Origin of the sequence: Acuticoccus sp. MNP-M23 (genome assembly GCF_031195445.1) — a bacterium.
Taxonomy (GTDB): domain Bacteria; phylum Pseudomonadota; class Alphaproteobacteria; order Rhizobiales; family Amorphaceae; genus Acuticoccus.
This window is the reverse complement of the sequence record NZ_CP133480.1, coordinates 1-113,750: the sequence shown is the minus strand read 5'-3', so window position 1 is coordinate 113,750 and position 113,750 is coordinate 1. Positions and strand designations below refer to the sequence as shown.

The 113,750-nt window shown below is 65.6% G+C and carries 105 protein-coding genes, 2 pseudogenes and 1 other annotated feature (1 of these 108 running past the window's edge); of the genes and pseudogenes, 52 read left to right on the top strand and 55 right to left on the bottom strand.

Going from position 1 to position 113,750, the window contains the following annotated elements; all coding sequences use genetic code 11:
- The 7 genes from RDV64_RS00535 to RDV64_RS00505 form a co-directional block, all read right to left on the bottom strand.
- Positions 1-2,625 carry the 5' portion of an FAD-dependent oxidoreductase gene (locus RDV64_RS00535; protein ID WP_309197342.1) on the bottom strand. The gene continues 219 nt to the left of window position 1, outside the view, so the window shows 2,625 of its 2,844 coding nt (coding positions 1-2,625); it begins with the start codon at positions 2,623-2,625; its stop codon lies beyond the left edge, outside the window.
- 1 nt (position 2,626) lies between these two features.
- Positions 2,627-3,523 carry a dihydrodipicolinate synthase family protein gene (locus tag RDV64_RS00530; RefSeq protein ID WP_309199586.1) on the bottom strand — a complete coding sequence of 299 codons (897 nt, stop codon included), beginning with the start codon at positions 3,521-3,523 and terminating at the stop codon, positions 2,627-2,629.
- Positions 3,520-4,542, bottom strand: coding sequence for a hypothetical protein (locus RDV64_RS00525; RefSeq protein WP_309197341.1), 1,023 nt, complete (start codon positions 4,540-4,542; stop codon positions 3,520-3,522). The genes RDV64_RS00530 and RDV64_RS00525 overlap by 4 nt, the downstream gene beginning before the upstream one ends.
- Positions 4,543-4,544: 2 nt before the next feature.
- Positions 4,545-5,372: an amino acid ABC transporter ATP-binding protein gene (locus tag RDV64_RS00520; protein WP_309197340.1), complete on the bottom strand. Its 828-nt coding sequence runs from the start codon at positions 5,370-5,372 to the stop codon at positions 4,545-4,547.
- Positions 5,373-5,383: 11 nt separating this feature from the next.
- Positions 5,384-6,124: an amino acid ABC transporter permease gene (locus RDV64_RS00515; RefSeq protein WP_309197339.1), complete on the bottom strand. Its 741-nt coding sequence runs from the start codon at positions 6,122-6,124 to the stop codon at positions 5,384-5,386.
- 90 nt (positions 6,125-6,214) lie between these two features.
- Positions 6,215-7,054: an ABC transporter substrate-binding protein gene (locus RDV64_RS00510; RefSeq protein ID WP_309197338.1), complete on the bottom strand. Its 840-nt coding sequence runs from the start codon at positions 7,052-7,054 to the stop codon at positions 6,215-6,217.
- A 55-nt stretch (positions 7,055-7,109) separates the two neighbouring features.
- Positions 7,110-8,402 carry a M20/M25/M40 family metallo-hydrolase gene (locus tag RDV64_RS00505; protein ID WP_309197337.1) on the bottom strand — a complete coding sequence of 431 codons (1,293 nt, stop codon included), beginning with the start codon at positions 8,400-8,402 and terminating at the stop codon, positions 7,110-7,112.
- A gap of 214 nt (positions 8,403-8,616) precedes the next feature.
- Here RDV64_RS00505 and RDV64_RS00500 point away from each other — a divergent pair, with 214 nt between their 5' ends.
- Positions 8,617-9,303, top strand: coding sequence for a GntR family transcriptional regulator (locus tag RDV64_RS00500; RefSeq protein WP_309197336.1), 687 nt, complete (start codon positions 8,617-8,619; stop codon positions 9,301-9,303).
- A gap of 15 nt (positions 9,304-9,318) precedes the next feature.
- On the opposite strand, the gene RDV64_RS00495 is transcribed toward RDV64_RS00500, so the two are convergent.
- The 9 genes from RDV64_RS00495 to RDV64_RS00455 all read right to left on the bottom strand — a co-directional run bounded on the left by RDV64_RS00495 (position 9,319) and on the right by RDV64_RS00455 (position 18,523).
- The gene (locus RDV64_RS00495; RefSeq protein WP_309199585.1) at positions 9,319-10,158 is read right to left on the bottom strand and encodes an alpha/beta hydrolase; all 840 of its coding nucleotides are present in this window, start codon (positions 10,156-10,158) and stop codon (positions 9,319-9,321) included.
- Between the two features lie 48 nt (positions 10,159-10,206).
- The gene (locus tag RDV64_RS00490; RefSeq protein ID WP_309197335.1) at positions 10,207-11,076 is read right to left on the bottom strand and encodes an aldose 1-epimerase; all 870 of its coding nucleotides are present in this window, start codon (positions 11,074-11,076) and stop codon (positions 10,207-10,209) included.
- 55 nt (positions 11,077-11,131) lie between these two features.
- A complete protein-coding gene (locus RDV64_RS00485) occupies positions 11,132-11,527 on the bottom strand; it encodes a metallopeptidase family protein (RefSeq protein ID WP_309197334.1) in 396 nt (131 codons plus the stop codon).
- A gap of 15 nt (positions 11,528-11,542) precedes the next feature.
- Entirely contained in the window at positions 11,543-12,043 is a 501-nt protein-coding gene (locus RDV64_RS00480) for a disulfide bond formation protein B (protein WP_309197333.1), read from the bottom strand.
- A complete protein-coding gene (locus tag RDV64_RS00475; RefSeq protein WP_309197332.1) occupies positions 12,040-12,618 on the bottom strand; it encodes a YqaA family protein in 579 nt (192 codons plus the stop codon). The genes RDV64_RS00480 and RDV64_RS00475 overlap by 4 nt, the downstream gene beginning before the upstream one ends.
- A 43-nt stretch (positions 12,619-12,661) precedes the next feature.
- Positions 12,662-13,615 (bottom strand): glutathione S-transferase family protein, encoded by a 954-nt coding sequence (locus RDV64_RS00470; RefSeq protein ID WP_309197331.1) that lies wholly within the window; start codon positions 13,613-13,615, stop codon positions 12,662-12,664.
- A gap of 12 nt (positions 13,616-13,627) precedes the next feature.
- Positions 13,628-14,986, bottom strand: a complete 1,359-nt coding sequence (locus tag RDV64_RS00465) for an adenylate/guanylate cyclase domain-containing protein (protein ID WP_309197330.1) — start codon at positions 14,984-14,986, stop codon at positions 13,628-13,630.
- Between the two features lie 75 nt (positions 14,987-15,061).
- A complete protein-coding gene (locus RDV64_RS00460) occupies positions 15,062-17,344 on the bottom strand; it encodes a TRAP transporter fused permease subunit (protein WP_309197329.1) in 2,283 nt (760 codons plus the stop codon).
- Between the two features lie 177 nt (positions 17,345-17,521).
- Positions 17,522-18,523, bottom strand: coding sequence for a TAXI family TRAP transporter solute-binding subunit (locus tag RDV64_RS00455; protein WP_309197328.1), 1,002 nt, complete (start codon positions 18,521-18,523; stop codon positions 17,522-17,524).
- A gap of 169 nt (positions 18,524-18,692) precedes the next feature.
- Between RDV64_RS00455 and acs the strand changes: the two genes are divergently transcribed.
- Positions 18,693-20,648: an acetate--CoA ligase gene (gene acs, locus RDV64_RS00450; protein ID WP_309197327.1), complete on the top strand. Its 1,956-nt coding sequence runs from the start codon at positions 18,693-18,695 to the stop codon at positions 20,646-20,648.
- A 13-nt stretch (positions 20,649-20,661) separates the two neighbouring features.
- Here acs and RDV64_RS00445 read toward each other — a convergent pair whose 3' ends face one another.
- Positions 20,662-21,366 (bottom strand): winged helix-turn-helix domain-containing protein, encoded by a 705-nt coding sequence (locus RDV64_RS00445; protein ID WP_309197326.1) that lies wholly within the window; start codon positions 21,364-21,366, stop codon positions 20,662-20,664.
- A 106-nt stretch (positions 21,367-21,472) separates the two neighbouring features.
- Between RDV64_RS00445 and RDV64_RS00440 the strand changes: the two genes are divergently transcribed.
- Positions 21,473-21,694, top strand: coding sequence for a DUF1127 domain-containing protein (locus RDV64_RS00440; protein WP_309197325.1), 222 nt, complete (start codon positions 21,473-21,475; stop codon positions 21,692-21,694).
- Between the two features lie 15 nt (positions 21,695-21,709).
- Here RDV64_RS00440 and RDV64_RS00435 read toward each other — a convergent pair whose 3' ends face one another.
- Together RDV64_RS00435 and RDV64_RS00430 are read right to left on the bottom strand one after the other, a co-directional pair.
- Positions 21,710-22,315 (bottom strand): hypothetical protein, encoded by a 606-nt coding sequence (locus tag RDV64_RS00435; RefSeq protein ID WP_309197324.1) that lies wholly within the window; start codon positions 22,313-22,315, stop codon positions 21,710-21,712.
- 137 nt (positions 22,316-22,452) lie between these two features.
- The gene (locus RDV64_RS00430; RefSeq protein WP_309197323.1) at positions 22,453-23,079 is read right to left on the bottom strand and encodes a septation protein A; all 627 of its coding nucleotides are present in this window, start codon (positions 23,077-23,079) and stop codon (positions 22,453-22,455) included.
- A gap of 275 nt (positions 23,080-23,354) precedes the next feature.
- Here RDV64_RS00430 and RDV64_RS00425 point away from each other — a divergent pair, with 275 nt between their 5' ends.
- The 5 genes from RDV64_RS00425 to ptsN all read left to right on the top strand — a co-directional run bounded on the left by RDV64_RS00425 (position 23,355) and on the right by ptsN (position 28,386).
- The gene (locus RDV64_RS00425; protein ID WP_309197322.1) at positions 23,355-24,743 is read left to right on the top strand and encodes an O-antigen ligase family protein; all 1,389 of its coding nucleotides are present in this window, start codon (positions 23,355-23,357) and stop codon (positions 24,741-24,743) included.
- Between the two features lie 195 nt (positions 24,744-24,938).
- Positions 24,939-25,739, top strand: coding sequence for an LPS export ABC transporter ATP-binding protein (gene lptB / locus RDV64_RS00420; RefSeq protein WP_375143846.1), 801 nt, complete (start codon positions 24,939-24,941; stop codon positions 25,737-25,739).
- A 62-nt stretch (positions 25,740-25,801) separates the two neighbouring features.
- Entirely contained in the window at positions 25,802-27,166 is a 1,365-nt protein-coding gene (gene rpoN, locus RDV64_RS00415; protein ID WP_309197320.1) for an RNA polymerase factor sigma-54, read from the top strand.
- A gap of 138 nt (positions 27,167-27,304) precedes the next feature.
- Complete coding sequence (gene hpf / locus RDV64_RS00410) at positions 27,305-27,916, top strand: ribosome hibernation-promoting factor, HPF/YfiA family (RefSeq protein WP_309197319.1); 612 nt, start codon at positions 27,305-27,307, stop codon at positions 27,914-27,916.
- 8 nt (positions 27,917-27,924) lie between these two features.
- Entirely contained in the window at positions 27,925-28,386 is a 462-nt protein-coding gene (gene ptsN, locus RDV64_RS00405; protein WP_309197318.1) for a PTS IIA-like nitrogen regulatory protein PtsN, read from the top strand.
- Here the strand turns inward: ptsN and RDV64_RS00400 are convergent.
- Entirely contained in the window at positions 28,383-28,781 is a 399-nt protein-coding gene (locus RDV64_RS00400; protein WP_309197317.1) for a nuclear transport factor 2 family protein, read from the bottom strand. The genes ptsN and RDV64_RS00400 overlap by 4 nt on opposite strands.
- Before the next feature lie 91 nt (positions 28,782-28,872).
- Here RDV64_RS00400 and leuC point away from each other — a divergent pair, with 91 nt between their 5' ends.
- Positions 28,873-30,273 carry a 3-isopropylmalate dehydratase large subunit gene (gene leuC, locus RDV64_RS00395; RefSeq protein ID WP_309197316.1) on the top strand — a complete coding sequence of 467 codons (1,401 nt, stop codon included), beginning with the start codon at positions 28,873-28,875 and terminating at the stop codon, positions 30,271-30,273.
- 46 nt (positions 30,274-30,319) lie between these two features.
- On the opposite strand, the gene RDV64_RS00390 is transcribed toward leuC, so the two are convergent.
- Positions 30,320-30,832, bottom strand: coding sequence for a hypothetical protein (locus tag RDV64_RS00390; protein WP_309197315.1), 513 nt, complete (start codon positions 30,830-30,832; stop codon positions 30,320-30,322).
- A gap of 75 nt (positions 30,833-30,907) precedes the next feature.
- Positions 30,908-31,804 (bottom strand): polyprenyl synthetase family protein, encoded by an 897-nt coding sequence (locus RDV64_RS00385; RefSeq protein WP_309197314.1) that lies wholly within the window; start codon positions 31,802-31,804, stop codon positions 30,908-30,910.
- A 75-nt stretch (positions 31,805-31,879) separates the two neighbouring features.
- On the opposite strand from RDV64_RS00385, the gene RDV64_RS00380 reads away from it, so the two are divergent.
- The 3 genes from RDV64_RS00380 (at position 31,880) to RDV64_RS00370 (ending at position 33,476) form a co-directional block, all read left to right on the top strand.
- Complete coding sequence (locus tag RDV64_RS00380; RefSeq protein ID WP_309197313.1) at positions 31,880-32,560, top strand: biosynthetic peptidoglycan transglycosylase; 681 nt, start codon at positions 31,880-31,882, stop codon at positions 32,558-32,560.
- A gap of 146 nt (positions 32,561-32,706) precedes the next feature.
- Positions 32,707-32,889 carry a 50S ribosomal protein L32 gene (rpmF, locus tag RDV64_RS00375; protein WP_309197312.1) on the top strand — a complete coding sequence of 61 codons (183 nt, stop codon included), beginning with the start codon at positions 32,707-32,709 and terminating at the stop codon, positions 32,887-32,889.
- Positions 32,890-33,038: 149 nt separating this feature from the next.
- Positions 33,039-33,476 (top strand): hypothetical protein, encoded by a 438-nt coding sequence (locus tag RDV64_RS00370; RefSeq protein ID WP_309197311.1) that lies wholly within the window; start codon positions 33,039-33,041, stop codon positions 33,474-33,476.
- A gap of 124 nt (positions 33,477-33,600) precedes the next feature.
- Here the strand turns inward: RDV64_RS00370 and phaR are convergent, their stop codons facing one another.
- The gene (gene phaR / locus RDV64_RS00365) at positions 33,601-34,278 is read right to left on the bottom strand and encodes a polyhydroxyalkanoate synthesis repressor PhaR (RefSeq protein ID WP_309197310.1); all 678 of its coding nucleotides are present in this window, start codon (positions 34,276-34,278) and stop codon (positions 33,601-33,603) included.
- Between the two features lie 255 nt (positions 34,279-34,533).
- Here phaR and RDV64_RS00360 point away from each other — a divergent pair, with 255 nt between their 5' ends.
- On the top strand, positions 34,534-35,718 hold the full coding sequence (locus RDV64_RS00360) for an acetyl-CoA C-acetyltransferase (RefSeq protein WP_309197309.1): 1,185 nt from the start codon (positions 34,534-34,536) through the stop codon (positions 35,716-35,718).
- Positions 35,719-35,786: 68 nt separating this feature from the next.
- Here RDV64_RS00360 and RDV64_RS00355 read toward each other — a convergent pair whose 3' ends face one another.
- A complete protein-coding gene (locus RDV64_RS00355) occupies positions 35,787-36,644 on the bottom strand; it encodes a manganese catalase family protein (protein WP_309197308.1) in 858 nt (285 codons plus the stop codon).
- Between the two features lie 228 nt (positions 36,645-36,872).
- On the opposite strand from RDV64_RS00355, the gene phbB reads away from it, so the two are divergent.
- Positions 36,873-37,598 carry an acetoacetyl-CoA reductase gene (gene phbB, locus RDV64_RS00350; protein ID WP_309197307.1) on the top strand — a complete coding sequence of 242 codons (726 nt, stop codon included), beginning with the start codon at positions 36,873-36,875 and terminating at the stop codon, positions 37,596-37,598.
- A gap of 42 nt (positions 37,599-37,640) precedes the next feature.
- Here the strand turns inward: phbB and RDV64_RS00345 are convergent, their stop codons facing one another.
- The 3 genes from RDV64_RS00345 to gloB all read right to left on the bottom strand — a co-directional run bounded on the left by RDV64_RS00345 (position 37,641) and on the right by gloB (position 39,850).
- The gene (locus tag RDV64_RS00345; protein ID WP_309197306.1) at positions 37,641-38,576 is read right to left on the bottom strand and encodes a calcium/sodium antiporter; all 936 of its coding nucleotides are present in this window, start codon (positions 38,574-38,576) and stop codon (positions 37,641-37,643) included.
- A 78-nt stretch (positions 38,577-38,654) separates the two neighbouring features.
- Positions 38,655-39,098: a cupin domain-containing protein gene (locus RDV64_RS00340; protein WP_309197305.1), complete on the bottom strand. Its 444-nt coding sequence runs from the start codon at positions 39,096-39,098 to the stop codon at positions 38,655-38,657.
- A complete protein-coding gene (gene gloB, locus RDV64_RS00335; RefSeq protein ID WP_309197304.1) occupies positions 39,095-39,850 on the bottom strand; it encodes a hydroxyacylglutathione hydrolase in 756 nt (251 codons plus the stop codon). The genes RDV64_RS00340 and gloB overlap by 4 nt, the downstream gene beginning before the upstream one ends.
- A gap of 111 nt (positions 39,851-39,961) precedes the next feature.
- On the opposite strand from gloB, the gene RDV64_RS00330 reads away from it, so the two are divergent.
- Positions 39,962-40,705 carry a methyltransferase domain-containing protein gene (locus RDV64_RS00330; protein ID WP_309197303.1) on the top strand — a complete coding sequence of 248 codons (744 nt, stop codon included), beginning with the start codon at positions 39,962-39,964 and terminating at the stop codon, positions 40,703-40,705.
- 15 nt (positions 40,706-40,720) lie between these two features.
- Here the strand turns inward: RDV64_RS00330 and metW are convergent, their stop codons facing one another.
- Positions 40,721-41,347 (bottom strand): methionine biosynthesis protein MetW, encoded by a 627-nt coding sequence (metW, locus tag RDV64_RS00325; RefSeq protein ID WP_309197302.1) that lies wholly within the window; start codon positions 41,345-41,347, stop codon positions 40,721-40,723.
- 7 nt (positions 41,348-41,354) lie between these two features.
- Positions 41,355-42,581: a homoserine O-acetyltransferase gene (locus RDV64_RS00320; protein WP_309197301.1), complete on the bottom strand. Its 1,227-nt coding sequence runs from the start codon at positions 42,579-42,581 to the stop codon at positions 41,355-41,357.
- Between the two features lie 205 nt (positions 42,582-42,786).
- Here RDV64_RS00320 and RDV64_RS00315 point away from each other — a divergent pair, with 205 nt between their 5' ends.
- Genes RDV64_RS00315 through RDV64_RS00305 form a run of 3 tightly spaced genes read left to right on the top strand, consistent with a single transcriptional unit; the run spans position 42,787 to position 45,554 of the window.
- Positions 42,787-43,485 carry a chorismate mutase gene (locus RDV64_RS00315; RefSeq protein ID WP_309197300.1) on the top strand — a complete coding sequence of 233 codons (699 nt, stop codon included), beginning with the start codon at positions 42,787-42,789 and terminating at the stop codon, positions 43,483-43,485.
- Positions 43,482-44,582: a histidinol-phosphate transaminase gene (hisC, locus tag RDV64_RS00310; protein WP_309197299.1), complete on the top strand. Its 1,101-nt coding sequence runs from the start codon at positions 43,482-43,484 to the stop codon at positions 44,580-44,582. Before RDV64_RS00315 ends, hisC begins: the two co-directional genes overlap by 4 nt.
- Before the next feature lie 36 nt (positions 44,583-44,618).
- A complete protein-coding gene (locus RDV64_RS00305) occupies positions 44,619-45,554 on the top strand; it encodes a prephenate/arogenate dehydrogenase family protein (protein WP_309197298.1) in 936 nt (311 codons plus the stop codon).
- 16 nt (positions 45,555-45,570) lie between these two features.
- On the opposite strand, the gene RDV64_RS00300 is transcribed toward RDV64_RS00305, so the two are convergent.
- From RDV64_RS00300 to RDV64_RS00290, 3 genes are all read right to left on the bottom strand, one after another.
- On the bottom strand, positions 45,571-46,617 hold the full coding sequence (locus RDV64_RS00300) for a cysteine synthase A (RefSeq protein ID WP_309197297.1): 1,047 nt from the start codon (positions 46,615-46,617) through the stop codon (positions 45,571-45,573).
- 34 nt (positions 46,618-46,651) lie between these two features.
- Complete coding sequence (locus RDV64_RS00295) at positions 46,652-47,290, bottom strand: VOC family protein (protein ID WP_309197296.1); 639 nt, start codon at positions 47,288-47,290, stop codon at positions 46,652-46,654.
- Positions 47,291-47,376: 86 nt separating this feature from the next.
- A complete protein-coding gene (locus RDV64_RS00290; RefSeq protein ID WP_309197295.1) occupies positions 47,377-49,260 on the bottom strand; it encodes a class I poly(R)-hydroxyalkanoic acid synthase in 1,884 nt (627 codons plus the stop codon).
- Positions 49,261-49,372: 112 nt separating this feature from the next.
- Between RDV64_RS00290 and RDV64_RS00285 the strand changes: the two genes are divergently transcribed.
- The 4 genes from RDV64_RS00285 to RDV64_RS00270 all read left to right on the top strand — a co-directional run bounded on the left by RDV64_RS00285 (position 49,373) and on the right by RDV64_RS00270 (position 53,046).
- Entirely contained in the window at positions 49,373-49,891 is a 519-nt protein-coding gene (locus RDV64_RS00285) for a hypothetical protein (protein ID WP_309197294.1), read from the top strand.
- Between the two features lie 38 nt (positions 49,892-49,929).
- A complete protein-coding gene (locus RDV64_RS00280) occupies positions 49,930-51,138 on the top strand; it encodes an LL-diaminopimelate aminotransferase (RefSeq protein WP_309197293.1) in 1,209 nt (402 codons plus the stop codon).
- Between the two features lie 6 nt (positions 51,139-51,144).
- On the top strand, positions 51,145-51,627 hold the full coding sequence (locus RDV64_RS00275; RefSeq protein WP_309197292.1) for a hypothetical protein: 483 nt from the start codon (positions 51,145-51,147) through the stop codon (positions 51,625-51,627).
- 111 nt (positions 51,628-51,738) lie between these two features.
- Positions 51,739-53,046 carry a homoserine dehydrogenase gene (locus tag RDV64_RS00270; RefSeq protein WP_309197291.1) on the top strand — a complete coding sequence of 436 codons (1,308 nt, stop codon included), beginning with the start codon at positions 51,739-51,741 and terminating at the stop codon, positions 53,044-53,046.
- Positions 53,047-53,213: 167 nt separating this feature from the next.
- On the opposite strand, the gene RDV64_RS00265 is transcribed toward RDV64_RS00270, so the two are convergent.
- Complete coding sequence (locus RDV64_RS00265) at positions 53,214-54,374, bottom strand: MFS transporter (RefSeq protein WP_309197290.1); 1,161 nt, start codon at positions 54,372-54,374, stop codon at positions 53,214-53,216.
- A gap of 133 nt (positions 54,375-54,507) precedes the next feature.
- On the opposite strand from RDV64_RS00265, the gene glpX reads away from it, so the two are divergent.
- The 13 genes from glpX to RDV64_RS00200 all read left to right on the top strand — a co-directional run bounded on the left by glpX (position 54,508) and on the right by RDV64_RS00200 (position 70,324).
- Positions 54,508-55,497 (top strand): class II fructose-bisphosphatase, encoded by a 990-nt coding sequence (gene glpX, locus RDV64_RS00260; RefSeq protein WP_309197289.1) that lies wholly within the window; start codon positions 54,508-54,510, stop codon positions 55,495-55,497.
- Positions 55,494-56,219 (top strand): DUF2459 domain-containing protein, encoded by a 726-nt coding sequence (locus tag RDV64_RS00255; RefSeq protein WP_309197288.1) that lies wholly within the window; start codon positions 55,494-55,496, stop codon positions 56,217-56,219. The genes glpX and RDV64_RS00255 overlap by 4 nt, the downstream gene beginning before the upstream one ends.
- Before the next feature lie 67 nt (positions 56,220-56,286).
- The gene (recJ, locus tag RDV64_RS00250) at positions 56,287-58,086 is read left to right on the top strand and encodes a single-stranded-DNA-specific exonuclease RecJ (RefSeq protein WP_309197287.1); all 1,800 of its coding nucleotides are present in this window, start codon (positions 56,287-56,289) and stop codon (positions 58,084-58,086) included.
- Positions 58,087-58,376: 290 nt separating this feature from the next.
- A complete protein-coding gene (locus tag RDV64_RS00245) occupies positions 58,377-59,624 on the top strand; it encodes an efflux RND transporter periplasmic adaptor subunit (protein WP_309197286.1) in 1,248 nt (415 codons plus the stop codon).
- Entirely contained in the window at positions 59,621-62,800 is a 3,180-nt protein-coding gene (locus RDV64_RS00240) for a multidrug efflux RND transporter permease subunit (protein WP_309197285.1), read from the top strand. The genes RDV64_RS00245 and RDV64_RS00240 overlap by 4 nt, the downstream gene beginning before the upstream one ends.
- 226 nt (positions 62,801-63,026) lie before the next feature.
- A complete protein-coding gene (locus tag RDV64_RS00235; protein WP_309197284.1) occupies positions 63,027-63,875 on the top strand; it encodes an N-acyl homoserine lactonase family protein in 849 nt (282 codons plus the stop codon).
- A gap of 3 nt (positions 63,876-63,878) precedes the next feature.
- Complete coding sequence (locus RDV64_RS00230) at positions 63,879-65,468, top strand: isochorismatase family protein (RefSeq protein ID WP_309197283.1); 1,590 nt, start codon at positions 63,879-63,881, stop codon at positions 65,466-65,468.
- A gap of 77 nt (positions 65,469-65,545) precedes the next feature.
- Positions 65,546-66,139: a GNAT family protein gene (locus RDV64_RS00225; protein ID WP_309197282.1), complete on the top strand. Its 594-nt coding sequence runs from the start codon at positions 65,546-65,548 to the stop codon at positions 66,137-66,139.
- A 16-nt stretch (positions 66,140-66,155) separates the two neighbouring features.
- The gene (locus RDV64_RS00220) at positions 66,156-66,788 is read left to right on the top strand and encodes a MarC family protein (RefSeq protein WP_309197281.1); all 633 of its coding nucleotides are present in this window, start codon (positions 66,156-66,158) and stop codon (positions 66,786-66,788) included.
- 112 nt (positions 66,789-66,900) lie between these two features.
- Positions 66,901-68,148 carry an ABC transporter substrate-binding protein gene (locus RDV64_RS00215; protein ID WP_309197280.1) on the top strand — a complete coding sequence of 416 codons (1,248 nt, stop codon included), beginning with the start codon at positions 66,901-66,903 and terminating at the stop codon, positions 68,146-68,148.
- Positions 68,149-68,366: 218 nt separating this feature from the next.
- Positions 68,367-68,801 (top strand): DUF1489 domain-containing protein, encoded by a 435-nt coding sequence (locus RDV64_RS00210; protein WP_309197279.1) that lies wholly within the window; start codon positions 68,367-68,369, stop codon positions 68,799-68,801.
- 42 nt (positions 68,802-68,843) lie between these two features.
- A complete protein-coding gene (locus RDV64_RS00205; protein ID WP_309197278.1) occupies positions 68,844-69,560 on the top strand; it encodes a VWA domain-containing protein in 717 nt (238 codons plus the stop codon).
- Positions 69,560-70,324, top strand: a complete 765-nt coding sequence (locus RDV64_RS00200) for a DnaJ domain-containing protein (RefSeq protein ID WP_309199584.1) — start codon at positions 69,560-69,562, stop codon at positions 70,322-70,324. Before RDV64_RS00205 ends, RDV64_RS00200 begins: the two co-directional genes overlap by 1 nt.
- 101 nt (positions 70,325-70,425) lie before the next feature.
- On the opposite strand, the gene RDV64_RS00195 is transcribed toward RDV64_RS00200, so the two are convergent.
- Complete coding sequence (locus RDV64_RS00195; protein WP_309197277.1) at positions 70,426-72,138, bottom strand: D-alanyl-D-alanine carboxypeptidase family protein; 1,713 nt, start codon at positions 72,136-72,138, stop codon at positions 70,426-70,428.
- 736 nt (positions 72,139-72,874) lie between these two features.
- Between RDV64_RS00195 and clpS the strand changes: the two genes are divergently transcribed.
- The 5 genes from clpS (at position 72,875) to RDV64_RS00170 (ending at position 78,390) form a co-directional block, all read left to right on the top strand.
- Entirely contained in the window at positions 72,875-73,207 is a 333-nt protein-coding gene (gene clpS, locus RDV64_RS00190) for an ATP-dependent Clp protease adapter ClpS (RefSeq protein ID WP_309199582.1), read from the top strand.
- A gap of 9 nt (positions 73,208-73,216) precedes the next feature.
- Positions 73,217-75,631: an ATP-dependent Clp protease ATP-binding subunit ClpA gene (gene clpA, locus RDV64_RS00185; RefSeq protein WP_375143784.1), complete on the top strand. Its 2,415-nt coding sequence runs from the start codon at positions 73,217-73,219 to the stop codon at positions 75,629-75,631.
- A gap of 127 nt (positions 75,632-75,758) precedes the next feature.
- Positions 75,759-77,207 (top strand): calcium-binding protein, encoded by a 1,449-nt coding sequence (locus RDV64_RS00180; protein ID WP_309197276.1) that lies wholly within the window; start codon positions 75,759-75,761, stop codon positions 77,205-77,207.
- A gap of 104 nt (positions 77,208-77,311) precedes the next feature.
- Complete coding sequence (locus tag RDV64_RS00175) at positions 77,312-78,037, top strand: AzlC family ABC transporter permease (RefSeq protein ID WP_309197275.1); 726 nt, start codon at positions 77,312-77,314, stop codon at positions 78,035-78,037.
- Positions 78,034-78,390 carry an AzlD domain-containing protein gene (locus RDV64_RS00170; RefSeq protein WP_309197274.1) on the top strand — a complete coding sequence of 119 codons (357 nt, stop codon included), beginning with the start codon at positions 78,034-78,036 and terminating at the stop codon, positions 78,388-78,390. The genes RDV64_RS00175 and RDV64_RS00170 overlap by 4 nt, the downstream gene beginning before the upstream one ends.
- Here the strand turns inward: RDV64_RS00170 and RDV64_RS00165 are convergent.
- The 5 genes from RDV64_RS00165 to RDV64_RS00145 all read right to left on the bottom strand — a co-directional run bounded on the left by RDV64_RS00165 (position 78,377) and on the right by RDV64_RS00145 (position 82,090).
- Complete coding sequence (locus tag RDV64_RS00165; protein WP_309197273.1) at positions 78,377-78,805, bottom strand: HIT family protein; 429 nt, start codon at positions 78,803-78,805, stop codon at positions 78,377-78,379. The two genes, RDV64_RS00170 and RDV64_RS00165, sit on opposite strands and share 14 nt — an antisense overlap.
- Positions 78,806-78,836: 31 nt before the next feature.
- Positions 78,837-79,583, bottom strand: a complete 747-nt coding sequence (locus RDV64_RS00160) for a sulfotransferase family 2 domain-containing protein (RefSeq protein ID WP_309197272.1) — start codon at positions 79,581-79,583, stop codon at positions 78,837-78,839.
- Positions 79,564-80,790, bottom strand: a complete 1,227-nt coding sequence (locus tag RDV64_RS00155; RefSeq protein WP_309197271.1) for a GNAT family N-acetyltransferase — start codon at positions 80,788-80,790, stop codon at positions 79,564-79,566. The genes RDV64_RS00160 and RDV64_RS00155 overlap by 20 nt, the downstream gene beginning before the upstream one ends.
- 71 nt (positions 80,791-80,861) lie before the next feature.
- Positions 80,862-81,587 (bottom strand): glycerophosphodiester phosphodiesterase family protein, encoded by a 726-nt coding sequence (locus RDV64_RS00150; RefSeq protein WP_309199581.1) that lies wholly within the window; start codon positions 81,585-81,587, stop codon positions 80,862-80,864.
- 35 nt (positions 81,588-81,622) lie between these two features.
- Positions 81,623-82,090, bottom strand: a complete 468-nt coding sequence (locus RDV64_RS00145) for a RidA family protein (RefSeq protein WP_309197270.1) — start codon at positions 82,088-82,090, stop codon at positions 81,623-81,625.
- A gap of 146 nt (positions 82,091-82,236) precedes the next feature.
- Here RDV64_RS00145 and RDV64_RS00140 point away from each other — a divergent pair, with 146 nt between their 5' ends.
- Positions 82,237-83,070, top strand: a complete 834-nt coding sequence (locus RDV64_RS00140) for an EipB family protein (protein ID WP_309197269.1) — start codon at positions 82,237-82,239, stop codon at positions 83,068-83,070.
- 30 nt (positions 83,071-83,100) lie between these two features.
- On the opposite strand, the gene RDV64_RS00135 is transcribed toward RDV64_RS00140, so the two are convergent.
- From RDV64_RS00135 to RDV64_RS00120, 4 genes are all read right to left on the bottom strand, one after another.
- Positions 83,101-83,580 (bottom strand): DUF1178 family protein, encoded by a 480-nt coding sequence (locus tag RDV64_RS00135; RefSeq protein ID WP_309197268.1) that lies wholly within the window; start codon positions 83,578-83,580, stop codon positions 83,101-83,103.
- Positions 83,577-84,422, bottom strand: a complete 846-nt coding sequence (locus RDV64_RS00130) for a carbon-nitrogen hydrolase family protein (protein WP_309197267.1) — start codon at positions 84,420-84,422, stop codon at positions 83,577-83,579. The genes RDV64_RS00135 and RDV64_RS00130 overlap by 4 nt, the downstream gene beginning before the upstream one ends.
- The gene (grxC, locus tag RDV64_RS00125; RefSeq protein WP_309197266.1) at positions 84,419-84,685 is read right to left on the bottom strand and encodes a glutaredoxin 3; all 267 of its coding nucleotides are present in this window, start codon (positions 84,683-84,685) and stop codon (positions 84,419-84,421) included. The genes RDV64_RS00130 and grxC overlap by 4 nt, the downstream gene beginning before the upstream one ends.
- Positions 84,686-84,800: 115 nt before the next feature.
- On the bottom strand, positions 84,801-85,589 hold the full coding sequence (locus RDV64_RS00120; protein WP_309197265.1) for a ComF family protein: 789 nt from the start codon (positions 85,587-85,589) through the stop codon (positions 84,801-84,803).
- A 74-nt stretch (positions 85,590-85,663) separates the two neighbouring features.
- On the opposite strand from RDV64_RS00120, the gene RDV64_RS00115 reads away from it, so the two are divergent.
- Positions 85,664-86,488, top strand: coding sequence for an SAM-dependent methyltransferase (locus tag RDV64_RS00115; protein WP_309197264.1), 825 nt, complete (start codon positions 85,664-85,666; stop codon positions 86,486-86,488).
- Here RDV64_RS00115 and rpe read toward each other — a convergent pair.
- From rpe to RDV64_RS00100, 3 genes are all read right to left on the bottom strand, one after another.
- Positions 86,485-87,168, bottom strand: coding sequence for a ribulose-phosphate 3-epimerase (rpe, locus tag RDV64_RS00110; protein WP_309197263.1), 684 nt, complete (start codon positions 87,166-87,168; stop codon positions 86,485-86,487). The genes RDV64_RS00115 and rpe overlap by 4 nt on opposite strands.
- Entirely contained in the window at positions 87,168-87,677 is a 510-nt protein-coding gene (locus RDV64_RS00105) for a CAP domain-containing protein (protein ID WP_309197262.1), read from the bottom strand. Before RDV64_RS00105 ends, rpe begins: the two co-directional genes overlap by 1 nt.
- A gap of 74 nt (positions 87,678-87,751) precedes the next feature.
- Positions 87,752-89,326 (bottom strand): calcium-binding protein, encoded by a 1,575-nt coding sequence (locus RDV64_RS00100; RefSeq protein WP_309197261.1) that lies wholly within the window; start codon positions 89,324-89,326, stop codon positions 87,752-87,754.
- A gap of 261 nt (positions 89,327-89,587) precedes the next feature.
- Between RDV64_RS00100 and RDV64_RS00095 the strand changes: the two genes are divergently transcribed.
- From RDV64_RS00095 to kynU, 7 genes are all read left to right on the top strand, one after another.
- On the top strand, positions 89,588-90,490 hold the full coding sequence (locus RDV64_RS00095) for a D-alanyl-D-alanine carboxypeptidase family protein (RefSeq protein ID WP_309197260.1): 903 nt from the start codon (positions 89,588-89,590) through the stop codon (positions 90,488-90,490).
- Positions 90,491-90,615: 125 nt separating this feature from the next.
- Positions 90,616-94,113: a bifunctional proline dehydrogenase/L-glutamate gamma-semialdehyde dehydrogenase PutA gene (putA, locus tag RDV64_RS00090; RefSeq protein WP_309197259.1), complete on the top strand. Its 3,498-nt coding sequence runs from the start codon at positions 90,616-90,618 to the stop codon at positions 94,111-94,113.
- A gap of 151 nt (positions 94,114-94,264) precedes the next feature.
- Positions 94,265-96,583, top strand: a complete 2,319-nt coding sequence (locus RDV64_RS00085; RefSeq protein ID WP_309197258.1) for a xanthine dehydrogenase family protein molybdopterin-binding subunit — start codon at positions 94,265-94,267, stop codon at positions 96,581-96,583.
- A 134-nt stretch (positions 96,584-96,717) separates the two neighbouring features.
- Complete coding sequence (locus RDV64_RS00080; protein ID WP_309197257.1) at positions 96,718-97,278, top strand: type 1 glutamine amidotransferase domain-containing protein; 561 nt, start codon at positions 96,718-96,720, stop codon at positions 97,276-97,278.
- Positions 97,279-97,426: 148 nt separating this feature from the next.
- On the top strand, positions 97,427-98,254 hold the full coding sequence (locus tag RDV64_RS00075) for an isocitrate lyase/phosphoenolpyruvate mutase family protein (RefSeq protein ID WP_309197256.1): 828 nt from the start codon (positions 97,427-97,429) through the stop codon (positions 98,252-98,254).
- Positions 98,251-98,610: a TfoX/Sxy family protein gene (locus RDV64_RS00070; RefSeq protein WP_309197255.1), complete on the top strand. Its 360-nt coding sequence runs from the start codon at positions 98,251-98,253 to the stop codon at positions 98,608-98,610. Before RDV64_RS00075 ends, RDV64_RS00070 begins: the two co-directional genes overlap by 4 nt.
- Positions 98,611-98,645: 35 nt before the next feature.
- A complete protein-coding gene (gene kynU, locus RDV64_RS00065; protein WP_309199580.1) occupies positions 98,646-99,836 on the top strand; it encodes a kynureninase in 1,191 nt (396 codons plus the stop codon).
- 12 nt (positions 99,837-99,848) lie between these two features.
- On the opposite strand, the gene RDV64_RS00060 is transcribed toward kynU, so the two are convergent.
- The gene (locus tag RDV64_RS00060; RefSeq protein WP_309197254.1) at positions 99,849-100,565 is read right to left on the bottom strand and encodes a haloacid dehalogenase type II; all 717 of its coding nucleotides are present in this window, start codon (positions 100,563-100,565) and stop codon (positions 99,849-99,851) included.
- 180 nt (positions 100,566-100,745) lie between these two features.
- Between RDV64_RS00060 and RDV64_RS00055 the strand changes: the two genes are divergently transcribed.
- Together RDV64_RS00055 and RDV64_RS00050 are read left to right on the top strand one after the other, a co-directional pair.
- Positions 100,746-101,534 (top strand): ABC transporter substrate-binding protein, encoded by a 789-nt coding sequence (locus RDV64_RS00055; protein WP_309197253.1) that lies wholly within the window; start codon positions 100,746-100,748, stop codon positions 101,532-101,534.
- Entirely contained in the window at positions 101,534-102,208 is a 675-nt protein-coding gene (locus RDV64_RS00050) for an amino acid ABC transporter permease (protein WP_309197252.1), read from the top strand. The genes RDV64_RS00055 and RDV64_RS00050 overlap by 1 nt, the downstream gene beginning before the upstream one ends.
- A 36-nt stretch (positions 102,209-102,244) precedes the next feature.
- On the opposite strand, the gene RDV64_RS00045 is transcribed toward RDV64_RS00050, so the two are convergent.
- From RDV64_RS00045 to RDV64_RS23800, 8 genes and pseudogenes are all read right to left on the bottom strand, one after another.
- Positions 102,245-103,048 (bottom strand): ATP-binding cassette domain-containing protein, encoded by an 804-nt coding sequence (locus RDV64_RS00045; RefSeq protein WP_309197251.1) that lies wholly within the window; start codon positions 103,046-103,048, stop codon positions 102,245-102,247.
- Entirely contained in the window at positions 103,045-103,920 is an 876-nt protein-coding gene (locus tag RDV64_RS00040) for an ABC transporter ATP-binding protein (RefSeq protein WP_309197250.1), read from the bottom strand. Before RDV64_RS00040 ends, RDV64_RS00045 begins: the two co-directional genes overlap by 4 nt.
- Entirely contained in the window at positions 103,917-104,777 is an 861-nt protein-coding gene (locus tag RDV64_RS00035; protein ID WP_309197249.1) for an ABC transporter permease, read from the bottom strand. Before RDV64_RS00035 ends, RDV64_RS00040 begins: the two co-directional genes overlap by 4 nt.
- Positions 104,770-105,771 (bottom strand): ABC transporter permease, encoded by a 1,002-nt coding sequence (locus RDV64_RS00030; RefSeq protein WP_309197248.1) that lies wholly within the window; start codon positions 105,769-105,771, stop codon positions 104,770-104,772. The genes RDV64_RS00035 and RDV64_RS00030 overlap by 8 nt, the downstream gene beginning before the upstream one ends.
- 139 nt (positions 105,772-105,910) lie before the next feature.
- Entirely contained in the window at positions 105,911-109,021 is a 3,111-nt protein-coding gene (locus RDV64_RS00025) for an efflux RND transporter permease subunit (protein ID WP_309199579.1), read from the bottom strand.
- Positions 109,021-110,133 carry an efflux RND transporter periplasmic adaptor subunit gene (locus tag RDV64_RS00020; RefSeq protein ID WP_309197247.1) on the bottom strand — a complete coding sequence of 371 codons (1,113 nt, stop codon included), beginning with the start codon at positions 110,131-110,133 and terminating at the stop codon, positions 109,021-109,023. The genes RDV64_RS00025 and RDV64_RS00020 overlap by 1 nt, the downstream gene beginning before the upstream one ends.
- A 160-nt stretch (positions 110,134-110,293) precedes the next feature.
- The gene (locus RDV64_RS00015) at positions 110,294-110,497 is read right to left on the bottom strand and encodes an integrase core domain-containing protein (protein WP_375143845.1); all 204 of its coding nucleotides are present in this window, start codon (positions 110,495-110,497) and stop codon (positions 110,294-110,296) included.
- Positions 110,498-112,174: 1,677 nt separating this feature from the next.
- Positions 112,175-112,460 (bottom strand): annotated as a pseudogene (locus tag RDV64_RS23800) (IS5/IS1182 family transposase); the annotation flags it as partial.
- On the opposite strand from RDV64_RS23800, the pseudogene RDV64_RS00005 reads away from it, so the two are divergent.
- Positions 112,435-113,594, top strand: a pseudogene (locus RDV64_RS00005) (IS3 family transposase). The pseudogenes RDV64_RS23800 and RDV64_RS00005 overlap by 26 nt on opposite strands.
- Positions 112,644-112,760 (top strand) — a sequence feature (AL1L pseudoknot). It overlaps the preceding pseudogene by 117 nt.
- Positions 113,595-113,750: the final 156 nt, after the last annotated feature.

Here is a 113,750-nt window from a genome sequence, read left to right as displayed (position 1 = left end):
GACCGCCGGAATGGTGCGCGCGGCCACCCACAAATTGCCCTCAAGGCTTTCCGGTAGCACTTGGGGCTGGCCGGTGGGACCTGTGCGGGCGGTCCATGCGCCGCCGATGAGCAGCGTGCCGGCGTCGCTCTGCTTCATGGTGAGGTGGCGGTCGGCATGGGCCAGAAGGCAGGGCACCAGCGGCGGCGCCGTCTCGGTCACTACCATCTGGAGCGGCGCGCCCCGCACCGGCACGTCGACCCCCAGAAGCCGGGTGATGTGCGCGGACCATCCGCCCGCGGCAACCAGCACGCGGCGGGCTTCGATCGTGCCGCGCGGTGTCGCGACGCGGTAGAATTCGCCATCGGCGTTGAGGGCGGTGACGGGTGTCAGCTCCTCCACCGTCACGCCCGCTGCTTTAGCTGCGCGCGCCAGGGCGGCCGTTGCGGCCAGCGGGTTGATCTTGCCCTCGCCGGGGCACCAGGCGCCGGCCACCATCCGCTCCGAGATGGCGGGGACTAGCGTGCGGATCTCGTCGCGGCCGACAACTTCGGTGTGGATGCCGTGGCGCCCTTCGGCTGCCGCCTTGTCGCGCAGAAAGGCCATCTGGGTTTCGTCTTCGGCCACCATCAGTCCGCCGGTGACGCGCATCTCGAAGTCGGCGCCAAGCTGGTCTTCCAGCTCACCCCACAGTGCGATGGATTCCTTCTGGAGCGGCAGCGTCAGAAGTGCGGGCGACCCGCCGGCCAGCGCCTTGGCGCCAAAGTCCCAGGACAGGAGCTGCAGGTGAAGGCTGCCGGCATTGCCGCCGGAGGCCTCGCCATTGATCCGCCCGCGGTCGAGCACCAGCACGCGCGCGCCGGTTCTGGCGGCAAACAGCGCGGCCGACATTCCGGTGACGCCGGCGCCGATCACCACCAGATCGGCGGTGTGAACCTCAAGCGGCACGTCCGGTTCCACGGCGGGGCGGGCGGCGGGGCTGCTTTCGCGGTGCCCGGCCCATTCCGGCTTTTCGACCACTAGCGCGGCGGCGGGAATGGGACGTGCGGGCACCTGCGGCGCAAACAACGCCTGAGGCGGCGCGGCAGCGCCCTTTCGTTCGAGAATTTTCAGGAGTGCGCCCGTGCAGATGCGGCCCTGGCAGCGCCCCATGGCGCAGCGCGTTGCGCGCTTGACGGCGCCCGGATCGCGCGCGCCGGCGATGATGGCGTCCGCGATCTCGCCTGCGGTCACATGCTCGCAGCGGCACACCAGCGTATCGCCAGAAGGCGCGGGCAGCGCAGGCGCCGCATAGGCACGCCACAAGGCGGCCTGAAAGCGGCGGGCCTTTTGAAGCCGCTTTCGTGCGCTGCCGTCGTCCGCCGCGGTGCGGCCGAGATAGCGGGCAGCGGCGGCACCGGCGAGGCTGCCCTCGGCAAGCGCAGCCTGGGCGCCGCCAAGCCCCGCCGCATCGCCGATGAGAAAGACGCCGGGAACGGCGGTCGCGCCATCGTCGCCGCGGATTGGCGCCGCGCCTTGCGGCGTGTCGCCGAGGGGGACGCCGAGAAGGCGGGCAAGCTCCATCTGGGGCTGAAAGCCGTCGCCCATGGCAACCGAGTCCACTGCGATGGTTCGGGTCCGGCCTTCGCCGGCCAAGTGTGCGATCTGCACCTCGTCGTGCCCCTCCAGCGCCTCGACCGACCAGCCGGACAGGAGCGGTACGCCCGCACGCCGCAGTTTCAGGAGATACGCGGCGCCATCGCGTGCCAGGCCCGGATCGGCAAGCGCAAGCCGGGCAAGGGCTGTGGTGCGGAAGGGGGCACGCTCCACCACCGCAACCACGTTGGCGCCAAGGTCGATGAGTTCGGCGGCCAGTTGCAGGCCGAGCGGACCGTTGCCGGCCACCAGAACTCGCCCGCCCGGCGCAATGCCGTATCGGCGCGCAAGGGTCTGCGCGGCGCCGATGGTCATGACGCCGGGCAAAGTCCATCCGGGGACGATGGCAGGCCGCTCCATGGCGCCAGCGGCGACCAGCACCGCCTTTGCGGCGAACACGCGCTGCCGGACCCCCGACACAGTGCGTACCTGAAATCCGTGCCCGGGCATTTCGCGCGCAAACCACACGGTTTCTCCGGCAAACAGCGTTGCGCCGCTGGTTGCAAAGCGCGCGCGAAGCGTATCGCCGCGCCGGTGCTGCCGGTCGCGTGCCTCATTGCCGCGATGCCCGTCGCTGGGGGGCTTGAAATACTGGCCGCCGGGTTCGCCGCGCTCGTCCAGCACCGTAACCGAGAGCCCGGCCTCAGCCGCGCCGATTGCAGCCGAAAGGCCGGCCGGTCCGGCGCCGATCACCAGACAGTCGCAAGACAGATTCTCAGCCGGTGTCGTTTCGACCGGGACGGGCGCCGGCATCGTTTGGCCGTCGTGCTGGGGGACCACGACCATGCCGGGTCTTGCGGTGGTGAGGCATGCCCGGCGCGACAGGGCGCCATCCACTGCCACCACACAGTCCTGGCAGGCGCCCATGCCGCAGAAATGGGTGCGTGCGCGCCCGGCGCGGCTGGTGCCGAGAGCACGAATGCCGGCGGCCTCCAGCGCGGCGGCAATGCTGTCGCCGGGGCGCGCTGCAACCGGCACGCCGCCGAACGTGAAGGTGAAGCCTTGCGGCAAGTCAGGCGGCGCGCTGGGGGAGGAGCCCGGTTGCCCGCATGGCGGACAGCACCATCTCCATCTCTTCGGCGGGGACCGGCAGGCGCGGTGCACGCGGCTCGCCGACGCCAAGGTCCATCAACGCCAGCGCAGCCTTGGTGGCGGCCACATAGCGGTGCCCGCCCACAAGGCGGATCACCGGCAGGATCTCCGCGTAAAGGGCGCGGGCGGCCGCATGGTCGCCCTTGTCGGCGGTCAGCGTGAAGAGGTCGGCGCAGGCGCGCGGCAGAAGGTTGGAGCCCACCGCGACCCAGCCCTCAGCCCCGTTGCAAAATGATTCATACCCCATGATGCCACCGAACACGGTCATCCGCTCGCCGCAAAGGTCGATGATGTCGCGCACCCGCGTCACGTCCATGGTGGATTCTTTGATGTAGTCGATGTGCTCGATCTGGCTGAGTTCGGCGACGATCTCCGGCGTCAGGTCCACGTTGGCGGTGGCGGGGTTGTTGTAGATCATCACCGGCAGATCGGTGGCGCCGGCAATGCGCTCGTAGTGCCGGTAAAGCTCGGGCCGGGTGGGCGTGGAGTAGAAGGGGGGGATCACCATGATCCCGTCGGCGCCAAGGTCGCGCGACATTCTTGCATTGTCCATCACGTCCTCGGTGCGCTCGGCCCCGGCGCCTATCAGCACAGGCACGCGGCCCGCTGCCGTGTCGATGACGCATTTTGCGACAGCCTCGCGTTCGGCCGGGGTGAGGGACAGGAACTCACCTGTGGAGCCAAGCGGGATGAGGCCGTGGATGCCTTCGTCGATCTGCCAGTTGGTGAACCGCGCCAGGGCGTCGAGGTCGAGCGCGCCGCTGGCATCGAACGCTGTGATCATGACGGTATAGGTACCGCGAAACCGGGCCATCAGACGGCCTCCTTGAGTGTCAAAAGCCTGAGGGGCGTGTCGCGGCAAAGCGCGGCGATGAGAGAGTCGGAAAAGCCGAGGCGGGCCATCAGCGGGCGCACGTTGCGCAGGATGTGGCCGTAGCCGTGGCCGCCCCAGCGGGTCAGCCGCGTCTTGGTGCAGATGTCGTGGCTGATGGTGATCTGGTCGCCGAAGCCCGCGTCTGCGTGGGCGGCAATGAAGCGCAGGCGCGCAAGATCGGTGGGAAGCTCTACCGCGCCCATCCAGTAGTGCGATTGCTCGATGCCGAAGAAATCCCATTCCACGCAGGCGCCGCGCTCCAGCAGCGGACGGATACCCGTTCCGTCCGGACAGGTGCGGTCCATATGGCAAAGGACCACGCGCGAAAGGTCGGCGCCGGCACCCTCCAGAATATCGAGAATGGCACCGCACGCGTCCGGATGCCGGCCGGGGTGAACGCTGATGGCCGCGCCGGTGCGCGCCTGCGCGCCTGCCGCGGCCTCCAGCGCGCGCGCTTCAACGGGCACCATCGGCCAGGAGCAGCCGATCTCGCCGATGAGCCCGGCGCGAACGGTCGTGCCATCGAGCCCGGTGGTGATTTCGGCCGTAAAGCGGTCGGCCAGCATCTCGGCGCTGGCCGCAATGGTTTCGGCCGAGAGAAATGGCGCGGTGTAGGTGCCGGCTGCCGCCACCACATGCACGCCGGACGCTTCGCTGGCCCGCGCCAGCCCCGCAGCATCGCGCGCCAGCCCCGCGACGGACTGGTCGACGATCAGCGCGCCGCCGTCGGCAGAGAACGCGCGCAGTTCTTCAGCCGCAACGTCGACGTCCTGTTGGTGCGCGTTGGCCGGGGTTTCGTTGGAGCGGTAGTCGATCTGCCAGCGGTTGGCGGGCGTTATCGCGGCGCTCCGGTCTCCGGGGGCGCCCGGCGGCACGATGTCGAACAGGACGTGTTCGTGGAACATGGCCGGGCCGATCGCCTCCGGCGCCACGTCCCCGCATACGGTGCGAACGACGCCCATGCTCAGTGCTGCAGGATCTTGGAGAGGAAGAGCTTGGTGTGCTCGCTTTTGGGATTGGTGAAGAACTCTTCGGGCGGCGCGTCTTCCACAATGCGACCGTCGTGCATCAGGAGCGTGCGGTCGGCGGCAGCACGCGCAAAACCCATCTCGTGGGTGACGACGATCATCGTCATCCCCTCGGTGGAAAGGTCGATCATCACGTCGAGCACTTCGGAGATCATTTCGGGGTCGAGCGCGGAGGTGGGCTCGTCGAACAGCATCACCTTGGGCTTCATCGCCAGCGCGCGGGCAATGGCGACGCGCTGCTGCTGCCCGCCGGAGAGCTGGCCGGGGTAGGCGTCCGCCTTGTCCGGCAGGCCGACGCGCTCAAGAAGCTCGCGGGCGTGAGCCGTGGTCGCCGCCTTGTCGGCGCCCATGATCTTTACGGGCGAGACGGTGATGTTGTCGAGCACGGTGAGGTGCGGGAAGAGGTTGAACGACTGGAACACCATGCCGAGATCACGCCGCTGCCTTGCAACCTCGCGGTCCTTCAGCGGGGTCAGCTTGCCGCCCTTGCCCTCGCGAAAGCCCATCAGATGGCCGCAGGCGTGGATCGTGCCGCCATCGATGGTTTCCAGCTGGTCGATGCAGCGCAGGAAGGTCGACTTGCCGGACCCCGAGCGGCCGGCCAGAACCACCACCTCGCCCTGCCGCACCGTGAGCGACACCTCGTGCAGCACGGGGACCCCGTGAAAGCTTTTCGACACGCGGTCGGCGACGACAATGGGCTCGCCGAGCGTGCGGGCAGCGCGCGGGGTGCGGACGTTGAGATTGGGCGCGACGTTTTCCATGGCGGTCTCCGTCATGCCTGGGTGGCGGCAGGGCCGCGGAACTTGTCGAGAACCTTCTGGCGGGTGGAGCGGTCGTCGCCGCCCGCCGGGCCGAAGGGGCGGTCGTAGTGCGCTTCGAGGCGGATCTGCACCTGGCCCCAGACGGTGGTGAGGAAGAGGTACCAGATGGCCGCGCAGAAATAGACTTCGAGGACGCGGAACTCGATCTGCGCCAGCTGCTGGGCATGGCGCAGCAGCTCTTCCATCGAGATGACGGAGGCGAGCGAGGTTGTCTTCAGCATCAGGTTGAACTGGTTGCCGAGCGGCGGAATGATGATGCGGGTCGCCTGCGGAATGATGACGATCTTCATCCGCTGCCACCACGTCATGCCCAGCGCGCGGGAGGCATCCTCCTGCCCCTTGCCGACCGACATGATGCCGGAGCGGGCAATTTCGGCGAAGTAGGCGCCTTCGTGCAGGGAAAGCGCGAGGATGGCGCTTTCGATCACGCCGAGGCGGATGCCGAGCTGCGGCAGCCCGGTGTAGATGATGACGAGCTGGACGAGGAGCGGCGTGCCGCGCCACAGCCAGATGTAGACGCCGGAGACGAAGCGCAGGATCCGGCTCTTCGACATGCGCATGAAGGCGAGCACAACGCCCAGCGAGACGCCGATGATCATGGCGACGATCGCCAGCCACACCGTGTTGATCACCCCTTCCAGCAGGAACGGGCTGGTGAGGTAGCGGAAGAAGTGGTCCCAGCTCCAGTTCATGACCGGCGCCTCTCTCAAGCAACAGGGGAGGGCTGCCTCCCGAACAAGGGGCGCGGGAGGTCAGCCCTCCCGCGCGTCAACGGCGAAGGCTTACTCGGGGGTGTAGAAGACCTCGAAGCCGCCCGGATATTCGGACCATGCGTCGATGGTGGTGGCGCCGAATTTCTTCATGATCTCCTGGTAGCTGCCGTCCTCGCTCATTGCGGTGAGGGCATCCCTGATCGCTTCGCCGAGCGCCATCTCGTCGGTGGCGAAGGCAGACGGGGTGCCGGGGAGGAGGCCGGTCACCGGCTTCGTGAAGCGGCCCTGCTCCTGGTAGTAGGTGCCGATGCTGTCGCCGGCGAACACGGCGTCGAGCTGGCCTGCGCCCAGCGCCAGGAACGTGTCGCCATAGGTGTTGAAGACGCGGATATCCATCGGATCCAGGCCCTTGGCGACCTGCGAGTCGTTGAGTTCGCGCAGCTTCTTTTCTTCAAAGCCGGCGATCTCGACGCCCACCACATGGCCGGCAAGGTCTTCCGGGCCGGTGAGGCCGAGGGGGTTGTTCGCCTGCGCAATCAGCGCCAGCGCGTTCACCCGGTAGGGGACGAGCTTCATGATCTTGGCGCGCTCGGGGGTGTAGTAGAGGCCGGTGTTGATCATGTCCCAGCGGTCGGAGGCGAGGCCGGGGATCTGCACTTCGAACGAGACGTTCTTGTATTCCGGCTCAAGGCAGAGGCGCTTGGCGAGTTCGTCGCCCAGCTCGCGGTTGAGGCCGACAATTTCGCCCGATTCGTCGATGTACTGCGTCGGCGGGATGGTGGCGTTGATCGACATGGTGAGCTTGCCGTCTTCCACCACCGGAAGGTCGGCCGGGCAGTCCTGCGCGTGGGCCGCGCCGGCGAACGCCAGCGTGCTGGCCGCGGCGAGGAGAAGGTGTCGTAGTGCCATCTCTAAGTCCTTTGCGTTGTCGTCGTTGGGCGGCCCGCTGGGGGCACTCTGGAGGTCAGGCGCCGCGGGGGCGGCTGCACCAGTCGGTCGTCACGGCGGCGGCCACGTCGACCATCCGGATGAAGTCGGCGGCATCGACCCACTCGTCGTGGCGGCCATTCTGGGAGAGATCGCCGCACAGGCAGCCAAGGCCGACGCAGGGGATACCGGCCTGCACCATCGGGTTGCGGATGTCGCTGGAGGTGTGCATCGGGTTGACGTGCGGCGGCTGGCCGGTGATGCGCTCCACCGCCGCGCTCGACACTTCCCACAGCGGGCTGTCCATGCCGACTTCGGCGCCGGTGACGCCGCTCATCCAGGTGACGACGGGCGGGTGCTCGGCGAGCCACTTGTCGTCCGCGGCAGCCTTGGCGATGGCGCCTTCCACCTCGGCCTTCACCTCGTCCAGCGTCTCGCCGGGGGGGAAGGCGATGGCACCGCCGAACTCGAGCAGGGTGTTGAGGCGGGAGAATTTCTTCATCGGCCCGCAGGCGACCGTGGAGATATGAAGGTTGGTGGCGCGGCCGACTTCGGCCTCGATCAGCGGATGGCGGATGCGGTTCGCCCGGTCCGCCGCCAGCGCTTTCAGCGCGGTGTGGAGGAGGACGAACTTGTCGACCGCGTTGTCGGCAAGGTGGGAGAAGGCGGTGTGGCCGGGCTCGGTCGTGGATGGCAGGCCGCCTTCCACCGTCACCTTGAATTCAAGCTGGCCGGACGCGACGGTCTTGATTTCGCGCATGCCGACGCCGGATTCGGCTGGGTGGAGGTAGAGCGAGGCATCCGCCGTCAGCCCCTTGCGCATCAGCGCCGAGACGCCGCGGGCGTGGCGCTTGCTGGGCGTGGAGGCGAAGATGATCTCGCCAAGGCCCGGCGTCTTCGCCGCTTCCTCAATGGCAAGCACCGCGGAGGCGCAGCCCGCGAGGTCGTCCGCGACACCCCAGCCATAAAGCTTGCCGCCGTCGACGGTGCCTTCGAAGGCGGGGTGGGTCCAGCCTGACGTGTCGTCTGCGGGCTCGCCATCCGGGTGGGCGAACATCATCAGGCTGGCCTTGCCCTCAGCGCCGGGGAGGCGACCGACGATGGCGGTGCGGGTTTCGGCGTTGCGCACCGCGTCGGACGCAAACTCGCCCACAAGCTCCACCTTGCCCGGCTCGTAGGTGAGTTCTTCCACGGTGCAGCCCGCGGCCTTCAGGCGTTCGGCGATGATGGCCTGCACGGCGGCTTCGCCCTGGGGCTGCGCGGCAACGAGGGACCGCAGAAGCGCGAGCGCCCTGGTCTCCATGGTCTCGTCTGCAACACCGTCCGCCATCGTATCTCTCCACCAAATTGCACGAATAGAACACACTCGGTATACAATCTGAGGTCAAGTCACTTTTCTAGGCAAAGCGTGAATTTTCGGCACAAGTCGAAGGCATGTCTCAGAAAACCGCGGAAACTGTGGGTTTTCTCTCGCGGTTGCGTGTTCGCCAGTATACACTTGCCGTACAGGCAACCGCGATCCAGCGGTTTTGAGGCTGGGCATCATGAGTGTTGACGCGCGCAGAGACGAAAACGGGCCAGACCTTCCGCCGGCCGCCATCCGGCCGCGGGGCACGCTGTCGGACCAGGCCTACCAGTCGCTCAGCCTTCTCATCCGCGAGCGTGAGCTGCGCGCGGGGGAGCCGCTTGTGGAGCAGCACCTGGCCGCGCGGCTCGGCGTATCGCGCACGCCGCTGCGCCACGCCATGCAGCGGCTGGAGGCAGAAGGACTGTTGCGCAAGGTGGCCAACCGCAGCCACATCGTGCGGCAGGTCGAGCTGAAGGAATATCTCCAGAGCCTGCGCGTGCGCGAGACGCTGGAGGCGGAGGCTGCGGCGCTGGCTGCCGGCAGCGTGCCGGAGGCGTCCATCGCCCACGCGCGGCAGGCGCTGGAGAGCGTGCGGGCCAGCCGCCCCTACGACATGCTGGCCCACTGGCGGTCGGACGACGAGGTCCACCGGCTGTTCATCGACCATTGCGGCAACGAAGTGATGACGCGGATCATCCTGTCGCTGCGCGTCACCACCCAGCTCTTCGAAATCGACCGGCTGGTCGACCGCCTGGAACCCGATTCGCGCGAGCACGAGCTGATCCTCGACGCGCTGGAGGCGGGCGATGCCAAGGCCACGCGCCGCGCGGTGGCGGCGCACATCCGCTCACTGTTCCGCTTTGCCGTCAGCGCGGTGGGGTGAACCGGGGCGGGCGGCTCAGAGCCTGCCGAGCCAGTCCATCGCGTCGGTGATGGCAAGGTCCACCCGCGGCAAATCGTGGAAATTGTTGGCAAATCCGTGCCCCACACCCGGAATGATGTCGAGGTGCACCTTGGTGCCCGCGGCCAGCGCGCGCTGGAACACCGCCAGCGAGTCCTCGATCAACGGGTCCTGGTCGCCCAGCGACAGCCATAGCGGCGGCAGGCCGAACATGTCGGCAATCGTCATGTCACCGTCCGCGCCGGCGCCGTAGGCCGCAATATAGGCGGTCATTGCAGCGGTGGTCAGCAGGTCCGAGCCGCCGCCGAAGGCAGCATGGCTCCAGCTGTCCGCCGTCATCGCGAACGCACCGTTAAAAAGGAGGGCACCCCTGGGCAGCGCGCCGCCGCGGTCGGCCTGCCGGCGCATGGCAGCCAGCGCGATCTGCGCGCCGGCACTGCTTCCCGCCACTGCATGGAGACCGCCTTCGGCAGCAAGCTGGTCGAACAGCGCGCCAACCTGATCGGCCGCCGCCGGCCACGGCGTTTCCGGTGCCAGGAGATAATCCACCGACAGGATCGTGCGGCGTGACTGGGCGGCCATGCGCCGCGCGGTGCCGATGCTCTGCCGCGCAGAGCCGAACACCCAGCCGCCACCATGGACGAACACATCGGCTGGGGCACTGTCGTCCGCACCCTCCGGAACGAGGCGGATGGCGGGGAGGGCACCCGCCGGGGTTTCGAACGTCACGTTCGTTTCGGACGCCATCTTCGGCGCGGCGTCGGCGGCGATCCTGCCGTTTTCCTCGCGCGCCTTGCGCTCCGCGGCCAGGTCGGCGGCTGCCATCTCGATCCACATGGACACTCACTCCTCAAGGGCGGGCCGGTTTTCCGGCCGCGTTGTTTCTCAGTCGAGCGCGGTCCACGCAATCGACATTGCAAGATCAAGCGTCTCGCCAGTGTCCAGCGGGACGAGCCCCGGCTGGCCCGGCGCGTTGTGCGCATCCACCGCGTGGGACACCGGCTCGGCGCAGATGAACGGGGCACCCTCGCGGGTGTGGACAATCAGCACGTCAAGCGGCGCTGCGGCGGTGACGATGGTGGCCAGCCCCTGCGAGGGCTGTTCCACGCGGGCATGGCCGTCCCATCCGGTGAAGGCGTTGTTGAGGAAGCAGGCCGGCACGGTGCGCCCGGCGGCAAAGTCCCATTCCGGCGTCTCGCCCAGCTGCAGCATCCGGTCGGGCAAATGGTCCGCCGTCTCCAGCCAGACGGCATTGGCGCGGAAGGCGAGCCGGGTCGCCTCGTCACGGAAGAACCAGGGATGGAAGCCGCCGCCGAATGGCAACCGCGGGCCGGTGTTGGTCATCGCCAAGCGCATGGCGAGGGACGAGCCCTCGAGGGTGTAGGTGAGCCTGGCACGGTAACGCCAGGGGCCGAAGGCGCCGTCCAGCGACAGCACGGCCTCGGTCCCGTTTGCCCGCTCCACCGACCAGACCTTCTGGAAGGCATCGCCGTGGATCGGGTAGCGTTCCCCGTCGCGGTTGACCGCCAGATCGTGCCGAGTGCCCTCGAATGCGAAACCATCTGCAATGCGGTTGGAGAACGGGGCGAGGACCATCAGACCCGGTGCAAAATTCTCCGCATCCGGCGAATTTTGTCGCAGCAAAGGATGACGCTCACCATTGTGGAGAGCATCGAGGGCCGCCAGCGCGCCCCCTTGCGCCGGGCAGATCGTTGCCGTCAGCGCATCGGAACAGAGAACAATCTGGGGGTTCACACGGGGCGGCTTTCGCTTGTTGGAATACCGCTTCTAGCGCGTTCGGCGGCAGCCGTCAGTAATCCGGTGCATCGTCGATGGCGTACATGTCTTCGTCGGACAGGCCGAAATGGTGGCCGATCTCGTGGACGAGCACGTGGCGCACGACGGCAATCAGCGGGTCGTCCCCGTCCGCGGTGAAGGCGAGGATCGGCTCGCGAAATAGCCAGACGCGGTTGGGAAAAACGCCGGTCGGTGGTGTCGCGCCATCGCTGAACAGACCCGCACCCTCGAAAAGGCCGAGAAGGTCGAGCGGTTCTTCCAGCTCCACCGCGGCAAGCGCCTCCGGGTCCGGCCACTCGGCAACACGCACTTCAAGGTCGGCGCAAAGGGCGCGGAAGCTCTCCGGCAGCGAGGCATACTCCGCCTCCGCCATGGCGGCGAAGGCATCGAGGTCTGGCAATTGGGGCATTGCGCGTCTCCGGGCTCAGCGCGGTCGTGTGCTCGGGGGGGCGAAAAGAGCGGCCCTGAGGAGAAGCAGCGCTGCCATCCCCGCGGCAACCGCGTTCCAGCCGGCAAAGGAGATGCCGAGGAAACGGCCTGCGGCTTCGGTGCAGCTCACAAGGCGCGTGCCTTCGATGGCGGCCAGAAGGTTGGACGCATCGCGCACCTGTTCCCCGCCGCCGCAATCTGCCGGACCTGGCCAGAAGCCCCACTCCGCCCCGGCATGGTAGACGCCGAGCCCCGCACTCCAGACCATGGCGGCGGCAGCCACCGCAAACGCAATGCGCGCCAAAGCGGGCATGCGCGGGTAGATGAGGAAGCCGATGATGGCAAGGGGAATGGCGGCATAGTAGCCGAGCCGCTGCTCCAGGCAGAGCGCGCACGGGACATAGCCGCCGATAAGCTGAAAGCCCCATGCTGTGCCGATGGCGGCAAGCATCACCAGAAGCGAAGAAAGCGCGAAGGGCCGACCGGAAATAATCATAGAAGTTTTACCGCCAGAATGCCGAGAACAGCGAGAATGCCGAATACCGTGAACACCAGCGCCAGACGCTTTTCGACGAAGGTGCGGATGGGCGGGCCGAACCAGTAAAGGAGTGCAGCCACCACAAAGAAGCGAATGCCGCGGGACAAGAGGCTTGCGACAAGAAACACCGGCATGGACAGTCCCGCCGCGCCGGACGCAATGGTGATGACCTTGTAGGGAAACGGGGTGATGCCCGCCAGGAACACCACCCATGCGCCGGATGCGTTGAACCAGCTGATGAATTCGTCGAACCGCCCGGCATAGCCGTAAAGCTCGAGGATCGGCATGGCGACCTGTTGGAACAGTAGCGCGCCGATGGCGTAACCGAGCATCCCGCCCAGCACCGACGCCACGGTGCAGACGGTGGCGTAGAAAATCCACCGGACGCGGTTGGCCAGCACCATGGGGATCAGGAGCAGGTCCGGCGGGATCGGAAAGAACGAGCTTTCCGCAAACGAGATCCCGAACAGCGCCGGGACGGCCCGCCGGCTCGCGCCCAGCGCCATCACCTTGTCGTAGGTCTTGCGAAGCATCTGTTGTCTTTCCGGTCGCAGGCGGACGGTTGGTGCGCCTGGCTCAGGCGAACGAGAGATCCGGGCCGACGGGGACGATCCGTGTCGGGTTCACCGAAGGGTGGCTTTGATAATAGTGGTTCTTGATGTGGGTGAAGTCGGTCGTGTCGCCAAACCCGTCCTGCCGGTAGAGCGCCGACAGATAGCGCTGGAGGTTGGGGTAGTCGGCAATCCGGCGCACGTTGCACTTGAAGTGGCCGTGGTAGACGGCATCGAACCGCACGAGCGTGGTGTAAAGGCGCACATCGGCCTCGGTCAGCTGGTCGCCGACCAGATAGTCGTGGCCCTCAAGCCGCGTCTCCAGCCAGTCCAGCGAGGCGAACAGGGCCTTCACGTTCTTTTCGTAGGCGTCCTGCTTGGTGGCAAAGCCGGATTTGTAGACCCCGTTGTTGACCGTGTCGTAGACGCGCTCGTTCACCTGATCGATCTCGTCGGCAAGGGCTGCCGGCCGGTAGTCGCCGGGCTTGGCGCCGACATCGTCGAACGCATCGGCAAACATGCGGATGATCTCGGCCGATTCGTTGCTGACGATGGTGCCGCGCTCCTTGTCCCACAACACCGGGACGGTGACGCGGCCGGTGTAGGACGGGTCGGCCTTCAGGTAGACGTCGCGCATGAAATCGGCACCGTTGACGGTGTCGGGGATGGTGCCGTCGGTCTGGTCGAACGACCAGCCGTCATCGCCCATGAACCAGTGGACGATTGACAGGCCGATCTTGTCTTCCAGCCCCTTGCGGCGGCGCAGGATGAGGGTGCGGTGGGCCCACGGACAGGCAAGCGCGACGTAAAGGTGATAGCGGCCAGCTTCGGCCTTGAAGCCGCCTTCGCCGCTGGGACCGGGCGAGCCGTCCGCTGTCACGAAGTTGCGGAAAGAAGATTCCTTCCGGTCGAACTCACCGGAATCGTTGGCAAAATTCGGCGAGCCGGTGTTCCACTTGCCGTCCATTAGATAGCCCATCGCCGGCTCCCATTATCCCAGTTGCATCACATCAACGTGCCCGCCGCCCGCAAGATCCCGCGAACCCAGCGGCGTTGCGTCGACGTGCAGCCCCTGCGCGCTGGCCGCTGCAAGGGTTGCAGCGTCGGTCAGCGCACGCGAACCGGCCTCCTTGTTGTACTTCTCCAGCTTCGCGGCAAGGTTCGCCGCGCGGCCGATCACGGTGAATTCCAGTCGCGTGTCGCTGCCGAGCATGGCGGCCACCACCTTGCCCGCTGCCGCGCTGCCGTTGATGGGCATCGGTGCAAACCCGCCAGCGGCAAGATGTCCGTCCCAGTCGCGCCCAGCTTCGGTGATGGCAACGAGGGTGCGCACCGCGTCCGCCGCCGCGGTTTCCGACGGTTTCAGGGCGCCGAAAGTGGCCATGATGCCGTCGCCCAGAAACTTGTCGACCACGCCGCCATTCTCGGCAATCAGCGGCAGGATGCGGCGGTGATATTCGGTGAGCACGGCCACCACCGTTTCGGGCGGGTGCTGGCCGGCAAAGGCGGTGAAGCCACGCAGGTCCAGCATCATGATGGCGGCGTCGCGGGCGACGGCATCGCCGGGGGCGGCCACCGTCTCGGCCATGGCGATCTCGTCGGCAACGCCAGCGCTGAAAAAGCGGTCCATGTCGCGCCGTGCGGCTCCTTCGCGCACCGCATCGAACAACGTGCGCCGTGCCCGGTAAAGCGCAACCGATAGGACGCCGGCGCAGACGAGAATGGTGAGGATCTTGTCCAGCTCCGCGCCGACGAGCACGAGATTTTGGGTGAGATAGTCGGAAAAGGAGCGGGTGATGATGGCCGAGCCGCCCGCGTGGACGGCGTATAGCAGCATGAAAAGCCAGCCGGCCGCAGCAAAGATGCCCTGGCTGAGCACGAACCGCGGATCGAACCGCAGCGCGCGGATCGCGATGAACACGAAGATGTAGGCGAACGTCGGCACCTTCAGATAGAACGCCGGCGGCTGGCCGTAGGCGAGGTGAAAGGTCCAGATCAGCGCATAAAGAAGCACCACGTCGGCCATCATCGAGATGACCAGCAGCCAGCCCGGCACGAAGCCGCGATAGGCGGCAACAAGCCGCAGAATCGTGAATGCGCCGTACGCGCCAAGCACGATCGGCACCGGCTCCAGCATTGCGTCCGCGGCGTCGCTCGGCCGGGGCGCAACGGTGTAGAGCGCGGCGAAGATCAGGGTGATCGAGAGCTGGACCCAGCCGATCAGCCGCTCGGACTGCTCCTCTTCGGCGACGATGAGCCTGGCGACGCGGGCCGGCATCCTCGCCGTCTCGCCCTCGCGCACCCCGAGGTGGCGGAACAGGCTTGTCGGCAATCCAAAGGCATTGGCCATGGCGGTGTCCCCTCTTGCGGGAACACCGATCATATTGCCGGGCCGCCGGCAAATCGCGTTTGTGCGAGGAGCCGCTTATGCCGCGGCGGGGTGCGGGGGCCTGCGCTTTGCCGCCGACCAGTTGAGCGCCAGAAGGCCGACCACCGCCACCAGTGCCGCAATGTTCAGAACATGCGAGCCGGGGTAGATCAGCGCAACGCCGCCCGCCATCAGCCCGACCCGCCCGTACCAGGGGATGGGCGCTTCGAAATAGCCTTCCAGCGCGGCGCCGAAGGCCGCCATGGCGAACAGCGCAACCACGAAGATGAACCCGACCTCCAGCGGCGTGCCGGTGAGGAAGTTGGTGTAAACGAAGAGGATCGGCATCAGGTAGAGGCCCTTGGCGATCTTCCAGGCAACGAGGCCGGTGGCCATCGGCGGCGTCTTTGCGATGGCGGCCGCCGCAAATGCCGTGAGGCAGACCGGCGGCGTCACGTTGGAATCCTGGCTCAGCCAGAAAATGGCCATGTGCGCCGACAGGAGCGCCCCCAGCACAATGGCAGGGTCGATCGTGCCGCGGGCGGCCTGGTAGATCTGCGTCAGCACTTCGGGCGGAAGGGATGCGTAGAGCGCGCGGGCGTCCGTCTCCGGCATCGGCGCGGCAAGGGCCGGGAAGCTCGAAGGGTCGGCCAGCAGGAAGAACGGCTTCACCGCATCGTTGAGGGTGCCGGCGATCATGTCGGCAATGGTGGCCGCGTCGATCACGTCGGACGGCATCACGTTGGCGAGGATGAGCTGCTGGAGCGCCGGGGCGGAGAGGGTGGCCAGCACGATGTAGGACGCCGTCACCGGCAGTCCCATGCCAAGGACCAGGGACGCCAGCGCAATCAGCGTCAGCGCGACCAGGAGGTTGCCGCCCGCCCAGTCCGCGATCATCAGCGAGAAGGTGTTGCCGATGCCGGTCATGGCGATGACGTTGACCACCAGCCCCACCGCGATCAGCAGGACGGCGGTGGTGATCATGTTGCGCGAGCCGAGCGCCATCGCTTCAAGGATGGCACGCACGCCCATCTTGTTGGGCGTCAGCCACGACGCGCCGATCACAGACAGGATCGCAAAGCCGGCCGCATAGGTGGGCGTGAAGCCCCACATCAAAAGGCCGATAAGGGTCGTGATCGGGATGAGAAAGGACGGACCGCCGCGCTTGAGAACGTCCATCATCCGCTCGCCGTCGGAGGAGGCGACCACGTTGGATCGTTTGGCCTCGATCCGCACGAAGAAGGCGATGGAGCCGAAATAGACCAGCGCGGGAAGGAGCGCGACGGCAACGATCTCGAGGTAGGGGATCTGCGTGTAGGTCGCCATTACGAACGCCCCGGCACCCATGATCGGCGGCATCACCTGACCGCCGGTGGAGGACGCCGCCTCGACGCCTGCCGAGAATTTCGCCGGGAAGCCGGACCGCTTCATCAAGGGGATGGTGATGACGCCGGTGGAGACCGTGTTGGCGATGGCCGAGCCCGAGATGGTGCCGGTGAGGCCGGATGCGATCACCGCCACAAAGCCGGGGCCCCCGGTGAAGCGGCCGGCGGCCGCGCGCGCGAGGTCGACAATGAACTCGCCAGCGCCCGAGCGGATGAGGAAGGCGCCGAACAGGATGAACATGAAGACGAAGGTTGCCGAGATCTGGCCGATGAGGCCGAACATCCCCTCGTCCGAATAGATCGAGCGGAACGCCACCGTTTCGAAGGAGAGGCCGGCAAAGCGGAAGACCCCCGGAATCTCCGCGCCCCACACGGTGGGGTAGGTGACGGTGATGACGATGAGGATCGGGATGATCCACCCCGTGGTGCGGCGGGTGAACTCGATGGCGCCCACCACCACGGTGACGATCATCGCCCACTCCAGCGCATTGAGGCGCACGCCGCGGTCGTAGATGGCGTTTTCGCTGGCCGCGAGGCCCAGTGCGGAGGCGGCAACGGCAAGGCCGATGATGATGTCGAGCGCGAAGACGAGCCGCGCCGCGCCAGCGCTTTCTGCCCGCATCATGGGATAGCGCAGCGCGCACAGGAGGCCGAAACCAGCAAAATGGACCGCGCACAGGGTGAGGGTGGACAAGGTGGCCATGTCGCCGAACCACAGACCCAGTGGGCGCAAGACGGGCGCCGTGGCCGGCACCGCGTTTGCGGCGGCCACCAGCATGTCCTGCAGCGGCGTGCCCAGCGTGTTGGCGACGATGTGGAATGCTGCAATGGCGATGGCGAGCCAGAAAAGCGTGGTGTCAAACCATCCCTCGGCCGCGCGGATCCGGCCGGCATCTTCGATGGAGGCCTCGTCCCCGGCGGAGCCGGCCTGACCGTGTTCGTCCTGTTTCGTCAACGAAGGCTCCCTGGGCACGCTCTTGTTGTTGCTGTCGTCGGTTTAGAAAGGGAAGTCGGGCGGGCTCGCTATCCGGACAGTGGCACCGGACCGCCGCATCGGCAGCCGGTGCCATCTCGTCGCCGGGAGGGCCGGACAACCGCCAGCCCTCCCGTACATCGTTCAGTCCTGCGGTGGTTATTTCAGGCGGTCGGCAACCGGAACGCCGGCTTCCTCAAAGTAGCGCAGGGCGCCGGGGTGCAGCTTCAGCGGCAGGCCTGCGGTGGCCGTTTCCGGGCTCATTGCCTTGGTGGCCGGGTGAATCGCCTGCAGGAAGGGCAGGTTCTCGAAGATCGTCTTGGTGATCTTGTAGACGGTTTCTTCCGGCACGCTTGCGTTGACCGCGAGGAAGTTCGGCTGCGCGATGGTCACCACGTCCTTGTCGACGCCGGGATAAAGGCCGGCGGGGATGGTGTAGGCGGTCCACAGGTCGTCAAAGTCGCCATTGGCGGCCTTGCGCTGCTCTTCGGTGAACGAGAGGATCGCAATGTCGTCGCCCATGTTGGCGAACGCTGCGGAAATTGCAGAAACCGGCGGACCGGCCGGGATCGACATGCCGTCGATGCCGCCATTTTGCAGGGCATCCACGGAGGGCGTGTAGCCCATGTAGGCGAGGTCGAAATCCTCTTCCATGTTCATGCCGAGGTTGCCAACGATGGTGCTGTTGGAGCCGAGTGTGCCCGAGTTCTGGGCGCCCATCGACATGGTCTTGCCCTTCATGCCCTCAAGATCGGACACGGTGCCGCTGTCCACGAAGTCGCTCTTCACCACAAAATGCTCGACGTTGGGCCAGAGCATGGTGATGGAGCGCAGGTTTTCCTGCGGGCCTTCGGACTCGATGGGCCCCGTGCCGGTTGCCGCATAGGCGCCGTAAAGCCCCTGCAGAATGCCGAACTGAACCTCGTCGTCGCGCAGGAGCGCCACGTTTTCGCCGGAGCCTGCCGAGTTGATGGCGCTCATGCCGATTTTGTCGGACGGTTGCAGCTTCACCTTCACCAGTGTCGCCAGCGCAACGCCGACAGGGTAGTAGGTGCCGCCGGTCGACGCGGTTGCCAGCAGATAGTCTTCGCTCTGCGCCTGAGCTGGACCAGCCGAAACCGCAAGCCCGAGGGCAAGGGCGCCGAGAGTGCGATAAAGCATTGTGATTGTATCCTCCGTACCAGTTTCTGAACGTTGGTTTGCTAGTTAAAGCAGAAAGCGAAGCTAGAACAAAACTAAGGTGTTTCAACCGCCGTGCATGTGGACGGCACAAGCCCAAACCGGCTAACTCTGACGCAACAAGCCTTTGCCAGTTGGGGGAAACAACATCATGACGGAATCCATTGCGGTCCCAAAAGCCATTGCCGAAACCGCGCGCGTCGATGCTGCGCGCTACAAGGAGATGTACGCCCGTTCCATCTCCGACAACGAAGGCTTCTGGCGAGACGAGGCGCTGGCGCGGATCGACTGGATGAAGCCGTTCGACACCGTGAAGAACGTCAACTTCATGTATCCGGACGTTTCGATCCGCTGGTTCGAGGATGGCACCCTCAACGCCAGTGCCAACTGCATCGACCGGCATCTGGCCGAGCATGGTGACAAGACCGCAATCATCTGGGAACCGGACGACCCCGAGGCGGACGCGCAGCACATCAGCTACCAGCAGCTCCACGCCCATGTGTGCAAGTTCGCCAACGTGCTGAAGACGCTGGGCGTCTCCAAAGGCGACCGGGTCATCATCTATATGCCGATGATCCCGGAAGCGGCGTATGCGATGCTGGCGTGCGCGCGGATCGGTGCGGTCCATTCGGTTGTGTTTGCCGGTTTTTCGCCGGACAGCCTCGCCAACCGCGTGAACGACTGTGGCGCAACGCTCGTCATCACCGCAGATGGCGCCCCCCGCGGCGGTCGCCAGACGGCGCTGAAGGACAATGCCGACAAGGCGCTGGCCAAATGCGACGCCAGCGTGAAGTGCCTGGTGGTCAAGCGCACCGGCCAGGAGATCGAATGGACGGACGGGCGCGATTACTGGCTGCACGAAATGCAGGCCCAGGTCAGCAACGACTGTCCGCCCGAAGAGATGAACGCCGAGGATGAGCTGTTCATCCTCTACACCTCCGGGTCCACCGGCAAGCCGAAGGGCGTGGTCCACACCACCGGCGGTTACATGGTCTATGCCGCCATGACCCACCAGCTGACGTTCGACTACCGCCCCGGCGAGGTCTACTGGTGCACCGCGGATGTGGGCTGGGTCACCGGCCACACCTATATTGTGTACGGACCGCTTGCGAACGCCGCCACCACGCTGATGTTCGAGGGCACGCCCACCTACCCGGACGCAGGCCGCCTGTGGGATGTGTGCGACCGCCACAATGTCGCGACCTTCTACACCGCGCCGACCGCAATCCGCGCGCTGATGGGCAAGGGCGACGACTTCGTGACCCGGCACGACCTGTCTTCGTTGCGCATTCTGGCCACCGTGGGCGAGCCCATCAACCCGGAGGCCTGGCGCTGGTACTACGAGGTTGTGGGGGGCAAGCGCTGCCCGGTGATCGACACCTTCTGGCAGACCGAGACCGGGGGGCACATGCTCACCCCATTCCCCGGCGCCACACCGCTGAAGCCGGGGTCGGCTTGCATGCCGTTCTTCGGCGTCAAGCCTGCGGTGCTCGACCCGCAGGGGGGCGACCCGCTGAAAGGCGCGGCCGAGGGGGTGCTCGTCATCACCGATTCGTGGCCGGGCCAGATGCGCACGGTGTATGGCGACCACCAGCGCTTCATGGACACCTACTTCCAGCAATACAAAGGCAACTACTTCACCGGTGACGGCTGCCGGCGCGACGAGGACGGCTATTACTGGATCACCGGCCGGGTGGACGACGTGCTCAACGTCTCCGGTCACCGGATGGGCACGGCGGAGATCGAGTCCGCGCTGGTGGCGCATCCTGCCGTGTCGGAGGCTGCGGTGGTCGGCTTTCCGCACGACATCAAGGGGCAGGGGATCTACTGCTATGTGACCCTGATGGGAAGCAAGGAACCGTCGGACGCGTTGCGCAAGGAGCTGGTCGACTGGGTGCGCTCCGACATTGGCCCCATTGCCAAACCGGATCACATCCAGTGGGCGCCCGGCCTGCCCAAAACCCGTTCGGGCAAGATCATGCGCCGCATCCTGCGCAAGATCGCCGAGGACGATTATGGCGCGCTGGGCGATATCTCCACGCTTGCCGAGCCGGAAGTGGTGGAAGACCTGATCGAGAACCGCCAGAACCGCAAAGAGCACGCCTGACGCCGCATTGACGTCAGCCCGCCGCCGCCGGTGCGTCCGGCGGCGGAAAGGCCGCATCGAATGCGGCCGCCCCGGCTCTGGTGAAGCGCACGGTGCGCGAGCCCTCGATGCGCTTCAGCCAGCCGCGTTCTTCCATTGACGAAAACAGCGCACGGCCGAGGCTGCCCGCCAGATGGGTCCGCCGCTCGCTCCAGTCCAGACATTCGCGGCACAATGGGGCGCGCGCCGCCTTCAGCGCGGCAAGGTCGATGTCCATGCCCTCCACCAGCGCATGGCCAGAGGCGGTGAGGGTAATGCCGTCCGCGCCGACTGTGAGCGCGCCGCGGCGGCAAAGGCTGTCATAAAGCTGCACGGCCCGGGCACCGGCAAGGTGGTTGTAGCAGACGCGGGCGGCCCGCATGTCCGGATCGCGCGGGCCGGGACGGGTGCGCAGCCGCCCGGAACCGGCAGCAAGGCTGGTGAGCTGTTCGAGCACGCTCGCCACATCGCTGCCGGCCAGCGTGACATAGCGGTGGCGGCCCTGCCGGCGGGTGAGGGTCAGGCCGCCGGCTTCCAGCTTTGCCAGGTGGGACGAGGCGGTTTGCGGGGTGATGCCGGCTTCGCGCGCAAGTTCGCCGGGCGTCAGTGCCTTGCCGCTGAGGAGCGCTGTCAGGATGTTTGCGCGGGCGGGATCGCCGATCAGCGATGCAATCCCGGCGATGTCTGCACCTTCCTTCATGAGCCGACCCTCGCATGGTTTTGCACCCCGATGGTTCGACCGGCATCGAAGCATCCGCACCGGCAACAATTCTACGCTTCCCTCCCATCAGCAAGGAGACAGCGTGATGCAGACCATTCTGACCGGCCGCCGGCGGTCCATCCGCAAGAGTTTGCCGGGGCCGGCAGCGGCGGCACGCCGCGTTCGCCGGTGGCTCGATGTGTGGAGTGAGCGGCGGTCGCTCATGCGGCTGGACGAGCGCGCGCTGGCCGATCTCGGCCTCACCCCGGCCGATGTGCGGCGGGAGGCGAGGCGCTCGCCGTTCGATCTGCCGGCCGGGCGCTGGTGATCCTCCGGCCTCGACCTATTCTTCTTGAAGGGCGATGGGCCGGTAGGCCCACAAGGTGCCCGTCACGCGCCACTTTATCGTGGTGACAATTGTGGCGCGTTCCCTGGTGTGGGTGTCATCGCGCTCGCGGCTTTCGTGGGTGGTGACGGCGGGAACCTGATGGTCCCGCAAATGCATGGTGTTGAGCTGCACCCTGCGGCCGATGGTCCCGAAATTCTGTTCCAGCACCTCCACGCGGCCGCTGGCGTCCGGCGCGCTCGCCACGACCACCGTGTGGTGAGCGCGGGTGGTGCTGCCGCCGCCTTCCTCGAACCAGCCGGAACCATCGGCAAACGTCACCTCCACGCGGCTCTCGTTGTGCTCGGCGAAGTTGCGCATCTGGATGATGTCGCCCGGTTTCAGAAGTCGCATGTTGGTGATGGGCGTGCCCCACACATAGTCCGCATCGTCCCCGAGCGAACCCAGTGCGCCGGACCGCCGGGCGCCGGCACTGCGCAGTGCTTCCTCCGCAAGGTCCCAGCATTCCCCGCGTTCCACCTGCTGGCCGAGCCGGCCGCGTGCGAAGGTGACGACGCTCCGGTTGAGCTGCGGCGTTTCGGTTTCGGTCTCTGTGTCTGTCATGGTGTCGTGCTCCCCTGGCTGCACGACCGCTGGCAAAAAATTTTCAGCCTCTCGTGCTTCCCCGAAGGTGGTGCCGTCAAAGCGGGAAAAGCGTGTCCTGAATCACAGACAGGCGGAAGCCGGCCGCCGCAGTGTGGTCAGCTGGCGCTTTCGTCCGGCAGCGCATGGCGCTGGAGGAGGGGGAGCTGCGTGAGCGTGAACAGCACCGTCAGCGGCATGGTACCGAAGACCTTGAAAGCCACCCAGGTGTCGGTGGAGAAATTGCGCCACACAATCTCGTTCAGCGCAGCGAGGACCAGGAAGAACAGCCCCCAGCGCAGGGACAGTTTCCACCAGCCCTCCGCATCAAGCTTGAAGACACTGTCGAACACCAGCCCCAGAAGCGGCCGCTTGAAGATGAAGAGACCGCCGAGCAGCGCTGCGGCGAAGATCAGGTTGACGATGGTCGGCTTCATCTTGATGAACGTGTCGTTCTGCAGATACAGCGTCAGCCCGCCAAACAGGATCACGATTGCGCCGGAAACCAGCGGCATGATCGGCACCCGGCGGTAGACCGCCAACGAGACCGAGAGAGAAATGACGGTGGCCACCATGAAGGCGCAAGTGGCGGCCATGATGGGCACCTGGTCGGCCGGCAGGTCGGCCGTGGGCAGGAAACGGCCCAGATCCCACGCTTCGGCCCGTGAATTGACCAGAAAGAAGGTGGCAAGCGGCCCCAATTCCAGCACAAGTTTCAAGATGCCGGATTGTTTACGCTCTACCATCGGGCCCGTTCCTTTCTGGATGACACTCGTGCGCACGCCGCGTCGCGGCCTCTGCCGCGCACGATAGAGTGCTAGCGCACCGGCGCCGGTGCGCAAAGCCGCCAGCGGACACGAAGGGCGGATCGCCATCAACAGACGGTGGGAGGGATACTTCGCAAGCCTTCAGGCAGCCTGCGTTGTTCCATCGGCGCCAGTGCGGCTAGACTTGAGTTCGCCGCCCCCGATGCGGGGGCCATCTGCCGACGCTTGCAAGCGAACAGGGAAGACGGAAAAGCATGGCGGAAAGTTCGCCCTACGGTCGCCGCCAGCGCCTGCAGACGCCGCAGGGCGGCCCCACATGGCTCGACCATCTTTCGACGCGGGAAACCGTCCAGCAGCAGGCGCAGGACAACTGGCTGCGCGGCACTGCAGTGTGGATCGCGCGGATCCTCCTGTTCCTTTCCACCGTGTTTGCCATGATCGGCTTCGGCCCGTTTCTTGGCGGGGACGGCCTTTCGGCGCAGGGCAATGCGCTGCGCCAGCTGGTGTTTGTGGTGTTTGCCTGCATGGCCGTGCCGCTGGTGATGCTGGAATGGCGGCGGATCACGCTTCTTCTGGCGCGCGTGTGGTCGCTGGTGCTGGTCTACGCCACGATGCTTCTGACGGCGGTGTGGTCGGTCTACCCGTCAATCACGGTGAAGCGGTTCTTCGTCTATTTCATCGTGCTTCTGGTCGCCCTCGGTGTCACCGCCATCCTGCGCACGCCGAAGCAGTTCATGGTGACGGTGGTTGCGGCCTTCGCCTTCGTTCTTCTGGGCAATTTTGCCTACACGGTGGTGCAGCCGGGGGTGGCCTGGTCACCCATCGGCCTTCAGGCGATGCACACCTCGAAGAATGTTGCGGGCATGGTGTCGCAGGCAATGGCAATCACCTTTGCCTGCGCGGCCATTGGTGTGCGCCATCCGGCCGGCTTCTGGGCGGTGATCGGCCTCACCCTGCTCGCGCTCCTGTTTCTGGCCCTCACCGTATCGAAGACGGCGCTGGGGCTGACGCTGGTGTGCATCTTCGCGTTCCTGCCGGCGTACCTCCTCATCTGGTACAGCCGGACCGTCGCCGCGGTGGCGGTGATCGTTTTCGTGTCGATCGTTAGCGGGATCGTGTTTGCCACCGGCGCCTTCGACCTCACCGGCGCGGACTGGGCCGAGATCGTCACCGGCGACCCGACATTCTCGGCGCGCGATCAGCTCTGGGCAGCGGCCGAGCAACATATCGGGAAGGCGCCGTGGCTGGGCTATGGCTATGGCGCGCAGTGGTCCCTGCTGCCGATTTACCACCCGCTGTGGAATTATCTCGGCTTCTGGAACGGCGTTGAGGAGAATTATCTGATCCTGCGCCAGTTCCACAACGGCTATCTGGATCTCGTCGTGACCGGCGGGTTTCTTTTTGCCGGCGTCGTGACGGTCTTCATCGTCGACGTGTTCGCAAAAATCGGCCGGTCCATCGCAAAACGCGAGCCGGACCGATGGAGCGTTGCCGGCAACGCCTGGTTCGCCATCTACTTCGTCTCCGTCCTGTTCAGCAACATGATGGAATCGAGCCTGTTTTTCCCCGACATGTTCCTCGGCCAGTTTCTGGTGGTGCTGGTGGTGGCGCACGCCTCCTGGCAAATCAAAGGGCAGGTCTGAGCGTGCGGTTGCGCAGCCCTCAACCAGCCGCGCGGGTCCGCCTTTTGAAGGTTGGTTGCGGCAGATCGCACGTCATGCCTAAAAATTAGGCGCCTGTTTGCGGCCGCGCGCCGGGTCGCCGGCTGACCTTGCATCGCCCGGATCCTCCGCGCTGCGGTTTTGCGCTTTGGTTCGCGCACCGCGACGGGGTAAAGGATCGGCGTGAGTGCGACCGGAAGAGGTGGAATGGACCAGTCCGTCAATCGGAAGACGACCGTGAGCGGCACCGACGCGACCCGCGGTCTCGTGGTGACGGCGCTCGCCAAGACCTATGGCAAGCGCACGGTCGTGGAAAACGTGTCGCTCTCGCTGCGTCAGGGAGAGACTGTCGGGCTCCTCGGTCCCAACGGCGCCGGCAAGACCACCGTGTTTTACATGATTACGGGCCTCATCAGGCCGGATGCGGGCGCCATCACCATCGACGGGTTCGACGTGACCGCGCTGCCGATGTATCGCCGCGCGCGGCTCGGGATCGGCTATCTGCCGCAGGAAGCGTCGATCTTCCGCGGGTTGACGGTGGCGCAGAACGTGATGGCCATCCTGGAGCTGACCGAGCCGACCCGCGCTGCCCGGCGCGCCGCACTCGACGAGCTGTTATCCGAGTTCGGCCTCACCCGGCTTGCCGATGCACCGGCCACGTCACTCTCCGGCGGAGAGCGGCGGCGGGTGGAAATTGCCCGCGCACTGGCCTCCCGGCCCGACTTCATGCTGCTGGACGAGCCTTTTGCCGGCGTCGATCCCATTGCGGTGTCTGATATTCAGGCGCTGGTGCGGCACCTCACCAACCGCGGCATCGGCGTTCTCATCACCGACCATAATGTGCGGGAAACACTGGGACTTATCGACCGTGCGACGATCATTGCGTCGGGGTCTGTGCTGACCGAGGGCACGCCGGAAGAGATCGTCGCGCACCCCGATGTGCGGCGCTTGTACCTCGGAGACAAATTCCGTCTTTGACAGCAGCGTTTCAATGTTTATTGATTAAGCATGCAAGGAACGCGCCAACCGATGGAATTTTCGTGACACCGCAGCTCAGGCTCGTCCAATCACAGCGTCAGACCCTCGCGATGACGCCGCAGTTGATGCAGGCCATCAAGCTCCTGCAAATGTCCAATCTGGAGCTTGAGGCCGCCGTCCGTGAAGAGGTGGACCAGAACCCGCTTCTGACCCTCGCGGCTCGGGCCGACACGAGGCCCGCCCCGCGCGGCGATGGCCGGATCACGGCCAAGCGGGAGGTTTCCCGCGATTTCATGAACGATCCGATGTCAGCCGTGGCCGAGCGCACCTCGCTCAGCACCCATTGCCATCGCGAAAGCGTGGGTCTCGGCTTCACGCCGGAGGAAAGCGGAATAGCCAGCTACCTCATCAACTCGCTCGACGAGGACGGGCGACTGGACGAGGACGTGGTGGAGGCGGCGCTGCAGGCGCTGGGCGTCTCGCGCAGCGTTGTGGAAAATACGCTGACCCGGCTTCAGACCATCGAGCCGGCAGGTCTCTTCGCGCGGTCGCTGGAAGAATGCCTGGCCTTGCAGCTGGCTGACCGGGGCGCGCTGTGCGCGGTGGCGAAATGCGTTCTCGCCAACTTGCAGATCCTCGCCAAGCGGGACGTGAAGCGGATGGCCGACCTTGCCGGCTGCAGCGAGGCGGACGTCCTGGCTGTCGCCGCACGTATCCGCACGCTGGACCCGCGGCCCGGCCGGACATTCGACACAACCCCGGTGCAGATCATGGAGCCGGACGTCATCGTCCAGCCTCTGGGCAACGGCGGCTTCAAGGTCATTCTCGACACGCAGCGTCTGCCGAAGGTGCTGATCGATTCAGAATATCATGCTGAAATCACGTCCTGCGGGGCAGGGCCGGCCACCAGCTTTGCCAACCAGTGCATGCGCTCGGCGCACTGGCTGACCCGCAGCCTCGATCAGCGCGCCCGCACCATCGTGAAGGTGGCAAGCGCCATCGTCACCCGCCAGCGTGCCTTCTTCGAGGGCAAGGCGCAGCATGTGAGCCCGCTCACCCTGCGCGAAATTGCCGAGGACATCGGCATGCACGAATCCACCGTCAGCCGTGTGGTGTCCAACAAGGCGCTGACGTCGCCGCGCGGCGTTTTCCCGTTCCGCGCCTTCTTTGCGGTGGCTATTGATGCCGCAGACGGCAGCGTTTCCGCCGATTCCGTCCGTGCAAAGATCCGCTTCCTCGTGGAGAGCGAAACGGTGGCGAGCGTACGGTCGGACGACGAGATCGTGAAGACGCTGAAGGACTCCGGCATCGTGATCGCCCGCCGGACTGTGGCCAAATATCGCGAGGCCATGAACATCCCCTCATCGGTGGAGCGTCGGCGCATGGCCCGGCATGGCGGCTTCAGCTCCAGCGCAGGCCGGCGTTGACACGGCGCGTGGCACGGCCATAGAAGGCCGCGCCATGCGCACCCGATCGGCCCACCCAGCAATCGGCGTGTGAGGTCGGCCTTCCGCGCCGGCGAAAGACGTTTATACTCCCTGGGTCGGGACAGAAGGCTGCCTGCTATGCCGTTGACGATTTCCGGAAAACACATGGACGTGGGTGATGCGCTGAGGCAGCGCATCGACGATCGCTTGTCCGAGTCCGTCGCAAAATATTTCGACGGGAAATATACCGGTCAGGTCACGCTGAAAAAATCGGCCGCTGGCTTCGATGCCGATTGCATGGTCCACCTCGACACGGGGATCATCCTGCGCGCATCCGGCAATGCCGGCGATGCGACCCACGCCTTCGAGGGGGCTGCCGAGAAGATCGACAAGCGCCTCCGCCGCTACAAGCGCCGCCTGAAGGCGCACCACACCGGCGGCCCCAGCGCCGGCGAAGTGGCCGCCGCCGCGATGGAATTCCAGATCGAGACCCCGGACGACGAGGACGAGCTGGAAGCCAACTACGCACCGCTGGTGGTTGCCGAAACCCCCACCAAGATCAAGACCATGACCGTCGGCATGGCGGTGCTGGAGCTGGACCTGACCGAAACGCCGGCCCTCATGTTCATGAACGCGGCGAACAAGACGCTCAACGTCGTGTTCCGCAGGGCGGACGGGAACGTGGGCTGGATCGACCCGTCGATGGTGTCCGGCACGGCCGCCGTCCAGAGTCCGGGAACGGCTGGTTAGCGACTGTCATGGACATCGGCGCACTCATCAGCCAGGACGCCGTTTTCATCGACGTCGACGTTCACTCCAAGAAACATGCGATCCAGGAGGTGAGCGTCGCGCTCGCCAAGCGGACCGGGATGCCGGAGCGTGCGATTTTCGACACGCTTCTGGAGCGGGAGCGACTGGGATCGACCGGCGTGGGGCATGGCGTTGCCATCCCCCACGGCAAGCTGGCCGACCTCGACGAGATCGTGGGCGTGTTTTTCCGTCTGAAAAGTGCGGTCGGCTTCGATTCGCTGGACGATGAGCCGGTGGACCTGATCTTCGCGCTGCTGGCGCCCGAGGATGCCGGGGCCGACCACCTCAAGGCCCTTGCCAAGATTGCCCGGGTGTTGCGCGCGCCGGGTCTTGCCGATGAGCTGCGCGCGGCCACCTCGCGCGGCGATACGCATTATTACCTCACCCGCACGCCGGTCAGCGCAAACTAGGTGTCGGGTTCATGCCGGCGCGCCGCGGGCTCATGGAGCGCACGCAGCGGTGCCGTGTCATACAGCACGGTCAGCTTGCTGACGTTGCCGTCTGCGTTCATTTCCAGAATGTTGACTACCTCGAATTCGAGGACCGCGCCGCTTTGCAACGTCCAGCAATAAAAGAACTGCAAGGCGATGGCCGTGTCCGGTGCGGGCGACGTGAGGACCCGGATTATCCGGCATGTGGACCGCTGGGAATCGCTGAACAATTTTGCAAAATACAGATCTGCCGGCTGGGTGCCGTAGAGCGGAGAGACCACCCTGGCTTGCACCGAAAAGAAGCCCAGGACGGCTGTGAAGTCGCCGGCTTCGATCGCCTTCAGGTACTGCCTGCATAGTTGGTCGGCGTCCAAATGGGATCTCCTGTGAGAACAGCGCCTTGTCAACGGCGATGCGACTTGGCAATTGAAGGGCATCTAAAAACGTGTCGAGGGAATGATCGAAATGGCCGGCCGCACGCTGTACGACAAGATCTGGGACGACCATCTGGTCGAGATCTCCGATGACGGCACCGCGCTCGTCTACATCGATCGCCATCTCGTCCACGAAGTGACGTCGCCTCAGGCCTTCGAGGGTCTGCGCCTGGCCGGTCGCAAGGTTCATGCGCCCCAGCGCACGCTCGCGGTGGTCGACCACAACGTCCCCACCACCGACCGCAGCGAGGGGATCGACGATCCCGAGTCGCGTCTCCAGGTGGAAACACTGGCCGAAAATGCCGCTGCCTTCGGCGTGGAATATTTCAACGAGCTCGATGTCCGGCAGGGGATTGTCCACATCGTGGGCCCCGAGCAGGGTTTTACGCTGCCTGGCATGACCATCGTGTGCGGCGACAGCCACACCTCCACCCACGGCGCATTCGGTGCACTGGCGCAGGGTATCGGCACCTCCGAGGTGGAGCATGTGCTGGCGACCCAGACGCTGGTTGCCCGCAAATCGAAGAACATGCGCATCACCGTCGATGGTGTGGCCCCGCCCTGGCTGACGGCCAAGGACATCGTCCTGTCGATCATCGGCCATATCGGCACCGCCGGCGGCACCGGCCATGTGATCGAGTTTGCCGGCAGCGCCATTCGCGCCCTGTCCATGGAAGGGCGGATGACGGTTTGCAACATGTCCATCGAGGCGGGCGCACGCGCCGGCATGGTGGCGCCGGACGAGACCACCTACGCCTACATCGAAGGTCGCCCCAAGGCGCCGAAGGGCGCTGCGTGGGATCAGGCGGTGGCCTACTGGAAGACGCTTCCCAGCGATCCGGACGCGGTGTTCGACGTGGAAGTGAAACTAGACGCGGCCAACCTGCCGCCGGTGGTCACCTGGGGCACGTCGCCGGAAACGGTGGTGTCCATCGAGGGCTCGGTGCCGAATCCGGCCGATATTGCGCATCCGGACAAGCGCCGGTCGGTGGAGCGGGCGCTCAAATACATGGGTCTGACGCCCGGCACGCCGATGACTGAAATTCCCATCGACAAGGTGTTCATCGGCTCGTGCACCAACGGCCGGATCGAGGATCTGCGCGCGGTGGCCGAAATTGTCCGCGGCAAGACGATGGCGGAGCGGGTCTCCGGGCTGATCGTGCCGGGGTCCGGTCTCGTCAAGGCGCAGGCGGAGGCCGAGGGTCTCGACAGGATCTTCATCGATGCTGGATTCGAGTGGCGCGAGCCGGGGTGCTCCATGTGCCTGGGCATGAACGCCGACCGGCTGAACCCCGAAGAGCGTTGCGCCTCGACATCCAACCGCAACTTCGAAGGGCGGCAGGGTCTTCGTTCGCGCACCCACCTGGTTTCGCCGCAGATGGCGGCGGCGGCGGCCATTGCCGGGCACTTCGTGGACGTGCGCACGATCTGATACGGCGGTGCGGCGCAGCCCGGTGGGCGCGCCGCATGCTCTGCCGTCAGTAGCGGCGCCAGTGGCGCCTGCCGCGCGGGCCGCACCCCGGCACGATCCGGACGACGCGGCCACGCGGTGTCACCCGCACCACCCGCGTCACGCAGCGCGGTCCCCGGCGGTAAACGGGCGGCGGCGCATAGTATGGCCGGCGGTAGGCTACGGGCGGCGGCCGGTAATAGGGGCGGTGCGGACGGTAGCGCCGCGGCCGGTAGTAGGGGCGATGCGGCGGCCGGTAGCGTCGGCTGTGTCGCCGATGGCGCCTCGGCTGCGAATAGGCCAGTTGCTGACGTTCGCCGGCCGCAGCCGTTCTGCCCCGAAGCCGGGTATCGAGGCTTGCAGAAACGCGCGGCGTGACCGGCGCACTCTCCAGCGGCATGCCGGACGCGTCGTATCGGTCGATCCGGGTTGGCTGGTAGTTGTCTTCGGCGGCGGTTGCGGCGGGCACCGCGGCAATGGCTGCGGTCCCGGCCACCAGCGCGGCCGCCAGTCCCGCGGCAGCAATTAACAGATTTCTCACGGTGTCCTCCTTCTGTCATATGGAGGATCGGCAATGTCGGCTGAACGTCTTCTGAGGCGGTTGTTCAGCGAAGGGTCAGGAACGCCGCTCCGCAACAAAGCGGCATGCCTCGGCCAGCACGCCGCCGTCTGCGCCCAGTGCTTCCAGCTGTCCGGCTGCGTCTTCAACCGTCTCCGCAAGACGGGCGCGGGCGGTCTCGACCCCCACCAGCTGCGGAATGGTGGCCTTGCCGCCGCCTTCGTCCTTGCCGACGCGTTTTCCGGTCTCTTCCGCCGTCCCCTCAACGTCGAGGAGATCGTCGGCAAGCTGGAAGGCTTCGCCCAGCCGGGCGCCGAACGCGGAATAGCCTGCGCAGACATCAGGCGCGGCGCCGGCGGTGATCGCGCCCGCCTCGCAGGCTGCCCGGATGAGCGCGCCGGTTTTCATGGACTGCATGAGCCGGACGCCGGCGGCATCGAGGCCGATGGCGTTGAGATCGCGGTACTGGCCGCCCACCATGCCGGAAAATCCGGAGGCCTCGGCCAGAAGGCGGGCGAGGGGGCCGGCGGCTGCCGTGGGAACCGGGGGCGTGGTGATGATCTGAAATGCGAGCGCCTGCAAGCCGTCGCCGACGAGGATGGCGGTCGCCTCGTCAAACGCCTTGTGGACAGTGGGGCGGCCGCGGCGCAAATCATCGTCATCCATGGCGGGAAGATCGTCGTGGACAAGGCTGTAGGCGTGGAGGCACTCGAACGCAGCGCCCACGGCTGTGGCCGCAGACAGGTCGGACGCGCCGCATGCCCGTGCGCACTCGATCACTAGAAAGGGGCGGAAACGCTTGCCGCCGCCCAGGAGGGCATGCCGTGTGGCAGCCACCAGACGGGGCGGGCAATGCTCATCACTTTCCACCGTGGCGAGTGTTTTCAGCAGCACGTCATCGGTCGCTGCAGCCGCGGCCGCAAGGTGGTCGGCAAAGCTCGTCACGCTGTTCACCCTTGTCGTTTCCCCGGTTCCAACCATAGGTGAAGGCGTCAGGGCGGGCTATGCCTGCACCGCTGGAGAGGCGAAATGCGACGACTTTTCAAGATCTTCATCACCGTTACCGCGCTTATCGTCTCGATTCCGCTGGTCCTCACGGTGCTCTATGCGTTCGTGACGCCGGCGTCCCTGCCGGTCGAGCGGTTGAAATGGAAGGGTGAAACGGTGGACCAGCGCTGGGTGGCGCTGGAAGACGTCGCGCCGGAACTGGTGCGCGCGGTCATCATGGCGGAGGACGCACGCTTCTGCCTCCACTACGGTGTGGATCTCCGGCAGATGCGGATCGTCATCAAGGATGCGCTGGATGGCGAGAAAGCGCGCGGGGCAAGCACCATCACCATGCAGGTGGTCAAGACGCTGTTCCTGTGGCCCGACCGCAACTATCTGCGCAAGGCGGTGGAAGTGCCGCTCGCCTTCTGGATGGACCTTGTCCTGTCGAAGGATCGGATCATCGAGATCTACCTCAACGTCGCCCATTGGGGCCGCGGAATATACGGCGTGGAGGCCGCGGCACAGCGCACGTTCGGCGTCTCGGCGGCGGATGTGACGCGCACCCAGGCCCTGGCGCTGGCCACCGTGCTTCCCGCGCCTGCTGCCCGCAATCCGGCCAAACCCGGCCCCCGGCAGCGCGCGGTGATCGCCCATGTGAAGCGGGAGCTTGACCGCGCGCCATGGGTGTTTACCTGTCTGTCGGACCGGATTCGCCCGTGAGGGGCTGTCTTGCGGCGCGTTGGCGTTGCAATTGGGGCGCCCTCGCAGTATAGGGCCGGGTCCGGCGTGCTTGGCGTCCTTTTTCCGGGCGCGCGCCCCTATTCAAACGTGTTGTTGCGCCGCGGTGCGCGGCGAGAGGAGAGACCATGGCTGTCCCCAAGCGGAAAGTCAGTTCCATGAAGCGCGGTTTCCGTCGTTCGACGGACGCGCTGAAGGCCCCGACCTATGTCGAGGACAAGGACTCGGGCGAGCTGAAGCGCCCGCACCACATCGACCTGAAGAGCGGCCGCTACCGCGGCCGTCAGGTCATGCCTGCGCAGGACGATTGATCGCAAACCGGCGCGCCCTGAAGCGGGGTGCGTCGGAACCCGTGGATGGGTGAAAGACTTCTGCTGTTAGACGTGCGCGTTTGCATCGTTCCCAGTCGCGCACCGACGTTTCGTTCAGAACACAAGTCCAGAACACAAGGACACCATCCATGGGCATGATCCCGTTCACTCTGATCCCGCTGGTCCTTTACGGCTTCGCGGCTATTTTCCTGTACGACCACTCCAATTATGTGGTGGAGCCCGGACAGGTCGCGCTGCACCCGTTCTGGGACAAGGTCGTTGCCGGCGTCACGCTGGTGTCCGGTCAGAGCTGGGCGCTCACCTACGGCGATCTGCTCATCGTGATCGCGCTGATGTTCCTGCTGTTCTCGATGCTGCGCTCTGCATCGACCACGCGCACCACCGTGATCGGGAACATGGTCATGGTGCTGGTGCTGTGCGCCTACATCGTCCTGTTCCTCACGGTCAGCTTCGCCGGCACGTCGATCTTCTTCCTCCTGATGGTGATCACGCTGGTGGATACGCTCGCCACCGTTTCGATCTCGATGGTCGCATCGCACTCGCGCATGGATGCCGTGCCGGACTGACCGGCTACGCGTCAGCCCGCAGGGACGGCGTCAGCCCTCAAGGTAAGAAAGAAAGGCTGCCCGGTGTCATCCGGGCAGCCTTTCTTGCGTTTGCGTGATGCGGGTATTGCCCGGCCGGGCGGCGTCAGCTCTTTTCGGGGGCGGTCAGGCTGCCGTCGCCGGCTTCGTCATTGGCAGGGCTATGGTTCGCAGCGGCGGGGTCTTCGCTGCCGCTCAGCTTGGCAATCTTCGCCTGCATCGACGCCAGCTCATCGCGCAGCGCCGCGACGTCCTTGGCCAGAAGCTCGTCCTTGGCCGGGGCAGGGGCCGGGTTGGCGTGCTGCGCGTTTGCCTGTTCGGCTTGCTCGCCTGCTGCACCATAAGGCATGAACATCCGCATCGACCGCTGGAAGATATCCATGTTGCGGCGCACCTGATCTTCGACGGCAGAGAACGCCTGTACGCCGATGGTCTGGTTGATGTGGCGGCCAAGTTTTTCCTGCTCGCGGGTGAACGAGGACAGTGAGTGCTCCAGATATGTCGGCACAAGCCCCTGGAGCTGGCCGCCATAAAAGGTAATCAACTGGCGCAGGAAAGAGATGGGCAGCAGGCCGGAGCCGCGGCTTTCGGCATCAAATATTATCTGGCCCAGTACGCCGCGCGTAATATCTTCGTTCGTCTTGGCGTCCTGAACGACGAAGTTTTCATCGTTTCTGACCATTTCTGCCAGGGTGTCGAGCGTAACGTACGCACTCGTGCGCGTATTGTAGAGACGCCGATTTGCATACTTCTTGATGACAGTCGTCTGCGTTTCGGTGGACATACTCGCCTCATGGTTCGGCCACGCCAGAGATGCGCCGGATCGAGCGCACCGCACGGCTGTTCGTTCACTTTGACTAGATCGAATTTGCGGGCGGCGCGAGTCGAATTGCTGCAAATGCGAACGAGAGGGCTCGCGGTCTGGTTGACAGTACCTGAGGCGGGGCGTTGTAGTCCGCTCAAACCCTAGGCACGTTGGCGGGTCGCGCCAAGCTGCGCACCAGAAGCAAGACCGACGACAAGAGCGAGGAGAATTTCTATGGCGAGTGAGAGTGTGGTGATCGCAGGGGCAGCCCGCACCCCCGTCGGCGCCTTCAACGGCGCATTTGCAACCACTCCGGCGACCGAGCTCGGCGCCACCGCCATCAAAGGCGCGCTGGAGCGTGCCGGTGTCGCGCCGGACGAGGTCAACGAAGTCATCATGGGTCAGGTGCTGACGGCCGCTGCCGGCATGAACCCCGCCCGCCAGGCCTCCATGCAGGCCGGCATTCCGGACAACACCACCGCGTGGGTGCTGAACCAGGTGTGCGGCTCGGGCCTGCGTGCCGTCGCGCTCGGCATGCAGCAGATCCTCACCGGCGACGCGGATATCGTGGTTGCCGGCGGGCAGGAGAACATGACGCTCTCCCCCCACGCCGCCTACCTTCGTGCCGGCCAGAAGATGGGCGACATGAAGATGATCGACACCATGATCAAGGACGGCCTGTGGGACCATTTCAACGGCTACCACATGGGCGTGACGGCCGAGAACGTGGCGCGGGAATGGCAGATCACCCGTGAGCAGCAGGACGAGTTCGCCGTCCGCTCCCAGAACAAGGCCGAAGAGGCCCAGAAGGCCGGCCGCTTCCAGGACGAGATCGTTCCGGTCACGGTGAAGGGCCGCAAGGGCGACACCGTCGTCGACGCCGACGAGTACATCCGCCACGGCGCAACGCTTGAGGGCGTTGCCAAGCTGCGCCCGGCGTTCGACAAGGCCGGCACCGTGACGGCGGGCAACGCGTCGGGCATCAACGACGGCGGAGCGGCGATGGTGCTGATGAGCGAGGCCAATGCGTCAAAGCGCGGCATTACGCCGATGGCGCGCATCGTGTCCTGGGCGACCGCGGGCGTCGACCCCAAGGTGATGGGCTCCGGCCCGATCCCGGCCTCGCGCAAGGCGCTGGAAAAGGCCGGCTGGTCGGTTGGCGATCTCGACCTTGTGGAAGCCAACGAGGCGTTTGCCGCACAGGCCTGCGCGGTCAACAAGGACATGGGCTGGGCTGACGACATCGTGAACGTCAACGGCGGCGCCATTGCCATCGGGCACCCGATCGGCGCATCGGGCAACCGCGTCCTCAACACGCTTCTGTTCGAAATGGCGCGTCGCGGCGCGAACAAGGGCCTTGCCACGCTGTGCATCGGCGGCGGCATGGGCGTTGCGCTCTGCGTCGAGCGCATGGGCTGAGGCCAGCCGCCACTGCCGAAAAGGAGAGAGCCGCGCGCCCCCGGGAGGGCGCGCGGCTTTTTCGTGTCCTACTTCTTCTTTGGTGCGCGCCGCTTGGGCGGGGCCGCCATCTGCTCGGTCTGCGCGCCGGAGTCCGGCGGCGCATCGCCCAGCGACGGGGCTTGGCCCATCGGCTCGGCCGGCGCCACCGAGAACTCGCCGCGGCCATCCAGCGACGGGCCGGACGTCCAGCGCCCTTCCGGGGCGTCCTTGTCGAGCGATGTGTTGAGGAAGACGTAGGAGTGCGCCATCGCCTCGTGGTCTTCCGGCACCGAGTTGGGGATCGGCAGGGCCGCTTCCAGGCCGCCGAGTTCCTCGATCACCGCGAGCCACTGCTGCTGGTGCATCGTGTCGCGGGCGATCAGGAAGGACAGGAGGTCCTTCATCCCGGGATCGTCCGTCATGTTGTAGAGGCGGGCGGCGAGAACGCGGCCGCCGGCCTCCGCCGTCGCGTTGGCCAGCATGTCGGCGCCGATATTGCCGGTGGCGTAGACGTGGCTCATGTCGAACGGGATGCCGTTTGAGTTGACCGGCATTGCGGAAAGACCGGACGACAGGATGTGCCGCGGGTTCATCCCGCCAAGGATTGCATTCACAACCGGGTCCTTGGCCGCGTCGTCCTGCATCGAGGTCGGCGCGCCTTCCAGGTTGAGCGCGACGGCGTGGCCGAGAAACTCGATGTGGGACAGTTCCTCGGTTGCGGTCGCGATCAGCATGTCGCGGTATTTGGCCGGGCCGCGCGCACCCATGGCCTGGAAAAAGTATTGCATCGCCACGCGAATTTCGCCTTCGACGCCACCGATCGCCTGCTGCAACATTTTTGCGAACAGCGGGTTGGGTGTGTCGACTTTTACCTCGTATTGCAGCTTTGAAGAGTGGAAGAACATCGGCGCGCTCCAGGTTCTGGGTTCGCAAACTGAACAATCCGCTTAGGGATAGGTTCCGAAGCTTGCCACCCTTCAAGAGGTAAATCCTATCAACGGCGCGCCCGGCCAGCCGGCGGCCTGTGTGAAAACGCGCGCGCTACGCTGCGCCGCACGATTGACGGCTCCTGCGCAAGTGTCCCAACTGGAAGTGAATTTGCCAGCGAGCAGAAACGATACAGGGAGGATTTGATGGGACGGATCGCACTGGTTACAGGCGGAACCCGCGGGATCGGCGCCGCAATTTCAAAGGCGCTGAAAGAGGGCGGCCACACCGTCGTCGCCAACTATGCGGGCAACGACGAGAAGGCGAACGCCTTCAAGGAAGAGACCGGCATTGCGGTGAAGAAATTCGACGTCGGCGATCCCGCCGTCTGCGAGGCGAAGCTTGCCGAGGTGGAGGCCGAGGTCGGCCCCATCGACATCGTCGTCAACAACGCCGGCATCACCCGCGACGGCGTGTTCCACCGGATGAGTTTCGATCAGTGGAACGCCGTGGTGCAGACCAACCTCTCCTCGCTGTTTGCCGTGACACGGCCGGTGATCAACGGGATGCGCGACCGGGGCTTCGGCCGGGTCATCAACATCTCTTCGATCAACGGACAGAAGGGGCAGATGGGGCAGGTGAACTATTCGGCGGCCAAGGCCGGCGTGATCGGGTTCACCAAGGCGCTGGCGCAGGAGGGGGCGAAGAAGGGCATCACCGTCAATTGTGTCTGCCCCGGCTACATCGACACCGACATGGTGGCGGCGGTGCCCGAGAAGGTGCTGCAGAGCATCATTGGCGGGATTCCGGTGGGGCGCCTTGGCCAGGCCGAGGAGATCGGCAAGCTGTGTGCCTATCTGGCGTCCGACGATGCGGCGTTCATCACCGGCGCAACGATGACGATCAACGGCGGCCAGTACATGGCGGCCTGACAGCGGGGGCGCCGCCGGCATTGCTGCCAGCGGCGCGTCCAGTCAGGCGGATTGGGCCTGAAGACCGATGAAGCCCACGTACAGCGCGAGAAGCGCGGCGCCCTCCCACCGTGTGACCCGGCGCCCGGTCGCGACAACCACCACCAGCATGATGGATATCAGCACCATCATCGGCACATCGAATGTGCGCATGCCGTTCGAGACGGGGATGGGGGAGACCAGCGCCGTGATCCCGCCGATCCCGATGGTGTTGTAGACGTTGGAGCCGAGGACATTGCCGAGCGCGATTTCCGAATGGCGGCGGATGGCGGCCATGATGGAGGTCGCAAGCTCGGGCAGGGACGTGCCGACTGCTACCAGCGTGAGGCCGATGATCTCCTCCGACACGTTGTAAAGCGTTGCGACGGCCACAGCGCCCTTCACCAGATATTCGGCGCCGACGAGGACAAGCACGAGGCCTGCGAGAAGATAGACGATCGAGAGGATAAGGGGGGTGCTGTCTGCCGCGGGCACATCCTCGATCTCGGATGGTTTCCGGCGGTCTGCGCGGATCGTGTAGATGATGTAGGCCACCAGCGCGACCACGAAGATTGCGCCCATCCAGCGCTCGATCAGCCCCGTCCATGCCGCTGCACCAAAGGCGATTGCGGTGATGATGACGATGGAGCCATCGCGGATCACCGCATCGCGCGATGTGATGAACGGGCGCATCAGCGCTGCGGCGCCCAGGATGAGCAGGATGTTGGCGATGTTGGAGCCGACGATGTTGCCCATCGCAATGCCGGGCGAGCCGGCGAGCGCTGCCCGCACGCAGGTCACCAGCTCCGGCGCGGACGTGCCGAAGCCGACAATCACCACGCCCACCACCAGCGGCGAGATGCCGAGCCGCACGGCAATGGCCGACGCGCCGCGCACCAGAAGTTCGCCGCCGATCAGGAGAGCGACGAAGCCCCCGATGATCTGCAAAGCAAGGATCATGAGAAATTACCTGTATTGGCGCCGGGGAGTGCGCTGCGGCCGCGCACGGCGGCCTGGAGGGAGCAGGTTCTGTATAGCCTAGCGCGAGGTAGTGTCACGAGGCGTCGGCCGCCAGTCCGCCGGGGCCATTTCAAAGCCGGCAAACTCGAAGCCCGGTGCCACGGTACAGCCGACCAGGGTGAAGCGGCCAAGGGTTTCGGCGGTTTGCCAATGGCCGGCCGGCACCACCACCTGTGGCTGTTGCCCGGCCATCACGTCGGAGCCGAGGTGGATCGAGGTGGCATCATGCCCGTCCGGCGAAAGCGTGATCACCAGCGGATCGCCGGCATAAAAGTGCCAGACTTCGGCAGCGTCGTTCACCCGGTGCCAGGCCGACAGGTCGCCAGCCTCCAGCAGATAGTAGATGGCGGTGGAATAGCCCCGGTCGCCGTTCGGCGCGTCGCGGAAGGTCTCGGCAAAATAGCCGCCCTCGGGGTGCGGCTTGAGGTTCAGCTTGGCGATCAGGTCTTTGGCGGTGGTCAAAACGTGTCCCGTCCTTCGCGAAGAGTTGCAAAAACGGCCTCGGGAGCGGCACCCTCCATGCCGAGCGCGCGGGCAACGGCAGGGTCGTCGGCCCGCAGGAACGGGTTGGTCGCCTTCTCCACCGCCATGACACTCGGCACGGTGGGCTTGTCTTCGGCGCGGTCTGCTTCGACCGAAGCCAGACGCTCGGCCACGGCGGCATCGTCAGGCAGGACGCTGTGGGCGTATTGCGCGTTCTTCAGGGTGTATTCGTGGCCGCAATAGATGCGCGTCTCGTCGGTGACCACATCGCGCAGCTTGCGCATCGACGCCCACATGGTGGCGGCATCCCCCTCGAACAGGCGCCCGCAACCCATGGCAAAAAGCGTATCGCCGGTGAACGCGATCCCTTCGGCATTCATTACATAGGAGGCGGGTGCGGCTGTGTGGCCGGGCGTTTCGACCGCGAGGATCTCGAACGGGCCGGCGCTAAAGGTCTCGCCGTCCGCCACCGTCTGGTCGAGGCCGTCGATCCGGTGGGCTTCGCCCCTGGGGCCGACCACATGGGCGTTGCCGCGCACGGCAGCCAGCGCCTTCACATGGTCGGCATGGTGGTGGGTGATGAGAATTGTGGTGAGCGTCCATCCGGTTTCGGCGAGCGCCGCCTGGATGGCGTCGGCGTCCGGCGCATCGACGAGCAAAGTTTCGTCGCCGGAGTGGACGAGAACGGCATAGTTGTCCGACAGACAAGGGACGAGACGAACGTCGGTCATCAGAATCTCCAAAATCCTGGCGCTGCGTTAGCATGGGCAATTGGGTACGTCACGCGGCTATGCCACACGAACGCAAGACGTTGGCCCAACATATAAAAAGGACGAAAAGCGATGCACCTCGATGTGGTTCAACTGCGCGATTTCTACTTGACGCCTCTTGGCCGCATCGCCCGCAAGATCATCGCGCATGAAATCCGCGCCACATGGCCAAACGTCTCGGCGGACCGGGTGGTGGGTGTGGGTCATGCCACGCCCTATCTGCGCCCCTTCCTGGGAGAAGCGGAGCGCGTGGTGGCGGTGATGCCGGCCTCCGAAGGGGTGCTGCACTGGCCACCGGAGGGGCCGAACCTGACCTGCCTCGGCTTCGAGGACAACCTGCCCCTCGCTGACAACTCGGTCGACAAGCTGCTCCTCGTTCATGTGCTGGAGGTGACGCGGGATCCGGCCGCCCTCCTGCGCGAGGTGTGGCGCGTTCTGATGCCGACGGGGCGGGTTCTGGTGGTGGTGCCCTATCGCACGGGCGCCTGGGCGCGCGCCGACTACACGCCGTTCGGCCTTGGGCGTCCATTCTCGCGGATGCAGTTGCAACAGCTTCTGGAAGGGGCGTTTCTGGAGCCGGCGGCTTCGCGGCGCTTTCTCTATGTGCCGCCCAGCCGGCGCCGCTTCATTCTGGGCTCGACCCATGCCTGGGAGAAGATCGGCAGCGCCATTTTGCCGCGCTTTGCCGGCGTTCTGTCCATGGAGGCGCAGAAGACCGTGGTCCGCGGTATCCACGCCGGCCACAAGTCCCGCGCGCGGCGTGTGCCCGGGCTCGTGCCCAAGCCCGCCACGCAGGTCACGACATCGGGGCGCTGAAAGGCGACGCGGGCGTCACCGGCGCAGCAGGAACACCGCCTGTTCGCCGAACAGGTTCCAGAACCACCACGGCGCGTTGAACGGAATGCGCTTGCCGCTGGCATTGAGCGCGATGGGCCGTTCCACCGTCACGCCCATCTCGTCGCACAGGACCACAAAGTCCCGAATGGTGCAGAAATGGATGTTGGAGGTGGACCACCACATGTCGGGCAAAAGGCCGGTGGTGGGCATCTCGCCCTGGACGAGGAGCTGCAACCGGACGCCCCAGAACCCAAAATTGGGGAAAGAGACAATGCAGGACCGGCCGATCCGCAGGAGGTTTTCCAGCACCTTGCGCGGGTCGCGCGTGGCCTGAAGCGTCTGGCTGAGGATCACATAATCGAACGCATCGTCAGGGTAGTTGGCAAGGTCGGTGTCAGCGTCGCCCTGGACCACGGAAAGGCCCAGCGCCACAGCGTTGTTGACGTTCTTCTGGTCGATCTCGATGCCGCTCGCCCGCACCCCGTGCGAGCTTTCCAGCAGCGCCATCAGCGCGCCGTCGCCGCAGCCGACATCAAGGATGCGGCTGCCCTTGGCGACGAGTTCGCGGATCACATCGTAGTCGAGGCGGCGTTGCGGGGCGGGGGCGATGGTCTCGGTCATTCGGCTCTCAGTTTGCAGCGACCGGCGGCTCGATGCCCCGCGCCAGCGCCGCGCCGGTGAGGAAGCCGCGCACCGCGCGATGGAATTCGGGCTCTTCCAGCAGGAATGCGTCGTGGCCCTTGTCGCTCTCGATCTCCACGAAGGAAACCTGTGCGCCGGTGGCGTTCAGCGCGTGGACGATGGTCCGGCTTTCGGTGGTGGGAAACAGCCAGTCCGATGTGAAGGAGACGACGCACCACCGCGTGTGCGTGCCGCGGAAGGCATTGGCGACACGGCCGTTGTGCTGACGCGCGAGGTCGAAATAATCCATCGCGCGGGTGAGGTAGAGGTAGGCGTTGGCGTCGAACCGGTCGACGAAGGTCGACCCCTGATAGCGCAGGTAGCTCTCGATCTGGAAGTCGGCGTCAAAACCGAACGTCACGTTCTCGCGGTCCTGCAGCGCGCGGCCGAACTTGCGGTGCAGCGCGGCTTCCGAGACGTAGGTGATGTGGGCGGCCATGCGCGCCACCGACAGGCCCTTGCGCGGCTTCAGGCCCTCTTCCAGGTAGCGGCCGCCGCGCCAGTCGGGATCGGCCATGATCGACTGCCGGCCGACTTCGTGGAAGGCGATGTTCTGCGGCGAATGCCGCGACCCGGTGGCAATGGGGAGAGCCGCAAAGACGCGGTCGCCGAAGCTCGCCCCCCATTCCAGAACCTGCATTCCACCCATGGAGCCGCCGACCACGGCAAACAGCGTGTCGATGCCCAGATGGCGGATGAGGCGTTCCTGCGCGCGCACCATGTCGGCAACCGTCACCACCGGCATGGAAAGGCCGTAGGGCTTGCCGGTTTCGGGGTCGGTGGACGCGGGCCCGGTGGTGCCGGAGCAGCCGCCCAGGACATTGGCGCAGATGACGAAGAAATGATCGGTATCCACCGGCTTGCCGGGGCCAACCAGCGCGTCCCACCAGCCGGCACGGCCGGTGACGGGGTGGCGGTTGGCGGCATGCTGGTCGCCGGTCAGCGCATGACACAGGAGGATCGCGTTGCTGCGCGCGGCATCGAGCGTGCCGTAGGTCTGGTAGGCAATCTGCCACGAGGGCAGCGAGACGCCGGCGTCCAGCGTCAGCGGATCGTTGTCGAACCGGGCCACCAGGCTGGACGGATGGTCCACTTCGGAACGTCGACGCGCCTCCAGATCCGCCTCGGCGGAATCCGGCCGGGCGGCGCTGCCGTCCACGGCGGTCTCAGCCATTCACGACTCCCAACTTACGCGGCACTCTGCTTGTACACAGGTCTTCTTGGACAGGTAACGCCTCTGGCCGGTGCTTCAATCTGCATCCGGGGCTATACCCGCGAACCCTTCGGGTAGGCGAGCCTTGGCGCCCTGGTCAATGTTTTCTTTGCCTCGGGCGCGGTGAGGGGCTATCGCTCGGGCCTTCGCAAGACTGACGGTTCCCATGACGACGCCTGCCTCAAACGACGATTCGCTGAGCCGCCTTGCGGCCCTGCGTTCCCGGCTCGATGCCGTGGACACGGGGCTCCACCGCCTGTTGCGCGAACGGTTCGAGATTGTCGAGGAAATCGGCAAGGCCAAGGGGCCGGACGAAAGCGTGATCCGCCCGGCGCGCGAGGCCGCGGTGATCGAGAACCGCCTTGCCCTTCACAAGGGCGCGTTGCCCACCGAGATGCTGGCCCACTTCTGGCGCACGCTGATCAGCGCGGCCTGCCAGGTGCAACGCGGGTTTGCGATCCATACGGCCGATGCGCTGGATGTCGCGCTGTTTCTCTACGGCCCGGTTTCGGTGCTCAGCCACGCCACCGGCAGCGCAGCGGTTTCCGCGCTCGGCGCCGGCGACGTCGCGGTCGTCCCGCTCGAAGGCGACTGGTGGCGGCCGCTCGCTGCGAGCACCGCTGCGGCGGACAGCGAGACTGCGCCTGCCCATGTGATCGGCCGTTGCCGCACCTCCGCCGGCGGCACCGTTCTCATCGTGGGCGGCAGCAATGTCTCCCCCGGCACCGGTCCCGAAGCCGCGGTGATGCGAGACGGTACGCCGCACATCATTCCGGCCGGTGACATTGGCGCGGACGATACCGTCCTTGGACGCTTTCACCCCTTTCCCATCGAAATTCCCGTCGCGCGAACGAGTGCTTCATGAGCCCACAGCCCCGTCCTTCCGTCCTCAAGATTGCGCCTTATGTGCCGGGCCGCGCCTCAGCGGGCCATGCGGGCAAGGAGCACAAGCTCTCCTCCAACGAGAACCCGCTCGGCCCCAGCCCGGCCGCGCGCGACGCCTTCATCGCCGCAGCCTCCGCGCTGGAGCGCTACCCCGACGGCGGTGCTGCCGCGCTGCGTGAGGCGATTGCGAAGACCTACGGCCTCAACGCTGCCAATATTGTCTGCGGCAACGGCTCCGACGAGATACTGGGCCTGATCGCCAACGCCTACCTGTCGCCGGGGGATGAGGCGGTGTTCACCCAGCACGCCTTCCTGATGTACCGGATCGCGACGCTGGCGGCCGGCGGTACGCCGGTGGTCGTGGACGAGACCGACCTTGCCGCAGACGTCGACAAGATCCTCGATGCCGTCACGCCGCGCACCAAACTCGTCTTTCTCGCCAACCCCAATAACCCGACGGGGAGCTACACCAGCGCCACCGAGGTGCGACGCCTGCGCGACGCACTGCCGGAGGGCGTGCTTCTGGTGATCGACGCCGCCTACGCCGAATACGTGCGCAAGAACGACTACGAAGCCGGGATCGAGCTTGCCGCCACGCGGCAGGACACCATCATGACGCGCACCTTCTCCAAAATTCACGGCCTTGCCGCGCTGCGGATCGGCTGGGCCTACGCCTCGACGGAGATCATCGACACGCTGCACAGGGTGCGCGGGCCGTTCAACGTCAACGCAGCGGCCATTGCGGCCGGCGTTGCCGCCATCGGCGACCGTGCCCACGTGGAGCGCGCGATTGCCCACAACGACCGCTGGCTGCCGGAGCTGACCACGCGGATCGAGGCCATCGGCTTCCGTGTGCCGCCCAGCGTCGGCAACTTCGTGCTGATCGATTTTGCATCGGTCGATGGTGCCGATGCCGCGGCGGCGGACGCCTTCCTTGGTGCGCGCGGCATCATCCTGCGCCGCGTGGCGGGCTACGGCCTGCCGCAGATGCTGCGGATGACAATTGGCGACGACGAGGCCAACGAGGCCACCATCGCCGCTCTCCAGGCCTACAGGGAGAGCCTGTCCGCCAGCTAGGCGGCTTGCCCTCCACCGTTAAAGACAAAGACGACCATGACCGAGCCATTCCGATTCCAGTCCGTCGCGATCGTCGGCATCGGCCTGATCGGGGCCTCCCTCGCGCTGGCGTTGCGCGATTGCGGCTTCGACGGCGCCATCGCCGTTGCCGATCGCAACGCGGACGCCTTGCAGGAGGCCGAAGCGCTGGGGCTCGGCACCACCTATCACGGGGACGCCGCGGCTGCCGTGGCAGACGCCGACATTGTCATCCTCTCGGTGCCGGTGGGCGCCATGGCAGCTGTCGGCACCGCTATCGGCCCGGCGCTGAAGGCTGGCGCCATCGTCACGGACACCGGCTCGGTGAAGGGCGCCGTCATTGACGCGATGGCGGCGACGCTGCCGGCCTCGGCGCGGTTCGTCGCCGGCCACCCCATTGCCGGCTCTGAAAACTCCGGTCCCGGCGCGGGCTTTCCCAGCCTCTTCAACCACCGCTGGTGCATCATCACGCCAACCCCGGAGACCGACCCGGAGGCGACGGAAATCGTCTCCGGCATGTGGCAGGCGTTCGGTGCAAACATCGAAATGATGGAGGTGACGCGGCACGATCTGGTGCTGGCGCTCACCTCGCACCTGCCGCACCTCATCGCCTACAACATCGTGCGCACCGCCAGCGACATGGAAGAGGTGACCGAGGCGGAGGTGATCAAGTTCTCTGCCGGCGGTTTTCGCGACTTTACCCGGCTTGCGGCGTCCGACCCCACCATGTGGCGCGACGTGTTCCTCCACAACCGCGAGGCGGTGCTGGAGGCGCTGGGCCGCTTCTCGGAGGATCTTGCGATGCTCCAGCGGGCGATCCGCTGGGGCGACGGCGAGCAGCTGTTCGACACCTTCACCCGCACCAGAGCCATCCGACGCAGCATCGTCGGAGCAGGGCAGGACACGGCGGCCCCCAACTTCGGCCGCCCGCAGGAGCCTCGCGGCGGCGAGTGACCGCCGTCTCGGCCCTTTACGCCGCAGTCTCGAACGGGACGTCGAAGTCCGGCTGTTCTTCGAGCCACGTCGGCACGGGGAGGCCCTTCTCGCGCATGAAGGCGGGGTTGAAGAGCTTTGAGGCGTAGCGGTGGCCGTAATCGCACAGAATAGTCACGATGGTGTGGCCGGGGCCCATCTCGCGCGCCATGCGGATCGCGCCGGCCACGTTGATGCCGGATGACAGCCCCAGCACCAGCCCCTCTTCGCGCAGGAGCTGGTAGACGATGGGGACGCCTTCCGCATCGGGGATCTGGAACGGCATGTCCACCGGCGCGCCTTCGAGGTTGGCGGTGATCCGGCCCTGTCCGATGCCTTCGGCAATCGAGGAGCCGGAAGAGGCCAGCTCGCCATTGGCGTAATAGTTGTAGAGCGCGGCGCCCATCGGGTCGGCAAGGCCGATCTTGATGTCCTTGTTGCGCTCCTTCAGCGTCATGCCGATGCCGGCGAGCGTGCCGCCGGAGCCGACCGCGCAGACGAAGCCGTCCACCTTGCCGCCGGTTTCATCCCAGATTTCCGGGCCGGTGCCCTCGATGTGGGCCTGCCGGTTGGCGACATTGTCGAACTGGTTGGCCCAGATGGCGCCGTTCGGCAGTTCGTTCGCCAGCTGCTCGGCAAGGCGGCCGGACAGGCGGACGAAATTGTTGGGGTTCTTGTAAGGCGCGGCCGGCACTTCCACGAGCTTTGCACCCGCCAGCCGCAGCGCCTCTTTCTTTTCCTCGCTCTGCGTCTCGGGAATGACGATGACGCTCTTGAAGCCCAGCGCGTTGCCCACCAGCGAAAGGCCGATGCCGGTATTGCCGGCCGTGCCTTCCACAATGGTGCCGCCGGGCTTCAGCGCACCGCGCGCCACGGCATCGCGAATGATGAACAGAGCCGCGCGGTCCTTCACCGACTGGCCGGGGTTCATGAATTCGGCCTTGCCGAGGATTTCGCAGCCGGTTTCCTCCGATGCACGTTTGAGGCGCACCAGGGGCGTGTTTCCGATGAGGTCGATCATTTCGGCGCCGGGGCGGGGGCTCATCTTCAAAATCCTTTGTGTCTTCGCTGCGCCTTCGTCAGGTCAGCTCTTTCAGTCCGGCAGGTGTCTCGATGAGCGCGCGGTACCGGACCTCTTCAGCCTTGATGATCTTGGGCGGGTTCTCAATCAAGAGGTCGCGGTAGAGCGCGGCAATGGTGTCCGGGTCCGGGTGTTCGAGGGTGAACGACCGGAGACGCGCCCTGAGGTCGGGAATATGGGTCATCGAGGGCGGGTCGCCCCGGTAATCGACGAGGGTGGGGGCAGCGCCATCAAGGGGCAGAGAACCGTCGTCCGGAATGGTGATCGCGAAGGTCGGAGCCTTGGCGGGAAGGCGCACTTCGGCACCCAGAACGGACCCGTGGGCGGCAAGCGCCGATGCGATCCGGTTCGACCGCGCCACCCAGCTCCTGAGGCGGCGGCCCTTGTTCCAGTCGGCACGGACGTTGTCCTCGTTGTCGAGGCCGAACCAGCGCCGCCGGCCGGGTGGTGCCGCCTTCGGGTCGAGTGCAACAATCTCCAGGTAGGCCGAGCTGCCCAACTGAAGCCGGAGGTTGTGGGTGGCCATGTCGGCTTGGTGCGACTCGAACGGCACGTCGATGTCGAGGCATTTGCGGACATGCGTGACCCCCTCGCCAAGAGATGGCGCAATGACGATGAGATGGTCGAGCTTGGCCATTGGCGGGCAACTCCATGTCAGCCGACATTTGCGGGTGTCTGGCGAGGTGCGGCAGAACGAGGCGCGTTATCGGTGCGCCCCGACGCTCAGTAGCGCTTCTTGACGTAGCTGCCGGGGGCGTCCTCCAGCGGGGTGAAATGGCCGCCGCCAGGCGTGCGGGCAGGCACCCGCTCGCCGCTTCTGTGGGCCGTCAGCCATTCGTCCCACAACGGCCACCAGGAGCCGGGGGTTTCCTTTGCGGTGGCCACCCAGTGCTCCAGCCCCTGTCCGCTCTCGCCGCCGGTCCACACCTGGTACTTGTTGCGGGCCGGCGGGTTGACGATCCCGGCAATGTGGCCGGACCCCGTCAGCACGAAATCGGCCGTTCCGCCGAACATCGCGTTGCCGCGGAAAACGGATTGCGCCGGCGCAATGTGGTCTTCCTTGGTGGCGACGTTGAAGATGGGGACCGTGATGTCGCCCGGCGAGAGGGTAAGACCGTCGACCGTCAGCTCGCCCTTGGCGAACAGGTTTTCAAGGTAGAAGTTGCGCAGGTAGAAGGCGTGGTTGGCCGCCGGCATCCGCGTGGAATCGGAATTCCAGTACAAGAGGTCGAACGGGAACGGTTCCTTGCCGCGGATGTAGTTGTTGATGACGTAGGGCCAGATCAGATCGTTGGCGCGCAGCATGTTGAACGCCGAGGCCATCGCCGCACCATCGAGATAACCCTTGGCACGCATCTTCTTTTCCAGCGTCTCCAGCTGGTCCTTGTCGACAAATACTTTCAAGTCGCCGGCATGGGTGAAGTCCACCTGCGCGGTGAGGAAGGTTGCCGAGTTGGCCCGCTTGTCGCCGTTGCGCGCCATGTAGGCGAGCGACATGGCAAGGAGGGTGCCGCCGACGCAGTAGCCGACAACGTCCATCTTTTCCGCATCTGCCGCCAGCAGCGCGGTTTCCAGCGCAAACAGGATGCCTTCACGCATGTAGTGGGTGAAGTCCTTGTCGGCGTGGTGCTCGTTCGGGTTCACCCAGGAGCAGACGAAGACGGTGTGCCCCTGACCGACCAGCCACTTGATCAGCGATTTTTCCTCGTTGAGGTCGAGGATGTAGAATTTGTTGATCCAGGGCGGGACGATGAGGATCGGCTCCTTTGCCACATCCTCGGTGGCCGCATCGTACTGGATCACCTGGCACACGTCGTTCTGGGCAATCACCTTGCCCGGTGTCAGCGCCATGTTGACGCCGACGGCAAACTTGTCCGGATCGCTCTGGCGCAGGCGCAGCTCGCCGTGGCCCCGTGCCACATCCTCGGCCAGCATCTGCATGCCCTTGGCAAGGTTCTCGCCCGACTGGGTGGCCGTCTCGCGCAAAAGCTCGGGGTTGGTGAGGATGAAGTTGGACGGGGACAGCGCGGCCGACAGCTGCCGCACGTAGAATTCGGCCTTCTGGCGGGTGTGCGGGTCGAGGTCATCGGTTTCCGAGACCAGCTTTTCGGCCCAGCGGGTGGTGATGAGGTAGCCCTGCTTCAAAAAGTCGAAGAATTGCACGCCCGACCAGTCGGGGTCCTTGAAGCGCTTGTCCGCGGGGTCCGGTTCCGCCACCGGGGCCGTGGGCTCACCCGACATGCGCTGAAGGGAATGAGCGTAAAGGCTCATCCACTCGGTGGCGAGGCGGGTCTGCGCCTCGAACGCTCGGCGCGGATCGGCAAGCCAGTAGTGGCCGACGCGCGACAGGGTGCGCGTCCACTCGGTCAGCTCGTCCGTATAGTCCGACTTCACCTCGCCGTCCTGCATCGGCTTGACGTAGGCGGTCAGCGCGGAGTTGGCGTGGCTCAGCATCTTCGCGATATTTTCGGCGAAGGCTTCCGGGTTTTCGACGATGTAATTGAGAATAGGGTCGCGCGGTGTGCCCGGCTGGTCACGTTCGCTATCGTTCCGCGTCCGCCCGTCGCCCGTCTTAAGGGGCTGTTCTTTCTTTTGCGATTGGCTCATGGGACGAGATCCGTGTGTCGGTTTGGTGCATGATAGGCGCACGAGTTCGTGAGGCCGACTATTAAGTTAGGGCGGGTTTGACAGGGTGTCGTTGATAAGAACAGCCCAATGCGTGACTATCGTGCTGCTCAGCGCGAATGTTGGCGGCTGCGTGCAGGATCCGGGCGCGCCGCTGATCCCGCTGCCGGAGCGGCCGGCCACCGTGCTGCCAAACCAGGCCGCTGCCCGCAATGCCGACGGTTTCCCCAACATTCTGGCCGATCCCGCAACCGTGCCGGGCCTTCCGCGCCCTGCCGCAGCCGTTGCTGCCGACGAGGCCGCGCTGGCGGGCAGGGGCGCGCGCACCGCAGCAGCTGCACGCTCCATCAGCACCACAAGTTCGGCCGCCGCAATTGCCGCGCGCGGACGCAACCATGTTGCCGAAGCACGGGCGCAGATTGCCGCATCCGGCCGTCCGCAAACGGGAAATCCGGCGCCGGCGGCCTTGCCCGCCACCGCGGCACCGGCGACGGCACCCACAACCGCGGCACCGGCTGAAAACCCTGGCGTCCCCATCGACCCCGAAGCGCCGTTGCCCCGTCCTGTCGGCGTTACACCCTTTACCGGCGAAAGTGTTGCGCCGGCACAGTAGAAGCGACTACATCCTGCGTATCCCGGAGTGTTCGTGCCATGCAGAATTTTCACAAGATCAGGCGCTTGCCGCCGTACGTGTTCGAAGAGGTCAATCGCCTCAAGGCCGGCGCCCGGGCCAAGGGTGCGGACATCATCGACCTTGGCATGGGCAACCCCGACCTGCCCACGCCCCAGGCGATTGTCGACAAGCTGGTCGAGACCGTCAGCAACCCGCGCACCAACCGCTATTCAGCCTCCAAGGGCATTCCGGGGCTGCGCCGTGCGCAGGCGGCCTACTACGGCCGCCGCTTCGGCGTGAAGCTCGACCCGGACACCGAGGTCGTCGCGACGCTCGGCTCCAAGGAAGGCTTTGCCAACATGGCGCAGGCGATCACCGCGCCTGGCGACGTGGTGCTGACGCCCAACCCGTCCTACCCGATCCACGCGTTCGGCTTTTTGATGGCCGGCGGCTCGATCCGCTCGATGCCGGCCGAACCCGGTCCTGAGCTGTTCCACGCGCTGGAGCGGGCGGTGGTCCACTCGGTGCCCAAGCCCATTGCCATGGTGCTGTGCTACCCGTCCAACCCCGGTGCGCACACGGCCGAACTCAGCTTCTTCAAGGACGTTGTGGCGTTCGCGAAAAAGCACGAGATCTTCGTCCTGTCGGACCTTGCCTACTCGGAAATCTATTTCGAGGGCGATCCGCCCCCCTCCATCCTCCAGGTCGAGGGTGCCAAGGACGTGGCGGTCGAATTCACCTCCATGTCGAAGACCTTTTCCATGCCCGGCTGGCGGATGGGCTTTTGCGTCGGCAACGCACAGCTTTGCGCAGCGCTCGCCCGCGTGAAGAGTTATCTGGACTATGGCGCCTTCACGCCGATCCAGGTGGCCGCGGCCGCGGCCCTCAACGGCGGCGACGAGCCGATTGTCGAGATTCGCGAGACCTACAAGAAGCGCCGCGATGCGCTGGTGGATTCCTTCTCGCGCGCCGGGTGGAAGATCCCGTCGCCCAAAGCCTCCATGTTTGCCTGGGCGCCGATCCCGGCCGGGCTCGAACACCTCGGCAGCCTCGAATTCTCCAAGCAGCTACTGGAGGAGGCGCACGTTGCCGTCGCCCCCGGCATCGGCTTCGGCGAAAACGGCGATACGCACGTGCGCATCGCGCTGGTGGAGAACGAGCAGCGGATCCGCCAGGCGGCACGCAGCGTGAAGCGGTTCATCGACCGTCACCACAACGTGGTGCCGCTGAGCAGTGCGGCCCGCTGACACCCGATGAGCGACGACAAGCGCGCCGCCTTCACCGCGGCCATGACGACCCTCGCCGGCGATGATCTTGCCGGCGCAATGGCGTCCGCCGTGGCGGACGCCAGCGATGCCGAGGCGGCCGGTGGCGCCGGCCTCTACTGGGCGATCTCCGAAATCTGCGACAACGCCGACCGGATCGTCTTCTTCGACTGGAAGGTGAGCGGAGACGATTTCGTCTGGCAGCTCCGCCGCCTCGCGCTCGCCCATGATGTGCCTCCGCTCGGCCCGAAGGCCGCCGACGCCGCCGCGGCCCGGATCGACAAGGCAACACCCGACTGCCTCGACGAAATGTCTGCTATCGGCACGGCGCTGTTCGGCGCCGAGGGCAAGGTCTTCGTCTGGGTCGAGACCGACGCCGACGCCCACGCCATGGGCGCCCTCGCACCGGAGGAGGCCGCGCGCCTTGCTGGCAGCCGGTTTTGCGACGGCAGTTCCATCACGCGGCCCTGACGGTGCCGGCGCCGCTGCGGCGGTCTTTCTCGGCATCGGTGCTGGCCTTCCAGGGCGGAATGCGGTTTGTGTCGCCAAACCAGATCCGTTCCGTGACTTGAGAAGGTGCCCGTGACCGAAACGCTCAAAATTGCCATCGCCGGCCTCGGCACTGTCGGCGCGTCCACCATTGCGCTTCTCCAGGCCGAGCCCACCCACGGTGGCTCAGGGCGCAACATCGAGCTTGTCGCCGTTTCCGCCCGCGACAAGACGCGCGACCGCGGCGTCGACCTGTCCGGCGCCAAATGGTTCGACGATCCGGTCGAGATGGCACGCACCGCGGCGGCTGACGTCTTCGTCGAGCTGATCGGCGGCGCTGACGGGGCAGCGCTGGATGCGGTCGAGGCCGCCCTTGGCGCGGGCAAGGCGGTGGTGACGGCGAACAAGGCGCTTCTGGCCGCTCACGGGATGAAGCTGGCGGCGCTGGCCGAAGCCAACAACGTGCCGCTGCTGTTCGAGGCTGCGGTGGCGGGCGGCATCCCCGCAATCCGCACCGTGCGCGACAGCCTTGCCGGCATTCCCATCGCATCGGTGCTCGGCATCATGAACGGCACCTGCAACTACATCCTCACCGAGATGGAGCGTGGCGGCCGCTCGTTCGACGATTGCCTCGCCGAAGCCCAGCGTCTCGGCTACGCCGAGGCCGATCCGACCTTCGACGTGGATGGCTTCGATACCGCTCACAAGCTCGCGATCCTCTCGTCGATCGCCTTCACCACCGCCATCGATTCGGATGCCGTGCTGGTGGAGGGCATCCGCCGGATCGAGCCGGCCGACCTTGAAGCTGCCGAAGAACTCGGCTTCCGCATCAAGCTTCTCGGCATTGCGACGATGACGGAGGAGGGCGTCGACCAGCGCGTCCATCCCACCATGGTGCCGCGTGGTTCGGCCCTCGCGGAGACCGCCGGCGTTCTCAACGCGGTTTCGATCCGCGGGCCGGCCTTTGGCGAGCTGGTGCTGTCCGGCCCCGGCGCGGGCGGCATGGCCACCGCGTCTGCCGTGGTGTCGGACCTGACGGACCTTGCGCGGGGCCTCGCACCAAGCCCCCTTGGCCGCCCGTCGGCAACGCTGTCGCCGTTCCGCAAGGCGGCGGCTGCCGGCCACAAGGGTGCGTTCTACGTGCGCCTGCCGATTGCGGACCGGGCGGGGGCGTTTGCGGCGCTCGCCAGCCGGATGGCGGCGGAGGGGATCTCGCTGGAGCAGATCGTCCAGAAGACGCCGCACCGGCCGGAAGACCAGCCGGCCCTCAGCGATCAGACCGTGATTCTGGTGACCTATCCGACCACGGAAGCTGCCCTCGGCCGTGCGCTGAAAGCCATCGAGGAAGATGGCATCATCGTGCGCGCCCCGCACATCATCCCGATCGCGCACAGCAACTGACGGGCGGGCATTACAAGGGGGCGACGCGTTTCGCGGCCCCTCTAGAATTTGGCGCGCCGTGTTTCTCGAAGGCTGACAGCCAGGTCCTGAGGCCGTCATCCAGCGCAGCGCAATCGGGTGTCTGGATCGTGAGCCGGCCGCGACGGCAGCGCGGCTGAGATGGCCGGTCAGTCGGCGAGCTTCAGAGCGGAGGCGAGGAGCGCGCCGATCAGCGCCAGCGGGATCAGCATTGCGAGTGCGATGGGAAGGCTGAAGGCGTCCGCCAGGAAGCCGATGGCGGCGGGCCCGAACAGAAAGCCCGCATAGCCGAGCGTCACCGCCGAGGCCATCGAAGGCCCCGGTGCGCGGCCCGGAATGCGCCCTGCGGCCCGGAATACCGCGGGGAAGACGCCCGCAATGCCGAGGCCAACGGCGGCAAACCCAAGATAGATCGACCAGCTCGGGCCGCTGAGCGACACGATCAGCCCGGCAGCCGCCAGGATCAGCCCGTAGCGCACGACGGCGGCAGGGCCGACCCGCTCCGACAGCACATCGCCGAAGAGGCGCGAGACGAACATCGCCCCGGCAAAGAAACCATATGCCGTGGCCGCCGCAACAGTGCCCAGATGCAGCGCATCCTCGACGAAGACGGCAATCCAGTCGTTCATGGCCCCTTCGACGATGGCGCCGCAAAGGCAGATGAGGCCGAACAGCAACAGCGGCCCGCGCGGCCAGGCGAAGGACGGCTGGTCGGGGTCTTCCAGTGCCGCGTCGGCCGCAAGGCTGCCGCGGACGAGAAAGAGCCCGGCGGCCAGCACCGCCCCCACCAGCGCGAGGTGGATGGCGACGGGCGTGTCCGAGGCGGAGAAAATGCCGGCGGGCACGGTGCCGGCGAACAGCCCGAGGCTGAACATGGCGTGGGCGAACGACATGATCCGCTGCCCGGTCGCGCCTTCCACGGCGTTGGCCTGCGCATTCATCGAAACGTCCATCGCGCCGTTGCCTGCGCCTGCCAGAAAAAGCGCAGCGGCCAGCGTCAGCGCACCGGGCGCAAGGCCGACAAGCCAGAATGAGAGCAAGAACACCATCCCGGCGGCAACGCTCATCCGCGCGCTGCCAAGGCGGGAGACCAGTGCCCCGGCCAGCGGCATCGCGATGATGCCGCCCACCGCCATGGCGGTGATTGCAAGGCCGAGCATCCCGTCCGAAAGGCCGAGCGTTTCCTTGACCGTCGGGATCCGCACCACCCAGTTTGCAAACATGCATCCGTTGGCGGCAAACACGAAGCCGACCGCAAGAGCGGCCGGGTTGCGGCCGATGGCGCCGAAGCGCGCGACGAGGGTGCTCATGACGGGACTGCCGTGCTGTTGGGGAATGCCGGGGTCGATGTCTTGCCGTTTGCTGGTCATTACGGCTGCACTATGGTTGCTTTGGGAGCAGCCACCGGCCAGAACGGTGTGCGAGAGCTGGAGATAACAGACGATGCCGCAGGACAGAACACCCAAAGGCGCGCTTGATCGCGTTCTCACCATCGAGGTGATGCGCGTGACAGAACGCGCTGCCGTCTCCGCGGCCCGCATGCGCGGACGGGGCGATGAGCGGGCCGCGGATCAGGCGGCCGTGGATGCCATGCGGCGCGAGCTCAACCGCCTTGCCATCGAAGGCATCGTCGTGATCGGCGAAGGTGAGCGCGACGAAGCCCCGATGCTGTATATCGGCGAGGCCGTCGGCGCCGGTGGCCAGCGCGTCGACATCGCGCTCGACCCGCTTGAAGGCACCACCCTTTGCGCCAAGGACATGCCCAACTCGCTGGCAACCCTGGCGCTGGCCTCCGGCGGTTCGCTCCTCAATGCGCCGGACGTTTACATGGAGAAGGTCGCTGTCGGCCCGGGCTTCCCGGACGGCTTCATCGACCTCGACATGCCGGCCGACGAGATGATTCGCCGGGTCGCCAAGGAAAAGGGCGTGTCCGAGCGTGAAGTGACGGCCTGCGTGCTGGACCGGCCGCGCCATGCCGAGCTGATCGAGACCATCCGCAAGACCGGCGCTGCAATCCGGCTGATCGGCGACGGTGACATCCAGGGCATCATCCACACCACGGAGCCGATGGAGACGGGCATCGACATCTACATCGGGTCCGGCGGTGCACCCGAAGGCGTTCTGGCGTCTGCGGCGCTCCGCTGCACGGGCGGCCAGATGCAGGGCCGGCTCATCCTGAAGACGGACGAGCACAAGGCCCGCGCCACCCGCATGGGCATCACCGACTACGAGCGGATCTACACCCACGAGGACATGGCCAAGGGCGACGTGTATTTCTCCGCCACCGGCGTGACCGACGGCGCGCTTTGTCAGGGCGTCAAATTTTATCCGGGCTACATCACCACCGAGACCATCGTCATGCGCTCGTCCACGGGCACGGTGCGGACCATCAAGGCCAAGCACATCGACTACAGCAAGTTCCTGCTCGATTGATCGGCAAACTCCGCTTCCTGGCGGAGGGGATCGCGCTGACGATCGGCGCGATGGCCGCCATTCTCGGACTGTACATGGCCCTCGTCGCCGGCGGTGCATTGCTGCGCACGGCCGGTGACGGGCTTCCCCACACACGCCTGATCCACATCTACTCCACGCCGGTCCACGCCGAAATCATCCTGCCGATGGCGGATGATGTGGCCGACTGGCGTCACCTTGCCAGCGCAGGCGGTCTGCGCGGGACGCCCGCGGAAAACGAGGCGCTGGCGGCCAACGCCACGCACGTCTCGATCGGCTGGGGCGCCGAGAGCTTCTACAGGAACGTCCACCAGCTGTCCGATATCGGCCTGGACGATGTGCTCGACGGGATATGGGATGACAGCCTTCTTCATGTCAGCTTCCTGAATAAACCGGACGTCATCCCCGGCGTCATGGCCATCGGGCTGTCGGAGCCGGGCTACCGCAACCTGGTGGCTGCGGTCGAGGCCGAGTTTGTGCGCAAGAATGGCAAGGTGGTTGCGGCGCCCGGCGAGAGCTACGGCACCAACGATGCCTTTTTTGATGCGGTCGACAGCTACTCCCCGCTCGAAACCTGCAATGAATGGGTGGGTGACATGCTTGAAGTTGCGGGCGTGGTCGTCGGCCGCTTCACGCCATTTTCCAAAACGCTCATCTTCTCCATCAGTGTTGGCGACAGGGTTGGGGACGAATTGGGAAATTAAGGCATTTTTTACCAAATGGCGGCGGAAATGGGCGAAATTGGCGCGTCTTTACCGGAGAGAGCCCGCCTTGGCCGACCCAGAAGAGTGCGATCGCACCGCCGTCCTTGCCGTCGAACGGTCTATGACCGGGCGAAGCTGGGTCCGTCGTCTGGCCCCGGCGGAAGAGCGCACGGCGCTCGCGCTGGCGCAGCGGCACGGGCTGCCTCACGTTGTGGCGAGCGTCCTGGCGGGCCGCGGGATGACCACGGAAAACGCCGAGACCGAGCTGGCGCCCACAATGCGCGCCCTGATGCCGGACCCATCCACATTGACCGATTGCGATGCGCTGGTGGCCCGTCTGGCCGATGCGGTGACCGCCGCTGAACCCGTTGCGATCTTCTCGGACTATGACGTCGACGGCGCCACCGCGGCCGCCGTGGTTGCGCGCGTGCTGCGGGCCTACGGGAGAGAGCCGCGGGTGATGATCCCGGACCGGGTCAGCGATGGCTACGGCCCTTCGGTGGCACTGATGGAGACACTCGTTGCCGATGGCGCCCGCGTCGTCCTGTGCCTCGACTGCGGGTCCGGCGCCATCGAGCCGGTCGCGGCGGCAAAGGCTGCGGGGGCCGATGTTCTGGTGATCGATCACCACCCGGTGGACACCCTTGCGGCGGCCGATGCCGTCGTGAACCCCAACCGCGCCGATGACCTGTCGGGGCTTGGCCATTGCGCTGCGGTGGGCGTGGCGTTCGTCGCCATGGTCGGGCTCGTGCGCGAGCTGAAGCGGCGCGGCGTTGCGGCACCGGACGGACCGCCTGACCTGATGGCGCTTCTGGATTGCGTGGCGCTGGGGACCGTGGCCGACGTGGTGCCGCTGTCCGGCCTCAACCGCGCCTTCGTGCGCACGGGCCTTCAGACATTCCGCCGGCGCGGCAACCGCGGGCTTGCGGCGCTGGTGACAGTGGCAAGGCTCGGGGGGCCGGTGGATGCCGAGCACCTTGGCTACGTCCTCGGCCCGCGGATCAACGCCGGCGGACGCATTGGCGATTCCGGGCTGGGCGCGCGCCTCCTGCTCACCGAGAACGACGCCGAAGCCGAGGAAATCGCCGCAACGCTCGATGGCCTGAACGCCGACCGCCGCGCCATGGAGCGCAGGGCGCTGGAAGAGGCCGTGGCGATGGCCGACGAAAGTGCGCCGGTGGTGGTTGTGGCCGGGGACTGGCATCCCGGCGTGGTGGGCCTTGTTGCCGCGCGGCTGAAGGAGCGGACCCGCCATCCCGCCATCGCCATTGCGCTGGGGGACGGGCAGGGCGTCGGCTCCGGTCGCTCGATGCCGGGCGTCGATCTTGGTGCGGCAATTCGCAAGGCAGCGGCGGACGGGCTGCTTGTGAAGGGGGGTGGCCACCCCATGGCTGCCGGGTTGACGGTGGAGATCGACAAGATCCCGGACCTCACGTCGTTTCTGACGGCAGCGCTCGGCGAAAGCGTGGCCGAAGCGGCAGCGGCCGACCAGCTCAAAATCGACGCCGTGGTGGGGCTGCGCGCGCTGGACGTAACCCTGGCCCAGACGCTTGAGGCGCACGGGCCCTGGGGGTCCAGCCGCCCCAAGCCGGTTCTCGCGCTGGACGATGTGGTGCTGGAGCGGGTGCAGCCGGTGGGGCAGGGGGACAGCTTGCGGTTGACCTTGCGTTCGCTGTGCGGTGCGCGGGCGACGGCCATGGCGTTCCGCGCCGGCGGCCCGCTCGGCGCCCGCCTCAAGGCAAGTGCCGGCGAGGCGGTGCACCTTGCCGTGGAGCTTTCCCACGGCGTGTTCCGCGGGGAGGACAGGGCCGAGATTATCGTGCTCGACGCCGCCGCAGCCAACACCGCCATGCAACGCGCCGCCTGATTGCCGAGGCAGGCCCGCCCGCGGCGTGACCATCGGCGCTGCCGGTGAACGTGCCGGGCTTTGCGCCGCAAATGACAGCGTCTCGATGGATCGTTACGGGTTCGCGACATATCCGGCGCAAGTTGTCCGCCGCCTTGGGTTGCCAACTTCGGATTGCCAAGTCAGTGTGCAGTCTGAAATGCGTGGGGTGCCTTCATTTGAAGCCACTGCCTGCGCATTCGCCTTTCACACGTGATTGACAGAGCCGCCACATGAAAAATTCTCCAAAGCCTGCGAACGCTCGGGGCTCCATGAGATGGCGGCTCGCCTGCCTTGTTGCAGCAGGTCTCACGGTAGGTGTGCTGCCGGCAGGCGCGGCCTTCGCGCAGGATTCATCGGCATCGGCCCCGCCGCCCTCGGTCGTGGTCGCCTCGGTCAAGGAAGAGACCGTCTCCAAGAGCGATGAGTTCGTGGGCAGGATCGTGGCGATCCAGTCCGTAGACCTGGTGTCCCGTGTCGAAGGCTTCCTTGAAAAGCTGAACTTCGATCAGGGCAAGCTCGTCAAAGAAGGCGACGTCATGGTCGCCATCGAGAAGGACCAGTATCAGGCGCAACTGGCCGCCGCGCAGGGACAGCTTGCAGCGGCACAGGCGCAGGTTGCAGCCGCGAAGGCACAGGTCAAGAATGCCAACTTCGTGCTGCAACGGCAGCTGACGCTGCTGAAGAAGGGCGATGTCAGCCAGGCCAAGGCAGACGATGCGGAAGCGTCGCGCGACGTGGCGCAGGCGCAGCAGCAGCAGGCAGAAGCTGCGGTGGCACAGGCAAAGGCCCAGATCCAGACCGCGCAGATCAACCTCTCCTACACCGACATCAAGGCGCCCATCAGCGGCCAGATCGGTGCAACCTCGGTCACTGTCGGCAACCTTGTCTCGGCGCAGACCGGCACCATCGCAACCATCGTCCAGCTGGACCCGATCCGTGTTGCCTTCTCCATTCCCGAAACGCTTTACACGACCTTGTCCGAGCAAAATGGCGGCTCTGCCGATATGGCCGGCAAGGACGATTTCTTCACGCCCGAGCTGACCCTGTCCAACGGCACCAAATATGGCAGCGACGGCAAGATCAGCTTTGCGAGCAACCAGATCAGCGCGGCCACCGGCTCGCTGGTGATTTATGCGGACTTCCCCAATCCCAAGGGAATGTTGCTTCCGGGCTCCTTCGTGTCGGTGAACGTGAAGGAGACCAAGGGCTCGAAGCTGCCCGTGGTGCCGGCCTCCGCCGTGTTGCAGGACCGCGACGGACGGTACGTGTTTGTGGTCAACGACAAGAACCAGGCCGAAACCCGCCGCATCGAGACCGGGGCTCAGTTCGAGAATGGATTTCCGGTCACCAAGGGCCTGACGTCCGGTGAAACGGTGATCGTTCAGGGGCTGCAGAAGGTGCGCGCCGGGATCACGGTCACCCCGACGCCGATGCCCGCGTCTTCTGCGGCGGCGACCGGCGCAGCAACGCCCACAAGCGTTGCCTCATCCACCAACACGGCAAGCACCACCAAATGATTTCGAAGGTCTTCGTCGAACGGCCGCGCCTCGCGATCGTCATTTCGCTTGTCCTGACCATCGCGGGTGCGCTGGCGCTCTTCTCGCTCCCCGTTTCCCAATATCCGGACATCACACCGCCGGTGGTCCAGGTCACCGCGTCCTACCCCGGTGCCGACTCCGAAACCATTGCCGAAACGGTTGGCGGGCCCATCGAGAAGCAGGTCAACGGCGTCGAGAACATGACGTACATGTCGTCGACCTCGTCGTCGGCGGGCACGTATACCCTCAGCGTCACCTTCGACATCGGCACCGATACCGATATCGCCCAGGTCAACACGCAGAACCGCGTGTCCCAGGCGCTCGCCCAGCTGCCGCAGATCGTCCAGAACCTCGGTGTGACGACGCAGGCCCAGTCCACCAACATGCTGGGCGTGATCAACGTCTATTCGCCGGACGACACGTTCGATCCGATCTACATCTCCAACTACACCACCATCAACGTGCGCGATCCGCTTTCGCGGGTCGAAGGTGTCGGCAGCGCGACGCTTCTGGGCGCGCTCGATTATTCGATGCGGATCTGGCTGGACCCGATCAAGCTCGCCGCGCTCAACCTTTCCACCGATGACATCACCTCTGCGATCAAGGCGCAGAACATCCAGGCCTCGCTCGGCACCATCGGCGGCCCGCCGATCTCCGATTCCCAGCAGGTGCAGTACACCATCACCGGCCAGGGCCAGCTCGACCGGCCCGAGGCGTTCGGCAACATCATCGTTGCCACCGGTGCCGACGGTGCGATCGTCCGCCTGCGCGACGTCGCCCGGATCGACCTTGGCGCGCAGACCTATGCGGCCAACTCCAAGCTCAACGGCAAGCCTGCCGCAACGGTCGCGCTTTATCAGGCGCCGGGCGCCAACGCGCTGGCGGTGATGACCGCCATCGAGGCGCAGATGGAGCAGATCGCGACGCGCTTCCCCGATGGCATGGACTACGACGTGGTCTACGACTCGACGCGCTTCGTCGCCGCGTCGATCGACGAGATCAAGATGACGCTCGCCATCACGGCCGTGATCGTGATGCTCGTTACCTACGTCTTCCTCGGCAATCTGCGCGCAATCATCATTCCGGCGGCGACCATTCCGGTTTCGCTGATCGGCGTGTTCATCATCCTCGCGGCGTTCGGGTTTTCTGCCAACACCATCAGCCTCTTCGCGGTGGTGCTCGCCATCGGCATTGTCGTGGACGATGCGATCGTGGTGGTCGAGAACGTGACCCGAATAATGGAGGAGGAGGGGCTGGACCGGCGTGAAGCGACGCTGGAAGCCATGCGCCAGGTCCAGGGGCCGATCATCTCCACCACGCTGGTGCTGTTCGCCCTGTTCGGTCCGGTGGCCTTCTTCCCCGGCATTACCGGCGAGCTGTTCCGCCAGTTTGCGGTCACCATCTGCGCGTCGGTGTTCCTGTCCGCCATCAACGCACTCACGCTGTCGCCGGCCATCTGCGCGCTGGTGCTGCAGCCGAACACCAAGAAGATCCTGCCGCTCGCCATCTTCGACAAGGTGCTCGACAAAATCCGGTTCGGCTATGTCGGCACGGTCGGGTTCGTCGCCCGCCGTTCGCTGATTGCCGGCATTGCGGTGCTCGTCGCGGGCCTTGCCTCCGGTGTGCTCCTCGGCCGCCTGCCGGCAGCGTTCCTCCCCAACGAAGACCAGGGCGTGCTGTTCGTCGATGTATCGCTCCCTTCCGCGTCGTCATTGCCGCGGGCCGAAGCGGTGATGACCAAGGTAACGGACGTTGCGCGTGCGCAGCCGGGTGTCGCCAACGTGATCACGGTGGCAGGCTACAGCCTCCTGACCGGCGCGCCGGACTCGGGGTCCGGCCTCGCGGTGATCGTCCTCCACCCATGGGATGAGCGGACCACGCCCGAACTCGGCCTGAAGGCGATCTACGGCGCCCTGTCGCAGAAGTTCGCGGCCATTCCGGAAGCCAATATCTTCCCGTTCCCGCCGCCAGCGATTCCGGGTCTCGGTTCTGCGGCCGGCTTCGACTATCAGCTCCAGGGGCTGAGCGGGCAGACCCCGCAGGACATGGACCAGACGCTGCGCTCCCTTCTGGTGGAGGCCAACGCGGACCCGCGCATCGCCAGGGCCTATTCGAGCTATTCGGCGGACGTGCCGCAGATCTACCTCGATATCGACCGCGAGAAGGCCGAGAGCCTCAACGTGCCGATCTCCAACCTTTACGGCACGCTGCAAGCCCAGCTCGGCTCGCAATACGTCAACGATTTCACCTATCTGGGACGTGTGTTCCAGGTGAACGTTCAGGCTGATGCACCATTTCGCAAGAGCGTCGAGGATCTGAACAAGATCTACGTCCGCTCGACAGACGGCAACATGGTCCCGGTGTCGACGCTGGTCCGCCCGCGCTTCGTTCTCGGGCCGAACCTCTCCTACCGCTACAACCAGTTCATCTCGGCCTCGGTCAACGGCAGTGCGGCGCCCGGCTATTCTGACGGGCAGGCGATGCAGGCGATGACCGAAATCTCGGCCAAGGTGCTGCCGCCGGGCTATGGTTTCGCGTGGTCGGGCATGTCCTTCCAGTCGCAGGGGCAGGGCAACACGCTGGGCATTCTCCTCGGCCTGTCGATCCTGTTCGGCTACCTTTTCCTGGTGGGCCTTTACGAAAGCTGGATGAACCCGTTTGCGGTGCTGACCTCGATCACGGTCGCGGCGCTGGGGGCCATCGGGACAATCACGTTCTTCGGCATCGCCAACAACGTCTACGTCCAGATCGGCCTGGTGCTGCTTGTGGGCCTTGCGGCGAAAAACGCGATCCTGATCGTGGAATTTGCCAAGGAAGCGCGCGAGGCCAACCACACCCGCGTGGAAGCGGCCCGCCAAGCAGCAGAGATGCGGTTCCGTGCGGTGCTGATGACCGCGTTCGCCTTCATCCTCGGCGTGGTTCCGCTGGTGACTGCCACCGGCGCCGGCGCCGCCTCACGTGTCGTCCTCGGCCTCACGGTGATGGGCGGCATGATTGCGGCAACGGTGATCGGCATCATCTTCATCCCCGGCCTTTACGTGATGTTCCAGTGGCTGGGCGATACGGTCAGCCGCAACAAGAACAACCCCGAGAAGGGCGGCGTCCACCCGGGTCCGCCGGGGTCAGCACCCCGCGCACCGGCCCCGGCGGAATAGCCGGCCTCCAGCGCGATCTGCCGCCGAGAGCACCAGAAAAACGCCGTCCTTCGGGTCGGCGTTTTTGCGTTGTGCGGACAAACGGGATGCCCGGCACCCCCCGCCACCGGCCGCGCTGGATACCGCATCGTCTCATTTTTGGGCGGAACCCGTGATGGATTGCGCTTTGCCCGTCTAGAACAGGGGGACGGGGCGCAAGACTTCGGCAGGAACGGACGGGGAAACCATGGCACTTGAAATCAAGCTGCTCGACTATGGCGACATCGAGCTGGAATCATCATTTCTGGTTCTTGGCCGCGATTGCGGCCGGACCCGCCGTGTGCCCGTCTACGGCTTCCTTATTCTGGGCGGCCAGTATCCGGTGGTGGTCGACACCGGCTACCGCGACAATGCGATCATGGAAACGCTCGGCATGCGCGGGCTCCAGTTCCACGAAAACATGATCGAGAACCAGCTTGCCCGCCACGGCGTGAAGGTCGGCGACGTGCGCTACGTCTGCCACACGCACCTCCACATCGACCATGCCGGCAAGGACGACCACTTTCCGATGAACACCACCGTCGTGCTGAACCGGCGCGAGATGGAACACTCGGTCTCTGGCCTGATGCATCCGCAATACCCCAAGCCCGACATCCAGCATCTGGTGGAGCGGCTTCACCACCCCGGCGCGCTGCGCTTCGAGGACACCGAGATCACCGGCGAGGTGGAGCTGATCCCCGGCGTCACGCTCGACTGGGCGGGCGCCCACACCGAAGGGTCCATGAACGTCCACGTGGAGACCGCCGAGGGCCGCGCGACCATCTGCGGCGACGTGATCTACGATTTCAACGACCAGATCGTGACACCGCTCAACGAGGTGAACGACCACGAGCCGCGCGTCACCGGCAACCACTCCTGCACCAAGCGGCAGGAGAAGGCGGCCATCAAGAAGCTGCTCAACTCGTCCAAATTCCTGCTGCCGATCCACGACAAGCCGGCCAAGATCGAAGGGGCAGCGGTGGTCGGACGTCTTGATATGGCAGTGCCGGGGCCGGTGACGCAGTCGGTTCCCCGCCGCAACTGGTTTCCGGTGTAGGCCATGGCGCACGACGCTGTCCGCCCCGCATTTCGCGAGCTGATTGACGAGCATGCGCCGGTGCGCCAGCTTGGCTCCGGCTTCACCTTCACCGAAGGGCCGATCTGGCACCCCGCCGACCAGTACCTGCTTTTCTCCGACATGCCGGGCGATGTGCGCCGCCGGTGGGACGGGGCGGGCGTTCGCGAGGTGATGAAGCCCGCCAACATGGGCAACGGCCTCACCTACGACCGCGACCTCAACCTCATTGTCTGCGAGCACGCCACCTCCGCGCTGGTGCGGCTGAAGCCCGATGGCACCCGTCAGGTGCTGGCCACCCATTTCGAGGGTCGCGAGCTGAACTCGCCCAACGATGTTTGCGTGCGCTCCGACGGATCGATCTATTTCTCCGACCCCTGGTACGGCCGGATGCCCGTATTCGGCGTGGAGCGGCCGCGGGAGCTCGGCTTCCAGGGGGTCTACCGTCTGGCGCCGGGGGGCGGTGAGCCGCAGCTGGTGGTGGACCGCTACCAGTTCACAATGCCCAACGGCCTCTGCTTCTCGCCGGACGAAAAGCTGTTCTACATCAACGACACCGAGCAGGCGAACATCCGCGTCTTCAACGTGGCGGCAGACGGATCGCTGTCCGGCGGACGGGTTTTCGCGTCCGGCATCAAGGACACGCTGAAAGCCGGCGTACCGGACGGGATGAAGTGCGACCAGCGCGGCAATGTTTGGGTGACGGCGCCGGGGGGCCTTTGGGTCTATGCGCCGGACGGACAGCTTCTGGGCAAGGTCGCAATCCCGGAGCTTGCGGCAAACCTTCATTGGGGCGGCGCGGACTGGCGCACGCTCTTCGTCTGCGCGTCCACCTCGCTTTATGCGGTCGACACCAAGGTCGGCCCCCGCAACGAGCCGTTCATGCGTGCTGATGCAGGCCCCCGCTCGGCGGCGACGGCATCGGCTGCCCCACCGCCCTCGCGCCCGAAGCCTTCAGCGACCAGCGACGGCCTGGAGCTCGACCCCGCCCGCTGCGCCCTCATCATCCAGGACATGCAGAACGACGTGGTGATGGACGGCGGCGCCTTCGCCGAATCCGGCTCCCCCCAGCACTGCCGCGAGCAGAACGCCATTCCCAACGCCGCAGCGCTGGCGGCACGGTGCCGCGAACTCGGCATCCCGGTGATCCACGTGTGGTTCCTGCTGCAGCCGGGCGCCCCCGGCCTGACGCTGAACTCGCCGCTGTTCGAGAACACCAAGGCCTCCGGCGCTCTGGTCGAAGGAACCTGGGGCGGCTCGCCCGTTGCGGGGCTGGAAGCACAGCCCGGCGACCATGTGGTCAAGAAGATGCGGATGAGCGCGTGGGAAGGGTCGAGCCTCGAGACGGTGCTGAAGGCGGAAGGCCGCGACATCATCATCGAGACAGGCGCGTGGACGAACATGAGCATCGAGCACACGGCAAGAACCGGCGCCGACAAGGGCTACCTCATGGTAATCCCGGAGGACGCTTGTTCCACCATGAACGCCGACTGGCACCGCGCCAGCATCGATTACGCCATGCAGAACGTGGCGGCAGTGACGACAACGGCACAGGTGCTGGCGGCGTTGCGCTGACAGCGGTTGTGGCGCGGCAGATGGCGCGCCATTGTCGCGCCGACGCCGCGCAATGACGCCCGCTTGAGGATACCACGATGACCCCCTGGCCCCCCACGGTTGCCCTTGACGGGCAAGCCGTCTCGCTGGTCCCGCTCGACCATGCCCACCACGATGCCCTGTGCGAGGCCAGCGCAGACGGCGAACTCTGGCGCCTCTGGTACACCGCGGTTCCGTCACCGGACGGCATGAAGGCGGAAATCGACCGCCGGCTCGGCCTCAGGGAAAAGGGCTCCATGCTGCCGTTCACCGTGCTGGACCCCGAAGGCCGGCCGGTCGGCATGACCACCTACATGAACATCGATGCCGCCAACCGGCGCGTGGAGATCGGCTCCACCTGGTATGCCCGGCGCGTCCAGCGCACTGCGCTCAACACGGAGGCGAAGCTTCTTTTGCTGGGCCATGCGTTTGAGGCGCTGGACGGCATTGCCGTCGAGTTCCGCACCCACCGGCTCAACCGGCAGAGCCGCAATGCCATCGAGCGGCTCGGCGCCCAGTTCGACGGGACGCTCCGCAACCACACCATCGGCGCAAACGGCATCTTGCGGGACACGGTGGTCTATTCGATCATTGCGTGTGAGTGGCCTGCGGTTAAAGCAAACCTTCAATGGCAGCTCGCCGCCCCCCGGTGAGCCAACGGAGGCGCTGGTGGACTACGAACTTTTCCTGAAATTCTTCGCCGCACTGTTCGCGATCATGAGCCCGGTCGCGAACTTGCCGGTGTTCCTGTCGCTGACCGCAGGGCGCCCGGTCGCCGAGCAGCGCAAGATTGCCGCCACCACCATTTTCGGCCTCGTCATCGGTTCCGTCGTCGTCGGCTTGGGCGGCAATGCGCTCCTCAACCTCTTCGGCCTCGGCGTCAACGATTTCCGCCTTGCGGGCGGCTTCCTGATCCTCCTCATCGCGCTCAACATGGTATCCGGCGAAAAGAGCCAGGCACACCATGGCTCGGCGTCGGAACGCCAGAACACCCCCAGGAACAACCCCGCCATCTACCCGCTCACGGTGCCGATCCTGCTTGGCCCCGGCACCATCTCCACCATGATCATCTTTCGCGCACAGGCGCATGGCGTGGCCGGCGATATCGCCTACGTTGCGGCCGTTGCCGGGGCGATCGGGCTCCTGGCGATCGCGTTCTTCGCCGCGCCCTTCCTGTCGCGGGTGCTGGGGCAGACGGCAGTTGCCATCATGAGCCGGCTGATGGGCATGATCCTCGCCGCAATCGCCATGGAGATGATGGTGGGCAGTTTGAAGGCGCTGCTCCCCGGCCTAGCCGGCTGACACGGCGAAAATCAGACGCTACGCAATCCTCCGTTGTTGGGGAAGGGCAACTTGCGTCTACCTTGAAGGTCCATGCGGCGTCAGATCGCATCAAACATTCGGGAGGAAACGAATGATCAGGACCTTGCTTTCCACGGTGGCCGCAACCGCGCTGCTCACCGGTGCTGCCGTTGCGCAGGACAGCGACCCCATCAAGATCGGCTTCATGGCGACGCTCGAAGGCACCTACACCGTGCTTGGCGAAGACGGTCTGCGCGGCTTTCGCCTTGCGCTGAAGCAGGCAGACGATGAGGCCGGCGGCCGCAAGATCGAATATGTGATCGCGCCGACCGACGCTTCGCCGGACAGCGCCGTCCGGGCCGCCCGCAAGCTCATCGAGCAGGACGAGGTCGACTTCATCATTGGCCCGCTGTCCGGCTCCGAGGGCATCGCGCTGCGTGACCTTGCCAAGGAATATCCGGACGTCACCATCATCAACGGCGCATCCGGCGCGCAGGAAACCACTTATGTGGACTCCGCGCCCAACTTCTTCCGCTTCAACATGGACGGCGCGCAGTGGGGCGTCGGCCTTGGCGAATACGTCGCCAACGAGAAGGGCTGGAAGTACGTCGCCTCCGTGGCGGAGGATTATTCGTTCGCCTACACCAACTTCCTCGGCTTCGCCCACGGCTTCTGCGAAGCGGGCGGCGAGATCGTGGAGCGCCTGTGGGTGCCCCTCGGCACCAAGGACTTCTCGTCCATCATTGCCGCGCTCCCTGACGATGTGGACGCCGTCTATCTCGGCCTTGGCGGCGGCGATGCGGTCAACTTCCTCAACCAGTACCAGCAGGCTGGCGGCGACGCGAACCTCATCGGCGGCACCATCATGGTGGACGGTACGGTGCTCTCCTCCAAGGGCAGCGCAAAGGCGGCGCTCGTCGGGACCCCGGCATCCGGCCCGCAGGCCGACACCTGGGACGATCCCAAGTGGCAGGAATACGTAAAGGCCTATCAGGACGCCTTCCCGCCCGAGGAACGCTTCCCGTCGCCCTCGCTCCTCGCCACCGCCTACTACAACTCCACCGAAGCGGCGCTCCAGTGCCTCGACCAGGTGAACGGCGAACTGCCCAAGGGCCAGGAAGCCTTCCGCCAGTGCCTGTCCTCCATCGAGCTTGATGCCCCCAACGGCAAGATCACGCTGGACGACAACCGCCAGGCAATCGGCTCCAACTTCGTGATCGAGGTGATTGAGGGCGATGACGGCAACCTTGCCACCAAGATGGTCAACAAGGTTGACGGCATCACCCAGACACTGAACATGGAAAAGGCCGATTTCGACAAGCTGGGCCGTCCGGGCCGCGACGTTCCCGACTGCGGCTGACCGCTCGTCGGCGACCGAGATAGGCGAGGGGCCCTGAGCCCTTCGCCGTGCGGGGCGACCGCCCCGCCAACTGGCGCGCTGACCTTCGTGGTCGGCGCGCTTTTCGATTCCTGCGGGAGCGTGCGGCATCGACAACGGGGGATAGCGGGGCAAATCCTGTGGATGCCCGTCGGCCATATGCTTGCCCCGGCGCCATTTGTGCCGCCAACCTTGTCGCCATGGCGTTGCATTTGCTGAAACTTGCGGTCGGGGCGGAAAGCCTCGATTCCCTCAGGGCCTGGGTGGCCCAGCAGGCGGCTGCGTCGGCGGCCGCAGGCGGCCCCCGGGTCTCCCGCGCGAAAACCCGGATGTCACCCAAGCGGGTGGACGAGGTGCTGGCCGGCGGCAGCCTCTACTGGGTCATCAAGGGCGCGCTGCAGGGCCGGCAGGAAATCGTGGGCTTCGAGCCGTTCAACGACGAGAACGGGATCAAGCGTCTCCACATCATGCTGGAGCCGGAGGTGATTGCGGTGCGCCCGCGGCCCTGCCGTCCGTTTCAGGGCTGGCGCTACCTGACGCCGGAGGACGCGCCGGCCGATTGGCGGGCCATCGACCTCGACGATGACATCCCTGCGACGATGCGCCGGGAGCTGATGGAGCTGTGCCTGATCTGACAACCCTTTGTCGGTTGGCACCAAGCGCTCTATCTATGGGTTGTGAACAAAGACAACCGCACCCCCACCACGGCCGGCACCACCGGCTCATCGCGTCGTGAGATCGACGAGTTTCTGGCGCGCGCCAGCACCATTGCACCGGCGCCTGCGGGCGGCCGCGGCCGGCTGATGTTTGCGCTGGACGCAACCATGAGCCGGCAACCCAGCTGGGACAAAGCCTGCGCCATCCAGGGCGAGATGTTCACCGAGGCCGGCAAGGTGGGCGGGCTGGACATGCAGCTCGTCTATTTTCGCGGATTTGGCGAATGCCGGGCCTCCAAATGGATTTCCGACGGGGAGAAGCTCGGCGGGCTCATGAGCCGGATCGACTGCCGCGGCGGCCGCACGCAGATCGGCAAGGTTCTGGTCCGGGCGCTGGAAGAGACCCGCAAGGCACCCGTTCAGGCGCTGGTCTATATCGGTGATGCCATGGAAGAAAATGTCGACATCCTGTGCGCGCGCGCTGGTGAGCTTGGCTTGAAACGCGTGCCGATGTTCCTGTTTCAGGAGCGGGGCGACCGTGCGGCCACCAGCGCCTTCAAGGAAATGGCACGCCTGACACGCGGTGCACACCTGTCGTTCGACAGTTCGGCGAGCGCAGAGCTTGCGCGGCTGTTGAAGGCTGTGGCGGTGTATGCAGCCGGCGGCCACAAGGCGCTGGCCGATCGCAGCCGTGGCGGCGATGCCGGCGCGCGCCTTCTTCTCGACAAGTTGTCGTGATGCCGCTTCTCCTGTTCCTGCCCCTCATTTTGGGCGTTGCCGCCATTGTAGGCTGCACGTTTGCGGTGCGCTGGTTCGTCAACGCCAACCCGGCGCGGCTGGCCCAGCATGCCCAAAAGGGCGGAAGCGTGGTGCTGCTGGTGGTCGGCGCGTTGCTGCTGATGCGCGGGCAGACGATGCTGGGCGGCAGTCTGATTGCGGCCGGGCTCGGCAAACTCGGCCGCAGCGGCGGATTTGGTGGCTTTTCGGGCGGGATGGGCGGCTTTGGCGGTGCGCACGGCGCCCGGCGGGGCACGCCGAAGGGCGGTCAGGCCTCAACCGTCCGCACGGCACGGCTGGATGCGACGCTGGATCACGACACCGGCGAGATTGACGCAGAAATTCTGGCCGGCCGCCACCAGGGCCGTCAGTTCAGCACGATGAGCGCAGCGGATGTTCTGGACGTATGGGCCGATTGCGCCGACGATTCAGAGAGCCGTCTCATCGTTGAAGCTTATCTCGACCGCCGGATGCCCGAGTGGCGTGAGCACGTCCAGCGAAATGGTGACGGTGGGGCGGGCGCATCGGGCGGTTCTGGCAGCAGCGGCGCCATGACCGAAAAAGACGCCTACGAAGTTCTTGGACTTCAGCCCGGCGCCAGCGAGGCGGAGATCCGAGCAAGCCACCGCCGCATGATGAAGAAGATGCATCCCGACCAGGGGGGATCCACCGTCCTTGCGGCGCGGTTGAACGAAGCCAAGGACATCCTTCTTAGGCGCCGCTAGGGCTTTGTCGGCAGGGGACGAAGACGCGAGACTCTGGGACATGGGTACGCAACTCGGCTTACTGGCGCCGAGCGCGTCCTGCAGTGGACCCGGTTGGCGCGTTACATCGACACCGCCCAACATGGACGGTTGTGGTTAGCGAACCGTTTGCAAGTTTCGTTGGCTTCGCGCTTTGTTGCGAAGCCTGCGAACCGCGCCCGGTAGAGCGTGCCGCGTTCGGTGGCCACGGGAAGCGTGACCCTTTGGCGCGCGGATACTGCCGGAACCACCTTTGCGGCGGAGCTCAGGAGCGCTGCCGCTTCGTGCGGGCTTCCCACTGCACCGACCTGAATCTGCCAGCCGGAGGGGTCGGTGGCGGCTGCCACTTGTGTGACGAGCACCGGTGATTCGATCCGGCGGCGCTTTGCCTCCAGCGCTGCGCGTCCATCCAGTTCACCAGCCGGCGCGGCTTGCGAAGAGCCGGCGAGGATGGTGGTGGCATCTCCCTTCAGGCTGCGCGCAACGGAGTCCCGCGCGCGGGTGATGGCGCTGAGCAGCACCTGACGCCCGACAGTATCCGTCTCGTCTTGTGTGAAGGTTGCAAATGCCAGCTCCACGCGCCTGTCCCCGCGCGGCGCGTCTTCGGCTCCGGAGCCGTCCTTTTCGCTGGCGACGGCCACGGCAATAATTTCGTTTGCGCCGCTGCGGGCGGCCATCGTCTCCGCGGCAGAGGGGAGGGGGGCCGGTGCGGGAAGGCCGGCGCCGCGGGCCTCTGCAATGACGGAGCGCAAGGTGTCGCCGGCCGCAACCTCGGTGGCTGCCGGAGCGGCAATTGTGGTGCGGGCGCTGGCGGCGAATGCCAGAAGCTGATCGGCAATGGCGTCGCCGTCATCCTCTTTGGCCTTCACGCGCGCTGCGAAAAGAACGGAGCGGCTGGGCTTGGCCAGCGGGGTCGGCGCTGGCTCCGCGTCGTTGAAGGCGAACACGGGCAGTGGCGTGCCGACGGTGGCCTTGGGAATGAAGCGAGCGATCAGCTCCTTCATGTGCTTGTTCCGGCTGGCGCCGGTGCGTCCGCCCATTACCACTGCAACCAGGTGTTTGCCGTCCCGGCGCACCGAGGTGACGAGGTTGAAGCCAGAGGCGTTGATGTAGCCGGTCTTGATGCCGTCGACCCCTTCGACGCGGCCTAGGAGCTTGTTGTGGTTGCCGTAGCGGCGCTTCCCGTACTGGAACACGCGGGTCTGGAACACGCCGTAATATTGCGGAAAATCCCGCTGGATGGCGATGCCGAGCTGGGTCATGTCCACCGCGGTGGTGTGCTGGCCGGCATTGGGCAGGCCGTTGGCATTGCGGAACACAGTGTCGGTCATGCCGATGCGCTTGGCGGTTTCGGTCATGCGGCGCGCAAAAGCCGCTTCCGAGCCCTCGATGTGCTCGGCCACAATGACCGCAACGTCGTTGGCGGACTTGGTGACCAGCGCCTTGATCGCATCGCGCACGGCAATGCTCTGGCCGGGGCGGAAGCCGATCTTCGACGGCGGACGGCCAGCGGCATATTTGGACGCGACCATCTCGGTGCCGAACTTCAGGCGGCCGGCGGCCAGCTCCTCGAAGATGATGTAGCAGGTCATGATCTTGGTCAGCGAGGCGGGATAGCGCTGCTCGGTGGCCTGGTCGGCGTAGAGCGCCTTGCCTGCGTTCACGTCGTAAACATAGCCGGCATACTTCGAATTTGCCTGTGCCGGGGCGGCAGACAGGCCAAACGAGAATAAGAGCGCAGCGGCAAATTGCACGGCGCGCAGGGAGATGCGGGGCGAAGAGAGAGTCGCGTGCATACGGTCCTTCAGCGCTTCGGCAGCGACGGCATTGTCGCTTCAGCCGACGGTTCGTGGGCAGACACGCGCTCGACAGGACACCGTGAGGCGTTCATGTCACCTGAACCATCATGGTTGAAAACCGGTATACATAATCAAGCTGGATGTACGCTTGTGTCGGCACCCGGCGCAACACCTGCCGCGGCCCCGGGGCAAACCGCCCGCAACGCGGTTGATTCCGCGGTGAGCGAGCCGAAGGCTTTTGCACCGCCGACTCAGCCCCGCGCAATGTTCGGATGCGACACTTGGTCAGGCGACGTGTCCACAGGGCCTCGCAAGGAATGCGCGCTTTTGCGTTTCCGGTCGGCTTGTGGTGCCCTGGCTGTCGGCCGCGCTGTCAGCGCCAATCTGCCACGCGGCCAAGTTCCACCGTTGCGCACGGCGACGAATGGCTTAACATTGGCGCAAGACACGCCACATGGTTCGACGGCAGGGGCCGGCAGGCCGCTTGCGCGTTGACGAGCGAACACCCAGGATGGCGATCATGGAAAGCCTTCCGCATGCATCTGAGGCGGAGAGTGATGAAGCCCCACCGGCATCAGCGCTCAGGAACGCACGGCTTGAATTTTTGAAGTTTACGAACCACCTGAAGACAGTCATGTCATGGCGCGCCCTATCGGCGATGTGGCAGGCCACGCCCGTAGCCACGGGCGCTGAAACCGATCCGTCCGTCCGCCTCCGGCGCGAAAGCGTCGCCATGGCGGGCAAGGACGACAAGAACGACGATGGCCGCGATCCCGGCACGCTGGTCATCACCCGCACCAAGCCGGCGACAAAACGCCCGAACATGTATCGGGTGCTCATCTTGAACGACGACTACACCCCAATGGAATTCGTCGTGCACGTTCTGGAACGTTTTTTCCAGAAATCGCGCGAGGAAGCCACCCGCGTCATGCTTCATGTTCACCACCACGGCGTCGGCGAATGCGGCGTTTACACTTACGAAGTGGCGGAAACAAAGGTGACGCAGGTGATGGACTTTGCCCGCAAGCATCAGCATCCTCTCCAATGTGTGATGGAGAAGAAGTGAGGAGCGAGAATGCCGTCATTCTCTCGTAGTCTGGAAAAGGCTCTACATCAGGCGCTCGCCGCCGCGAATGAACGTCGCCAGGAGTATGCGACGCTCGAACATCTTCTTCTCGCCCTCGTCGACGATCAGGATGCCGCGGCCGTGATGAAGGCCTGCAATGTGGATCTCGACCGCCTGCGTCGGGACCTGGCCGAATATATCGACGCCGAACTCGACAATCTGGTCATCGACAACGATGACGATTCAAAACCCACCGCCAGTTTCCAGCGCGTGATCCAGCGTGCGGTGATCCACGTCCAGAGCTCCGGGCGGGAAGAGGTGACGGGCGCAAACGTCCTCGTCGCGATCTTCGCCGAACGGGAAAGCCATGCCGCCTATTTCCTGCAGGAGCAGGAGATGACGCGCTACGACGCGGTGAACTACATCAGCCACGGCATCGCCAAGCGGGCGGGCATGGAGCCCGGCCGCACCCGCGAGACCGACGAGGAAACGACGCCCGAGGACAGCGGCCCCAAGCGCAAGACCGACGCGCTGGAGGCGTATTGCGTCAACCTCAACGAGAAGGCCAAGGCCGGCAAGGTCGATCCCCTGATCGGCCGTGCCAACGAGGTGCGCCGCACGATCCAGGTCCTCTGCCGCCGGCAGAAGAACAACCCGCTGTTCGTGGGCGACCCCGGCGTCGGCAAGACCGCCATCGCCGAAGGCCTCGCCAAGCGCATTACCGAAGCGGACGTCCCCGAGGTGCTGCTGGAGTCCACCATCTTCGCGCTCGACATGGGCGCGCTCCTGGCCGGCACGCGCTACCGCGGTGATTTCGAGGAGCGGCTGAAGCAGGTCGTCAAGGAGATCGAGGAGTATCCGGGCGCCATCATGTTCATCGACGAGATCCACACCGTGATCGGTGCGGGTGCAACGTCGGGCGGCGCGATGGATGCCTCCAACCTCCTCAAGCCGGCGCTCTCGTCCGGTGCGATCAAGTGCATCGGGTCGACCACCTACAAGGAATACCGCCAGTTCTTCGAGAAGGACCGGGCCCTCGTCCGGCGCTTCCAGAAGATCGACGTGGCGGAGCCGACGGTGGATGACGCCATCGAGATCCTGATCGGCCTCAAGCCGCGTTACGAAGAGTTCCACAAGCTGAAATACAGCAACGAGGCCATCAAGTCGGCTGTGGAGCTCAGCCACCGCTACATCAACGACCGCAAGCTGCCGGACAAGGCGATCGACGTGATCGACGAAACCGGGGCCTCGCAGATGCTGGTGCCCCAGAACGAACGCCGCAAGACGGTGACGGTGAAGGACATCGAGGCCACGGTGGCCACGATGGCGCGCATTCCGCCAAAGTCGGTGTCGAAGGACGATGCGGAGGTGCTCCTCAACATCGAAGCCAACCTCAAGCGGGTGGTCTACGGCCAGGAATCGGCCATCGACGTGTTGTCTTCCGCCATCAAGCTTGCGCGAGCAGGCCTGCGCGAACCCAACAAGCCGATCGGCTCTTACCTGTTCTCCGGCCCCACCGGCGTCGGCAAGACGGAAGCGGCCAAGCAGCTTGCCGAGCTGATGGGCGTGGAGCTCCTGCGCTTCGACATGTCGGAGTACATGGAGCGGCACACGGTGAGCCGCCTCATCGGCGCGCCTCCGGGCTATGTCGGCTTCGACCAGGGTGGCCTGCTCACCGACGGTGTCGACCAGCATCCACACTGCGTGCTCCTGCTGGACGAGATCGAGAAGGCGCACCCGGATCTGTTCAACATCCTGCTCCAGGTCATGGATCACGGGAAGCTGACGGACCACAACGGCAAGCAGGTGGACTTCCGCAACGTCGTCCTCATCATGACGACCAATGCGGGCGCTGCCGATCTTGCCAAGGCCCCCATCGGCTTCAACCGTGCTCGCCGCGAGGGCGAGGACCTGGAAGCCATCAACAAGCTGTTCACGCCGGAATTCCGCAACCGGCTTGATGCGATCGTCCCGTTCAGCCCGCTGCCGGCGGACGTCGTCCACCGCGTGGTGGAGAAGTTCGTGATGCAGCTGGAGGCCCAGCTTGCCGACCGCAACGTGACGTTCGAGCTGACCGAAGACGCTGTCGCGTGGCTTGCGGCAGAAGGCTACGACGAGAAGATGGGCGCCCGTCCGCTGGGCCGCGTGATCCAGGAGCACATCAAGCGGCCGCTGGCCGATCAGGTGCTGTTCGGCGATCTCAAGCACGGCGGCACCGTCAAGGTGAAGGTCGAGGTTGACGAGGACGGCAAGAAGTCCCTCGCGCTTGAAGCGATTGCCGACCCGGAGCCCCGCCACTCGGTTGAAGACGACGGTGACGAGGGCGACGGCGGTGACGATGACGGCCCCGCACCCGAGCCCACCGCGGACGGTGGTGCCGGGGGATCGTCGATCATGCCGCGGGTGCCATTGTCCTCCCGCTAGAGGACAGCGTGGCGACACATTGAGATGCAACGAGGCGGCGGGGGACCCTGCCGCCTCGTTTGTGTGCAGTGGCTGATGGCGTGACGGGTTCAACACCATCGCGCTTCACAAGATGAGATGATTGCGTATGGCCTCGCGCGGCACCTACTCCGATTATTTCGATGCGCTCGCCATGCGCGAATCCAGCGACAATTATGCCGCCGTCAGTTCGCTCGGCTATCTTGGCCGCTACCAGCTGAGCGAGCCGGCCCTGCAGGAAATCGGCTACTACGCCGGGGACAGCACCGCTGCGCAGGATTTCGTCGGCCGCTGGACGGGACGGGGCGGGATCAACTCCAAAGCCGATTTTCTGGGCAGCCCCGCTGTGCAGGACGCGGCCGCCCGCGAATACACCGCCTGGAACTGGGATACGCTGAGCCAATACGGCTACAATGTCTACGCCGGGCAGACGCTCAATGGGCATCGCATGACGCTCTCCGGCATTCTGGGCGCAACATGGCTCGTGGGTTTCGCCGGCATGCGCGCGTTTCTGGACAGCGGGGGCACGTCGGCAAGGGCGGATGGCTACGGCACGTCGATGCTGGAATATCTCAGCCTCTTCAACGATTTTCAGACCCCTTCGGCCTTTGCCAGCGGGCTCAACGGCCACAACTACATTGAAGGCGGCGCCGGCAATGACGGCCTTCGCGGCCTTGGCGGCGATGACACGCTGGCCGGCGCCGGGGGCCGCGACACCGCCTATTTCCGGGGCGAGGCCAGCGCATACACCCTCACGCGCGAAGGCGGCAGCGTGCGCGTGGCCCACGAAGGTGGCAGCGGGCGCGACGGCACAGATATTCTGACGGGCATCGAGGTTGCAGCCTTCGCCGACCGGCTGGTGGACCTCAGCGATTTCGATCCCGTGGGCGACCCTGCTGGCCGGGACGGTGCGCGCATTGTGGGGACAGCGGATGCCGACCGGCTGACCGGAACGCGCGGCGACGATGTCATGCGCGGCCTCAGCGGGCGCGACGTGCTGCGCGGCCGCGGCGGCGACGACCGCATCGACACCGGCGCTGCGGCGGACGTTGCGGCAGGGGGCGGCGGCGCCGATACGCTGCGCGGCAGTTTCGGCAATGACCGGCTCTACGGTGGCCCCGGCGACGATGCCCTCCGCGGCGAACCGGGGCGGGACGTTCTCTCCGGCGGTCCGGGTGCTGACTGGCTGAGCGGCGGCAGCGCCAATGACAGGCTGGCGGGCGGTGCGGGCGGGGACCGCCTGTTCGGCAATGCGGGGCATGATCGGCTGTCCGGCGGCGGGGGCGACGACGTTCTGTCCGGTGGTCCGGGGCGCGACCGGCTTGCCGGCGGGGCCGGCAATGATGTGTTCACCTTTGCCCCCGGCACCGGGCGCGACGTGATTGCGGATTTTGCCGCCGGCGACCGGATCGACCTGTCGGCATTCCCCGGCATCGCCGGTCTTGCCGACGTGCGGATCGACCCCCGTGGCAGCGGCGTTACGCTGTTTGCAGGCAACGCGGTCATTGTCCTCCCCGGCGCAAATCCCGGCGACCTCGACGGCGCATTCTTGTTCTGATCCTTGCCCCGAGGGGGACTTTGGGCGTATCCGCGAACCGGTTCGGCGCGCCAGTGCCGCCACCGGCCGGTAGCGCCGGCACCGAACAAGGGCTTTCCCGCGCCATGGACGAGACAACCGCCGCTGCTGCCCGCTCGCCGTTCGGCTGGTTCTTGCGCGGCGCACTGGCGGCATTCTCCATTCCCGCGCTTGTGTTGATGGCGGCGCAGATCGGCTTTGCCGCGCTGGCGCGCGAGGCCGGCTTTTCTCTTGGCGAAACGCTGGCGCTGACCGTGCTTGTCTGGGCGCTGCCAAGTCAGGCTGTGTTTGTGGGGCTGGTGGGGAGCGGCGCGTCGCTGGCGGCAACGGCCCTTGCAGTGGGTCTGTCGGCGGTCCGCTTCATGCCGATGGTGATGTCCTGGGTGCCGGTGGTGCGGGGGCCTCGGACGCGGCGCTGGCAGCTTCTGGCGGTGTCCTGGTTTGTGGCGATCACGGCGTGGGTGTTTGCCATGGCGCGGCTACCAGAGATCGCGCGACCCCAACGCCTGCCATTTTTCGCCGGCTTTGCGGTGACGCTGACCGGGCTCAACGGCGCGGCCGTCATCATGGCCTACAACGCGCTCGGTGCGATGCCGGACCTTCTGGCCGCAGCGCTCGTCTTCCTCACGCCCATCTATTTTCTACTCGCCCTGTGGGGGGCTGCGCGCTCCCGCGCAGACGTTCTGGCTCTGGCGGCCGGTCTGGTGCTGGGGCCACCCTTTGCGGTGCTGGTCCCCGAGGCCGATCTTCTGGTGGCCGGCCTTGTGGGCGGCACGGCAGCCTACGGCATCGGCCGGGTGCTGCGGTCATGAGCGAGATTGCCGAACCGTCCGTCTGGGGCCTCAGCCCCATTGTCGCAATCCTTGTGGCGGCGGCGCTGCCGACGCACATCTGGCGCTGGCTGGGCGTTCTGTTCGCCGGGCGGATGGACGAGACGTCGGAGGTGTTCGTGTGGGTCAAGGCCGTGGCGACGGCGCTGGTGGCAGCGCTCATCGCAAAGCTGATCCTGATGCCGACGGGGCCGCTGGGGCTTCTGCCCGCGAGCGTGCGTGTGGGGGCGGCGCTGCTCGCGCTTGGCGTTTACGTCGCTGCGGGCAAGCGGCTCGCCATCGGCATTGCCGCCGGCGAGCTGGTCATTGTGGCAGCCTGGCTCAGTCTTCGTTGAAGGCAGCGCGCAGCTTGTCTGCGTTCGCCTTCACTTTTTCGGCCGGCGCAATATCGGTGGAGTGCGGCGCCAGCGGTGTGCCCTCAAAGCGCGGCAGAACATGCCAGTGGGTGTGAAACACCATCTGACCTCCGGCACCTTCCACAAAGTGCTGGATGGTTATCCCATCGGCCTCGAAGGCGCGCTTGGATGCCCGCGCCACCTTCTGGACGGTGGCGACGCAGCTGGCCAGATCGGCAGGCGCCATGTCGAGGATGTTGCGTGAGGGGGCCTTGGGCAGCACCAGCGCATGGCCGTCCACCCGCGGCATGATATCCATGATGACGAGTGTGTTGTCGTCCTCGTAGACAGTTTCGGAGGGCATATCGCCGCGCAGGATCTTGGCGAAGATATTGTCGGGATCGTAATCAGTCATCGTTCGTCCTTGGTGATCCTGAGAGGCGGGGTCAGACCGGGGCGCCGAAGCGTCGCGCGAGATGGGCAATGTTGTTCCTGTACCGCGCACGCCGCTTGGTGTCGCGGACGCCGAGGCGGCGGATCGCAAGCTCCATCGCCAGCGAATACAGCGCCAGATCTGCGGTGAGATGGGGCGCCATCGCAGCGCGGGTTTCAATGTCGACGACGGGTTTTTTCGTGTTCACGTTGGCGCGGTGCGACGTGTCGCTGAGGCCCAGCAGCGCGATCATCGATTCAAACAGCTCGGTCACGCCCAGAAAGCCCACCTGCCGCGGGTCCAGCGGCTCCAGATAATTGGACTGGAAATTGCTGATGGCCGGAAGCTGGACGAACTCGTCGATCGAATAATCATGCTCGCGCATCCGGGCGTGCATCTTGCCGCCTTCGGGCAGGGACCGCACGAAATGGTAGCGCGACAACGTCTGCTCGATGGGCTCCCGCAGGAACACATAATATTGCTTCGGGTTGGGGACGGCCTTCAGGAGCGCGCGCGCCCGGATGTGGCCGTGGAGACAGGTGATGCCACTCTCGGCCAGCGCGTTGAGGCGCTCTGCCGTCACGTCCTGCGGATCGACCCGCAGCATCGGGTGGGTGCGCTCGTCGTTCGCACCATAATACAGCGCAAAGCCTTCGCCGTGGCGGCGCCGCAGGATCTCGCCAAACCGCGTTCCGGCCGTTTTCTGGATATGGATCGAGAGGATGAGCCGGTCTTTCGGCTCAAGGGTCTTGTGGGGCACGGCCATCTTTCCGGAAGGGGGCGTAGCTGTTCAACACTTCGTTCTGGTGTTCCACGGCACGCCGTTCGTTTTCGAGGTAGTGCGCGACCGCGTCACGCAAGCCGGGGTGCAGCAAATAGTGGGCCGAGCGTGTCTGGGAGGCTTCGTAGCCGCGGGCGAGCTTGTGTTCACCCTGCGCACCCGCTTCCACCCGGACCAGCCCGTGCTCGATGGCGAAATCTATTGCCTGATAATAGCAAACCTCAAAATGAAGGAAGGGGTGTTCTTCCACACAGCCCCAATAACGCCCGAAAAGGGTTTCCGATCCGATGAGGTTGAGCGCGCCGGCAATGGGCCTGCCATCGCGCTCGGCAAGCATCAGGCAGACCGAAGCGCCGACACGCTCGCCCAGAAGCGAGAAGAAATTCCGGTTGAGGTAGGGCCGCCCCCACTTGCGCGACCCCGTCTCGGTATAAAAATCGTAGAAGGCGTCCCAATGGGCTTCGGTGATGTCGGCGCCGGTCAGCCAGCGGATCTTGATGCCGGTGGCCAGAGCATCGCGCCGCTCGCGCTTGACCTGCTTGCGCTTGCGGGAGGCGAGAGCGGCCAGAAAATCGTCGAAAGTGGCGTAGCCGCGGTTTTCCCAGTGGAACTGCGTGTCGTGGCGGGCAAGGTAGTCCGCGCCGGTGAGGGCCTCGTAATCCGCAGGCTCGGTGAACGTGACATGGACGGAGGATGCGCCGGTTTGCTCGGCAAGCGCAACGAGCGCGCGGGCAAGGATGCTGCGGCGGTTCTTCACGTCGGTATCGCCCACCAGAAGCCGCGGCCCCTGCGCCGGGGTGAACGGGACCGAGACCTGCACCTTGGGGTAATATTGCCCCCCCGCGCGCTCATAGGCGTCGGCCCAGCCATAGTCGAACACGTACTCGCCTTGGCTGTGGGCCTTGAGGTAGGCGGGGGCTGCGGCAATGAGCGCGCCGCCCGCATCGCGGATCAGGATGTGGCGCGGCCGCCAGCCGCTGCGCCCGCCGACGCAGCCGGCATCCTCCAGGCATTTCAGAAAATCATGGCTGACGAAGGGGTTGAAGGCACCGGCACCGGCACCGTCATGCAGCCGTGTCGGCTTGCCGAGAGGGCCGACACTCCAGCCGGGGTTGGCAAGAGCGTCCCATTCGGCTTTCGCCACAGCTTCCAGGCCACCGGCGGCTTCGATGGTGAGCGCATCCATGGGCCAATCCTTTCCGAGACGTTCAGAGAGCAGTCTAGCGCCTTCCCGGCGAAGCGTCGCGCGAGCGGCCGTCAGCGCGACGATGGGTCCGCGGACATCCGGTCGGTGGGTGAAAACCCCTCGAAGATGATCTGGTCCACATGGGGTGCAAGCCGCTGCCGTTCCACCTCGGTGCGGACGGTCCATGCCAGAACCGGGCGTTTGCGGCGGTGGAACCGCACGGCGGGGTTCGGCAGGCTCTGCGCGAAGTAGGCCACGAAATCCGGCTTGGTGCGCGGGGTGTGAAGCATCGCATCAAGGCCGAAGCGGTTGATCATGGACGTGTGGGGGGTCTCCCGGCCGGACAGAATGCCAAGCGGCGTATCGGGCAGCGCGCGGCGCAGGAGGCCCAGCATGTCGGGATCGAACGTCATGGCGGCGGTTGCACCGCCATAGCGGCCGAGCGCCCGCTGCACTGCGGCCGTCATCGCCGCCTTGCGCTCGATGGTGCGCGGGGCCTTGAGGTCAAGGAACAGCGGCGCGCGGCCGGAGACGAGCGCGAGCGCGTCGTCGAGGGAAGAGAGCGTCTCGTCGGTTCCGCGGATCGGAACCGCGCGCAGCGTATCCAGCGTCTGCGCCGCGACGGGGCCTTCGCCGCCTGTGGTGCGCTCAAGCGTCGGATCGTGAAGGATGATGAGCCCGCCGTCAGCGGTGAACTGAAGGTCGATCTCCACGGCATAGCCGGCCTCGACCGCAGCTTCCACTGCGGCCAGCGTGTTCTCGGGCGCATCGCCGCCATGAAGGCCGCGATGCGCAATTGGCGTGCGGGTCAGCCAGTCCGGCGTCAGTCCCGTTATGACGCAACCTCGACGATGGCTTCCACCTCGACCGCAACGCCCATGGGGAGCCCGGACACACCCACCGCGGCGCGGGCGTGCTTGCCCTTCTCGCCGAAAATCTTCACCAGAAAGTCGGACGCGCCGTTGATGACCTTGGGGTGGTCGCGAAATTCGGGGGTGGCGTTGACGTAGCCGTTCACCTTCACGATGCGCACGACCTTGTCGAGGTCGCCGATGGCGGCTTTCACCTGCGCCAGAATGTTGATGGCGCAAAGCCTTGCCGCAGCCTGACCGTCCTCGACGGACTTGTCATCGCCGCAGCGGCCGACAAACTCGACACCGTTCGGGCCCATGGGGACCTGTCCGGCGATGTAGACGAGATTCCCGGTCTGCACGGAGGGAATGTAGGAGCCCTGCGGTGCGGTGGGGGTGGGCAGGACAACACCGTCCGCCTCGAGCGCAGCTTCAACAACGCCAGCCATTCAACAGTCCTTCCATCGCATAAAGTTGCAACACGGGTTAGCAGACTGGCGCACCGCTGCAAGGCCCCGGCGCCTTGACTGCGCAAGAGACCGCGGTGCAGTGCTCGCGCTTGAATGGATTTGGCGGAGGGACGGAGAGCATGGCGATGCGACACGGTTCGATTGGTGCAGCCATCGGCGCGGCCTGCTTGTCTGGCGCCCTGCCGGCCAATGCCCTGGAGTTGCAGTCCCACCGCGCGGTGTATGACCTCACCTTGTCCAGCGCCGAACCGAGCACAAGCCTGGTGGAGGCCAGCGGTCGGCTCGTGTTGGAGATGAGCGGCTCGTCCTGCACCGGATACACGGTGGAATTTCGCAACGTGACCGAGGTGAACGACCGGGAGGGCACTCGGCGGGTGACCGACCTGCGGTCCTCCACCAGGGAAACCACAAGCCCGCCGCAGCTGGTCTTTTCCCACCAGACCCTGGTGGATCAGACGCTCGACAACGAAATCGAGGGGACCGCAACCGGCGGCGCAGGCGGCATCAGTGTCGACATTTCCTCGCCCAAGGAAACGACGCTGTCGCTGCCGCGCGCGATCTTCCCGACAGCCCACACAAGGCTGATGCTGGAATCGGCCGAAGCCGGCGAGCGCATTCTGGAGGCGACCATCTACGACGGCGGCGACGAGGCCGACAGCCTTTACGAGACCGCGACGGTCATCGGCGACGGTGCCACCGGCCTTCCGGGCGCCTCCGCAGACGAGCGGGTGATCCTGGCTGCTGAAGACGGCTGGATGGCGCGGACGGCGTGGCGCCTGGTGACGAGCTATTTCGAGCAGGGCGGCGCGGACGGCGAGCGGATGCCGGCATACGAGCTGAGCACCTACATGCTGGACAACGGCATCAGCTACGACGTGTCCTTCAACTACGGTTCGTTCAGCATGTCCGGCAAGTTGACGTCGCTGACCCTGATCGAAGTGCCCGCCTGCCCGGACTAGCCGCGTCCGGCGAACCGGATGACAGGCGTTTCAGTTGTGGTCTTCCGGCAGGGCGGGGAGGGGCAGAACCTCGATGCCCTCTTCCAGCAGCGCGCGCGTTTCGTCGGCGTTAGCAGCGCCGTAGATGCCGCGCGGCTCGGCCTCGCCATAATGGATGCGGCGCGCCTCCTCGGGAAATGCGCGCCCGACATCCACGCCGTGGGTGCGCACGGCTTCGCGCAGCGCGCGCACCATGGCGGTGAAGTCTTCGTTCTGTGCCGCGACCGCGGGGGCTGGCGCCTTGTCCGCCGTCTCTTCGGGGGCGGGCGCTTGCTCGGGCTTGTGTTCGGCGGGCGGGGCCGCGCCGCGTGTGCGCACGGCAGGCGCCATCAGCGCGCGGTTGACCGCGGTGGTCCCGCACACCGGGCAGTCCACCAGCTTGCGCGTGCGCTGTCCTTCGAAGGCGCCCGACGACGCGAACCAGCCGTCAAAATCGTGTCCGTCTTCGCAGCGCAGCTGATAGTGGATCATGACAGGGCCTGCTGCTCCGACGTTGCGCGATGCGCAACGGGAATGGACGGGTGGCGCGCCGCGATGGTCGGGATCTGGGCGCGCATCTTGGCGGCCGACGAAAGGTCGATGTCGGCCGCGATCACCGACGGCGTTTCGGTGGCCTCGGCAAGGACCCGGCCCCATGGATCGACAATCATCGCATGGCCGTACGTGGTGCGTCCGTCTTCGTGGAGGCCTTCCTGCGCGGCGGCGACCATGAAGGCGGCATTCTCGATGGCGCGTGCGCGTAACAGAACGTGCCAGTGTGCATCGCCGGTGGCCGTTGCAAAGGCTGATGGCGCCGTGAGGACATTGGCACCTTCATTGGCCAGTTCTTCGAACAGGCGCGGGAAGCGCAAGTCGAAACAGATGGCCATGCCGATCTTCAGCGGACCATCGTCCACCAGCACGGCGGTCTCGCCCTGCCGATAGGCACTGCTTTCGCGAAAGCTCTGGCCGGATGGAAGATCGACGTCGAACATGTGGAGCTTGTCGTAACGCGCCTCGATATCGCCGCCGGGGCCGATCATGTAGCCGCGATTGCACCATTGTTCACCCTCGCGCACGATCAGCGAACCGAGGTGAACGGTAACGCCAAGCTCTGCGCAAAGCGGGCGCACGGCTGACAAGACCGGCTCGTCCGCCTCCTCGCGCACCTGGGGTGCCGCGTGCTTGCGGCGAATTTCGACGAGATTGGTCAGCTCCGGCGTCTGGATGTAGCGCGCGCCGAGGGCGGCCGCCTCGCGAATGAGGCGGACGACGGTGTCTGCGTTCTGGAACGGGTCGCGGGTGCTGCGCAGCTGGAGGGCGGCGAGCTTCACCTGGCCGGCGTGCCTTCGAGCGCCTTGTCGAGCTTGCCGGAGCGCTCGAAGGCGGACAGCTCGTCCGAACCGCCGACGTGGAGGTCGCCGATGAAAATCTGCGGAAAGGTCGTGCGGCCACTGCGGCGAATCATCTCGTCTCGCCGTGCCGGTTCCCTGGTGGCATTGTACTCGCGAAAGGCGACGCCCTTGCCGCGCAAAAGCTGTGTCGCGCGGCCGCAATAGCCACAATAATCGCGCGTGTAGATTTCCACGGTCGGCATTCAACGCTCCGTCAGTTTGCGCCCGAACCTCGCATATGGGGGAGCGAATGCAAGGGCCAACCCGCAGCGGCCCCGGCGGGGACCGGGGCCGGCCGGGCGCTGCACGCATTGTCCGTCAGTCCGGCTCCGTCTCGCGTCCGACCACGCGGGCGAAGACGGCGACCGCGACGGAGCGCGCGCCGGCGGCCCGCAGCGTCCACGCCAGCGCGTCAGCCGTGGCGCCGGTCGTCAGAACGTCGTCGACCAGAACCACGCGGCGGCCGGCGATGGCGCCGCGGTCTTTCACCATGAACGCATCGTGCAGATTGTTGGCCCGTTCGTCGCGCCTGAGGCCGACCTGGTGCGGGGTGCGACGGGTGCGCTGAACCGCATAGCGGGCCACCGGAATGCCGACGAGGGGGGACAACTGATCGGCAATCAACGCGGCCTGGTTGAAGCGTCTGGCGACGAGGCGGGAGCGGTGCAGCGGCACCGGCAGTAAAATGTCCGCATCGGCGGTCAGATCATGGGCGGCCGGGGCCATGAGCGTCGCCATCAGGTGGGCAACACCCGGCACGTCATGATATTTGAGCTGGTGGACGAGGCGGCGGCTCACAGCATCGAATACGACTGCGGCGCGTGCCCTGTCATAAAGGGGGTGGTTCCAGCGCAGCTCGGGTGAGCGGGCGCCGGGTCCCGCATCGTAGGGAAGGGGCGTTCCCATGATATCGCAGATGGGGGCGCCGACGAGAGTCAACTGGCGCCAGCAGCCGCCGCACAGTGCACGGGGCTGTGCAAGAGGCCGGCGGCAGGACAGGCAGAGCGGCGGGACCAGGACATCAAGGGATTTCCGTGCCACAACGCCGAGCCAGCGCGCCGGATTTGCAGCGTGTTTGCCGCTGTCGATAGTTTGATCACGGGCCATGGCTGTGCTCCGTTGCGGTCGCCGTATTGCAACCTAGACGTTAATCTTTCACAGCCAGTCAAGGATGTCACCCCATGACGCCGTTCAATCGCGCACATCTTCGCAGCAGGATGGACCGTCCGCTGGTGGATGTAATGCACATCTATCTGGCAGAGGAACTGCTGGACCGGCTGACATTCGTGAAGCGCAACTTCGATAAGGGCCTCGTTTCCGGACGGCTGTCGCCTGACCTTCGGGCCATCTTCGATGATGCAGACCCGCGCTTCACATTTGCCGCGCCTGCAATTGAAGGTGGTTGTGCCGACGTTGTCGCCGATGTGGTGCAGCCATTTCGCCATGCCTTCCCGCTGGCAATTTCAATGAACGACCTGCATCTGGGCGAAGACCCGGTGCGGATGCTCACCGAGATGCGCGGTGCTCTGGTGCCGGACGGGCTGTTTCTGGGCGCTGCGACGGCGGCAGGCACCCTTGCCGAGCTGTCTGAATCCCTTCTGGCCGCGGAAAGCGCGCTGACGGGCGGGGCGTCCATGCGCATGGCCCCGCTGGCCGACATGCGCCGATGGGGCGACGCGCTGGCCCGCGCGGGGTTTGCGCTGCCGGTGGTGGACGAGGTGCGCGTGACCTTGCGCTACAGCTCCCTTGCCAGCCTGTTTGCCGACCTGCGCGGGATGGGCCAGCGCGGCGTGCTGGCCGAACGCGCCCCCGCACCGCGACAGCTTTTTGCGCGCACGGAGGCGCATTATCGCGAAGCGTTCAGCGACCCGGACGGGAAGCTGCGCGCAACCTTCGTGTTCGCGTGCCTGTCCGGCTGGGCGCCGGACGCCAGCCAGCAAAAGCCTGCGCGCCGCGGTTCGGCGACAATGCGACTGGAAGATGCGCTGAAGGCGTCGGGCGGCTAGCGCGCCGCTGCGCCGCTGCGCAGCGCAGCCATGGCGGCGGCGCGGTCGGCCGGTCCGAAAAACGCCGAGCCGGCAACCAGCATGTCGGCACCTGCCGCAGCGGCATCCGGCGCGGTCTTCGGCGTGATGCCGCCATCGGCCTCAACGCGGATCGGCCGGTCGCCGACCAGCGCGCGGGCTTGCGCGATCTTCGCGTTGGCGTTGGGAAGATAGCTCTGGCCGCCGAAGCCGGGGTTCACCGTCATCACCAAAATCAGCGCAATCCGGTGAAGAACCGGCTCCAGCAGCGAAACCGGCGTGGCGGGGTTGATCGCAACGCCTGGCGAAAGCCCGAGCGCGGCGATGGCCTCCAGGGTGCGATCCAGATGCCGGGTCGCTTCCACATGCACGGTAATGCCGTCGGCCCCCGCATCGGCGAAGGCGCCGAGATAAGGGTCCACGGGTTCGATCATCAGGTGGACATCGAGCGGCAGGCTGGTGGCGCCGCGCAACGCCTTCACCACGGCAGGCCCGTAGCTGATGTTGGGGACGAAGTGGCCGTCCATCACGTCGAGGTGGAGAACGTCGGCGCCGACTGCCTCGGCGGCCTTCACCTCAGCGCCGAGATTAAGGAAGTCGGCGGCAAGGATCGAGGGGGCGATCAGTGTCTGGCCGGCGGCCGGCTCTTTCCAAAGGCGCATCAGGTGGCTCCGTCCGGCCGGGCGAGGAGAAGCACCCAGAACGATTTGAATTGGCCCTCGTCGGTGAGCGCGAGGCCGATGCCGGCGTGCGTCAGCTCCCCGTTGAGGAGGTTCTTGTTGTGCTCGCGGGAGGTTTTCCAGCCTTCCACGGCAAGCACCAGCGTCGGGTATCCGGCGCCGAGATTTTCTGCACCGCGGACGGCCGCATAATTGGCGTCGTTGAACCGTTTCTTGATCCCGCCCGGCGTGTGCATCCGGGTGCGAAGGGTGTTGCGCCGCGCAAGTTCGCGTGCGGTTTCGGCCGCAATGGCAGAAAGGCGCGGGTCGTTGATGAGAGGGGCAAGGCCGTTTGCCGTGCGGTGCCGGTTGATCAGCGCCAGCGCCCTTGCGGGATCCACGGTGCGCTCGCGCGCGACGTTCGGCACGGTCTGCGGCGTCTTGCCGGTCATGCCGCAGCCGGCAACGGCCACGCAGAGGATGAGTGCGGAGAGAATGCGAATGAGGGACATGGACCCCTGATGCACCGGACGGCGCATCATCTCAAGACCCGTGAGGAGCGCCCATCGCCCCAGGCCGGTGGCGCTCAGACGATGAGGTCGTCCAGCGGGGTGAGGAGCTGGAAGTCGTTGGCGTTGAGCCGCGGCCGGTCTCCGTCGAACTCGTAAACGAAGCCGAACAGCTTCTGGTACTCGTTGGGGTGAAGGTCGGACCGCGGGTTGCCGTCGAACGAGTCGATCTTGAACACGAAGGGCCGTTTTTCCCGCGCGCCCCAGCTGTCGTCGATATCGCTGACACCCTTGTCGTTCAGGCGAAAGACGGCGTCCTTGATGCTGAGTTCGGTGTTGCCGATGTTCTTGATGAACACGTCCGCCACGCCGCCGCCGTCAAATCCGTTGAACTGCTTGACCGAGATGCGGAACCCTTCGAGCCCGCCGCGGATCGCGTCGCCGTCTTCGGTCCGCGGGGTGTACCGGCCGGTGCCGAAGTCGTTGTTTTCGATGGTGACGCGGTCGGGACGGTCCGTCACCGCAAACGTGACCACAACCTGCTCCTGGTTGGGGTACACCGCGCCCGGCGCGCTATCGTCGAGACTGAACCGGCCGTTGGCGAATGTCGCGCCGGACACCTGGTCGATCTTGCCGGTGAGGGCGGCGGCATCGCGGAAGTTGATGTCGAGGTCGCTGAGGTTCGCGATGATCTTTTCGGACGTGTTGACGAACTTCAGCTGGTAAAGTTCGACCTTTTCCGTGCCCGTGTTGTATTCGGTGATCTTGACGACGTTGAGGTCGAACGCGTCGCCGCGCTTGAAGGTGCGGTTGTTGTGGCCGACGTCCGGAGAGGGCGTGACGAAGCGGTCCTGAATGTCGGCTTCGGTCAGGAGCGCATTTTTCACGAACACCTGATCGCCGGTCTTGGTGTTTTCGATCAGCGAGCCACGGCTGTTGAAGACGGCGATGTTGCCGGCCGCAATCAGCTCCAGGTCGCCGCTGAGGTCGACCAGCTGGTCGCCGCCGCGCTTGTTGAAATCCCGGATGACATCGAGCGTCTGGCCGTCGCCGAAGAAGTCCCGTCCGGAGAAGAAGAACGCGTCGGCACCCTGGCCGCCGATCATCCGGTCCGAACCGGTGCCGCCGTGCAGGCTGTCATAGCCGAAGCCGCCGCGCAGGATGTCGTTGCCGGCGCCGCCGACGAGCTCGTCCTTGCCGCCGCCGCCGACCACCAGGTCGTTGCCGCTGCGGCCGTTCACGAAGTCGTCCTGGGCGCGGCCCACCAGAATATCGCGGGCCCGGCCGCCGATCATCACGTCATCGACGTTGGACCCCTTGAGGCGGGTCGGCTCGTCGTTGGCCATCTGGAACTTGTCGCCAAGTCCGTCGAACCGGTTGATTACCCGGACGAAGTTCTCGATGCCGCGCGGATCGATCTGTTTCACGCCATTGTTGACGGGCGGCTGATCGAGCTGGTCGAGCAGATCCACCATCATCCGGTTGCTCACCTTGATGGGGAGCCCCAGGTCGATGGAGGCGTTGGGGTGCCGGTCGAGATCGTCGAGGAAATGCTCGAACGCATCGGAGCGGACGCTCGGCGAGATCTTCTGAACGATGTAGCCGTCCCGCGCGGTGAGGCGGGTGGCGTCAAACGAAACGATCTTGACCATAAATTACTCGTCAATGTGTGCCGGCAGACGGTTAGGTCCGTCCCACGCGCCTCATACCATAGCGCAGATCGCAATCTCAGACGATATTCCGCGACAGCTAGATTATCTTTTGGTTAAGAAGTCCATGGAGGCTTGGCTCTTGCGCGTCATTCGCGCAACGCCGGCGCAAATAATGGGCGTCGGCGCAGCGCCGCCTGCGCCGCGTTGCGGACAGCGCCTTCTGGCGCGGCCTAGGCTCCCGCCATTGCCGGAGAATGTCATATGCGTCGCCTAAGCGTCCTGATCGCAGCTCTGCTCGTTGCCGGGTGCACCTCGTCCCAGCCGGACCGCAACGGCGTGGTGCAGCCCGCGGCTGCGCCGGCGTACGAGCCTGTCATCATCACGCCGGCGGAAGCGCCTGCGGTCTCCCGCCGCGCCTATGCGGCCATTGTGGTTGATGCGAAGACGGGCAAGGTCCTCCACGAGGAGGAGGCGGAGAGCCTGCGTTATCCGGCCTCGCTGACCAAGATGATGACGCTGTATCTCCTGTTCGAACAGCTGGATTCGGGCCGGATGAACACCAACTCCGCGCTCAGCGTGAGTGCCAAGGCGGCCGCCCGCCCGCCGGCCAAGATCGGCGTGAAGGCCGGCACCTCCATCACCGTGGACACTGCGATCCGCGCCCTTGCCGTGCGTTCGGCCAACGATGTGGCGGTGGTGATTTCCGAGAACCTTGCCGGCTCCGAGGAAGCCTATGCACAGGCCATGACCAGCAAGGCCCGTTCGCTCGGCATGCGGAATACCGTGTTCGTCAACGCATCGGGGCTGCCCGATAAGCGGCAGGTGACCACCGCGCGCGACATGGCGATACTCGGCCGGGCGCTGTCCAGCCGGTTCCCGCGCTATTTCGCCTATTTCTCGACGCCCGAGTTCAGCTATGGCGGGCGCAAGTGGAGAAACACCAACAAGCTTTTGGGCAAGGTCGACGGCGTTAACGGGATCAAGACCGGCTATATCCGCGATTCCGGCTTCAACCTGGTCACCAACGTGCAGCGCGGCGGCAAGCACATCATTGCGGTGGTGATCGGCGGGCGCAGCGGCAGCTCGCGCAACGCGAAAATGACCGAGCTGATTGAGGAGTACCTGCCGGAGGCATCCGGCGGAAGCATCCTCAGCATCTTCTGAGGTCGCGCGCTTTTCGCATCTGGCTGCCGTCTGAAATTGTCACCATTGCGGAACTGGTCCTGATTTTTGCATTCTTGTGCAGGTCGCCTGTACGACACGGGGCCTGAGCAGCGTGGAGATCGCAAATGTCTGAAGCCATGGCGGAATTGACCAGAGCGCGCGAGGCTGTCCGCGCTGCCACGCTTGCGGGCGAAGCTGCGCTGACGGACCATCTGGTCGGTGAGGCGGGCATGGACGAGGTGACCCGCCGCGCCGTTGCCCAGCGGGCCGCCGGTCTGGTCTCCAAGGTGCGGGCTGCATCCGCACCGGGTCTGATGGAAACGTTTCTGGCCGAGTATGGCCTGTCCACGGACGAAGGCATCGCGTTGATGTGCCTGGCCGAAGCGTTGCTCCGCGTGCCGGACGCCCACACCATCGACGCGCTGATTGAAGACAAGATCGCCCCCAGCGACTGGGGCAAGCATCTTGGCAAATCCACCTCATCGCTGGTGAACGCGTCCACCTGGGCGCTGCTGGTCACGGGCCATGTGCTGGACGAGCGCAGCCGCGGCATTGTGGGCACCTTGCGCGGGGCCGTCCGGCGGCTTGGCGAGCCGGTGATCCGCACTGCTGTTTCAGAGGCGATGCGCCGGCTCGGCCGCCAGTTCGTCCTCGGCGAAAACATCGACGGCGCGCTCAAGCGGGCCGCCGGGATGGAAGCCAGGGGCTACACCTATTCCTACGACATGCTGGGCGAGGCGGCGCGCACGTTCCCCGATGCGCTGCGCTACCGCACCGCCTACGAGAACGCGATCCGCGCCATCGCCACCCGCGCCACCCATGGCGATGTTGCAAAGAACCCCGGCATCTCCATCAAGCTCTCCGCACTCCACCCCCGCTATGAGGAGACCCACCGGGACGACTGCCTGCCGACCCTCGTTCCCATCGTCATCGAGCTGGCGAAGCAGGCGGCCGATGCCGGGATGGGCCTCAACATCGACGCCGAGGAGCAGGACCGCCTCGATCTGTCGCTGGATGTGATCGAGGCTGTTGCGTCCGATCCCGGCCTCAAGGGCTGGAGCGGTTTTGGCGTGGTGGTGCAGGGGTACGGGCGCCGCGCGCTGCCGGTGATTGCGTGGCTGGATGCGCTGGCCAAATCCATCGACCGGCGCATCATGGTCCGCCTCGTGAAAGGGGCGTACTGGGACACCGAGATCAAGCGCGCGCAGGTGACGGGCGTGGAGACCTTCCCCGTCTTTACCCGCAAGGCGGCGACGGATGTGTCCTATCTGGCCTGTGCCCGTTCGCTGCTGTCGCGCGCGGAGCGGATCTACCCGCAATTTGCCACCCACAACGCCCACACCGTGGCGAGCGTGCTGGCCATGTCCAACGGCGAGGCGTTTGAGTTTCAGCGGCTCCACGGCATGGGCGAGACGCTTTATGACGTGCTGCGCAAGGAGCAGGACGTGCGTTGCCGGATCTATGCGCCGGTGGGGGCGCACGAGGACCTGCTCGCCTACCTCGTCCGCCGCCTCCTCGAAAATGGCGCCAACTCGTCCTTTGCCAACCAGATTGTCGACGAGCGCATTGCGCCCGAAAAGGTGGCCGAAGACCCGTTTGCAAGGCTTGCGGGCGCGCCAGTCGTCAACAAGCGTCTGCGCCAGCCGCCGGAGCTGTTCGACAACCGACCCAACTCCAAGGGCTTCGACATTCACGACCGCGTTGCGCTGAAGGCGTTCGAGGCCGCGCGCGACGAATTTCGCGCGGCAACATGGACAGCTGCGCCGATGACGGTGGCAGCGGACACCGCGGCAGAGCCGGAGCCGGTGATCAACCCCGCCGACGCGGCGGACACCGTGGGCAAGGTTTCAGCCCTGAGGCCGGAGTGTGCAGCGGCGGTGGTGGCGGATGCTGCCGCCGGCGTAAACTGGGCGGACACCGCCGCGCGGGCCGAAGTGCTGCGCCGCGCGGCCGACCTTTATGAAGAGAACGCCGGTGCCTTCTTTGCGCTGGCTGCCCGCGAGGCGGGCAAGATTGCGCTCGATGCGGTGTCCGAACTGCGCGAGGCGGTGGATTTCCTGCGCTTCTACGCCAACGAGGCGGAGCGCGTCTCACCGTCGGCACGGGGCGTTGTGGTGGCGATCTCGCCGTGGAATTTCCCGCTGGCAATCTTCACCGGCCAGGTGGCCGCGGCGCTGGCCGCAGGCAATGCCGTGGTGGCCAAGCCTGCGCAGCAGACACCGCTGATTGCCGCCTACGCCACTCAGCTCCTGCGGCAGGCCGGTGTGCCGGAGGCAGCGCTGCAGCTTTGCCCCGGTGACGGCAAGGTGGGCGCGGCGCTGGTCGCACAGCCCGGCATTGCGGCCGTTGCGTTCACCGGCTCGACCGGCACCGCCAAGGCCATCGACCGCCAGCTGGCAAAGACCGCGCCGGAGGCCATTCTGGTGGCGGAAACCGGTGGGCTCAACGCGATGATCGTCGATTCCACCGCGCTGCCCGAGCAGGCGGTGCGCGACATCGTCACCTCCGCATTCCAGAGCGCCGGCCAGCGTTGCTCGGCGCTGCGCATCCTTTATGTGCAAAAGGACGTGGCGGACCGGATCCTCACAATGCTGACCGGCGCGATGGAGACCCTCGGCGTCGGCAATCCCTGGCCCGTCAGCTGCGACGTTGGCCCCGTGATCGACGAGGCGGCCAAGACGAAGATCGCAGACCACATCGAGGCGGCGCGCAAGGACGGCCGGGTGGTTGCCCAATACGGGCGGGACGATGGGCTTTTCGTGCCGCCCACCGTCATCAAGGTCAGCGGCATCGAGGCGATGGCGGAGGAGATCTTCGGCCCTGTCCTCCATTTCGCGACGTTTGACGGCAATGCCATCGGCAAGGTCGTCAATGCCATCAACGCCAAGGGCTATGGCCTCACCTTCGGCCTTCACACCCGGATCGATGACCGGGTGGAGGAGATCGTGAGCGCGGTGAAGGTCGGCAACATCTACGTCAACCGCAACCAGATCGGCGCAGTGGTCGGCTCTCAGCCATTTGGCGGCGAGGGGCTGTCCGGGACCGGACCGAAGGCCGGTGGCACGCGCACGGTGGCCCGCCTTGGCGCAGGGACCGTCACGCCGCGCCTTGCAGCCGACACCGGCGCGAAGGCGCCCGCGACCGCGCTGCAGGACGCATTGAAGGCCGTTGCGCCGGAAGTGGGCGCGCGCGGCGTTCTCGATCTGGTGGGGCCGACCGGCGAATCGAACCGGCTTTCCGAGCATCCGCGCGGCGTCATCATCTGTGCCGGGCCGACGCTGGGTCGCGCCTTGGCGCAGGCCGATGCCGCCCGCGCCACCGGCAATGCCGTGCTGGTGGTGGCGCCGGGCGCAACGGGCCACGAAGGCCCGCATCGCGCCATGGTCGACGGCGTCGTCGACCCGGCCGATCTCACGACGCTCGAAGGCTTTCACGGCGTCCTTTACGAGGGCGATCCGCAACCCGTGCGAGAGGCGCTTGCGGCACGCGACGGCGCGATCCTGCCCCTCTTCGCCATCGGCGACGCGATGGTGCTGGAGCGGCACTTCTGCATTGATACTGCGGCGGCCGGCGGCAATGCGCGCCTGCTTTCCTCGACGGAGGATGAGGCAGACGCGGCCTGACGCCGCGCATCCCGCCCCAACCTTGCCTTGATATCTGGCACGGCGCGCCCATCGCGCCGTGTCCTCGTTGTGCTGGAGAGCGATCCAAGATGACCATTCGTTTGCCCGTCCGTCGTGCTCGCGAGGACCACGCCGCTGGAATGTGGCCGGCATGAGCGGGGGGATGCGCTTCGGCATCGGGGCGCGGGCAAGCCGCGTCGAGGACCAGCGGTTCATCACCGGCAAGGGCCATTTCGGAGATGACGTGACGGTTCCCGGCGAGCTCTTTGCCGAGATCGTTCATGCCGAGGTGCCCGCCGGGCGTATCGAAGAGATCGACATTGAAGCCGCAGCCGCAATGCCGGGTGTTTTCGCAGTCTTCACCGCAGCGGACCTGAAGGCGGACGGGGTCGGGGTGATCCCCTGCACCGGCCTTCGCGCCCGGCCGCTGGAGCGCGCCGACGGCAGCGTGGTGGAGGCGCCGCCCCGCCATGCGCTGGCCGACGGGGCCGTGCGCTATGTGGGCGAGCCGGTGGCCATGGTGGTGGCCGAAAGCCGCGCTGCAGCCCGCGATGCCGCCGAGGCGGTGATGGTGACGATCGAAGACCGGCCCCATGCGGCCGACCTGATGATGGCTGCCGCCGAGGGCGCGCCCGCCGTGTGGGATGACGCACCGGACAACACGGTGTTTGTGAAGAATGTGGGCGACCATGAAGCCGTCGATGCGGCGCTTTCGGGCTCGGCGCACATTTCGCGGGTGCGGCTGCCGTTTCAGCGTCTTGCCATGAGCCCGATGGAACCGCGCACGGCGCACGGCAGCATCGAGGATGGCCGCTATGTCCTGCGCTGCGGGACGCAGGCGCCCCACGCCGCAGGTCGCGTCCTGGCCGAAATCCTCGGCGTCAGCACCGAGGGCGTGCGGCTCGTCACCGGCGACATGGGCGGCGCCTTCGGGATGCGCTCCGCAGTGTTTCCCGAAATGGTGCTGGTGCTGTGGGCCGCACGCAAGCTTGGCCGCCCGGTAAAGTGGACCGGCACCCGCTCGGCGCATTTCCTGACCGATGATATGGGCCGCGACATGGTGATGGAGGCCGAGCTTGGCCTCGATGCGGACGGCAACTTCACCGCGCTGAAGGTGCGCAACACCGCCGCCGTGGGCGCTTACCTGTCCATGCAGGGGCCGCTGCCGGCGTTCGTCAACCTCGGCGGGCTCGCCGGGGTCTACCGCACACCGGTGATCTCTGCTGCCGTGCGCGGCGTATACACCAACACCGTGCCGACCGCGCCCTACCGCGGCGCGGGCCGGCCAGAAGCAATCGCGTGCATCGAGCTTGCCATCGACGAGGCGGCCCGGCAGTTCGGCTTCGACAGGTTTGCCCTGCGCCAGCGCAACATGATCAAGCCCGCCGACATGCCGTTCCAGACCGGGCTTGCCTACAAGTACGACTGCGGCGACTTTCCCGCCGCGATGGCAAAGGTGCTGGACCTTGCCGATATTGCGGCGCTGGAGGCGCGGCGTTCGGACGCTGCCGCGCGCGGCAAGCTCCTCGGCTTCGGGCTTTGCATGGCGATCGAGTCCACAGCCGGGTTTCTGGACGAAAGCGCCAGCATCGCGATGGCGCCAGGCGGCCGCGCGGTCCTGGGCATGGGCTCGGCCAACCACGGCCAGGGTCATGAAACCGCCATGCGTCAGGTGGTTGGCGAGACGCTCGGCCTTCCGCTGGACGCCATCGACTATGCCATGGGCGATACCGACGAGATTGCCCACGGCAGCGGCACTTTTGGCTCGCGCAGCGCAATTTTCGGCGGGTCGGCGGCGCTGGAAGCGGCAAGGGCGCTGGTGGCCAAGGGCCTCGCGCAGGCGGCCGCTCTGTTCGGCGTGGAACCGGCGGACGTGCGCTTCGACGATGGCCTCTTTTATCAGGACAGCTCCAACAGATCGCTCTCCTGGGCAGAGCTGGCCGCCGAAGCGTCAGGCGGGGAGGGGTTGTCGGCCGAAGCGCGCTGGTCGTCGGAAGATGCCAGCACCTACCCCAACGGCGCCCACGTTGTGGAGGTGGAGATCGACCGGGAAACGGGTGCGGCCGTTCTCACCCGCTACGAGGCGGTGTCGGACGCCGGCACGCTCCTCAACCCGATGATTGTGGAGGGGCAGATCCATGGCGGCGTCGTTCAGGGCCTCGGCCAGGTGTTTTCCGAAGCGATGGTCTACGACGCTTCGGGCCAGCCGGTGAGCGCGTCGTTCATGGATTATGCGATGCCGCGAGCCGACGATCTTTGCAATATTGGCGTTGCGCACGCGTCGGTGCCCACTGCGAAAAATCCCATTGGTGCGAAGGGGGCAGGGGAAGCGGGCACCGTTGGCGCGCTTGGCGCCGGCCTTGCGGCGGTTGCCGATGCGCTGGCGCCGGCGGGCGTGCGCGAGATCCTGATGCCGGCGTCACCGGGCCGGGTCTGGGAAGCGATCGAGGCGGCACGAAACGGCAAATGACGAAGTGTCGCGCACAATCGAATGGAACGCCGGCGGTGGGGGAGCGCGTTCACTTCCCGAATGCGTGAAGCGGCGGGAGGCCAGCGCCGTACAGGCAGCAGGCCCCGCCAACGCACCAGACGGAAGGATTTACAATGACTGCTATCGATAAAGCCAGGATCGCCATTCTCGCAACCGACGGGTTTGAAAAGTCCGAACTGTTCGAGCCCAAGCGGCAGCTTGAGGCGGCCGGCGCCACGGTGACCGTGGTCTCGCTCGAAAAGGGCGAAATCAAGAGCTGGGACAAGACCGACTGGGGCGAAGCCGTGACCGTCGACAAGACCCTCGACGAGGTGGCGGTGACCGACTTTGACGGCCTCGTCCTGCCGGGCGGCCAGATCAACCCGGATCTCCTGCGGGTTGAGGAAAAAGCCGTTCGCTTTGTCCACGACTTCTACAACACCGGCAAGACCCTCGCCGCCATCTGCCATGCGCCTTGGCTTCTGATCGAGGCCGGTGTCATCAAGGGGCGCAACGTCACCTCCTACAGCTCGATCAAGACCGACGTGATCAACGCCGGCGGCAAGTGGGAAGACTCCGAGGTGGTGTGCGACGAAGCGCTGATCACCTCGCGCAAGCCCGGTGACATCGACGCTTTTGTGGCCAAGATCATCGAGGAAGTGAGCGAAGGCCGCCACCAGCGCGCCGCGGCGTAAGGCGCCTTCAGCCGACATAGAATTAAGCCTCGGCGGGTCCATCCCGCCGGGGCTTTTTTGTTGTGCCTTGCCCGTGCTGCGCAGCGGTGCGCTCTTCCCTTGGGCGGCGCCGGCCTTAGGATCAGGCGCGTTGCAAGGGAGACCACCGATGGCCGAGTTGACGGGGACGGATGCTGCGAGCCGGTTTCGCGCGCTGCACCAGAATTTTTTTGCGACGCCCAACCCGTGGGACGGCGCGTCCGCCCGCCATCTGGCGAGCCAGGGCTTCAAGGCGCTGGCCACGTCGTCGGCAGCCCTCGCGTGGTCCCTCGGCAAGCGCGATGGCGGCATCACCCGCGCGGAGGCGATTGCCCACGCTGCCATGATCGGCGCGCAGACCGGATTGCCGGTGAACGGCGATTTTGAAAGCGGTTATGGCGAAACGCCCGCCGAGGTGGGAGAAACGATCCGGGCCGCCATGGACGCCGGGGTCGCGGGCTGCTCCATCGAAGACGTGCTGAAGGGCGGCATCGAGCCGCTCTACAGTGAGGCGGACGCCTGCCGCCGCCTGGAAGCTGCGCGCAACGCCATCGACAGCGGGGGTGGCGATTTCGTCCTCACCGGCCGCTGCGAAGCCTATCTTGAAGGCGTGGCCAACCCCTTCGAGGTCGTGAAATCCCGGCTGAAGGCCTACGCAGAGGCCGGGTCCGATGTGCTCTACGCACCGGGCCTCACCGATCCGGAGGAGGTGGCCGCGCTCGTGGCACTGACGGACCGGCCGCTGAGCGTGATTGCCGGGGCCGGCGGCGTCAGCAACGATCTTGGCGCGTTGGCAGCGCTCGGCGTGAAGCGGGTCACCGTGGGCTCTGCGCTCTACAAGAAGGCGTTCGGAACCTTCTTTGCCGACGTCGGGCGCCTTTGCGAAGGCAGTGCCGCGTTCGGCACCATGCCACCGTCGGACGTGTTCGACGCGCTGATGCCGGAGAGCGGCGTGTGACGGAAGCCGACCTTCAGGACCTGTTTGCGCCCGTCGGGCCGGTTGCGGTGCGCCGGATGTTCGGCGGTTTCGGCGTTTACCGGGACGGGCGGATCTTTGCCGTGGTGGTGGGCGATGAACTATATTTGAAGGTGGACGAGAAGACGGAGGCCGAATTTCGCGCCGCGCCCTCGGTCCAGTGGGTGTACGAGAAGGGCGAGAAAACCGTGAAGATGCCCTATTGGCGCTTGCCGCCTGATGCGTATGACGACACCGGCATTCTGGCGCATTATGCCGAGCTGGCCTTTGCCGCTGCCGCCAGAGCCGGCACGCCCAAACGCGCGAAGAAGACCGTGCCCCGGAAAGGAAAAACGTGACTGCAACCGCCACCACCCGCGCCGAGGCCGAGGCGCTGGACCGGGCCGATCAGCTGGCCGGCCATCGCGACCGGTTCATCCTGCCCGAGGGCGTCCTCTACCTCGACGGCAATTCGCTGGGGCCGCTGACGAAGGCTGCGCAGGCGCGGGTTGCCGAAGCGGTGAATGCCGAATGGGCGGACGGGCTGATCCGGTCGTGGAACACGGCCGGATGGATCGACCTGCCGGCGCGGATCGCTGCGAAGATCGCACCCCTCATCGGTGTTGATGCGGCGGATGTGGCGGTGGGGGATTCCACCTCCATCAACCTCTTCAAGGTGTTGTCGGCGGCGCTCGACAAGGCCGGGGAGGAGCGCAACGTGATCCTTTCCGAGCCCGGCAATTTCCCGACCGACCTTTATATCGCGCAGGGCGTCGGCGCCCTGCGCGGTGCAGAACTGCGGCTGGTGGACGATGTGGAGGCCGCGCTGGCAGACGACACCGCCGTGGTGATGGTGACGCAGGTGGACTACCGCACCGGCGCAAAGCACGACATGGCAGCCCTCACCGAGAAGGTTCACGCCGCCGGTGCCATCATGGCGTGGGACCTTGCCCATTCGGCCGGCGCATTTCCGGTCGACCTTGCCGGCGCGGATGCCGATTTCGCGATAGGCTGCGGTTACAAATATCTGAACGGCGGCCCCGGCGCTCCGGCATTCCTGTGGGCCGCGCCGCGCCACCAGACCGTGATGCCTGCACTGCGCGGCTGGTTCGGCCACGCTGCCCCCTTTGCGTTCGAGACGCAGTTTCGCCCCGCAGAGGGCGTGAAACGCTTCATCACCGGCACCGCGCCCGTCCTGTCGATGACCGCGCTGGAGGCGGCATTGTCCGCTTTTGACGGTGTGGACCTTGCGGCAATTGCGAAAAAATCCGCAGCACTGTGCGACCTGATGATCGAGCTGGTGGCGGCGCGCTGTCCGTCGCTGACGCTGGCAAGCCCGCGCGATGCGGCCGTGCGCGGCAGCCAGGTCTCGTTCCGGCACGAGGGGGGCTATGCCATCATGCAGGCGCTCATTGCCCGCGGCGTGATCGGTGATTTCCGCGCGCCGGACATCCTGCGCTTCGGCATGACGCCGCTCTACACCCGCTTTGCCGACGTGTTCGACGCGGTGGAGATCCTCGCCGAGATTCTGGATACCGGCGCATGGGATACGCCGGAGTTCCACCGCCGCGCCGCCGTCACCTGACGGGGGAGGGCCTCAGCCGCGCGCAGCCCGGTGCGCGTCGGCAAGCTCGGCCATCGAATTGAAGCGCATGTCCACCGCCGGCATTTCGCCGGGGTTCATGGTTGCGCCGAAGCCTTCGTCGTCATGGCGGCGGTAGATCCAGCAATTGGTGAGACCGTGCCGCTTGGCGGGCACATGGTCGTGGAACATGCTCTCCGCCACATGCAGGAGCCGCGGCCGTTCCACGCCGATCTGCGGCAGCCGGTCGAGCATGTACTCGAAATTGCGGTCGGACGGTTTGTAGGCGCCGACATCCTCGGCCGAATAGATGGCATCGAACGTCACGCCCAGCCGCTCGTTCGAACCCGCAAACGACGCGTTGTCGACGTTGGACAGGATGATCAGCTTGTAGTGTTGCTTGAGGTAGGCGAGGGCGTCCGCGCTGTCCGGGAAGGCAGGCCAGTCCTTCACCGATGCGCCATAGGTCAGGCATTCGGCATGGGTGGCGGACACGCCCCAGCGTTCGGCCAGGCGCTTGTAGACCACGGCAAGGAGATCGCTGTAGCGCATCCCCGGCGTCTGCGCCTGCTGGCTGGATTCAGCCTGCGCATGGGCTTCCAGAATGGCGTTGCGGGACAGGTTCTCGACCTGCCGGGTGAGGGGCGCGAGGCCGGCGACCATCCCGCTTTCCCAGTCAATCAGGGTTCCGTAGCAATCGAAGCTGAGGGCGTCGAAGTCAGTCAGGGTCATGGGGTCTCTTAACGTCGGTCGGTGTGCCGGTCCAACGTTGGACCACAATTTGGTGCCGTGCGGAAGAAGATGAGGTTCACACTCCGACTGGCCCGATGAATGCACTTGCATCAATTCAACTTCGCCACGAAGCTCGGGTCAGCGCCCCGATCAGGTGGCGATAACAAAGGGGAGTAGTTGATGCGTAAGATGATAGCAGCGGTGGCCCTGTCGGTCATGGCAGCAGGCTTTGCGGCCAGCGCCTCGGCCGAAACGCTGACAGTTGGCGTCTATCCGGCCAACCCGCCCTGGGAGGTCAAGCAGCCCGACGGTTCGTTCGAGGGGTTCGAGGTGGACCTCGTCAACGCAATTGCCGAAAAATTGGGCGTTGACGTGGACTATCAGGACACCGGCTTCCAGGCGCTGTTCGCCGCCACCAATTCGGGCCGGATCGACATGGCGATCTCCTCGATCACCATCACCAACGACCGGCTCCAGAACCAGGATTTCACCCAGGGCTACTATGATGCCGACCTGGCACTCGGCCTGAAGGAAGGCACCGGCGCCGCCACGCTTGCCGACCTCGAAGGCAAGGACGTCGGCGTCCTGTCGGCCTCCACCGGCGACAAGTGGGCGCGCGAATATGGCGAGCAGTACAAGATCGGCGCGATCCGCGGTTATGACACCAACACGCAGATGCTGCTGGATGCGCAGAACGGCCGTGTCGCCGCCGTGGTCACCGACCTTCCGGGCATGCTGTTCGCCTTCAAGGAAATGAAGGGGATGACCACTGGCGAGACCATCTCCACCGGGGACCGCTACGCCATCATGCTGGCAAAGGACTCCCCGTGGACGCAGAAGGCATCCGACGCGATCACCGAACTGAAGGAAGAAGGCTTCCTGGCACAGATCCACGAGAAGTGGTTCGGCGTTCCCCCGATGGAAGGGACCAGCACGGTCACCGTTCTGGACATTCCGACCGCTGAATAATGGGCCTTTTCGAGACCTTCTTTAATACAGAAGTGATGCTGCGGACCCTGCCAATGCTTTGGCAGGGTCTCATCAATACGGCACTCCTGTCGGTCACCACCATCATTCTCGGCGTGACCATGGGCATCATCTGGTGCCTGATGAAACTTTATGCGCCCAAGCCGCTCAGGTGGCTGGCCATCTTCCTGATCGACGCGTTCCGGGCGCTGCCGATCCTCGTCCTGCTTGTGGTCATCTACTACGCGCTGCCATTTGTGGGCATCGTGTTTTCGCCGTTCGCCTCCGCGGTGATGGCGCTTTCGCTTGTGCTGGCGGCGTTCACGGCAGAGTGTTTCCGCGCCGGGATCCAGAGCCTGCCGGAAGGCCAGTTCGAGGCGGCACGGGCGCTGGGGCTGCCCTTCCCGGTGACGCTGTGGAAAGTGGTTCTGCCGCAGGCGGTGCGGGTGGCGATCCCGCCGCAAACGTCCAACTGCGTCGCGATTGCCAAGGATACCAGCCTTGCCTCGGTCGTCGCCATGCCGGACCTGCTCAAGCAGGCGACAGACGCGCAGGCGCTGACGGCCAACCCGTCACCGCTGATTGCGGCGGCAATCATCTACTTCATCATCCTGTGGCCGGCGGTCCGTCTGGTCTCCTACCTCGAAGAACGGCAGAAGAAAGCCCGCACGGCCTGAGCGGGGGGCTTCGGCCGCTCCGGCGGCCGCTCCGCCTCAGACGTGAAGCCAGGCGTCGTCGATCTCCGGCAGCGGGATCGCGTCTTTCAAGGCGCGGGTCTCGGCATGCTGGGGGTTGTCGAAGATGGCAGCAGTGTCCCCGGCTTCGATGATTTCGCCGCCGCTCATCACGATGAGCCTGTCACACAGGTGGCGCACCACCGACAGGTCGTGGCTGACAAAGGCCATGGTGAGCGACAGGTGGCGGCGCAGATCCTTCAGCAGCGCGATCACCTGCGCCTGCGTGGAGGTGTCGAGGCCGGAGACGATCTCGTCGGCAAAGATGAACTTGGGCCGAAGCGCCACGGCGCGCGCAATTCCCACCCGCTGGCGCTGGCCGCCTGAGAGTTCGTGCGGATAGCGGCCGGCGAAGGCGCCGGACAGGCCCACTGCGTCGAGCGCCTCGCGCGCCGCGGCGGCAGGGTTGGCGGTGCCGTGGAGGCGCAGCGGCGCTTCCACAATCGCCGCAACCGTGTGGCGCGGGTTGAGGGAGGAGGAGGGGTCCTGGAAGATCACCTGAAGGTTGCGCCGCAACGGGCGAATTTCTTCCGGCGAAAGGTGCGTGATGTCGGTCCCGTCGAACACGACGCTGCCGGCGGTGGGCTCGTATAGCCGCACCAGCGTGCGCCCCAGCGTGGATTTGCCCGAGCCGCTTTCCCCCACAATGCCGACGCAGGCGCCAGCCGGGATTTCAAAGGAAAGGTCCCGCAGGATCGGCACCATCGGCGCCGGCCGGAACGGGCGCTTTGCATTGAGGTTGGGCAGGGAAAGGCTGAGATTGTCGACACTGAACATCGTCATCGCGCGTACTCGGTGTCGGCCCACTCGTTGTCGAGCGTCAGCGCAGCGGTGATCTTGGGGGCAACGGGCGTCAATGCGGCGTCCGGCCGGTCGTAGCGCGGCGTGGCAGCGAGGAGGGCGCGGGTGTAGGCGGTTTGCGGCGCTGCCAGAATTTCGCCGGTGCGGCCCTGCTCCACAACGTGGCCGCCGAACAGCACCGAGACCGACTGGCACACCTTGGCCACCACACCAAGGTCGTGGGTGACGAACAGCAGCGCCGCGCCGTGCCGGGCCTGCATGGCGGCAATCAGACCGAGAATCTTGCGCTGCACCGTCACATCGAGCGCGGTGGTCGGTTCGTCGGCAACGATGAGCTTCGGTTCGGCGACAAAGGCTTCGGCAATCAGCACCCGCTGGCGCATGCCGCCGGAGAGTTCGTGCGGATAGGCGCGCATCACGCGGTCCGGATCGCGAATCTGCACTTCCTCCAGAAGGTCGCGGGCTCTGCGGGTGGCGTCTGCCTTTGTGTGGCCGAGAATCCTGACCAGCCGGTCGGTGAGCTGCGGGCCGATGCGGCGGGACGGGTTGAGCGCGGTGAGGGGGTCTTGCGGGATGAGCGCCATCTCGCGCCCCCGGAGCGTGCGCAGCTCCTTCTTGCCCAGCGCCAGAAGGTTGACGCCGTTGAAGCGGATCTCGCCCTCCACCACCCGTGCCGCCCCCGGCAGGATGCCGAACACCGTCTTGCCGATCATCGACTTGCCGGCGCCCGATTCGCCCACCAGGCCGTGCACTTCGCCGGGCGCGACCGAAAGGTTCACGCTGCGCAGGAGGCGGTGCCGCCGGTCGCCGCCCAGCGCGACGGACAGGTTGGTGATGGCAAGTGCAGCGGTCATTGGAGCACCGGATCGAAGCGGTTCTTCAACCCCTCGCCAAACTGGCTGAAGGCGAGAACGGTGAGGAACAGGGCAATCAGCGGGAAGACCAGCACCCACCACGCCTGATAGATGGCCGCGCGGCCCTCGGCGATCATTCCGCCCCAGGTGGGCGAGTCCGACGAGATCGAGAGATTCACGAAGGACAGGATCGCCTCGACGATGACGGCAATGCCCATTTCCAGCGACAGGAGCACGATGATGGAGGGCATCACGTTGGGGAGGACCTCGCGCGCCAGGATACGCCAGCGCGAGAACCCCGCAACCCGCGCCGAATCCACGTATTCCATGGCGCGCTGCTGCATCGCCTCGGCGCGGACCACGCGGCAAAAGCGCGTCCAGTCGATCACCGCAATGGCGATAATGACGGAAAAGAGCCCGGTGCCGAGCACGGCCACCAGAAGGATTGCGAAGAGGACGGGTGGAAACGCCATCCAGATGTCGACGATGCGGGAGATCACACGGTCCGTCCAGCCGCCGAAATAGCCGGCGAGCAACCCCAGCGTCGCGCCGATGATGCAAGCCGCCGTGCCGGCAATGAAGGCAACGATGAAGGCGATCCGCGCACCGTATATGACGCGCGACAGGACATCGCGGCCAAGACTGTCGGTGCCGAGCCAGTAGCCGGGTTCGGCCCCTGCGGCCCAGAAGGGCGGCATGCGGTTGAGGAAGAGGTCCTGCGCCAGCGGGTCGTGCGGTGCGAGGAGCGGGGCAAACAGGGCTGCCGCGGCGACGATGAAGAGCCAGCCGCCCGCCAGCCACAGGCGGGGTGCGGGTTTGCGGGCGCGTGGCCGCGGGGCGCCGAAAGCTTCAGCCATGACGGAGCCTCGGGTTCAGCACGGCATAAAGAAGGTCGACGATGAGGTTGATGGCGACGAACAGCACCGCAAACAGGATGACGATGCCCTGGATCAGCGGCAGGTCGCGGTTGATGACGGCGTCGATGGCAAGGTTGCCGAGCCCCTCGTAGGAGAACAGCCGCTCCACAATCACGGTGCCACCAATCAGAAAGGTGAATTGCACGCCCACCAGCGTCATGGTCGGAAGGACTGCGTTTCGCAGGCCCTCGCGCAGGAGTGCGCGGGTCTGGCCGAAGCCGCGGGTGCGGGCAAGAAGCACATAGTCCTGGTTCATCACTTCTTTCAGCGATGTTTTCAGGAGTTGCGCGATGACAGCGGCCAGCGGCAGGGCCAGGGCCAGCGCCGGCATCAGCATGTGCGACAGGAGATTGGCCAGAAGGTCGAACCGGAAGCGGACGATGGACTCCAGAAGGTAGAAGTTGGTGACGAACGGAAGCTCGAGGCGTGGCGAGATCCGCCCCGAAATCTCGAACACCGGAAACGCGACACCGAAGAGGAGAATGAACGTGAGTCCCCACAGGAAGTCGGGGATGGAGAGCGCGATGCCGTCGGCGACATCCACCACGGCTTCGGTGGCCGTGTCGCGGAAGCGGGCGGCCAGAACGGCGGCGGTGCCGCCGATGGCAACGGCAATGACAAGCGCAAGCAGCGCAAGTTCCAGCGTGGCGGGGAGGCGGGAGAGCACCACCTTGGCAACGTCCTGCCTGAGCGAGATGGAGGTGCCGAAATCGCCCTGCACGACGTTGCCGAGCCAGACCACGAACTGGGTGAAGATGCTGCTGTCGAGCCCGTAAAGGGCGCGCAGGCGGGCAATGTCGGCGTCGCTGGCGCCGGGGGGCAACATCATCGCGATGGGGTCGCCGGGCGCGATGCGGATCACGACGAAGACGACTACCGCGACCCCGAACAGCGTGATGAGCGTCGTCCAGGCTCGTGTGAATACCGCACTCATGGGGGGATTGCCGCTGCTCCGATGGTTCCGCTCGAACACGCGCGCTGCGCGATCCGCCGATCCTGCCTATGCAAATTCATAGAAGCAAGCGCCACGCCACGTCGCCGTGACGCTGATGCGTGGGGAAGCGGCGGATAACCTATTCAGCCGGGGCGTTTCCGGCAGTGGGGCCGACGTTCTGAAGCTCGTGGTCCATTGCCTTCTTGATGGCGGCGCGCGGCGTCGTGAATGGGGCGAGGAGGGTGTAGAGCACCGGCGTCAGAAACAAGGTAAGGATGCCGGAGACCATCAGCCCGCCGATGATGACGATGCCGATGGCGGTGCGGCTTTCCGCACCCGCACCGCTGGCCAGCACAAGCGGGACGGCGCCCAGCACGGTGGAGATCAGCGTCATCACGATGGCGCGCAGGCGCAACACGCTTGCCTCGATTGCCGCATCGCGCACGCCAAGACCCTCATCGCGCAGCTGGTTGGCGAACTCGACAATCAGGATGCCGTTCTTCGCCATCAGCCCCACAAGAAGGATGATGCCGATCTGGCTGTAGATGTTGAGCGATATGCCCGTCATTGCCAGCGAGAACACGGCGCCCGCAACCCCCAGCGGCACCGTCAGCATGATGACAAGCGGGTGGATGAAGCTCTCGAACTGCGCCGCCAGCACCAGAAACACGATGAGAAGCGCCAGCCCGAATGTGGTCATGGCGCCGCTGGAGGTTTCGCGGAATTGCTGGGACTGGCCGGCAAGGCCGATCCGCGCTTCGGCCGGGAGGTCAGCGGCAGCCGCTTCCATGAATGCGATTGCCTCGCCCAACGAATAGCCGTCGGCAAGCGAGCCCTGCACCCTGATGGAGGGGAGGCGGTCGTACCGGCGCAATTCGTCGGCCGCGGCTGTGGTGGTGACGTTGATCAGCGAACTCAGCGGCACCAGGGTCTCGCCATCCCCGGCCCGCACGAAGATGAAGTCGATGTCCGACGGGGAGGTGCGGTCGCCGACATCGGCCTGCAGGAGGACCGGGTATTCGCGCCCGCGATCGACGAACGTGGTCACTTCGCGCGAGGCAAGCAGGGTCTGCAGGGTGGAGGCCATGGTGCCAAGGTTGATGCCCAGATCGTCGGCCTTGTCGCGGTCGACCGACACGTCGATCTGCGGCTGGTTCTCCTCGTAGTCCATTTCCATGTTGGTGAGGCGGGGGTTGTTCCGCGCTGCCTCCAGAAGTTCGGCAGCCCAGATCTTCACGCTCTCGAAATCCGGCCCGCTCACCACAATCGAGAGCGGGTTGCGGCTGCCGCGCAAGCCAAGGCCGGACGGGGTGATCGGCCGTCCGCTGGCGGCCGTGATGTCACCCATCTTCGGCATCATTGTGCGCACCACGTCCCGGTGGCTCATGTCGCGGTCGGCCCAGTCGGCAAGGCGCATCACCACGAAGGCGCGGTTCTGCCGGCCGAAGCTGCCTGTGTAGGTGAACACGGTCTCCACATCGCCCGACTGCCGGAGCGGGTCGGCGACGCGCTCCACCTGCTGGGCCGCAATGTCGGTGAAGGCGACGGTGCTGCCCTGGGGCGCGGTGAGCGGCACGAAGACCACGCCGCGGTCCTCGCTGGGGCTGAGTTCCTGCGGGATGGTGCCGTAGATGGTGTACCCCATGAAGGCGACCGCAAGGCCGATGGCGATTACGGCAACGGGGACGCTGATGGCGAAGGTGACCGCGGCGCGGAAGCCGCGCAGGAGCCAGTGCTCGGACTGCGGCGCGTGCGCGGTGCCGCCAGGCGCAGGCTTGCTGCCACGCAGGATTTTCGAGGCGAGGGCCGGGCAAGCGGTGAGCGCCACGAAGGTGGAGATCAGCACCGCGCTTGCCATCACGAAGCCGAATTCGGTGAAGAGCCGGCCCACCTGCCCCTGCAGGAAGGAGAGGGGCACGAACACTGCAATCAGCGTGAGCGAGGTCGCAATGACCGCGAACGTCACCTGCCGGGCGCCGAGCACGCTGGCCTTGAGCGGCGATTCGCCATTGTCGATCCGGCGCTGGATGTTCTCCAGCACCACAATGGCATCGTCCACCACCAGCCCGATGGCGAGCAGCAGCGCCAGAAGCGTGAGCACATTGATGGAAAAGCCCATGGCGCTGATCAGCACGAAGGTGCCGACGAGGGCGACCGGAATGGTGATGGCGGGAATGAGGGTCGCGCGCCACGAGCGCAGGAACACGATGATGACGCCCACCACCAGCGCCAGCGAGATGCCGAGCGCGCTCACCACCTCGCGGATGGAAGCGCCGACGAAGATGGCATCGTCCGATCCCACCTCGATGGCCATGCCTTGCGGCAGACCGGGGCTCATCGCGTCAATTTCCGCGCGGACTGCATTGGAGATGGCGATGGTGTTGGACTGGCTCTGGCGCACCACCGCAAGGCCGACGGCGGTCACGCCGTTGTTGCGCACGATGGAGCTGTCGTCCGACACGCCGGACACCACGCGGGCCATGTCGCGCAGGCGGATGGGTTGGCCGGCGACACGGTCCACCACCACGTTGGCGAAGGCCTCCACCGTGGGAATGCGGTTGTTGAGCCGCACGGTGAGTTGGCGCGAGCGCGTTTCCAGTTCACCTGCGGGAAGCTCGACGTTGGCGCTGCGCAGCGCGGTCTCGATGTCGGCGACGGTCAGGTTGCGCGCCGCCATCGCGCGCCTGTCGAGCCAGATGCGCACGGCCATCGGCCGGTCGCCGTACATGTCGACACTGGCGACGCCGGGCACTGTCGCCAGCCGGTCGATGACGTAACGGTCCACATAGTCGGTGATTTCGGCTGGCGTCATGTTGGGGTTGATGACGGCAAGGCGCATCACGGGGTCCGAGTCCGCGTCGTTCTTCAAGACCTGCGGCTCGTTCACATCGTCCGGCAGATCGGCGCGGACCCGTGCCACCGCGTCGCGCACGTCGTTGGCCGCTTCGTCGATATCGCGGCCGACCTGAAATTCCACGGTCACCGTGCTGCGCCCGCGCCGGCTCTGGCTGCTGATGGTTTTCACCCCGGCAATCCCGGCCACCGAGCCCTCGAGAATTTCGGTGATGTCGGTGTCGACGATCTCCGGCGCCGCGCCCGTGTAAGTGGTGCGGACCGAAACGATGGCCGCGTCGATGTCCGGCAATTCGCGGATCGGCAGCTGAGTGAGCGCGCCGATCCCGAACACGATGATGAGAAGGCTGGCGACCGCTGCCAGCACCGGGCGGCGGATCGACAGGTCCGACAGCATCACGAGGCGCTTTCGGCGGAGCCGGCCGGGTCTGGCGCCGGCGTTGCGGGTGTTAGCACCTCCACCTGGCTGCCGTCGCGCAGGGATTGCAGGCCGCGCGCAATCACGGCCTCGCCGTCCGACACGCCGGTCTTGACCTCGATGAGATTGTTGCGCCGCAGGCCCGTCGTGACGCGCCGGCGGGCGGCCTTGCCGTCCTCCACCACAAACACGAAGCTGTCGCCGCCCTGGACGAGGATCGCTTCATCGCTGACGGCCACCACGTCGCGCTCACCCAGCGAAAGGCTGAGCCGCATGAACATGCCCGCCGGGAGCGTACGCTCCTCGTTGGGAAGGCGCGCACGCACCCTGAAGGCCCGCGTGGTCTGCGCAATGCGGCTGTCCACCGCGTCCACCACGCCCTGAAACTCGCGGCCGGGGAAGGCGGCGGTGGTGGCCGTGATCGGCTGCCCCTCCCGGATCTGGCCAAAATAGGTCTCCGGAATGCCGAATTCGATTTCCACGGCTGAGAGGTCATCGAGGGTGGTGAGGACGGTGGAGGTATCGACCCGCGCGCCGATGTCGATCGAGGTGAGACCCAGAACGCCATCGAACGGGGCGACCACCGTTCGGTCTGCCAGCCCGCGTCGGGCGCGGTCCACGACAGCGCTGGCAATGGCAAGCTCGGCACGCACCTGGTCGATGGAGGCGCGGCTGACATTGTTGCTGCGCAGCAAGGTTTCCGCGCGCTCCTGCGCCGCGGTCTTTTCCTCAAGCGTTGCCTCTGCCTCGGCCAGCATCGCCTTTTCGATGTCGTCGTCGAGCCGCGCCAGAACGGTGCCTGTGGTCACGGCAAGGCCGGCGGCAATGTTCGTTTCGGTGACCCGGCCTTCAGCGCTCGGGACAATGTCCACCGAGCGCTGCGCCCTTGTGGACCCCACCGCCTCGATGACGACGCCCAGCCTGTGGGTTTCAGCCGGCATCACCTCAACGGTGATTGTTCTGGGCCCGCGCGGGCGCCCATCCGCCACCGCCCCGGCAGGGGAGAGCACGACCTCCTGATAGTAGATGTAGCCACCGACACCCAGCGCAGCGATGACGCCCACCGTAACAACCTGCCGGATGCTTTTCATTTGGGACGCTCCATCGCAAACCTGAGGCCGCGCCTATTCCTGCCACAGGCTTTGCAGCCTGTCGCGCGAAGAGAACGGTTGTCGCTGCGACCGATTGCCAACGCACTGGGCACGCAACAAGTATGTGCACGGTCTGACATTGCCCCAGAAGCGTCCGCGCTCATAGCTGGATTCTGTTCGTGTTGTGGCGCCATCGGCACCGGGTTGAAAACTCGTTCGGAGTGAGGCTGCTCAGGCTGGTGTGCGGCCTGTCGCGGTGGTCGTCGGTGCGCCATCCCTCAATGATGCGACGAGCGCCCGAAAGGCTGCGGAGGAGAGGCTCGTTGCGGCACAGGTCGCAGAAGCAACCGTCCAGGCTCTCCACGAAGCTGAGCACCTCGAAGAACGCGTTCTGAAACAACGGCAGGCCGCGTGGGACGCCGACCCCGGCTTGGCCGGATCTCTTTCGTTGATCGGCCCTTTCTGATGGGCGAGGACGCGCACGGAGGCTGCGCGAAAGGCCGAACGGGGGGGGGGGCGGTTGCTTGAGCCCAATGTCGCCTCCATCGAAGGTCGGAACACTTCGAAGTCTACGACCCTCGCGAACGCGTTCAACTGATTGCGGCCGTCTCTCAGCCGCACAGCCGATCCTCGACACGGAAGAAAGCCGGTTGGCCCAGCATCGCAATCGCGTTTACGAGCCCGGTTCATTGAATGCAGTTCGTCGAGGTTTTTAAAGGTGTTTGGCTTTACGATGATCTGCCGAAGCAGGGCGAGACATCTTGCCCGGACCGCGTTGCCCGCCTCGCCAATCTGGCAGGCATCAAGATCTGGATCGGTTGCTGGCGTCGGGCGAGTATCTATGGCGTCAAGCTGTCCATGGCCCCGCCGAAAAGATCCTGGGCCGGCAGTTCAAAGCGGAAGCACCCCACATGGCCTGTGGAACCGACACCGTCCTATCGTCTGGACGCCGGACGGTGTTGCCCTTCCGGCAGTCGAGATCGACCTCTGCTCACGGCGTTCGCCGGGTGGGCAATGCAGAGCCGTCAGGGGACTTAAGTGGTCTCTCAGGTCTCCCCATCGATAAAATGGCGAAGTCTCGAAATAGCGTCGTAGGTGTTCGGCAGTGAGGTAGGACGCCGCGATGAATTAGAACGCATCCCAATGCGACTATTCGACCAATATCGGGTCTATCGATAGAGGCTTCAAATAACCTTCGATTAAATTCTCTTCAATTAAAGCGAGATCTTCTCGAAAATATTTAAAATCCCTAATATTTCGCGCTCTTGTGCGCACGACTCCATCGTGCGTTCCGTCCTCGACATATCTTGAGAATGATTGGGTATGCTTCGATACCGTGTTTTCCAGTCGTGATCGATCGATTGCCTCGGCACCCTCAGTGTTAAAGGCAATCACCTTTTCGAGCGTGGCCTCAGTTGATTGATAAAGCTCCTTATACAAAACTCGATGAATATTTCAATTGTTGATCACTTCACTCGAAAGGCACCACTTATCAACAAATTTTTTCCAGAATATAAGCTCACCTGAGAGGAAATCATAAAATTCGGACTCTGTATCCGAAGCGCTTTTATGATGAACTTTGAATTCAAAATATGAAATCAGAGATTCCAATGGATGGCGGCACTGTACCAGATACAGATTGCTCGTCTCTATCGGAGTTTGCAAGAGAAAGTCATGGTCTTTGATATAGTTCGCGTTAGGGTGCATATTTGAGTATGTTTTATCATACACGCTCGTAAACAACATGCGTTCGCCGAAATAAGTCTGGCAAAGATTGCGGAGGAATCTGTGTCCTGAGCGGGGGAAACATGGGTTAATCATTTTTCTCATAAAGAATGCACCAAAAGCGTTTGCTGGCCAGCAGGTAAGCGTAATAACGGTCCACGAGAGGTGCAGCACTTCTCGCTTCGCTATCAAAACTGAAACTCGTTGGCGCTAGGAACGATCTTGTCTTCCCTCTGTCAACGGACCGCGGGGCATCTTGGCCGACCCGATGCCGCGGGATCGGCGTGTCGGCGCTTTGCCATAAGAGCACCGAACATCACCACCGCAAGCAGAACCGCATGGCGATGATGGCGGAGGCGAGGGTTGTGAAGGCGGGGTGGATGTCCTGGCGGCGCTCGTAGCGAACCGTGAGGCGGCGGAAGCGAAAAAACCAGACATTGGTGCGTTCTACGACCCAGCGCCGGTGGCCCGCCGCCGCGATGTTTCGATGCCCTTTCGGGCATGCCGTCAGTGATACGACGCTCGCGGAAGGCGCGGAGGCAACCGGCATACTCCTGGCCTTTGTCGGCATGTACCTTGCCGGGCGCATGCCAGCGCGGCCGACATTTTGGCGCAGGGGATGCGGTGCTGGAGCACGCGCATGAACACCCCTTGCCCAGGCAGGCTATCGTGTTGAACTCTGAGAATTTCTGCTGTTCGGCGCACTCGCTGAACAAGTGGCTGAATGCACTCGGGCGGAAGAGCCGCGTGTTGCGGCAGGCGAACGAGATCCTGCGCAAAACTTCGGTGTATTTCGCTCAGGCGGAACAGAGCCGCCGGTCGAAGACATGATCGCGTTCATCGACGATCACCGCGGTGCGTACGGGGTCGAGCCGAACAACAAGGTACTGCCGATCGCTCCGTCGACCTAGCAACCTCACGTCGCCCGGCGGCTTGATGTATCAAAGCTTTCGGCGCGAGCAAAGCAGGAGCTGGAGCTGATGCCCAAGATCGAGCGCGCCTTCACCCGGAACTTCGAGGTCTATGGTGCACGCAAGGTCTGGCGACAGATGATGCGGGAAGGGTCGATTTTGCCCGCTGCAACCGCCCTGCGGCTCATGCAGAGCATGGGCCTGCAAGGCGTGATCCGCGGCAAGCCCGTCCGGAACCACCATTCAGGACAGGCCGGCACCATGCCCACTCAACCATGTGAACCGGGTCTTCCATGCCACGGCATCGAACAGGCTGTGGCTCTCGGATTTCATCTATGTCTCGACTTGGGCGGCCTTCGTTTACGTCGCCTTCGTCATTGATGCCTATGCCCGCCGCATCGTCGGCCGGGGGGAGCCGGACCGCTCATGCCGGCCTCGTGCTGGACGCTCTGGAGCGGGCGCTGCATGAGCGACGGCCCGTTCATCGCGCTGGCCTTGTGCCCCATTCGGATCGCGGCTTGCATTACGTCCGCATTCGCTACACCGAGTGCCTGGCCGAGGCGGGAATCGAGCCCGGGTCGGCAGCCTCTGAGACAACTACGACAACGATCTCGCCGAAACGATTAACGGCCTCTGCAAGGCCGAAATCATTCATCGGCGTAGCCTGTGGAATTCTTCGAAGCCGTCAAGTCCGCGACGCTCGCCTAGGTCGACTGATTCAACAATCGCCAGTTCCCGGAGGGCATAGGCAACATCCCGCCGGCCGCAGCGGAGGAACCTTACTCCGCTCGGCACGACCACCGGCAAATGGCTGCACGAACTTAACCAAATCCCCTCCGGTGAAACCGGAGCGGCCCGCGGCCTCACCCCGAACGAGTTTGCAACACGGTCCCGATGCGACCACAACACGAACAGAGTCCAGCTATGAGCGGGGACACTTTCGGGGCAACGCCACGTCATCAGCTCCCGCATATTTTCCCT

Coding starts and splice junctions, on each gene's coding strand:
- hpf (WP_309197319.1), top strand. CDS start 27,305: ATGCCGTTGACGATTTCCGGAAAACACATGGACGTGGGTGATGCGCTG.
- RDV64_RS00445 (WP_309197326.1), bottom strand. CDS start 21,366: ATGAAGGAAGGTGCAGACATCGCCGGGATTGCATCGCTGATCGGCGAT.
- putA (WP_309197259.1), top strand. CDS start 90,616: ATGTCTGAAGCCATGGCGGAATTGACCAGAGCGCGCGAGGCTGTCCGC.
- RDV64_RS00030 (WP_309197248.1), bottom strand. CDS start 105,771: ATGAGTGCGGTATTCACACGAGCCTGGACGACGCTCATCACGCTGTTC.
- RDV64_RS00290 (WP_309197295.1), bottom strand. CDS start 49,260: ATGAGCCAATCGCAAAAGAAAGAACAGCCCCTTAAGACGGGCGACGGG.
- RDV64_RS00235 (WP_309197284.1), top strand. CDS start 63,027: ATGGCACTTGAAATCAAGCTGCTCGACTATGGCGACATCGAGCTGGAA.
- RDV64_RS00210 (WP_309197279.1), top strand. CDS start 68,367: ATGGCGTTGCATTTGCTGAAACTTGCGGTCGGGGCGGAAAGCCTCGAT.
- RDV64_RS00200 (WP_309199584.1), top strand. CDS start 69,560: ATGCCGCTTCTCCTGTTCCTGCCCCTCATTTTGGGCGTTGCCGCCATT.
- phbB (WP_309197307.1), top strand. CDS start 36,873: ATGGGACGGATCGCACTGGTTACAGGCGGAACCCGCGGGATCGGCGCC.
- RDV64_RS00505 (WP_309197337.1), bottom strand. CDS start 8,402: ATGGCGGACGGTGTTGCAGACGAGACCATGGAGACCAGGGCGCTCGCG.
- RDV64_RS00100 (WP_309197261.1), bottom strand. CDS start 89,326: ATGGTCAAGATCGTTTCGTTTGACGCCACCCGCCTCACCGCGCGGGAC.
- RDV64_RS00495 (WP_309199585.1), bottom strand. CDS start 10,158: ATGTGGATCGAGATGGCAGCCGCCGACCTGGCCGCGGAGCGCAAGGCG.
- ptsN (WP_309197318.1), top strand. CDS start 27,925: ATGGACATCGGCGCACTCATCAGCCAGGACGCCGTTTTCATCGACGTC.
- RDV64_RS00265 (WP_309197290.1), bottom strand. CDS start 54,374: ATGAGCACCCTCGTCGCGCGCTTCGGCGCCATCGGCCGCAACCCGGCC.
- RDV64_RS00280 (WP_309197293.1), top strand. CDS start 49,930: ATGCAGAATTTTCACAAGATCAGGCGCTTGCCGCCGTACGTGTTCGAA.
- RDV64_RS00230 (WP_309197283.1), top strand. CDS start 63,879: ATGGCGCACGACGCTGTCCGCCCCGCATTTCGCGAGCTGATTGACGAG.
- RDV64_RS00470 (WP_309197331.1), bottom strand. CDS start 13,615: ATGGGCTATCTAATGGACGGCAAGTGGAACACCGGCTCGCCGAATTTT.
- RDV64_RS00515 (WP_309197339.1), bottom strand. CDS start 6,124: ATGAACTGGAGCTGGGACCACTTCTTCCGCTACCTCACCAGCCCGTTC.
- RDV64_RS00165 (WP_309197273.1), bottom strand. CDS start 78,805: ATGACTGATTACGATCCCGACAATATCTTCGCCAAGATCCTGCGCGGC.
- RDV64_RS00175 (WP_309197275.1), top strand. CDS start 77,312: ATGGACGAGACAACCGCCGCTGCTGCCCGCTCGCCGTTCGGCTGGTTC.
- RDV64_RS00345 (WP_309197306.1), bottom strand. CDS start 38,576: ATGATCCTTGCTTTGCAGATCATCGGGGGCTTCGTCGCTCTCCTGATC.
- RDV64_RS00050 (WP_309197252.1), top strand. CDS start 101,534: ATGGGCCTTTTCGAGACCTTCTTTAATACAGAAGTGATGCTGCGGACC.
- RDV64_RS00140 (WP_309197269.1), top strand. CDS start 82,237: ATGCGACACGGTTCGATTGGTGCAGCCATCGGCGCGGCCTGCTTGTCT.
- RDV64_RS00370 (WP_309197311.1), top strand. CDS start 33,039: ATGGGCATGATCCCGTTCACTCTGATCCCGCTGGTCCTTTACGGCTTC.
- RDV64_RS00295 (WP_309197296.1), bottom strand. CDS start 47,290: ATGGCCAAGCTCGACCATCTCATCGTCATTGCGCCATCTCTTGGCGAG.
- RDV64_RS00430 (WP_309197323.1), bottom strand. CDS start 23,079: ATGGTAGAGCGTAAACAATCCGGCATCTTGAAACTTGTGCTGGAATTG.
- clpS (WP_309199582.1), top strand. CDS start 72,875: ATGGCGGGCAAGGACGACAAGAACGACGATGGCCGCGATCCCGGCACG.
- RDV64_RS00195 (WP_309197277.1), bottom strand. CDS start 72,138: ATGCACGCGACTCTCTCTTCGCCCCGCATCTCCCTGCGCGCCGTGCAA.
- RDV64_RS00380 (WP_309197313.1), top strand. CDS start 31,880: ATGCGACGACTTTTCAAGATCTTCATCACCGTTACCGCGCTTATCGTC.
- RDV64_RS00305 (WP_309197298.1), top strand. CDS start 44,619: ATGACCGAGCCATTCCGATTCCAGTCCGTCGCGATCGTCGGCATCGGC.
- leuC (WP_309197316.1), top strand. CDS start 28,873: ATGGCCGGCCGCACGCTGTACGACAAGATCTGGGACGACCATCTGGTC.
- RDV64_RS00485 (WP_309197334.1), bottom strand. CDS start 11,527: ATGCCCCAATTGCCAGACCTCGATGCCTTCGCCGCCATGGCGGAGGCG.
- RDV64_RS00120 (WP_309197265.1), bottom strand. CDS start 85,589: ATGGCCCGTGATCAAACTATCGACAGCGGCAAACACGCTGCAAATCCG.
- RDV64_RS00155 (WP_309197271.1), bottom strand. CDS start 80,790: ATGGATGCGCTCACCATCGAAGCCGCCGGTGGCCTGGAAGCTGTGGCG.
- RDV64_RS00510 (WP_309197338.1), bottom strand. CDS start 7,054: ATGGCACTACGACACCTTCTCCTCGCCGCGGCCAGCACGCTGGCGTTC.
- RDV64_RS00035 (WP_309197249.1), bottom strand. CDS start 104,777: ATGGCTGAAGCTTTCGGCGCCCCGCGGCCACGCGCCCGCAAACCCGCA.
- RDV64_RS00225 (WP_309197282.1), top strand. CDS start 65,546: ATGACCCCCTGGCCCCCCACGGTTGCCCTTGACGGGCAAGCCGTCTCG.
- acs (WP_309197327.1), top strand. CDS start 18,693: ATGACGGAATCCATTGCGGTCCCAAAAGCCATTGCCGAAACCGCGCGC.
- metW (WP_309197302.1), bottom strand. CDS start 41,347: ATGACCGAGACCATCGCCCCCGCCCCGCAACGCCGCCTCGACTACGAT.
- RDV64_RS00145 (WP_309197270.1), bottom strand. CDS start 82,090: ATGGCTGGCGTTGTTGAAGCTGCGCTCGAGGCGGACGGTGTTGTCCTG.
- RDV64_RS00500 (WP_309197336.1), top strand. CDS start 8,617: ATGAGTGTTGACGCGCGCAGAGACGAAAACGGGCCAGACCTTCCGCCG.
- hisC (WP_309197299.1), top strand. CDS start 43,482: ATGAGCCCACAGCCCCGTCCTTCCGTCCTCAAGATTGCGCCTTATGTG.
- RDV64_RS00105 (WP_309197262.1), bottom strand. CDS start 87,677: ATGTCCCTCATTCGCATTCTCTCCGCACTCATCCTCTGCGTGGCCGTT.
- RDV64_RS00170 (WP_309197274.1), top strand. CDS start 78,034: ATGAGCGAGATTGCCGAACCGTCCGTCTGGGGCCTCAGCCCCATTGTC.
- RDV64_RS00275 (WP_309197292.1), top strand. CDS start 51,145: ATGAGCGACGACAAGCGCGCCGCCTTCACCGCGGCCATGACGACCCTC.
- RDV64_RS00525 (WP_309197341.1), bottom strand. CDS start 4,542: ATGGGCGTCGTTCGCACCGTATGCGGGGACGTGGCGCCGGAGGCGATC.
- RDV64_RS00020 (WP_309197247.1), bottom strand. CDS start 110,133: ATGAAAAGCATCCGGCAGGTTGTTACGGTGGGCGTCATCGCTGCGCTG.
- RDV64_RS00245 (WP_309197286.1), top strand. CDS start 58,377: ATGAGATGGCGGCTCGCCTGCCTTGTTGCAGCAGGTCTCACGGTAGGT.
- RDV64_RS00215 (WP_309197280.1), top strand. CDS start 66,901: ATGATCAGGACCTTGCTTTCCACGGTGGCCGCAACCGCGCTGCTCACC.
- gloB (WP_309197304.1), bottom strand. CDS start 39,850: ATGACCGACGTTCGTCTCGTCCCTTGTCTGTCGGACAACTATGCCGTT.
- RDV64_RS00465 (WP_309197330.1), bottom strand. CDS start 14,986: ATGGCCAATGCCTTTGGATTGCCGACAAGCCTGTTCCGCCACCTCGGG.
- RDV64_RS00520 (WP_309197340.1), bottom strand. CDS start 5,372: ATGGAAAACGTCGCGCCCAATCTCAACGTCCGCACCCCGCGCGCTGCC.
- glpX (WP_309197289.1), top strand. CDS start 54,508: ATGCCGCAGGACAGAACACCCAAAGGCGCGCTTGATCGCGTTCTCACC.
- RDV64_RS00300 (WP_309197297.1), bottom strand. CDS start 46,617: ATGAGCCCCCGCCCCGGCGCCGAAATGATCGACCTCATCGGAAACACG.
- RDV64_RS00360 (WP_309197309.1), top strand. CDS start 34,534: ATGGCGAGTGAGAGTGTGGTGATCGCAGGGGCAGCCCGCACCCCCGTC.
- RDV64_RS00095 (WP_309197260.1), top strand. CDS start 89,588: ATGCGTCGCCTAAGCGTCCTGATCGCAGCTCTGCTCGTTGCCGGGTGC.
- RDV64_RS00355 (WP_309197308.1), bottom strand. CDS start 36,644: ATGTTCTTCCACTCTTCAAAGCTGCAATACGAGGTAAAAGTCGACACA.
- clpA (WP_375143784.1), top strand. CDS start 73,217: ATGCCGTCATTCTCTCGTAGTCTGGAAAAGGCTCTACATCAGGCGCTC.
- RDV64_RS00315 (WP_309197300.1), top strand. CDS start 42,787: ATGACGACGCCTGCCTCAAACGACGATTCGCTGAGCCGCCTTGCGGCC.
- RDV64_RS00440 (WP_309197325.1), top strand. CDS start 21,473: ATGCAGACCATTCTGACCGGCCGCCGGCGGTCCATCCGCAAGAGTTTG.
- RDV64_RS00060 (WP_309197254.1), bottom strand. CDS start 100,565: ATGACCCTGACTGACTTCGACGCCCTCAGCTTCGATTGCTACGGAACC.
- RDV64_RS00425 (WP_309197322.1), top strand. CDS start 23,355: ATGGCGGAAAGTTCGCCCTACGGTCGCCGCCAGCGCCTGCAGACGCCG.
- RDV64_RS00085 (WP_309197258.1), top strand. CDS start 94,265: ATGAGCGGGGGGATGCGCTTCGGCATCGGGGCGCGGGCAAGCCGCGTC.
- RDV64_RS00180 (WP_309197276.1), top strand. CDS start 75,759: ATGGCCTCGCGCGGCACCTACTCCGATTATTTCGATGCGCTCGCCATG.
- RDV64_RS00025 (WP_309199579.1), bottom strand. CDS start 109,021: ATGCTGTCGGACCTGTCGATCCGCCGCCCGGTGCTGGCAGCGGTCGCC.
- RDV64_RS00320 (WP_309197301.1), bottom strand. CDS start 42,581: ATGGCTGAGACCGCCGTGGACGGCAGCGCCGCCCGGCCGGATTCCGCC.
- RDV64_RS00330 (WP_309197303.1), top strand. CDS start 39,962: ATGCACCTCGATGTGGTTCAACTGCGCGATTTCTACTTGACGCCTCTT.
- RDV64_RS00075 (WP_309197256.1), top strand. CDS start 97,427: ATGGCCGAGTTGACGGGGACGGATGCTGCGAGCCGGTTTCGCGCGCTG.
- RDV64_RS00055 (WP_309197253.1), top strand. CDS start 100,746: ATGCGTAAGATGATAGCAGCGGTGGCCCTGTCGGTCATGGCAGCAGGC.
- grxC (WP_309197266.1), bottom strand. CDS start 84,685: ATGCCGACCGTGGAAATCTACACGCGCGATTATTGTGGCTATTGCGGC.
- RDV64_RS00045 (WP_309197251.1), bottom strand. CDS start 103,048: ATGACGATGTTCAGTGTCGACAATCTCAGCCTTTCCCTGCCCAACCTC.
- RDV64_RS00135 (WP_309197268.1), bottom strand. CDS start 83,580: ATGATCCACTATCAGCTGCGCTGCGAAGACGGACACGATTTTGACGGC.
- RDV64_RS00475 (WP_309197332.1), bottom strand. CDS start 12,618: ATGCTTCGCAAGACCTACGACAAGGTGATGGCGCTGGGCGCGAGCCGG.
- RDV64_RS00480 (WP_309197333.1), bottom strand. CDS start 12,043: ATGATTATTTCCGGTCGGCCCTTCGCGCTTTCTTCGCTTCTGGTGATG.
- phaR (WP_309197310.1), bottom strand. CDS start 34,278: ATGTCCACCGAAACGCAGACGACTGTCATCAAGAAGTATGCAAATCGG.
- rpmF (WP_309197312.1), top strand. CDS start 32,707: ATGGCTGTCCCCAAGCGGAAAGTCAGTTCCATGAAGCGCGGTTTCCGT.
- RDV64_RS00455 (WP_309197328.1), bottom strand. CDS start 18,523: ATGCTTTATCGCACTCTCGGCGCCCTTGCCCTCGGGCTTGCGGTTTCG.
- RDV64_RS00435 (WP_309197324.1), bottom strand. CDS start 22,315: ATGACAGACACAGAGACCGAAACCGAAACGCCGCAGCTCAACCGGAGC.
- RDV64_RS00040 (WP_309197250.1), bottom strand. CDS start 103,920: ATGACCGCTGCACTTGCCATCACCAACCTGTCCGTCGCGCTGGGCGGC.
- RDV64_RS00080 (WP_309197257.1), top strand. CDS start 96,718: ATGACTGCTATCGATAAAGCCAGGATCGCCATTCTCGCAACCGACGGG.
- RDV64_RS00240 (WP_309197285.1), top strand. CDS start 59,621: ATGATTTCGAAGGTCTTCGTCGAACGGCCGCGCCTCGCGATCGTCATT.
- RDV64_RS00115 (WP_309197264.1), top strand. CDS start 85,664: ATGACGCCGTTCAATCGCGCACATCTTCGCAGCAGGATGGACCGTCCG.
- rpe (WP_309197263.1), bottom strand. CDS start 87,168: ATGCGCCTTTGGAAAGAGCCGGCCGCCGGCCAGACACTGATCGCCCCC.